Source organism: Mixta mediterraneensis (assembly GCF_014946725.1).
GTDB classification, from domain to species: Bacteria; Pseudomonadota; Gammaproteobacteria; order Enterobacterales; family Enterobacteriaceae; genus Pantoea; species Pantoea mediterraneensis.
In genome coordinates this window covers 1-115,343 of the sequence record NZ_JACFXY010000008.1, presented here as the reverse complement: position 1 = coordinate 115,343, position 115,343 = coordinate 1, and the positions used below count along the sequence as shown (strand labels likewise).

Annotated in this window: 84 protein-coding genes, 7 tRNA genes, 6 rRNA genes, 13 pseudogenes and 2 riboswitches (1 of these 112 running past the window's edge); of the genes and pseudogenes, 36 read left to right on the top strand and 74 right to left on the bottom strand. The window is 51.9% G+C overall.

The window, feature by feature from the left end; genetic code table 11:
- The 4 genes from H2P46_RS15230 to H2P46_RS15215 all read left to right on the top strand — a co-directional run.
- Positions 1–22: the final stretch of a BRO-N domain-containing protein gene (locus H2P46_RS15230; RefSeq protein WP_193405798.1), read on the top strand. It extends 761 nt beyond the left edge of the window; only the last 22 of its 783 coding nucleotides appear in the window; its start codon lies off the left edge, out of view; it ends in the stop codon at positions 20–22.
- Positions 23–86: 64 nt separating this feature from the next.
- The gene (locus H2P46_RS22815; RefSeq protein WP_202987485.1) at positions 87–542 is read left to right on the top strand and encodes an HNH endonuclease signature motif containing protein; all 456 of its coding nucleotides are present in this window, start codon (positions 87–89) and stop codon (positions 540–542) included.
- Entirely contained in the window at positions 499–1,938 is a 1,440-nt protein-coding gene (locus tag H2P46_RS15220; RefSeq protein WP_202987484.1) for an SNF2-related protein, read from the top strand. Before H2P46_RS22815 ends, H2P46_RS15220 begins: the two co-directional genes overlap by 44 nt.
- A complete protein-coding gene (locus H2P46_RS15215) occupies positions 1,935–2,186 on the top strand; it encodes a pyocin activator PrtN family protein (RefSeq protein WP_193405796.1) in 252 nt (83 codons plus the stop codon). Before H2P46_RS15220 ends, H2P46_RS15215 begins: the two co-directional genes overlap by 4 nt.
- 224 nt (positions 2,187–2,410) lie before the next feature.
- Here the strand turns inward: H2P46_RS15215 and H2P46_RS15210 are convergent.
- A pseudogene (locus H2P46_RS15210) lies at positions 2,411–3,662 on the bottom strand (conjugal transfer protein TraF).
- Between the two features lie 439 nt (positions 3,663–4,101).
- Here H2P46_RS15210 and zur point away from each other — a divergent pair.
- Positions 4,102–4,623: a zinc uptake transcriptional repressor Zur gene (gene zur, locus H2P46_RS15205; RefSeq protein ID WP_193405795.1), complete on the top strand. Its 522-nt coding sequence runs from the start codon at positions 4,102–4,104 to the stop codon at positions 4,621–4,623.
- Between the two features lie 70 nt (positions 4,624–4,693).
- Here the strand turns inward: zur and H2P46_RS15200 are convergent, their stop codons facing one another.
- From H2P46_RS15200 to H2P46_RS15185, 4 genes are all read right to left on the bottom strand, one after another.
- Positions 4,694–4,906, bottom strand: coding sequence for a CsbD family protein (locus H2P46_RS15200; protein ID WP_193405794.1), 213 nt, complete (start codon positions 4,904–4,906; stop codon positions 4,694–4,696).
- Between the two features lie 173 nt (positions 4,907–5,079).
- Complete coding sequence (gene dinF, locus H2P46_RS15195) at positions 5,080–6,402, bottom strand: MATE family efflux transporter DinF (RefSeq protein WP_193405793.1); 1,323 nt, start codon at positions 6,400–6,402, stop codon at positions 5,080–5,082.
- Between the two features lie 109 nt (positions 6,403–6,511).
- Complete coding sequence (gene lexA, locus H2P46_RS15190; protein ID WP_193405792.1) at positions 6,512–7,126, bottom strand: transcriptional repressor LexA; 615 nt, start codon at positions 7,124–7,126, stop codon at positions 6,512–6,514.
- Positions 7,127–7,232: 106 nt separating this feature from the next.
- Positions 7,233–7,601, bottom strand: a complete 369-nt coding sequence (locus tag H2P46_RS15185; protein WP_193405791.1) for a diacylglycerol kinase — start codon at positions 7,599–7,601, stop codon at positions 7,233–7,235.
- A gap of 128 nt (positions 7,602–7,729) precedes the next feature.
- Here H2P46_RS15185 and plsB point away from each other — a divergent pair, with 128 nt between their 5' ends.
- Positions 7,730–10,153: a glycerol-3-phosphate 1-O-acyltransferase PlsB gene (gene plsB, locus H2P46_RS15180; RefSeq protein ID WP_193405790.1), complete on the top strand. Its 2,424-nt coding sequence runs from the start codon at positions 7,730–7,732 to the stop codon at positions 10,151–10,153.
- A 242-nt stretch (positions 10,154–10,395) separates the two neighbouring features.
- Here plsB and ubiA read toward each other — a convergent pair whose 3' ends face one another.
- The 3 genes and pseudogenes from ubiA to H2P46_RS15165 form a co-directional block, all read right to left on the bottom strand.
- Positions 10,396–11,280, bottom strand: a complete 885-nt coding sequence (ubiA, locus tag H2P46_RS15175) for a 4-hydroxybenzoate octaprenyltransferase (protein WP_193405789.1) — start codon at positions 11,278–11,280, stop codon at positions 10,396–10,398.
- An 11-nt stretch (positions 11,281–11,291) separates the two neighbouring features.
- Positions 11,292–11,804 carry a chorismate lyase gene (gene ubiC, locus H2P46_RS15170; protein ID WP_193405788.1) on the bottom strand — a complete coding sequence of 171 codons (513 nt, stop codon included), beginning with the start codon at positions 11,802–11,804 and terminating at the stop codon, positions 11,292–11,294.
- Between the two features lie 86 nt (positions 11,805–11,890).
- Positions 11,891–12,130 (bottom strand): annotated as a pseudogene (locus H2P46_RS15165) (phosphate-starvation-inducible protein PsiE); the annotation flags it as partial.
- A gap of 56 nt (positions 12,131–12,186) precedes the next feature.
- Here H2P46_RS15165 and H2P46_RS15160 point away from each other — a divergent pair.
- Positions 12,187–12,884 (top strand): IS1 family transposase gene (locus H2P46_RS15160; RefSeq protein WP_239952247.1). Its coding sequence is split into 2 segments (ribosomal slippage): positions 12,187–12,436 and positions 12,436–12,884, totalling 699 coding nucleotides; the frame shifts between segments, so codons are not numbered across the junction.
- Positions 12,885–12,892: 8 nt separating this feature from the next.
- Here H2P46_RS15160 and H2P46_RS15155 read toward each other — a convergent pair.
- Positions 12,893–13,078: pseudogene (locus H2P46_RS15155) on the bottom strand (phosphate-starvation-inducible protein PsiE); the annotation flags it as partial.
- A 488-nt stretch (positions 13,079–13,566) separates the two neighbouring features.
- On the opposite strand from H2P46_RS15155, the gene H2P46_RS15150 reads away from it, so the two are divergent.
- Positions 13,567–15,192, top strand: coding sequence for a sodium-dependent inorganic phosphate transporter (locus tag H2P46_RS15150; RefSeq protein ID WP_193405787.1), 1,626 nt, complete (start codon positions 13,567–13,569; stop codon positions 15,190–15,192).
- A 41-nt stretch (positions 15,193–15,233) separates the two neighbouring features.
- Here the strand turns inward: H2P46_RS15150 and panS are convergent, their stop codons facing one another.
- Positions 15,234–16,151, bottom strand: a complete 918-nt coding sequence (gene panS / locus H2P46_RS15145) for a ketopantoate/pantoate/pantothenate transporter PanS (protein ID WP_193405786.1) — start codon at positions 16,149–16,151, stop codon at positions 15,234–15,236.
- Positions 16,152–16,540: 389 nt separating this feature from the next.
- Positions 16,541–17,893, bottom strand: a complete 1,353-nt coding sequence (gene lysC, locus H2P46_RS15140; RefSeq protein ID WP_193405785.1) for a lysine-sensitive aspartokinase 3 — start codon at positions 17,891–17,893, stop codon at positions 16,541–16,543.
- 118 nt (positions 17,894–18,011) lie between these two features.
- Positions 18,012–18,204, bottom strand: a riboswitch (Lysine riboswitch).
- 133 nt (positions 18,205–18,337) lie between these two features.
- Here lysC and H2P46_RS15135 point away from each other — a divergent pair.
- The 6 genes from H2P46_RS15135 (at position 18,338) to H2P46_RS15110 (ending at position 24,705) form a co-directional block, all read left to right on the top strand.
- Positions 18,338–18,568, top strand: coding sequence for a hypothetical protein (locus H2P46_RS15135; protein WP_193405784.1), 231 nt, complete (start codon positions 18,338–18,340; stop codon positions 18,566–18,568).
- A gap of 58 nt (positions 18,569–18,626) precedes the next feature.
- The gene (gene pgi, locus H2P46_RS15130) at positions 18,627–20,273 is read left to right on the top strand and encodes a glucose-6-phosphate isomerase (RefSeq protein WP_193405783.1); all 1,647 of its coding nucleotides are present in this window, start codon (positions 18,627–18,629) and stop codon (positions 20,271–20,273) included.
- 641 nt (positions 20,274–20,914) lie between these two features.
- Positions 20,915–21,163 carry an exopolysaccharide production protein YjbE gene (yjbE, locus tag H2P46_RS15125; RefSeq protein ID WP_193405782.1) on the top strand — a complete coding sequence of 83 codons (249 nt, stop codon included), beginning with the start codon at positions 20,915–20,917 and terminating at the stop codon, positions 21,161–21,163.
- A 73-nt stretch (positions 21,164–21,236) separates the two neighbouring features.
- A complete protein-coding gene (locus H2P46_RS15120; RefSeq protein WP_193405781.1) occupies positions 21,237–21,884 on the top strand; it encodes a YjbF family lipoprotein in 648 nt (215 codons plus the stop codon).
- Positions 21,881–22,615 carry a capsule biosynthesis GfcC family protein gene (locus H2P46_RS15115; RefSeq protein ID WP_193405780.1) on the top strand — a complete coding sequence of 245 codons (735 nt, stop codon included), beginning with the start codon at positions 21,881–21,883 and terminating at the stop codon, positions 22,613–22,615. Before H2P46_RS15120 ends, H2P46_RS15115 begins: the two co-directional genes overlap by 4 nt.
- Positions 22,615–24,705, top strand: a complete 2,091-nt coding sequence (locus H2P46_RS15110) for a YjbH domain-containing protein (RefSeq protein WP_193405779.1) — start codon at positions 22,615–22,617, stop codon at positions 24,703–24,705. The genes H2P46_RS15115 and H2P46_RS15110 overlap by 1 nt, the downstream gene beginning before the upstream one ends.
- Positions 24,706–24,809: 104 nt before the next feature.
- On the opposite strand, the gene metH is transcribed toward H2P46_RS15110, so the two are convergent.
- Positions 24,810–28,493: a methionine synthase gene (gene metH, locus H2P46_RS15105; RefSeq protein WP_193405875.1), complete on the bottom strand. Its 3,684-nt coding sequence runs from the start codon at positions 28,491–28,493 to the stop codon at positions 24,810–24,812.
- 210 nt (positions 28,494–28,703) lie between these two features.
- On the opposite strand from metH, the pseudogene H2P46_RS15100 reads away from it, so the two are divergent.
- Positions 28,704–29,162, top strand: a pseudogene (locus H2P46_RS15100) (helix-turn-helix domain-containing protein); the annotation flags it as partial.
- A 66-nt stretch (positions 29,163–29,228) separates the two neighbouring features.
- Here H2P46_RS15100 and H2P46_RS23315 read toward each other — a convergent pair.
- The 8 genes and pseudogenes from H2P46_RS23315 to H2P46_RS15065 all read right to left on the bottom strand — a co-directional run bounded on the left by H2P46_RS23315 (position 29,229) and on the right by H2P46_RS15065 (position 37,073).
- Positions 29,229–29,318, bottom strand: a complete 90-nt coding sequence (locus H2P46_RS23315) for a hypothetical protein (protein WP_338103648.1) — start codon at positions 29,316–29,318, stop codon at positions 29,229–29,231.
- A gap of 344 nt (positions 29,319–29,662) precedes the next feature.
- Positions 29,663–30,418: pseudogene (locus H2P46_RS15095) on the bottom strand (homoserine O-succinyltransferase); the annotation flags it as partial.
- Between the two features lie 51 nt (positions 30,419–30,469).
- Positions 30,470–31,438 (bottom strand): IS5 family transposase, encoded by a 969-nt coding sequence (locus H2P46_RS15090; protein WP_193405778.1) that lies wholly within the window; start codon positions 31,436–31,438, stop codon positions 30,470–30,472.
- Between the two features lie 33 nt (positions 31,439–31,471).
- Positions 31,472–31,657 (bottom strand): annotated as a pseudogene (locus tag H2P46_RS15085) (homoserine O-acetyltransferase/O-succinyltransferase family protein); the annotation flags it as partial.
- Positions 31,658–32,030: 373 nt separating this feature from the next.
- Positions 32,031–32,146, bottom strand: a 5S ribosomal RNA gene (gene rrf, locus H2P46_RS15080).
- Positions 32,147–32,243: 97 nt separating this feature from the next.
- Positions 32,244–35,146 (bottom strand): 23S ribosomal RNA (locus tag H2P46_RS15075).
- Between the two features lie 220 nt (positions 35,147–35,366).
- Positions 35,367–35,441: transfer RNA gene (locus H2P46_RS15070), tRNA-Glu, on the bottom strand.
- 90 nt (positions 35,442–35,531) lie between these two features.
- Positions 35,532–37,073, bottom strand: a 16S ribosomal RNA gene (locus tag H2P46_RS15065).
- The 16S, 23S and 5S rRNA genes sit together here with 1 tRNA gene alongside, the layout of an rRNA operon.
- 636 nt (positions 37,074–37,709) lie before the next feature.
- Between H2P46_RS15065 and purH the strand changes: the two genes are divergently transcribed.
- Positions 37,710–39,299 carry a bifunctional phosphoribosylaminoimidazolecarboxamide formyltransferase/IMP cyclohydrolase gene (gene purH / locus H2P46_RS15060; RefSeq protein ID WP_193405777.1) on the top strand — a complete coding sequence of 530 codons (1,590 nt, stop codon included), beginning with the start codon at positions 37,710–37,712 and terminating at the stop codon, positions 39,297–39,299.
- 18 nt (positions 39,300–39,317) lie between these two features.
- The gene (purD, locus tag H2P46_RS15055) at positions 39,318–40,598 is read left to right on the top strand and encodes a phosphoribosylamine--glycine ligase (protein ID WP_193405776.1); all 1,281 of its coding nucleotides are present in this window, start codon (positions 39,318–39,320) and stop codon (positions 40,596–40,598) included.
- A 35-nt stretch (positions 40,599–40,633) separates the two neighbouring features.
- Here purD and H2P46_RS15050 read toward each other — a convergent pair whose 3' ends face one another.
- From H2P46_RS15050 to nudC, 6 genes and pseudogenes are all read right to left on the bottom strand, one after another.
- Positions 40,634–41,296 carry a DUF1481 domain-containing protein gene (locus H2P46_RS15050; protein WP_193405775.1) on the bottom strand — a complete coding sequence of 221 codons (663 nt, stop codon included), beginning with the start codon at positions 41,294–41,296 and terminating at the stop codon, positions 40,634–40,636.
- Positions 41,297–41,366: 70 nt separating this feature from the next.
- A complete protein-coding gene (gene hupA / locus H2P46_RS15045) occupies positions 41,367–41,639 on the bottom strand; it encodes a nucleoid-associated protein HU-alpha (RefSeq protein WP_193405774.1) in 273 nt (90 codons plus the stop codon).
- A 188-nt stretch (positions 41,640–41,827) separates the two neighbouring features.
- Positions 41,828–42,418: a YjaG family protein gene (locus tag H2P46_RS15040; protein WP_193405773.1), complete on the bottom strand. Its 591-nt coding sequence runs from the start codon at positions 42,416–42,418 to the stop codon at positions 41,828–41,830.
- A gap of 62 nt (positions 42,419–42,480) precedes the next feature.
- Entirely contained in the window at positions 42,481–43,149 is a 669-nt protein-coding gene (gene nfi, locus H2P46_RS15035) for a deoxyribonuclease V (protein WP_193405772.1), read from the bottom strand.
- A 2-nt stretch (positions 43,150–43,151) separates the two neighbouring features.
- Entirely contained in the window at positions 43,152–44,219 is a 1,068-nt protein-coding gene (hemE, locus tag H2P46_RS15030; protein ID WP_193405771.1) for a uroporphyrinogen decarboxylase, read from the bottom strand.
- Between the two features lie 43 nt (positions 44,220–44,262).
- A pseudogene (nudC, locus tag H2P46_RS15025) lies at positions 44,263–45,033 on the bottom strand (NAD(+) diphosphatase).
- Positions 45,034–45,122: 89 nt separating this feature from the next.
- Here nudC and rsd point away from each other — a divergent pair.
- The 4 genes from rsd (at position 45,123) to H2P46_RS15005 (ending at position 48,886) form a co-directional block, all read left to right on the top strand.
- Positions 45,123–45,629: a sigma D regulator gene (gene rsd, locus H2P46_RS15020; RefSeq protein WP_193405770.1), complete on the top strand. Its 507-nt coding sequence runs from the start codon at positions 45,123–45,125 to the stop codon at positions 45,627–45,629.
- 90 nt (positions 45,630–45,719) lie between these two features.
- A riboswitch (TPP riboswitch) is annotated at positions 45,720–45,818 on the top strand.
- A gap of 88 nt (positions 45,819–45,906) precedes the next feature.
- Positions 45,907–47,835, top strand: a complete 1,929-nt coding sequence (gene thiC / locus H2P46_RS15015; protein WP_275092431.1) for a phosphomethylpyrimidine synthase ThiC — start codon at positions 45,907–45,909, stop codon at positions 47,833–47,835.
- Positions 47,832–48,464: a thiamine phosphate synthase gene (thiE, locus tag H2P46_RS15010; protein ID WP_193405769.1), complete on the top strand. Its 633-nt coding sequence runs from the start codon at positions 47,832–47,834 to the stop codon at positions 48,462–48,464. The genes thiC and thiE overlap by 4 nt, the downstream gene beginning before the upstream one ends.
- Positions 48,465–48,661: 197 nt before the next feature.
- Positions 48,662–48,886: a hypothetical protein gene (locus H2P46_RS15005; RefSeq protein ID WP_193405768.1), complete on the top strand. Its 225-nt coding sequence runs from the start codon at positions 48,662–48,664 to the stop codon at positions 48,884–48,886.
- Between the two features lie 69 nt (positions 48,887–48,955).
- On the opposite strand, the gene rpoC is transcribed toward H2P46_RS15005, so the two are convergent.
- The 13 genes from rpoC to H2P46_RS14940 all read right to left on the bottom strand — a co-directional run bounded on the left by rpoC (position 48,956) and on the right by H2P46_RS14940 (position 63,156).
- Positions 48,956–53,179 carry a DNA-directed RNA polymerase subunit beta' gene (gene rpoC / locus H2P46_RS15000; RefSeq protein WP_193405767.1) on the bottom strand — a complete coding sequence of 1,408 codons (4,224 nt, stop codon included), beginning with the start codon at positions 53,177–53,179 and terminating at the stop codon, positions 48,956–48,958.
- A 135-nt stretch (positions 53,180–53,314) separates the two neighbouring features.
- On the bottom strand, positions 53,315–57,343 hold the full coding sequence (gene rpoB, locus H2P46_RS14995) for a DNA-directed RNA polymerase subunit beta (RefSeq protein ID WP_193405766.1): 4,029 nt from the start codon (positions 57,341–57,343) through the stop codon (positions 53,315–53,317).
- 330 nt (positions 57,344–57,673) lie between these two features.
- Positions 57,674–58,036, bottom strand: coding sequence for a 50S ribosomal protein L7/L12 (gene rplL, locus H2P46_RS14990; protein WP_009092660.1), 363 nt, complete (start codon positions 58,034–58,036; stop codon positions 57,674–57,676).
- 66 nt (positions 58,037–58,102) lie between these two features.
- Positions 58,103–58,600 carry a 50S ribosomal protein L10 gene (gene rplJ, locus H2P46_RS14985; RefSeq protein WP_193405765.1) on the bottom strand — a complete coding sequence of 166 codons (498 nt, stop codon included), beginning with the start codon at positions 58,598–58,600 and terminating at the stop codon, positions 58,103–58,105.
- A 296-nt stretch (positions 58,601–58,896) separates the two neighbouring features.
- Positions 58,897–59,601: a 50S ribosomal protein L1 gene (gene rplA / locus H2P46_RS14980; protein WP_193405764.1), complete on the bottom strand. Its 705-nt coding sequence runs from the start codon at positions 59,599–59,601 to the stop codon at positions 58,897–58,899.
- A 3-nt stretch (positions 59,602–59,604) separates the two neighbouring features.
- A complete protein-coding gene (rplK, locus tag H2P46_RS14975; RefSeq protein WP_193405763.1) occupies positions 59,605–60,033 on the bottom strand; it encodes a 50S ribosomal protein L11 in 429 nt (142 codons plus the stop codon).
- A gap of 152 nt (positions 60,034–60,185) precedes the next feature.
- On the bottom strand, positions 60,186–60,731 hold the full coding sequence (nusG, locus tag H2P46_RS14970) for a transcription termination/antitermination protein NusG (RefSeq protein ID WP_052902641.1): 546 nt from the start codon (positions 60,729–60,731) through the stop codon (positions 60,186–60,188).
- Between the two features lies 1 nt (position 60,732).
- On the bottom strand, positions 60,733–61,116 hold the full coding sequence (secE, locus tag H2P46_RS14965) for a preprotein translocase subunit SecE (protein ID WP_193405762.1): 384 nt from the start codon (positions 61,114–61,116) through the stop codon (positions 60,733–60,735).
- 229 nt (positions 61,117–61,345) lie between these two features.
- Entirely contained in the window at positions 61,346–62,530 is a 1,185-nt protein-coding gene (gene tuf, locus H2P46_RS14960; RefSeq protein WP_193405761.1) for an elongation factor Tu, read from the bottom strand.
- 108 nt (positions 62,531–62,638) lie between these two features.
- Positions 62,639–62,714 (bottom strand) — tRNA-Thr (locus H2P46_RS14955).
- Between the two features lie 5 nt (positions 62,715–62,719).
- A tRNA-Gly gene (locus H2P46_RS14950) sits at positions 62,720–62,794 on the bottom strand.
- Positions 62,795–62,988: 194 nt separating this feature from the next.
- Positions 62,989–63,073 (bottom strand) — tRNA-Tyr (locus tag H2P46_RS14945).
- 7 nt (positions 63,074–63,080) lie between these two features.
- A tRNA-Thr gene (locus tag H2P46_RS14940) sits at positions 63,081–63,156 on the bottom strand.
- Positions 63,157–63,827: 671 nt separating this feature from the next.
- Between H2P46_RS14940 and coaA the strand changes: the two genes are divergently transcribed.
- Complete coding sequence (coaA, locus tag H2P46_RS14935) at positions 63,828–64,775, top strand: type I pantothenate kinase (protein ID WP_193405872.1); 948 nt, start codon at positions 63,828–63,830, stop codon at positions 64,773–64,775.
- A 48-nt stretch (positions 64,776–64,823) separates the two neighbouring features.
- On the opposite strand, the gene birA is transcribed toward coaA, so the two are convergent.
- From birA to pepQ, 11 genes and pseudogenes are all read right to left on the bottom strand, one after another.
- Entirely contained in the window at positions 64,824–65,783 is a 960-nt protein-coding gene (gene birA / locus H2P46_RS14930) for a bifunctional biotin--[acetyl-CoA-carboxylase] ligase/biotin operon repressor BirA (protein ID WP_193405760.1), read from the bottom strand.
- The gene (gene murB / locus H2P46_RS14925) at positions 65,780–66,817 is read right to left on the bottom strand and encodes a UDP-N-acetylmuramate dehydrogenase (RefSeq protein WP_193405759.1); all 1,038 of its coding nucleotides are present in this window, start codon (positions 66,815–66,817) and stop codon (positions 65,780–65,782) included. The genes birA and murB overlap by 4 nt, the downstream gene beginning before the upstream one ends.
- Positions 66,818–66,965: 148 nt before the next feature.
- Positions 66,966–67,081: ribosomal RNA gene (rrf, locus tag H2P46_RS14920) — 5S ribosomal RNA — on the bottom strand.
- A 97-nt stretch (positions 67,082–67,178) separates the two neighbouring features.
- A 23S ribosomal RNA gene (locus H2P46_RS14915) occupies positions 67,179–70,081 on the bottom strand.
- A 200-nt stretch (positions 70,082–70,281) separates the two neighbouring features.
- A tRNA-Ala gene (locus H2P46_RS14910) sits at positions 70,282–70,357 on the bottom strand.
- A 106-nt stretch (positions 70,358–70,463) separates the two neighbouring features.
- A tRNA-Ile gene (locus H2P46_RS14905) sits at positions 70,464–70,540 on the bottom strand.
- Between the two features lie 74 nt (positions 70,541–70,614).
- A 16S ribosomal RNA gene (locus H2P46_RS14900) occupies positions 70,615–72,156 on the bottom strand.
- A 420-nt stretch (positions 72,157–72,576) separates the two neighbouring features.
- Positions 72,577–73,113 carry a menaquinone-dependent protoporphyrinogen IX dehydrogenase gene (gene hemG, locus H2P46_RS14895; RefSeq protein ID WP_193405758.1) on the bottom strand — a complete coding sequence of 179 codons (537 nt, stop codon included), beginning with the start codon at positions 73,111–73,113 and terminating at the stop codon, positions 72,577–72,579.
- Positions 73,114–73,132: 19 nt separating this feature from the next.
- Entirely contained in the window at positions 73,133–74,584 is a 1,452-nt protein-coding gene (gene trkH, locus H2P46_RS14890) for a Trk system potassium transporter TrkH (RefSeq protein WP_193405757.1), read from the bottom strand.
- Between the two features lie 32 nt (positions 74,585–74,616).
- Positions 74,617–75,234 (bottom strand): annotated as a pseudogene (locus tag H2P46_RS14885) (IMPACT family protein).
- On the bottom strand, positions 75,234–76,565 hold the full coding sequence (pepQ, locus tag H2P46_RS14880) for a Xaa-Pro dipeptidase (protein WP_193405756.1): 1,332 nt from the start codon (positions 76,563–76,565) through the stop codon (positions 75,234–75,236). The pseudogene H2P46_RS14885 and the gene pepQ overlap by 1 nt, the downstream one beginning before the upstream one ends.
- A gap of 186 nt (positions 76,566–76,751) precedes the next feature.
- Between pepQ and fadB the strand changes: the two genes are divergently transcribed.
- Complete coding sequence (fadB, locus tag H2P46_RS14875; protein WP_193405755.1) at positions 76,752–78,935, top strand: fatty acid oxidation complex subunit alpha FadB; 2,184 nt, start codon at positions 76,752–76,754, stop codon at positions 78,933–78,935.
- 10 nt (positions 78,936–78,945) lie between these two features.
- Positions 78,946–80,109 carry an acetyl-CoA C-acyltransferase FadA gene (fadA, locus tag H2P46_RS14870; protein ID WP_193405754.1) on the top strand — a complete coding sequence of 388 codons (1,164 nt, stop codon included), beginning with the start codon at positions 78,946–78,948 and terminating at the stop codon, positions 80,107–80,109.
- A gap of 72 nt (positions 80,110–80,181) precedes the next feature.
- Here fadA and fre read toward each other — a convergent pair whose 3' ends face one another.
- From fre to pepE, 3 genes are all read right to left on the bottom strand, one after another.
- Positions 80,182–80,883: an NAD(P)H-flavin reductase gene (gene fre / locus H2P46_RS14865; protein WP_193405753.1), complete on the bottom strand. Its 702-nt coding sequence runs from the start codon at positions 80,881–80,883 to the stop codon at positions 80,182–80,184.
- Positions 80,884–80,924: 41 nt separating this feature from the next.
- Positions 80,925–82,409 carry a 4-hydroxy-3-polyprenylbenzoate decarboxylase gene (gene ubiD / locus H2P46_RS14860; RefSeq protein ID WP_193405752.1) on the bottom strand — a complete coding sequence of 495 codons (1,485 nt, stop codon included), beginning with the start codon at positions 82,407–82,409 and terminating at the stop codon, positions 80,925–80,927.
- Positions 82,410–82,489: 80 nt separating this feature from the next.
- The gene (gene pepE, locus H2P46_RS14855) at positions 82,490–83,215 is read right to left on the bottom strand and encodes a dipeptidase PepE (RefSeq protein ID WP_193405751.1); all 726 of its coding nucleotides are present in this window, start codon (positions 83,213–83,215) and stop codon (positions 82,490–82,492) included.
- 208 nt (positions 83,216–83,423) lie between these two features.
- Between pepE and rfaH the strand changes: the two genes are divergently transcribed.
- Complete coding sequence (gene rfaH, locus H2P46_RS14850; protein WP_193405871.1) at positions 83,424–83,912, top strand: transcription/translation regulatory transformer protein RfaH; 489 nt, start codon at positions 83,424–83,426, stop codon at positions 83,910–83,912.
- Here the strand turns inward: rfaH and tatD are convergent.
- The 9 genes and pseudogenes from tatD to udp all read right to left on the bottom strand — a co-directional run bounded on the left by tatD (position 83,909) and on the right by udp (position 92,098).
- A complete protein-coding gene (gene tatD / locus H2P46_RS14845) occupies positions 83,909–84,691 on the bottom strand; it encodes a 3'-5' ssDNA/RNA exonuclease TatD (RefSeq protein ID WP_193405750.1) in 783 nt (260 codons plus the stop codon). The two genes, rfaH and tatD, sit on opposite strands and share 4 nt — an antisense overlap.
- Before the next feature lie 104 nt (positions 84,692–84,795).
- Positions 84,796–85,554, bottom strand: coding sequence for a Sec-independent protein translocase subunit TatC (tatC, locus tag H2P46_RS14840; protein WP_193405749.1), 759 nt, complete (start codon positions 85,552–85,554; stop codon positions 84,796–84,798).
- Entirely contained in the window at positions 85,554–86,075 is a 522-nt protein-coding gene (tatB, locus tag H2P46_RS14835; protein WP_193405748.1) for a Sec-independent protein translocase protein TatB, read from the bottom strand. The genes tatC and tatB overlap by 1 nt, the downstream gene beginning before the upstream one ends.
- Positions 86,076–86,078: 3 nt before the next feature.
- A complete protein-coding gene (gene tatA / locus H2P46_RS14830; protein ID WP_193405747.1) occupies positions 86,079–86,333 on the bottom strand; it encodes a twin-arginine translocase TatA/TatE family subunit in 255 nt (84 codons plus the stop codon).
- A 110-nt stretch (positions 86,334–86,443) separates the two neighbouring features.
- A complete protein-coding gene (gene ubiB / locus H2P46_RS14825) occupies positions 86,444–88,081 on the bottom strand; it encodes a ubiquinone biosynthesis regulatory protein kinase UbiB (protein ID WP_193405746.1) in 1,638 nt (545 codons plus the stop codon).
- Complete coding sequence (gene ubiJ, locus H2P46_RS14820; protein ID WP_193405745.1) at positions 88,078–88,683, bottom strand: ubiquinone biosynthesis protein UbiJ; 606 nt, start codon at positions 88,681–88,683, stop codon at positions 88,078–88,080. Before ubiJ ends, ubiB begins: the two co-directional genes overlap by 4 nt.
- A gap of 11 nt (positions 88,684–88,694) precedes the next feature.
- A complete protein-coding gene (gene ubiE, locus H2P46_RS14815; RefSeq protein WP_193405744.1) occupies positions 88,695–89,453 on the bottom strand; it encodes a bifunctional demethylmenaquinone methyltransferase/2-methoxy-6-polyprenyl-1,4-benzoquinol methylase UbiE in 759 nt (252 codons plus the stop codon).
- Between the two features lie 75 nt (positions 89,454–89,528).
- Complete coding sequence (rmuC, locus tag H2P46_RS14810; protein WP_193405743.1) at positions 89,529–91,028, bottom strand: DNA recombination protein RmuC; 1,500 nt, start codon at positions 91,026–91,028, stop codon at positions 89,529–89,531.
- Positions 91,029–91,337: 309 nt separating this feature from the next.
- Positions 91,338–92,098: pseudogene (gene udp, locus H2P46_RS14805) on the bottom strand (uridine phosphorylase).
- Between the two features lie 305 nt (positions 92,099–92,403).
- Here udp and H2P46_RS14800 point away from each other — a divergent pair.
- Positions 92,404–93,240: a dienelactone hydrolase family protein gene (locus H2P46_RS14800; RefSeq protein ID WP_193405742.1), complete on the top strand. Its 837-nt coding sequence runs from the start codon at positions 92,404–92,406 to the stop codon at positions 93,238–93,240.
- Between the two features lie 46 nt (positions 93,241–93,286).
- Here the strand turns inward: H2P46_RS14800 and metE are convergent, their stop codons facing one another.
- A complete protein-coding gene (gene metE / locus H2P46_RS14795) occupies positions 93,287–95,557 on the bottom strand; it encodes a 5-methyltetrahydropteroyltriglutamate--homocysteine S-methyltransferase (RefSeq protein WP_193405741.1) in 2,271 nt (756 codons plus the stop codon).
- 144 nt (positions 95,558–95,701) lie between these two features.
- Here metE and metR point away from each other — a divergent pair, with 144 nt between their 5' ends.
- Complete coding sequence (gene metR / locus H2P46_RS14790; protein ID WP_193405740.1) at positions 95,702–96,628, top strand: HTH-type transcriptional regulator MetR; 927 nt, start codon at positions 95,702–95,704, stop codon at positions 96,626–96,628.
- A gap of 81 nt (positions 96,629–96,709) precedes the next feature.
- A complete protein-coding gene (locus H2P46_RS14785; protein WP_193405739.1) occupies positions 96,710–97,189 on the top strand; it encodes a YehS family protein in 480 nt (159 codons plus the stop codon).
- A gap of 106 nt (positions 97,190–97,295) precedes the next feature.
- Here the strand turns inward: H2P46_RS14785 and H2P46_RS14780 are convergent, their stop codons facing one another.
- From H2P46_RS14780 to pldB, 3 genes are all read right to left on the bottom strand, one after another.
- The gene (locus H2P46_RS14780) at positions 97,296–98,156 is read right to left on the bottom strand and encodes a carboxylate/amino acid/amine transporter (protein ID WP_193405738.1); all 861 of its coding nucleotides are present in this window, start codon (positions 98,154–98,156) and stop codon (positions 97,296–97,298) included.
- A 569-nt stretch (positions 98,157–98,725) separates the two neighbouring features.
- A complete protein-coding gene (gene yigL, locus H2P46_RS14775) occupies positions 98,726–99,526 on the bottom strand; it encodes a sugar/pyridoxal phosphate phosphatase YigL (protein ID WP_193405737.1) in 801 nt (266 codons plus the stop codon).
- Between the two features lie 56 nt (positions 99,527–99,582).
- Positions 99,583–100,575 carry a lysophospholipase L2 gene (gene pldB / locus H2P46_RS14770; protein ID WP_193405736.1) on the bottom strand — a complete coding sequence of 331 codons (993 nt, stop codon included), beginning with the start codon at positions 100,573–100,575 and terminating at the stop codon, positions 99,583–99,585.
- A 113-nt stretch (positions 100,576–100,688) separates the two neighbouring features.
- Here pldB and rhtB point away from each other — a divergent pair, with 113 nt between their 5' ends.
- Positions 100,689–101,312 (top strand): homoserine/homoserine lactone efflux protein, encoded by a 624-nt coding sequence (rhtB, locus tag H2P46_RS14765; protein ID WP_193405735.1) that lies wholly within the window; start codon positions 100,689–100,691, stop codon positions 101,310–101,312.
- A gap of 132 nt (positions 101,313–101,444) precedes the next feature.
- Here the strand turns inward: rhtB and rhtC are convergent, their stop codons facing one another.
- Genes rhtC through pldA form a run of 3 tightly spaced genes read right to left on the bottom strand, consistent with a single transcriptional unit; the run spans position 101,445 to position 104,810 of the window.
- Positions 101,445–102,068, bottom strand: a complete 624-nt coding sequence (gene rhtC, locus H2P46_RS14760) for a threonine export protein RhtC (RefSeq protein ID WP_193405734.1) — start codon at positions 102,066–102,068, stop codon at positions 101,445–101,447.
- Positions 102,069–102,080: 12 nt separating this feature from the next.
- Positions 102,081–103,907 carry an ATP-dependent DNA helicase RecQ gene (recQ, locus tag H2P46_RS14755; RefSeq protein ID WP_193405733.1) on the bottom strand — a complete coding sequence of 609 codons (1,827 nt, stop codon included), beginning with the start codon at positions 103,905–103,907 and terminating at the stop codon, positions 102,081–102,083.
- Between the two features lie 24 nt (positions 103,908–103,931).
- Positions 103,932–104,810, bottom strand: coding sequence for a phospholipase A (pldA, locus tag H2P46_RS14750; RefSeq protein ID WP_193405732.1), 879 nt, complete (start codon positions 104,808–104,810; stop codon positions 103,932–103,934).
- Positions 104,811–105,003: 193 nt separating this feature from the next.
- Here pldA and H2P46_RS14745 point away from each other — a divergent pair, with 193 nt between their 5' ends.
- A complete protein-coding gene (locus H2P46_RS14745) occupies positions 105,004–105,474 on the top strand; it encodes a thioesterase family protein (protein ID WP_193405731.1) in 471 nt (156 codons plus the stop codon).
- 41 nt (positions 105,475–105,515) lie between these two features.
- Positions 105,516–105,821: pseudogene (locus tag H2P46_RS14740) on the top strand (EamA family transporter); the annotation flags it as partial.
- A 32-nt stretch (positions 105,822–105,853) separates the two neighbouring features.
- Here the strand turns inward: H2P46_RS14740 and tnpC are convergent.
- From tnpC to H2P46_RS14720, 4 genes are read right to left on the bottom strand one after another with little or no spacing between them, the layout of a single operon-like run.
- The gene (gene tnpC, locus H2P46_RS14735) at positions 105,854–107,425 is read right to left on the bottom strand and encodes an IS66 family transposase (protein WP_193404199.1); all 1,572 of its coding nucleotides are present in this window, start codon (positions 107,423–107,425) and stop codon (positions 105,854–105,856) included.
- 19 nt (positions 107,426–107,444) lie between these two features.
- Positions 107,445–107,792, bottom strand: a complete 348-nt coding sequence (tnpB, locus tag H2P46_RS14730; protein WP_193403484.1) for an IS66 family insertion sequence element accessory protein TnpB — start codon at positions 107,790–107,792, stop codon at positions 107,445–107,447.
- Positions 107,789–108,424: an IS66-like element accessory protein TnpA gene (tnpA, locus tag H2P46_RS14725; protein WP_193403483.1), complete on the bottom strand. Its 636-nt coding sequence runs from the start codon at positions 108,422–108,424 to the stop codon at positions 107,789–107,791. The genes tnpB and tnpA overlap by 4 nt, the downstream gene beginning before the upstream one ends.
- Complete coding sequence (locus tag H2P46_RS14720) at positions 108,330–109,316, bottom strand: hypothetical protein (RefSeq protein WP_238939011.1); 987 nt, start codon at positions 109,314–109,316, stop codon at positions 108,330–108,332. Before H2P46_RS14720 ends, tnpA begins: the two co-directional genes overlap by 95 nt.
- Here H2P46_RS14720 and H2P46_RS14715 point away from each other — a divergent pair.
- From H2P46_RS14715 to H2P46_RS23435, 4 genes and pseudogenes are all read left to right on the top strand, one after another.
- Positions 109,212–112,676, top strand: a pseudogene (locus tag H2P46_RS14715) (autotransporter outer membrane beta-barrel domain-containing protein); the annotation flags it as partial. The gene H2P46_RS14720 and the pseudogene H2P46_RS14715 overlap by 105 nt on opposite strands.
- A gap of 128 nt (positions 112,677–112,804) precedes the next feature.
- Complete coding sequence (locus H2P46_RS14710; protein WP_193405729.1) at positions 112,805–113,380, top strand: helix-turn-helix domain-containing protein; 576 nt, start codon at positions 112,805–112,807, stop codon at positions 113,378–113,380.
- A 9-nt stretch (positions 113,381–113,389) separates the two neighbouring features.
- Positions 113,390–114,195, top strand: a pseudogene (locus H2P46_RS14705) (IS5 family transposase).
- 111 nt (positions 114,196–114,306) lie between these two features.
- On the top strand, positions 114,307–114,546 hold the full coding sequence (locus H2P46_RS23435; protein ID WP_193405728.1) for a DUF1187 family protein: 240 nt from the start codon (positions 114,307–114,309) through the stop codon (positions 114,544–114,546).
- Positions 114,547–114,579: 33 nt separating this feature from the next.
- On the opposite strand, the pseudogene H2P46_RS23025 reads toward H2P46_RS23435, so the two are convergent.
- Positions 114,580–114,690: pseudogene (locus tag H2P46_RS23025) on the bottom strand (AbrB/MazE/SpoVT family DNA-binding domain-containing protein); the annotation flags it as partial.
- Positions 114,691–115,094: 404 nt separating this feature from the next.
- On the opposite strand from H2P46_RS23025, the gene H2P46_RS14695 reads away from it, so the two are divergent.
- Positions 115,095–115,256 carry a hypothetical protein gene (locus H2P46_RS14695; protein ID WP_193405727.1) on the top strand — a complete coding sequence of 54 codons (162 nt, stop codon included), beginning with the start codon at positions 115,095–115,097 and terminating at the stop codon, positions 115,254–115,256.
- The last annotated feature ends 87 nt before the right edge of the window (positions 115,257–115,343 follow it).

Below are 115,343 nucleotides of genomic sequence, written 5' to 3'. Positions count from 1 at the left end.
TCTGCAATTAACCGCTAAATAATCCTGTCGGCGGCTTAACGCCGCCAAATTAAAAATAAAACATATTAAATTATGAGGTCTTTCTCATGCTAAAAATATGCTATTTCGATGGTTGCACCTCGCCTGTACATGCCAAAGGCCGATGCCAAAAGCATTATGGCTGGCTCAAACAGGAAAGGAAACTGAAACCCTGTGCGTGTGGCTGTGGTGGCTTAACAGCTTACACATTCAAACACGGACACCATACCCGGCTTTTGAGTAGAGAAGAACAGACAAGACGTGGAAAAATGAATTCTGGTAAAGCACTTCTGGATAGAGGAATAAAAGACAGCTACCGCAAAATATCACAACGACACGAACACCGAACGGTAGCGGAAAAAATGTTAGGCAGACCACTACGTAAGGGAGAAATTGTTCATCATATTAATAATGATAAACGCGATAATCGCCCAGAAAACCTTGTGGTAATGACACAAAGCGAACACGTCAAACTACACCATGCCGAAATGTTGGCAAGGCGAAAAGTTATTCGGGGGTACTGACGTGGCGAAGCCATATACCCCAAGGCCCTATCAGGAATTAATAACCAATTTCCTCATTAATAATCCGCGCTGTAACGTGTGGGCTGGCATGGGTATGGGGAAAAGTTTGGCGACGCTCACCACATTGGAAGATCTCTTTATGTGCGGGGCCGAAACGCAACCGGTTCTGGTTCTCGCCCCCCTGCGTGTCGCGCGGTCAACATGGCCGGATGAAGTCGATAAATGGAATCATCTACGCAACATTGAGATGCAGCCGATTGTCGGCACAGTCAAAGAACGGCTGGCGGCGCTGCAAAACTCCAATGCCAGCGTTTATACCACCAACTATGACAATTTAGTCTGGTTAGTTGAAACGCTGGGTGAGCGCTGGCCATTCGGTACCGTGGTCGCCGACGAGAGCACCCGGTTAAAGTCATTCCGGTTACGTCAGGGCGGCAAACGCGCAGCGGCCCTGGCTAAGGTAGCGCATAAGCACGCACACCGCTGGATGAACCTTACCGGTACACCTGCACCGAATGGCCTGATCGACCTGTGGGGCCAGGCATGGTTTGTTGATCAGGGCCAGCGTCTGGGGCGAACCTTTGGCGCATTCACTTCTCGCTGGTTCAACAACATTCAGTTTCCCGGCCAGCAGTGGTCAAAGCTGGAACCACGCCCCTTTGCGCAGGAGCAAATGCAGGCAGCGCTACGCGATGTAACTATCTCACTGGATGCCGCCGACTGGTTTGATATTGAGGAACCGATCCACAACGTTATCCGGGTGCAGATGCCAGCAAAGGCACGGCAACAGTACCAGGAAATGGAAAAACAGATGTTTCTGGAACTGGACGGCACCGACATCGAAGCGCAGAACGCCGCCGCTAAAACGGTGAAGTGTCTGCAAATCGCCAGCGGTGCCGTCTATACCGACGACAAAGGTACCTGGTCAGAAATCCACGACGCCAAATTACAGGCGCTGGAAAGCGTGATTGCCGAATCTGGCGGTATGCCGGTGCTGGTTGTCTACCACTTTAAAAGTGATTTAGCCCGTTTACTGAAAGCCTTTCCGAAGGGTAAACAGCTTGATTCCGATCCGCAGACGCTGCGCGACTGGAACGCCGGAAAAATACCTGTCCTTTTTGCTCACCCTGCCAGCGCAGGCCACGGCCTGAACTTACAGGACGGCGGCAACATACTGGCGTTTTTCTCCCACTGGTGGGATCTGGAGCAATACCAGCAAATTATCGAACGTATAGGGCCAACGCGCCAGATACAGGCAGGGCATAACCGTCCGGTCTGGTTACACCATATTATCGCCGCCGATACCGTAGACGAACTGGTAATGCAGCGGCGCGATTCAAAACGCGAAGTGCAGGACATTCTGCTTGAGGCAATGAGAAAGCGAGGTTTGAAATGAATACTATGTTTTTGCTGATGGCGGAGTTTGAAACCTCAACAATTCCGCTGGCCGACATATCTGAACGTTATCTTGGAATGAAACCCGCAACAGCGGATAAAAAGGCTGGATGCGGCGATCTGCCATTACCCACTTTCCGTATTGGTGACAGCCAGAAATCCCCTCGCATGGTTCACGTCAGCGATCTGGCAGAGTTCATTGATAAAAGGAGGAAAGAAGCGAAGGAAGAACTTAAAAGAATGCAGTAACCCCCCATTCAGCACCCCTATAGCACCCCACAAAAACATAACTTATTGATTTTTATTTGTAGTAAATCCCATCGAGCATGGGGGCGACAGAAAAGCGTTGCGGAGAGAAAGTATCGGTCATGAAGCGCAGGAAATCCGGTGGTTAAGAGTGATGTTATTCTGCGCAAGAATATCACAAGGCGGGGCGATATGGCATCGCCCCCTCCTCTGTTCACTCTGACACGTCAGAAATTAAAACCGAGCTGCATCATCGCGCCCCATGTGTTGTTTTCGCCCACCGAACCGGCCAGATCTAAATGTACCGCTTTGTTAAAGGGTGACAGGCCAAAACCTGCGGTCACTACATTCTCATCGGTTGAGCGCATATCTGCACGATACCCGGCACGTAACTGCAACCAGTCCAACACGCGATACTCCCCGCCAACAGCGGCATACTGGCTGTTGCCTTCTGACTTAAAGCGTTTGGTTTCGGTTAAATCCACGTCGCCCGTCAGGGTGAAAGGCCCTTTGTCCCAGGAGAGTCCTGTCGTTACCAAAGGTCGGATTTGATAGGTGTCGCGATACCCATTCACTTCTTTAGTATCAAGATCGCGTGAAATCAGGTTTTGTCCGGTCAGGCCGAAGGTCCAGTTTTCAGCAAAGGTTGTTGCCAGCCCTGCATCAACGTTGAAACCGGTATCAGAACGGCGATAACGCGAACTGTTAATATCATTTTTATCGTAGTTGTAAAGGCTATCGGTATAGTTATATAACCAGGTTTTCTGAAGCTTTGGTGTTACGCCAATTGAAACAGGTTGACCGGCAATAGTGAATTCATGCGCGACGGAAATCCCGTAATCAGTAACCAAAGCCGCAAGGCCATTAGCGCTGGACCGCAAATTATCCTGATCGCCAGCCACAGGAATGACGGTACCGTTTGCCACACCTTGCAAATAGTCAATATCGCTCTGTGCAACGTTTGCCTGAGCGTGCACAGTTCCGTAGGCTTTAGTCACAAAAGCGAAAGGAAAGTTTTCATCAGGCATGGGTGACCGCTAAAGAGACACCTGCGCTACCATCGGCTTTATTACCGCGTAAGTCGCTCAGTTTATTGGCAACATCGCCTGACGCAGCTTTCAATTCGGGATAACCGCGTAAGTAGTCGGCAAAAGTCAGATTATCAATAACATTCTGATAGCGATCGACCGTATCGGAAATATCATCAACTTTATCGACCAGATGGTCTTTATCGGTAATTTGCACACCAGCAGACGGGAAAATAATGCTGACTTTATCATCGGGTTTAGCTTTGGTCATTAATGCCGGGTTTGCCAGTACCGCCGATCCATATGTTGATGAAGCAACCCCCGTACCGCCCATTGCATCGTTACGCGCGTCGTACCATGTACCTGCCGCCATAGCGGAAGAAGAAAGAAACAGTGCATTCAATACAGCGGGATAAACCAGCGCTGAGCGCTGAACGAATTTTTTCACCATTTGTCTGCCATCGCCTGTGAAAAGTGCCGTCGAAGCATTCAACGACTGAATAGGTTGTTAGCACTATTGTGAATGTCGGCTAACGCGTTATTGCTGTGAATTCAAAGGAAACAGTGTCTCAATTCAAAAGATTGAATATTTTTCTATCAGATATGCATTGTTATTGTTAAAAATGGTGTAGGGAAAACGTTACAGTACCAGTCATTTATTAAGTAATTTTGAACATTACTTCTTAACTCCATGAGATGCAAAGCAAAACAGCGAATAACCCTGTAACCTGCTGTCATTGAATGGAACAGCTGTAACAGAAAGTGCAGCAAAACCTAAAAATTAAACATCAGATTATTGATAAAACGCGTATTTCGCGCTCACAAAGCAACCTCTGCGTAAGATAATTTTGTGTGATAAAATAACATTAATTGTCTAGCGGAGAGTTTTCATGTCGACGATGACGTCAGAGCAAATTATGTCCCAGGCAGAAATACTGTGCCTGCAACGCGGCGTGCGTTTAACTGCCCAGCGTGCGGAAGTGTTGCGTCTGATGGCTGAACAGCCAGGTTCAATTAGCGCCTATGATTTGCTTGATCAACTGCGCGTAAGCGAGCCACAAGCAAAGCCGCCAACCGTTTATCGCGCCTTAGATTTTTTGCTTGAACAAGGTTTTATCCATCGCGTTGAATCTAATAATAGCTATGTGATGTGCCATCATTTTGAAGCGCCGGCTCATACTTCAGTCATGTTGGTGTGTGAGCGTTGTGCAGTAGTGATTGAAAAACATGCGCAGGGTATAGAGGCCATTATCGGGACACTGGCTAACGAAGCCCATTTTACGCTGCGTCATAGCGTTATTGAAGCACATGGGTTATGTGAAAATTGCGTTGAAGTTGAAGCCTGTACGCATCATGAAAGTTGTGAACATGATCATCAAGCCGACGTTAAAAAGCGAGGAAAAAAAGGATAAATGGCACATCCTTGTGCCTGTCCGGCATGAGCGTACCGGGGGTAGGAGCATCGTTATCAAACAGGTTTAATTACCAGCGATAGTCTTTATTATGGCCTTCCCAGTCAGTCACTTCTTTTTCCGCCTCGTCCTTAGCGTAGCCATAACGTTCCTGAATTTTTCCAACAAGCTGATCGCGTTTACCTTCGATAACCTGCATATCATCGTCTGTCAGCTTGCCCCATTTTTCTTTTACTTTCCCTTTGAACTGCTTCCAGTTACCACTCGTTTCGTCGTGATTCATTGCAGACCTCCAGTCATCCTTAGGTTTCATTATATATCGCGTATTGCGAGACAATCCCGATATAAAGCGCTGGTTAATTGCGCTGTTGAAAGATAATTATAGTAAGAAACAGGAGGTTTGCTGGAACAATACAGATTATTTTGTAACCTGGCTCAAATTTTTGATTAATAACGTCAGACAGAAAACCAGGTTTTGCGTTGCCAGTGACGACGCCAGATAAGCCATAACGTCAGGCCCCGTAAGGAGAGAAACACCATAACAGCCAGCCACAAAGCATGATTGCCTAACCAGGGTAAAGTGAACAAAGTGACAAAGTACCCCAGCGCTGCAATAGTCATGCTATTGCGCATTTCGCGTCCACGCGTTGCGCCAATGTACATCCCATCCAGCAAATAACACCAAACACCAATAAGCGGCATGATAATTTGCCACACCAAATAGCGATCGGCCATCAGCCGGAGCGCATTGATAGAGGTCAGCAAAGAGACAATCTGTACGCCAAATACGGCATAAATCAGTGAAAAAATGATTGCGACCAGCAGCGCCTGACGACAGGCAGCATGCCAGACACGCATTAATTTACTGCCGTCTTTTGCGCCATGCGCTTCACCGGCAAATGCTTCTACAGCATAGGCAAAACCATCAAGAGCGTAAGCGGTGAAAGTAATAAACATCAGCAGTACGGCATTAACAGCCACCACGTCAGGCCCAATACGTGCGCCCAACATTGTCAGCGAAGCAAAACAGAGTTGCAGCATCAGCGAACGCAGCATAATGTCGCGATTAAGCCTTAACAGACGGCCCATATCGCCACGCCAGCTCTGCTTAATCAAAGCCATATCAATGCCGCGTAGCACTAATACGCGCCATACCATCGCGATGCCTACCGCCAGCGTTACGTATTCCGCTAATGCGGTTGCTGTCGCTGCACCCGCTACTTCCCAATGCAACCCCAGCACCAGCCATAAATCGAGCAGAATATTAACCAGATTCCCTACCACCAGCAGGATCACCGGTGCCCGGGCATACTGGACGCCAAGCAGCCAGCCCAGGATGACCAGGTTTGCCAGCGTCGCGGGGGCGCTAAGCCAGCGAATGTGGATGAACAGCGTCGCCTGCTCCAGTACCAGGGGATTCCCCCCGATCAAACGCGTAGCGAGTTGGCTAACCGGATCGCGTAGAAAAATAAATATTACTCCGGCTAGCAGCGCCAACATTAACGGCTGCGTAAGCGCGCGCGCCAGCGCAGCTTTGTTATTTGCACCAAAAGCCTGCGCTGTTAAACCGGTGGTACTCATGCGTAAAAAAAGTAACAGCATAAACAGGAAGCTGGTGATCGTGGTGCCAACGGCTACGCCGCCGAGATAAATCGGACTATCAAGGTGACCAATAACAGCGGTATCGACCAGCCCAAGCAGTGGAACGGTGATATTAGAAAGGATCATGGGCAGCGCCAGCCGCCAAAGATTTTTATCGGTTGCAGTCAGAAAACGCATTCGCAGATCCGTGCTCAGAGCCGCTGCATCAACAGTTAAAACAGCAGCGGCGAAACGTGGGCAGACAGAATAGCATCAGGATCAACGAACGGAAGCGGCTAACGCAGGATTACAGCCACTCACCATTACGAACTACACCAACCGCTAAGCCTTCAATTGTCAGCGATTGAGCACGCGTATCGACTATAATTGGTTCGAATTCACTGTTTTCTGGCAGGAGATGCACAACAGAACCCTGTTTTTTCCAGCGTTTTACCGTGACTTCATCATCAATACGCGCGACAACCACCTGTCCATTACGCACGTCTTGCGTTTTGTGCACTGCCAGTAAATCCCCGTCTATGATGCCAATGTCTTTCATTGACATACCACTGACGCGCAGCAGGAAATCTGCTGCCGGTTTAAACAGATCAGGATCGACTTTGTAATGCGTTTCGATGTGCTCTTGTGCCAGCAAGGGTTCACCGGCGGCAACACGGCCAATTAACGGCAAACCTTCAGAGGCCTCTTCTTCCATTAACAGGCGGATCCCACGGGAAGCACCAGAGACAATCTCAATTACGCCCTTACGCGCTAATGCTTTGAGATGTTCTTCTGCCGCATTAGGTGAACGGAAGCCCAGTTGCGCGGCGATTTCTGCACGCGTTGGCGGCATGCCTGTTTGATTAATGTGATCGCGAATCAGGTCATAGACCTGCTGCTGCCTGCTGGTTAACGCTTTCATCCCGCCCCCTGGTTGTTTATACAGTCGCTGTGAGTATATACAGGTATTGGCGAAATGGAAACCGAAAGTGGGGGAATAATCAGCCGGTTGACAGCTTCTGGAAAGCCTATCGCAAATGCGACCAAAGCAAGGCGATCCAAACAAAAACGGCCAGTATGATGCTCAGCAATACAGCAGCTGAACCCATGTCTTTTGCTCGCCCCGCCAGTGGATGGTGTTCTGGTCCGATACGATCAACCACCGACTCAATGGCGCTATTCAGGATTTCAACAATGATGACGAATACCACGGCACCAATCATTAATACGCGGGTTATTGTGTCTACGTCCAGCCAGCAAGCCACGACGATCGCAATTAAAGCCGCAATCGCTTCTTGGCGGAAGGCCGCCTCGTGTCGCCATGCGGCGCGCAGTCCTTGCCACGAATAACCGGCAGCTTTCACTATTCTGATAAAACCGACGGCATTATTTGCCATGTGATGGGAACCCTTTCAATGAATTGACGTCAATGTCTGGGCTGCGTGCCGTTGGCACCACCACAGATCTTCGCTGCACTTTCTGGTATGCTTGCGGCGCTTTGCTAACAAGAGGCTTCATGTTGTCTATGTCAGGTTGGCGTAAACTTTATTATAAATTACTGAATTTACCACTTTCGTTTTTGGTAAAGAGTAAGGCCATTCCGGCCGATCCCGTTTCTGAACATGGGCTGGACCCTACCCGGCCCATTATGTATGTTCTGCCTTACGATTCGAAGGCCGACTTACTGACTTTACGCGCGCAGTGTATTAAACACGATCTCCCTGATCCCCTCTCTCCGCTGGAGATTGATGGAACACTGCTGCCACGCCACGTTTTTATTCACGACGGGCCGCGCGTATTTCCCTATTTCGTGCCGAGTGTTGAGTCGGTCAAGATCTTCCATGATTATCTCGATTTACACCGCAATAACCCCGATCTCGATATTCAAATGCTACCGGTGACGGTTATGTTTGGTCGTGCGCCTGGCCGCGAGGTTCAGGGTGAAGATACACCGCATTTGCGCGTATTGAATGGCGTGCAAAAATTCTTCGCGGTAGTCTGGCACGGGCGTGACAGTTTTGTGCGTTTCTCTCCTACCGTTTCGCTGCGCCGTATGGCGACCGAGCATGGCACCGATCAATCTATCGCTCAGAAGCTGGCACGCGTCGCGCGTATACACTTTGCTCGTCAGCGTCTGGCTGCAATTGGGCCGCGCTTGCCAGCCCGTCAGGATCTCTTCAGTCGCTTGTTGCAATCAAAAGCCATTGAGAAAGCGGTTGAAGATGAAGCACGCAGCAAAAAAATCTCTCATGAAAAAGCGCAGCAAAATGCGGTTGAGATGATGGAAGAAATTGCGGCCGACTTCTCCTATGAAGCGATTCGCGTTACCGATCGTGTCATGGGCTGGTTGTGGAGCCGCCTCTATCAAGGCATTAACGTGAACGGCGGCGAACGCGTTCGTCAGCTGGCGCAAGATGGCCACGAAATTGTTTATGTGCCCTGCCACCGCAGCCATATGGATTATCTGCTGCTGTCTTATGTGCTTTATCATCAAGGATTAGTGCCGCCGCATATCGCGGCGGGCATTAATCTCAACTTCTGGCCTGCTGGCCCGATTTTTCGCCGACTCGGCGCCTTCTTTATTCGTCGAACCTTCAAAGGCAATAAACTCTATTCCACCGTATTCCGTGAATATCTGGGCGAGTTGTTTACCCGCGGTTATTCGGTTGAGTATTTTGTTGAAGGCGGGCGTTCGCGCACTGGACGCCTGCTGGACCCGAAAACCGGTACGCTGGCAATGACGCTTCAGGCGATGCTGCGTGGCGGTAATCGTCCGATCACGCTGGTGCCAATTTATATTGGCTATGAACACGTGATGGAAGTGGGCACTTACGCCAAAGAACTACGTGGCGCGGCCAAGGAAAAAGAAGGTTTTATGCAGATGGTGCGCGGCCTGCGTAAGTTGCGCAATCTGGGTCAGGGTTACGTTAATTTTGGCGAACCCCTGCCGCTGGTTAACTATCTTAACAAGCGTGTACCCGAGTGGCGTGATGCTGTCGATCCGATAGAGCCTCAGCGTCCCAGCTGGTTAACACCGACGGTAAACGATATTGCTGCGCGTTTGATGGTACGTATTAATGAAGCGGGCGCGGCTAATGCAATGAACTTGTGCGTTACGGCACTGCTTGCTTCACGCCAGCGCTCCTTAACGCGTGAGCAGTTAATCGAACAGCTTGAATGTTATACCCAACTGCTGCGCAACGTCCCTTACTCGCCACATTCCACCCTGCCGGATCTTTCGGCCGAAGCGCTGCTTGACCATGCGCTGGGAATGAATAAGTTTGAAAGCGAAAAGGACAATATCGGCGACATCATTATCCTGCCGCGTGAGCAGGCGGTGTTGATGACCTATTACCGTAACAATATTCATCACATGCTGGTCGTGCCATCGCTGATTGCTGCAATCATCCAGCAGCATCCTGGTTTGAGCGAAGCCGAGCTGCTGCGCCAGGTTAGCCTGATTTATCCGATGCTGAAGAGCGAGTTGTTCCTGCGCTGGCAAACAGATGAATTACCGCAGCTCCTGTCTGACTTCTGTCAGGAGCTGGCGCGTCAGGGGTTGATTACCACCGAAAACGGTCAGCTGCGCTTTACCGCTGCGCGGTATCGTACCCTGCAACTACTGGCTGCCGGTATACGAGAAACACTGCAACGTTACGCCATTACTTTCTCGATTCTAAGCGCCAGGCCCGCAATTAACCGTGGCACGCTGGAAAAAGAGAGCCGCACGCTGGCTCAACGCCTTTCCGTTTTGCATGGCATCAATGCGCCGGAATTCTTTGACAAAGCGGTCTTTACTTCATTAGTGTTGACGTTACGCGATGAAGGATATATCAGTGACAGCGGTGATGCTGACGTGACGCAAACGCGGGCGACCTGGCTCATACTGGCTGATTTAGTCACCAGCGATGTGCGCCTGACGATTGAAAGCGCGGTCGCACACGACTAAACGCTTTGGCATATTTAGAGCCAAAGAAAAAACGACCTGTTTTGCAGGTCGTTTTTTTATTGCTAACTGAAAACCGCGTCCTGTGAGCGTAGTCATCAATAGGTTTTGGCTCTGCCTTATTGTCTTTGGATTTAAATCTTACAGAACAGTCAGAAACTTCTGTTTATGGCTTTTAGTACACCCCCTATGGGGTACAATCAAAGCTGCCTTCTATAAAGGCGGGTTTTTACTGTTTGAGCTGATCAAAAGAAGTGATTAAACGGCGGCGTATTCATAAGCACGCCAAGGAACAGTACCAGTCCAACATAATTGTTATTGAGGAATGCCTGGAAGCAAGGCTGGCGCTCACGCTGAGCAATCAGTCTTTGTTGATGCACAAACAGCACTGCTGCCAGCAGCAGTGACCAGTAAAATGCACCGTTTAATTGCAGAAACAGGCCCACCCATGCCAGCAAAACCAACGTTGCCAGCTGCAACAGGCCGATAATCAGCTTGTCAAAACGTCCAAACAGAATCGCTGTTGATTTCACGCCAATCTTTAAGTCATCCTCGCGATCAACCATGGCATATTGCGTGTCGTAAGCGACAGTCCAGCACATATTCGCAATGAATACCAGCCAGCAAACCAATGGTAAGGACTCACTCACTGCTGCCCAGGCCATGGGTATGGCCCAGCCGAATGCGGCGCCTAAAACCACCTGCGGCAAATGGGTGTAACGCTTCATAAAGGGATAGACCCAGGCCAGGGCTAATCCCACGACGGACAACAGGATCGTCATTAGATTCATGGTCAGCACCAGTACAAACGCCACGAATGCTAAACCGATAAATAGCATCTTAGCCTCTTTTGAATTCACCGCGCCGCTAGGTAGCGGGCGGTTTTGCGTTCGCTGCACGTGACCATCGACTTTGCGATCGGCGTAATCATTAATAACGCAACCCGCAGCGCGCATCACAATGACACCCAGCACGAAAACCACTAGCACGGAAAGGGGCGGAACGGCCATGTCTGCCAGCCATAATGCCCACAGCGTCGGCCACATTAGCAGTAGAGTACCAATGGGTTTATCAATACGCATCAAGCGGCTATAGACTTGCAACTTATTTATTTTTAATGCCTTTTGCACAGCAAAAATCCTTAATCCAGGACGCGATAAAGCGGCGACGCCGGTAAAAACAGTTCAGTGAGCAGCAGCGGCTTGCCGGACAAACGCAGGCGCGAGCGACGACCCCATAAGTTATTCACTTTTCCTGGCTCGATAAAATCGCGGCTCAAAGATGAAGAAGAAAAAAGATAGCGGCCAAGTGGACGCGTACCCAGCTGTTGTAACATGGCTTCCGGACCGTTCAGGGTACTCTCCGGCACCAGGGTGCGACCTGCCAGCCAGGGTACGCCATCACCGAACAGAATGATTTCACGTAACCAAAAGCGTTTATCCTGTAAGAATAATGCTTGCTCATCGGCTAACTCACTGCTGTCAATAAAGCCTTCACGCACCGGTTGCACCGTCACCCGCTGACAATGCTGCTCAAAGCGCTGCGTCATAGAATCTTCTTCCATCAACCAGTCCAGCAGCGCGGGCGAAAGTGCCGGTTCTGTTGGTGAGAACCAGTTGAGCGCACGTAACAGACTGAGCGAATCTTGCGACATAGCACCACTCCTCATAATTTGTAGGGCGCTAGTTTAACGCAGAGATGACAAGTGAACACCTCTCCTTATACACAATAACACGCGTATTATTCGCGTTTGAGTCGGTGACTGTTCGCCAGCCACAGCGTCACCACCAGCACCAGAATCGCAGCCGAATAGCACAACGTATCAAATGGTTTTTTGTGGTCGACAATAATCAGGCGAATAATGGCTGTGATACCAATATAAACAAAATAACGTAATGGAAAGTGATAGCCCGACTGAAAGTACTTCACAATCAGGGCGATAAATTCGAAATAAAGGAAATAGATAACAATCCCTTCAATCGGTAATGCTCCCAACTTACTGATTTAGTGTATGATGGTGATTTTGAGGTGCTTGCGTGGCTTCCATTTCCATCAGATGTCCTTCCTGCTCCGCTACTGAAGGCGTGGTGCGTAACGGCAAAAGCACTGCCGGACATCAGCGCTATCTCTGCTCTCATTGCCGTAAAACATGGCAACTACAGTTCACTTACACCGCCTCTCAGCCCGGTACGCACCAGACAATCATTGATATGGCCATGAATGGCGTCGGATGTCGCGCCAGTGCACGCATTATGGGCATTGGCCTCAACACGGTTTTACGTCACTTAAAAAACTCAGGCCGCAGTCGGTAACCTCGCGCATACAACCGGGCAGTGATGTGATTGTCTGCGCTGAAATGGACGAACAGTGGGGCTACGTCGGTGCTAAATCACGTCAGCGCTGGCTGTTTTACGCGTATGACAGGATACGGAGGACGGTTGTTGCACACGTCTTCGGTGAACGCACTCTGGCCACACTGGAGCGTCTTCTGAGCCTGCTGTCGGCCTTTGAGGTCGTGGTATGGATGACGGATGGCTGGCCGCTGTATGAATCACGCCTGAAGGGAAAGCTGCACGTTATCAGCAAGCGTTACACTCAGCGCATTGAGCGACATAACCTGAATCTGAGACAACATCTGGCAAGGCTGGGACGGAAGTCACTGTCGTTCTCAAAATCGGTGGAGCTGCATGACAAGGTCATCGGACATTATCTGAACATAAAACACTATCAGTAAGTTGGAGTCATTACCCCTTCAATCAGCAGATAGGATGATGCCTGCTCGCCCGTGCTGAATAACACCGTGGCTAAATGGATAGTTTCCTTACCGAGAAACACCACCAAAATAATCGCCAGAATCATCAGGCCTAAATTGAGTACCCATTGCAATGCACTGGCAAAGTAGCGCCCCGTGGTGTTTTTTTCGCTCATTTTTGCGCCCCGGCAAAGTCATTTAATTGCTCCAGCCATCATGCGTTAGTGTGACAGAAATCACAATACGACTGCGCTCTCAACGCAATACGCAACGTAGCGCAGTGGCTATATTCGCAGATAATTACCTGCTTTGATAAATCGCAGGTTGATGCGAATCAGTCAATCAGAACGGCCGGGCACAATATGTCAGGTCGGCGCTACCACTCAGGCAAGGATTCAGGCAAAACGGCGGTGCCGTGCCGTTGTATCCCCAGTCGGTGATTCGCTTCCGCTTCGGGCAAGCGAGAGAACCTTCAGTGGGCGTGCTGGCTTGTCCCGCGACGGAATAGCACGCTACAAAAAAACAGACTGGTCTACAGTTAAAGGTATTGAGGTTACGCCAGGTGACTTAAAACACAGGAAAAATAGACTTTTCACAGATTGCATTCTCCGTCAGGCTGGCAGTCTGTGCTGCATAAAGCCGGATGGTCGAGGAGCATCTATACGTGTTAACTCTGCTTAATTTACTTTCTGCCGTGGCGATGCTGGTATGGGGAACGCATATCGTACGCAGCGGTATTATGCGCGTGTATGGCGCTGATTTGCGTCGTGTGCTCAGCCGCAGTATTGAAAAGAAACCGATGGCGTTTCTTGCCGGCATTGGCGTTACCGCCCTGGTGCAGAGCAGCAACACGACCACCCTGCTGGTGACTTCCTTTGTCGCGCAAAATCTGGTCGGCCTGACGCCCGCCTTAGTGGTGGTACTGGGCGCAGATGTGGGTACGGCAATCATGGCACGGATTCTGACGTTTGATCTGTCATGGCTATCACCGCTATTTATTTTTTTTGGCGTGGTGTTTTTCCTCGGCCGCAAACAGTCGCGTGCCGGGCAGTTAGGCCGTGCCAGCATTGGTCTCGGCCTGATCCTGCTGGCCTTACAGCTTATTGTTGCAGCCGCTCGTCCGATCACTGAAGCCTCGGGCGTACAAGTGTTGTTCTCTTCGTTAACGGGCGACATCATGCTGGATGCCTTGATTGGTGCGGTGTTTGCCATCATCAGCTATTCCAGTCTCGCGGCGGTATTGATAACCGCAACGCTGACCGCTACCGGCGTAATTTCATTCAAAGTGGCGCTTTGCCTGGTGATTGGTGCCAATCTTGGCAGCGGATTACTGGCAATGCTGAATGCCAGTAGTTCCAACGCAGCGGGTAAGCGCGTTGCCCTGGGAAGCCTGCTGTTTAAACTGCTGGGCTGCCTTCTCATTCTACCTTTCGTCAATATCGCAGCGATATGGCTTCAGAAATTGCCCGTTAATGACGAAGAACTCGTGATTTTTTTCCACGTGTTCTACAACGTGATTCGCTGCGTCGTGTTGGTGCCCTTTGCCGAGCCGATGGCGCGCCTGTGCCGTCGCCTGATCGCTGACGATGCAGAAACCGGGCTGCGTCTGAAACCAAAGCACCTTGATAGCAGCGCGCTGGACACGCCAACGCTGGCGCTGGTGAATGCCGCGCGCGAGGCGTTACGTATTGGCGATGTGTTAGAACAGATGCTGGATGCTTTTAGCAAGGTGATCCACGGCGAGCCGCGCGAGGAACGTACCGTGCGGCGGCTGGATGATGATGTTGATGTGCTGTACACCGCTATCAAACTGTATCTGGCACGCATGCAAAAAGAGGATTTATCGGAGGAAGATTCACGGCGCTGGGGTGAAATCATTGAAATGTCTCTGAACCTGGAGCAGGCCGGAGACATCATTGAGCGCATGAGCGGCGATGTCGCCGATAAATCCCTTGCCGCGCAGCGCGCTTTTTCGGCTGAAGGATTACGGGAATTAGAGACGCTACAGGAGCAATTAGTTGCCAATTTGCGCCTGAGTTTATCGGTGTTCTTATCCCACGATACCACCAGCGCCAGACGTCTGCGTCGCGCCAAACATCGTTTCCGTCTGAAAATTCGCCGTTATTCGCATGCGCATGTCGATCGCCTGCATCAGCAAAATGTACAAAGCATTGAAACCAGTTCGCTACATCTGGGTTTATTGGGCGATATGAAGCGATTGAATTCGCTGTTCTGTACTGCGGCCTACACGGTATTAGAACAACCGGATGATGAACGGGATGACGAATAAAAAAACGGCGTGTCGGTTTAAGACACGCCGTTTTTCACCGTTTATTTCTTCTTGATCGGCTTGCCTGACCAGTAACCCGCCAGCAATGAGCCAGACAGATTATGCCATACCGAAAACAGGGCGCCCGGCAGCGCGGCCAGTGGAGAGAAGTACAGTTTACCCAGCGTTGCGGCCAGGCCAGAGTTCTGCATACCCACTTCTAACGCCAGCGTGCGGCAGGTGGATTCATCAAAGCCAAACAGTTTGCCTCCCCAGTAACCGCCAAGCAGGCCAATCGCATTGTGCAAAATCACCGCAGCGATCACCATCAACCCAACCGAGCCAATAAAGCCCTGGCTGCCCGCAACGACCGCGCTGATGATCAACAAAATACATACCATTGAGAACGCCGGTAGATAAGGCTCAACGCGGCGGACTACGCTGTTCATAGCGTGATGAATAATCAGCCCCAACCCAATCGGGATGACCACGATTTTCACTATGCTCAACAACATGCCAACCACATCGACCTGAATATGTGTGTCGACATAGAAACGCGTCAGCAACGGGGTAGCAAAAACGCCCACCAGTGCAGAAACAGAGGAGATGGTGACTGACAGCGCAACATCACCTTTCGCCAGATAGATCATCACGTTAGATGCCGTTCCACTGGCAACACTGCCCACCAGAATCATCCCTGCAGCTAAATCAGATGGCATATGAAACAGTTTTGCCAGCCCCCAGGCAGCCAGCGGCATCACCAGATAATGCAGAAACGTAACAGCAATCACGGGAGCCGGACGTACCAGCACACGCTTGAAATCATCGATATTGAGCGTGACACCCATACCGAACATAATCAGCATGAGCAGGTAAGTTACCCACGGACCGATGCCGAGAAAGGTGTTGGGAGTAGCATAAGCGGCGACAGATAACAGCACAGCCCAAAGAGGGAACAGGCGGGTTAAGGTGGCGAGCATGGCCAGACTTCCTTATAAGAATGTTATGTTTTTAAGCAGGTTTGCCATAGAACACGCTTCGCAGGAACGGCTGCTGAAGCTAGCACAGGATCATAACATTTCGTTATCACGACGTAAGGCGGGAATGGTGTCACCGGGGAAAATGCGGATCGACTGCTGCCGATGTCCTGAAATAACCAGAATTACGCTACTTTTCCCCGTAAACTACGGTAGATCACACCACTTATTGCCACAATAATGGCTGGCTTTAACCAGCGCCTCTGCTGTTGCGGAATTTGGTATAACGTTCTTTTAGCGTGTTGAAATTATTCAGCGAGCGGAGCAGCGGTTAGTGCAACCGTAAAAGCCGGGCCAGGCCCGGCTTCGCTGTTTGCAAAAAATCTTTCCGCTTACTCGAAAAGATTGTGATGCAGCGTACGCACGACACTTTCTGCGTCCGCACCAGGCACCAGGAAGCACAAATTGTAACTGCTGGCCCCGTAGCAAATCATCCGCAGATTAAACGGATCGAGCACACCAAACACCTCTTTACCCACTCCGCAGGCTTTAGACAGGTTGTTACCGATGATCGCCACCAGCGCCAGGTTCTCTTCCACTTCGACCCGACACAGCGAGGATAACTCGGTCAGTAATGCCTGTGTCAGCAGACTGTCGCCGGTTGAGGTTGAGCCCGTGGTGTCAAGCGTCAGCGCCACGCTCACCTCGGAGGTGGTAATCAAATCTACCGAGATAGTGTGGCGTGCCAAAATGCTGAACACTTCGGCAAGAAAGCCTGGCGTATGCAACATGTTCAGGCTATGTAACGTCAGCAGAGTTTGCTTACGACGCAGCGCCAGTGCGCGGAACAGCGGCGGGTTTTTGGTTGTATTGCAGACACGGGTTCCGCCTGCTGAAGGATCTTTGCTTGAACCGACAAATACCGGAATATCCCGGCGAACCGCTGGCAGCAACGTGGCAGGATGCAACACTTTGGCACCAAAGGTCGCCATCTCTGCGGCTTCTTCGAAGGTAATTTCGTCAATACGTTTCGCCGTTGGCACTACGCGTGGATCGGTAGTGTAAATGCCGGGTACATCGGTCCAAATATCCACTCGCGCAGCGTGCAGCGCTTCACCTAACAGCGCGGCGGTATAATCGCTGCCACCACGGCCTAATGTCGTGGTACGCCCTTTGCTTTCGCTACCAATAAAGCCCTGGGTGATCACCAGCGCTTGTTCAAGGCGTGGCTTAAGTTGCGTGATGGTGAGTTCTGTCAGCACATCCACTTCAGGTTCGGCACGCCCAAAACGATCGCTGGTGCGCATCACTTTACGCACATCGAACCATACAGCGTTGACCTGTCGTTCACGCAGAATTTCCACAAACAGCAGCGTTGACATCAGTTCACCATGACTGACCAGTTCATCAGTCAATGCGGCGGAGGTCGCCAGCGCGGCAGCTTCAGACAACATGGCAATATTTTCAATCATACGGTCGATTTCGTCACGAATCACATCGGGACGCTGCAGGCGATCGACAATGGCATATTGAATACGGCGGATCTCGTCCAGCAGAAAGACGCGTTGCGAGGGTTCCTGACCTTCGGCGAGAGAAACAAGGAGATTAGTGATGCCTGCGGAGGCGGAAAGGACCACCAGACGCGTATTAGCATCGGCCAGCACCACATCGGCGCTGCGGTTCATGGCATCAAAATCGGCAACGCTGGTGCCGCCAAATTTTGCCACAATCAGAGTTTGAGACATGTTATGACCTCGTGTCAGGTTATTTTGCTCCCGCACGTTCAACTGCGGACGAGAGACATTCTATCAGCCTTGGCACAAGGGAAGAGCAGAAACGGGCAGACCAGATCGGGTAGACGAGTCACCCAGAAGCGCCCCACCTTGCGAAACGTCCGACTGCGAACGATTCTGGTGACAACCCAGGGGATTCAGCCCCTGCAGCCGACAGACAACACACCGTATGTTGCCCACCTCGGCGTCGCTCCCCCTGATGTGTTTTCACCGGATACGGTTCCTCCAACACACTGCCTGGGCGACGCGCCTCTTCTGGCTTACGCTTAGTCGCGCAAGTAGCCGCGTATAAATATCGGTTTCTGGCTTTGCTGTCAACGACGATGCTTTGAGGAATTTTCACTTTCTGCGCACCCGGAGATAAATTTCATTGTGCCGCAGTGAGTAGAGTGCTGAATGGGTTCATTCAGCGCGGTATTTTATGATGCGGCACAAGAGGCATTCGCAGCAAACCAGTCAAAATGCATCACGATTTCACCGCGCATTATGCCGAAATTCGCACCAGATAAATTTATTGAAAAATCGCAGCTGACCGGACGCAACACCGCACGATGTGATACCTGCACAATCACTGCGATGACAAACTTTTTCCTTTCAGTTGCAACTGTGGTCATACTGAAATGCTAAGCGGGTACGCTGTGACCCCGATGGAATGACGGTTCTTAATATCAACAAGAGTGTTGCCATGAAAAATATCAATCCGACACAAACCGCAGCCTGGAAAGCGCTGCAACAGCATTTTGAACAAATGAAAACGGTAGAAATCGCCGATTTATTTGCCCAGGATGCCGATCGTTTTGCCAAATTCTCTGCCACCTTTGATGATCAGATGCTGGTGGATTATTCAAAAAACCGCATCACCCAGGAAACCCTTGATAAATTACAGGCGCTGGCAAAAGAAACTGAACTGAGCGACGCCATCAAGTCCATGTTTTCCGGCGAAAAAATTAACCGCACGGAAGATCGCGCAGTGCTACACGTTGCGCTACGCAACCGCAGCAATACGCCAATCGTGGTTGATGGCAAAGACGTCATGCCGGAAGTGAACGCGGTACTGGATAAGATGAAAGGCTTTTCTGAGCGCATTATCAGCGGCGAATGGAAAGGTTACACCGGCAAACCGATTACTGACGTCGTAAACATCGGTATCGGTGGCTCGGATCTCGGCCCTTTTATGGTGACCGAAGCCCTGCGTCCGTATAAAAATCATCTGAATATGCATTTTGTCTCCAACGTTGATGGCACGCACATTGCCGAAACATTGAAAGACCTTAGCCCAGAAACCACACTGTTCCTGGTGGCTTCTAAAACCTTCACCACGCAAGAAACCATGACCAATGCACACAGCGCACGCGACTGGTTTCTGAAAACAGCAGGCGATCAGCAGCACGTTGCAAAACACTTTGCGGCGCTGTCGACCAACGCGAAAGCGGTGGGTGAATTCGGTATCGACACCAACAATATGTTCGAATTCTGGGATTGGGTGGGTGGCCGCTATTCACTGTGGTCAGCGATTGGCTTGTCGATCATTCTTTCTGTCGGCTTCGATAATTTCGAGCAGCTGCTGAGCGGCGCGCACGCGATGGATAAGCATTTCGCTAATACCCCTGCTGAGCAAAACTTACCGGTACTGCTGGCATTGATTGGTATCTGGTATAACAACTTCTTTGGTGCTGAAACTGAAGCTATTCTGCCCTACGACCAATATATGCACCGCTTTGCTGCCTATTTTCAGCAGGGAAACATGGAATCCAACGGCAAATATGTTGATCGCGAAGGCCATCCGGTGGATTACCAGACCGGCCCAATTATTTGGGGCGAGCCGGGTACGAATGGACAGCACGCGTTCTATCAGTTGATTCACCAGGGCACTAAGCTGATTCCCTGTGATTTTATCGCACCCGCCATAACCCATAATGCCCTGGCCGATCACCATCCGAAGCTGCTGTCGAACTTCTTTGCCCAGACCGAAGCCCTGGCGTTTGGTAAGTCGCGTGAAGTGGTGGAGAAAGAGTTTACCGATGCCGGTAAATCTGCTGACGCGGTTGCGCACATCGTGCCCTTTAAAGTATTTGAAGGTAACCGTCCAACCAACTCAATTCTGCTGCGTGAAATTACGCCATTCAGCCTTGGCGCACTGATTGCGCTGTACGAGCACAAAATATTTACCCAGGGCGCAATCCTGAATATCTTCACTTTCGATCAGTGGGGCGTGGAATTAGGTAAGCAACTGGCGAACCGTATTCTGCCAGAGCTGGAAAATGACGATAAAATCGAAAGTCATGACAGTTCCACAAATGCCTTAATTAATCGCTATAAATCCTGGCGTTAATTTACTGTCCTTTTTCCAGGGCGGCATCATTGCCGCCTTTTTATCGTCAAAAACAGCAGATCCCATCACAAATTCACCACTCTCAGAGCAATAACCGGTTAGATAATTCTTAAAATACCCTCAGTAAATTCTGAACTTGCTGTTTTCCTGACAGCGAAAACTCTATTAAAACTGGATCTAAAATCAACGCACCGCCACCCTTATCCTTTGATAAATAATATAATTGTATTTTATCCATCCTCAGTAAAATCTGATAATCCCTGTTCAGGGCCAGTTATTAATAAAATAGAACAAAACCCTTTGCAATATTTCCGGCACCCGACATATATCTGGCTATATAGCTTAATCAACCGATTTTAAAAGCGATTAATACTAAACTGGCTCCATTATTAGCGTTTATCCACTGCCCTTCCGTTGGCTTTTACAATCGCTGAACTCTGGTATTTTGTTGCCTTATACTGAACGCGCCCGCAAAGGGCGATCCCTATTGTCATTGAAGTCGCAGGTGCGTTGGCATTGCTCGCTTACTCCCGACGCTTATTTGAGCATGATCTGGCGTATTCAGCCGCGTGCCGCCGTCCTGCAACATTAATGATTCAGGGAGAGAGATCCTTCATTCACTTAATGCAGGAAATGTCGTTATGAAAAAACTCATGGTTGCAGGTGCAGCCTTACTTTACGTTGCTGTCTCTTCCAGCGCTTTTGCGGCGCCGGAAGAAGCGGGTGCCGCAGCTGGCGCGCAGGCGGGAGCCGTCTCTGCCGGCGCGTCTACCGCTGTGGGTATCGGCGCACTCGGCGCGTTAGTGGGCCTCGGTGTTGCCGCTTCTGGCGGTGGTGACGGGGCAAATACAGGTACAACAACCACGACGACAACGAGCACCACTCGTTGATGTAGCACCTTTAAACATAACCACACTTTCGTGTGGTTATTTTTACTTTGGCATGACTTATCAGGGACACACAGTGCGCCAACTTCCTCTGCTGCTCGCTTGTCTGCTGCTGCAGGCCTGCACACAAACGCAAAAAGGGCTGGAACAGACCGTGATGCTTGCCATCAGCGGCCCGGATGATGTGACCATCACCAGTCAACAAATTAACGATTTGCCTTACGCCAGCCTTTACGCCCGCATTAATGATGGTCCGCGCATTTTCGTTGTACTGGGTTATAACGAAAACGATCAACAGAAATGGGTAACCCAGGACAAAGCGATGCTGGTTACCGCGCAGGGTCGTCTGATCAAAACCCTTGGCCTGCCGAATAATTTGCAGCAGGTCAGTAACCTACAACACGATCCTCTGGCCGACGGTCTGCATATCCGTAAAGGTGCCAGCTGGACGCGTATCGTTCAGTGGACCGAGCAAGGCAAGGTACGCGCCGCAACGGTTAGCTCCCTCTTCCAGCGGGGTGAAGATCAAGTGCTGGACGTCGCAGGCCATCGCATTGCCTGTCGCGTCTGGCATGAACAGGCACGTATCGATAGCAGCGGGCGTGAATGGGAGAACACCTTCTGGATTGATAACCGTAGCGGTGAGGTGGTACAGGCCCGTCAAATGCTGGCGGCAGACGCCTTCCCTGTTGAAACTACCATTCTGAAGCCGGCGAAATCATGAAAAAAATAACTTCTCTGCTGACCGGCCTCAGCCTGTTCAGCGCAGCGGCCCTGGCGGATGGACAAGTCACGGTGCATGCACCGCATAGTCAAAACAGCCTACACATTGTTGCCGTACAAGACCTGGCACAGCTGATGACGCAACCCGCGGTGATGCCTTACAGCACGGGCGCGGTGATTGCCGAACACGCTGCCACCGCCGTGGCGCATCAGCTTTATCAGCAAACTCTGGCGCAACTGCGAGCGTGGCGCGCCAACAGCAGCGGCGAACGTACTGCCGCAATTGACGAAGTGATTCGTCAATTAGTTAACATCAGGGTCACTGGACGCCTGTTTACGCCGCTCGATCCCGACTGGATTCGCCTGCATCCGGCAGACAATCGCCGCCTTGAAGGCCGCTACGATCTTTATCTGGCCGCGCCATCCAGTCACGTATTACTGCTCGGCGCGCTAGCCGGGGCCGGGAAGGTGAACTGGCAACCCGGACAATCGGTGCGAGAGTATCTGGCAAGTCACAAACGCCTTTCCGGTGCGGAAAATAATTTTGCTACCGTCATCTCCCCTTCCGGTGCGACACAACAGGTGCCGATTGCTTACTGGAATCATCGTCATGTCGAAGTTGAACCCGGCAGCATCATCTGGCTTGGTTTCTCGGCCTGGAGCCTGCCTGGCGCTTATGGCGATCTAAATAACCGCATCCTTTCCGTTTTGACTCACCGGATACCAGACTGATGAAAAAACATTATCTCTTCAGCCTGTTGGCTGTTTCCGTGGCGACGGCCTGCCAGGTACAGGCCGAAACCTGGCCAGAACCGATCGGTCCTTCCCAGTCTGATTTCGGCGGTGTGGGTCTGCTGCAGGTGCCTACCGCGCGTATGGCGAAAGAGGGGGAATTTAGCCTAAACTTCCGCGATAACGATCAATATCGCTATTACTCGGCGTCTCTGCAGCTTTTTCCCTGGCTGGAAACTACCGTGCGTTACACCGACGTGCGAACCCGTGAATACAGTGCCGTTTCATCATTCAGCGGTAATCAGAGCTACAAAGATAAAGCCTTCGATCTGAAGCTGCGCCTGTGGCAGGAAGGTTACTGGTTGCCAGAAGTCTCGTTTGGCACGCGCGATCTCGGCGGCACGGGTTTGTTCGATAGTGAATATCTGGTTGCCAGCAAAGCGTGGGGGCCCTTTGATTTTACCCTAGGGCTCGGCTGGGGGTATCTCGGCAACAGCGGCACCCTCAAAAATCCGTTCTGCTCATACAGCGACAGTTATTGCCAGCGCCCCGGTACCGGCCAGGCGGGTTCGATTAACGGTTCGCAGATGTTTCACGGCCCGAGCGCCCTGTTTGGCGGCGTTGAATATCAAACGCCGTGGCAACCGCTGCGCCTCAAGATGGAGTATGAAGGCAACGATTATCAGGATGACTTCGCTGGCCGCCTTGAACAGCGCAGCAAGCTGAACGTAGGCGCAATTTATCGCGTCACCGACTGGGCCGACATCAATGCCAGCTACGAGCGCGGCAATACCTTTATGTTCGGCGTGACGATTCGCACAAACTTTAACGACCTGCGTCAGGCACACATCGACAGAGAAAAACCGGCTTACCATCCGCATCCACAACCGCAATTATTAGAGCCAACTGTGGTGGCGACGCAGTTAACCGATCTGAAGTACAACGCGGGCCTGATTGGCCCTCATATTCAGACTAAAGGCCATACGCTGTATGTTTCCGGCGAGCAGACCAAATATCGTGATACACGTGAAGGTGTCGATCGCGCTAACCGCATCATAATGAATAACCTGCCTGCGGGTATTGATACCATTAACGTTACCGAATCACGCTTTAACATGCCGCAGGTGACGACCACAACCAGGGTTGCCAGCCTGCATAATGAGTTAGTCGGGTATCCGCTCGGACATGAACAGCCCTTACAGCAGACGCGCAAGGATCCGGTTGATGCCGGACAAACGGAGCAAGGCCTGTTTATCCGTAAAGATCGCCTGAACTACAGCCTGTCGCCGGTACTGAATCAATCAATGGGCGGCCCGGAAAGTTTCTATATGTACCAGGTTGGCGTTATGGGTAACGTCGACTTCTGGCTTACCGATCATCTGCTGGTAGGTGGTAGCCTGTTCGGCAATATCGCCAACAACTATGACAAATTCAATTACAACGGCGCGCCTGCTGATTCGACCTTACCGCGTGTGCGTACCCATATTCGTGATTACGTTGAAAATAATGTCTACGTTAATGACCTGCAGGCTAACTATATGGGTTACCTGGGTAATGGTTTCTACGGCCAGATGTATGGCGGCTATCTGGAGACGATGTACGGTGGCGTAGGCGGCGAGCTGCTTTATCGACCGATCGATAGCAACTGGGCAGTGGGAATTGACGCTAACTATGTCCGCCAGCGTGACTGGGACAACATGATGCAGTTCACCAACTACAAAGCGTCAACGGGGAATCTGACGGCTTACTGGCGTCCATGGTTTATGCAGGATGTTCTGGTAAAAGCCAGCGTCGGTCAGTATCTGGCGAAAGATAAAGGCGTAACGGTGGATATTTCCAAACGCTTCGACAGTGGTGTAATGGTTGGTGTATATGCCACCAAAACCGATGTGTCGTCAGATGAGTACGGTGAGGGCGATTTCACCAAAGGTTTTTACATTTCTATCCCAATGGATCTGTTCACCGTGACGCCAACGCGTGGCCGTGCACAAGTTAACTGGGTGCCGCTGACGCGCGATGGTGGTCAGATGCTGGGACGTAAATACCAGCTGTATGATTTAACGTCCGATCGGGATGCCCGGTTTAATTAAACGCACGTTGCCACCGCATGCAGATGCAGGCGGTGGCCATCCTTTTTCGCAATGCTGAGCGAAGAAGCCAGGATGCGCCAGCGAGATAGCTGGCGCCAGGATTTTTAGTCTGCGTCGTAGCCAAGGTTGGGTGCCAGCCAGCGCTCGACCTCCGACACCGGCATACCTTTGCGTGCGGCGTAATCTTCAACCTGATCGCGCTGAATCTGCGCCACGGCGAAATAGCGGCTGTCAGGATGGCTAAAGTACCAGCCCGAAACCGATGCGCCCGGCCACATGGCAAAAGATTCTGTCAGCTTCATTCCCGTCATGGCTTCAACATCCAGTAGCTGCCAGATTGTCGCCTTTTCGGTGTGTTCCGGACATGCCGGGTAACCAGGTGCCGGACGAATGCCCTGATAATTTTCGCGGATCAGCTCTTCCTTGCTGAGATTCTCGTTAGGCGAGAAGCCCCATATCACTTTACGTACCCGCTCATGCAGATACTCGGCAAACGCTTCCGCCAGGCGATCGGCAAGCGCCTTTACCATGATTTTGTTGTAGTCATCATGCTGGCGGTCGTAAGCCTCCGCTAGTTCATCTTCTTCCAACCCGCCGGTAACAGCGAATGCGCCCAGGTAATCCGCTTTACCGCTGGTTTTCGGCGCGACGAAATCGGCCAGACAATAGTTGGCAAAGTCGGTTTTCTCGGTTTGCTGACGTAAGTGATGACTTACACACAGTATTTCATTGCGCTGTTCATCCTTGTAAATATGCACATCATCTCCAACGCGGTTGGCCGGAAAAATACCGACCACGCCGCGCGGCTTCAGCGCGCCGTTTTCACTCAGCATATCGAGCATGGCATTGGCATCGGCAAACAGGCGCTTCGCCTCTTCACCCACCACTTCATCTTCAAGGATGCGCGGATATTTGCCCGCCAGCGACCAGGTCATAAAGAATGGCGTCCAGTCGATATAGTTTCGCAGCGTATCAATACTGGCCTCCACGGCGCTGACACCGAGACGATGCGCCATCGGCGGCGTGTAATTTTCCCAGTCAAGGCTGGTCGCATTATCACGGGCGACCTGCAAGGAAACCGGCGGCGTACGCGGTTTTTTACGGGCATGTTGAATACGTACGGTTTCGTACTCTTTGCGGGTACGCGCCACGAAATCATCTTTCAGGGAGGACGAAAGCAGCGAAGAGACCACGCCAACCGTGCGCGAGGCGTTCTGCACATATACTGTTGGGCCACTGTAGTTTTGCTCAATTTTCACCGCAGTGTGCGCTTTTGAAGTGGTCGCGCCGCCAATCAGCAGTGGCAGGGTGAAGCCCTGGCGCTCCATCTCTTTGGCCATATTGACCATTTCGTCCAGCGACGGCGTAATCAGGCCAGATAAACCGATGATGTCCGCATTAACTTCACGCGCTGTTTTCAGGATTTTTTCGCCCGGCACCATCACGCCAAGATCGATAATTTCATAGTTATTACACTGCAAAACTACGCCAACGATATTCTTGCCGATGTCGTGTACATCGCCTTTCACCGTCGCCAGCACGATTTTGCCATTGCTACGGCCCGCTTCTTTGCTGGCCTCAATAAATGGCTCCAGATAGGCAACCGCCTGCTTCATCACGCGTGCTGATTTCACCACCTGCGGCAGAAACATTTTTCCTTCACCAAACAGGTCGCCGACTACGTTCATCCCTGACATTAGCGGGCCTTCAATCACTTCAATCGGGCGCGGAGCCTGCTGGCGTGCTTCTTCGGTGTCTTGCTCAATAAATTCGGTAATACCTTTTACCAGCGAATATTCCAGACGCTTCACGACATCCCAGCTGCGCCATTCGGCCTGCTGCTTCTCCTGCGCGCCGTCGCTTTTATCGCTGCGATATTTTTCTGCCAGATCCAGCAGGCGTTCAGTGCCATCATCGCGGCGGTTGAGGATCACATCTTCAACCGCATCGCGTAACTCAGCTGGCAAATCATCATAAATTGCCAGCTGACCAGCATTGACGATGCCCATATCCATGCCTTTACGGATGGCATAGTAGAGAAATACCGCGTGGATAGCCTCACGTACCGGATCGTTGCCCCGGAAGGAGAACGAGACGTTGGACACCCCACCGGAGATCATCGCATGCGGCAGTTCGCGCTTGATGTCTTCACAGGCGCCGATAAAGTCCATTGCGTAATTGTTGTGTTCTTCAATACCGGTCGCAACCGCGAAAATATTGGGATCGAAAATGATGTCTTCCGGCGGGAAACCCACTTGCCCGGTAAGAATTTTGTAGGCACGACGGCAGATTTCAATTTTACGCGCTCGCGTATCTGCCTGGCCAACTTCATCAAACGCCATCACCACCATCGCAGCACCGTAGCGACGAACCTGACGGGCGTGATGAATAAAGGCTTCTTCACCCTCTTTCATAGAAATAGAATTCACAATGCCTTTGCCCTGAATACATTGCAGACCTTTTTCAATCACCTCCCATTTTGAGGAGTCAATCATAATCGGGACACGTGCAATATCAGGTTCGCCCGCGATAAGGTTGAGGAAACGCACCATCGCCGCTTCGGCGTCCAGCATTCCTTCATCCATATTGATGTCAATAATCTGCGCGCCGTTTTCGACCTGCTGTAGCGCGACTTCCAGCGCTTCGTTGTATTTATCTTCTTTGATCAGGCGTTTGAACTTCGCCGAACCCGTAACGTTGGTGCGTTCACCGACGTTCACGAACAGCGATTCAGCAGTAATATTCAACGGCTCAAGGCCGGAAAGGCGACAGGCGACGGGAATGTTTGGCAGCTGGCGAGGCGCAACGCCGTCAACCGCTTTCACCATCGCCGCGATGTGTTCCGGCGTCGTGCCACAGCAGCCACCGATAATATTAAGGAAGCCCGATGTCGCCCACTCTCCAATCTGCTGCGCCATAATTTCAGCATCCAGATCGTATTCGCCAAACGCATTTGGTAATCCCGCATTGGGATGAGCGGTGACGTAGCCTTCCGCAATGCGCGACAGCTCTGCCACATACTGACGCAATTCATCCGGGTCAAGCGCACAGTTGAGACCAAACGACAGCGGCTCCGCATGACGCAGCGAGTTATAAAAGGCTTCAGTCGTTTGACCAGACAATGTACGTCCTGACGCATCGGTGATGGTGCCGGAGATCATCAGAGGCAATTTAACCCCAAGCGCTTCCATCTCAGTCTGTACCGCGTAGATCGCGGCTTTAGCATTCAGGGTATCGAACACCGTTTCAATCATGATGAGATCGGCTCCCCCTTTCACCAGCGCACGCGTCGATTCGCGGTAAGCTTCCACCAGCTGATTGAAAGTCACGTTTCGATAAGCGGGATCGTTAACGTCAGGCGAGATCGAGCAGGTACGGTTAGTCGGGCCTAATACACCCGCCACATAGCGCGGCCGATCCGGCGTTTTCGCCGTCCATTCATCAGCACAGGCGCGCGCCAGCTTCGCCGCTTCAAAGTTGATCTCCGCCGATAACGCTTCCATCTGATAATCAGCCATCGCAATGGTGGTCGCGTTAAAGGTGTTGGTTTCGAGAATATCCGCACCGGCGGCAAGATACGCGTCATGGATCTCGCGGATCACCTCCGGCTTGCTCAGTACCAGCAGATCGTTGTTACCTTTGAGATCGCAAGGCCAGTCAGCGAAACGGCTGCCGCGAAAATCCTGCTCATCCAGCTTATAGCTCTGGATCATCGTGCCCATGCCACCGTCTAACACCATAATGCGTTGCGCGAGCTGCTGATGCAGCGCTTCGATTTTGTTGCTCACTGTTGCCTCGTTCCCTTCAATCTGCTGGCTGAAATACCAGCCCGACATACTGGCATAACTTTGTTAAGGGTAAAAGCAACCTTGCGTGAGACATTTTCAGTCAACAGCCGCAACGGGTCTGACCAGAAAGGCGCTGTTTGCAAATCAGCCATTTGCAAATCAGCCAATTAAAACGAAAATGATTTTCCGATTGCGAAAGGAGAAAGAGCAATGACAACGCCCGTCACCGCAAAACGCGGTAAAAAATCTCGCGGTACGTTCGCTTCTGCCGCTCCCGTCGGTGGCCAGGTCTAGTCTTTAACCCGCGGTCCGAGGCTGCTGGAATTCATCACTGAATCTCACGGCAGCGTAGCGCTGACCGAACTGGCGCAGCAGGCCGGTTTACCTAATTCTACAACCCAGCGTTTACTGACCACCATGCAGCAACAAGGCTTTGTCCGTCAGGTTGGCGATCTCGGCTTCTGAACGATTGGCGCGCACGCCTTTGTGGTTGGCAGCAGCTTCCTGCAGAGCCGCAATCTGTTTGCACTGGTGCATCCGGTGTTGCGCAGGCTGGTGGAGATGTCCGGTGAAACCGTAAATCTGGCAGTATTGGATCTCAGCGATCATCAGGCAGTCATTATCGATCAAGTGCAGTGTACGCAGCTGATGCGCATGTCGGCCCCCATTGTATTCAGGCCAACTGTGATCGAGCAGTTTCCACAGGATCTCATCTATCTGAAATACCGCCGGTAGCTAACCTTTGTCGTAACCTTGCTGCCATTGTTCTCGCGTCGTTAACAATGCTTCACGCTGTGGGGCAAAGCGTGCGACGAGTTCTTGCAGAAAGTGAATGACCTCGGGGTAAGGAGCTGCTGCTCCGCATGTTTAAAGGACTGAGTGAAATGTAAGGCACTACAGCTGTCATGGAGGCTTACTCCTGTTATTAGCGGGATCGCAGGATGATTTTTACGTACCGGACAATTTTTAAGCTACAGGCCCAAAGCATATTCATTTTATTTTTAAAATAAAAACTATTTCTATTTTAAAATTAAATATTGATTAGCTATTTTATAAACAAGAGATTAAAAATTATTTACTGGAAGGAATGGTTTCCATTATGGGAATTCCGGGCATAAAAAAACCGTGCCAGCTAAAGGCTGACACGGCGGATCCGACAAATTTTAATTTTATTCCAGCGTTGGATTCATATGGCGCAGATCGTATGGCGTGATTTGGTAGACATAATAATTGAGCCAGTTAGAGAATAATAAATTGCCGTGGCTACGCCATGTGGCACGCGGCGGTAGCTCAGGATTATCCTGGGGAAAATAATTATGCGGAATATCGGGGTTTAACCCGGCATCGTAATCACGATGATACTCACCTGATAATGTCAGCGCGTCATATTCTGGATGCCCGGTGACAAATGCCAACCGTTTATCCTTACTTGCCATTAAATATGCGCCAGTTTGTTCTGATTCAGCAAACAGTTCGAGATCGGTGTAATCGGTGATCAGTTGCGTTGGGAAATCGGCATAGCGTGAATGCGGAGCCAGAAAATTATCGTCGAATCCCCGTGTCAGCAAAGCATGCGGATGCAGAATTTGATGTTCGAAAACCCCGGATAATTTCTTCTGACGCGTTTGCTTAGGAATGCCGTAAAGAATGTTTAACGCAGCCTGAACCGCCCAACAGACGAACAGCGTTGAGGTCACATGCTCTTTCGCCCAATGCAATATGCGCTGAATTTGAGGCCAGTAAGCGACGTCATTAAAATCAACCAGACCCAAGGGTGCACCAGTAACGATTAAGCCGTCAAAATTGTCATGCTGTATATCTTCAAAATTGCAGTAGAAGTTATTGAGATGCTCTGTAGGCGTATTACGGGATTCGCGGCTATCAATACGCAGCAGCTGAATATCAATCTGCAATGGCGAGTGGCTTTGTTGAATAAATCAGCTTCAGGACGAGTGACTCTGTAGCTGACCGGGTTTTCAGGCAATACGCACGCTTTCTGGCATACCAGCCTTCGTTATTTTATTCAGCGCACGCACCATGCCCAAAGCCTCTGCTACCTGACCATCGTAATCACGCAGCGTCAGTGAACCTCCGAACAGTTGCTTTACCCTGTACATGGCCGTCTCCGCTATCGAGCGACGGTTGTAATCTGTTGTCCATTTCCACCGGGCATTACTCCCGGTCAGCCGCTGATTCGCTCCTGCACGGTTACGGTCTGCGTACTCTACGGGCCAGTAACCCGCTCCTTTTCGGGGCGGGATGAGGGCACTGATTTTCTTGCGCCGCAGTTCATCGTGACAGAGTCGGGTGTCGTAAGCGCCGTCTGCTGCGGCTGCCCTGATTTTTCTGTGTGTCTGCCGGATAAGACCCGGGAAAGCTTCTGAGTCCGTGACGTTGTTCAGAGACAGGTCCGCGCAGATGACTTCATGTGTTCTGCTGTCAACGGCCAGATGCAGCTTCCGCCAGGTACGACGGCGCTCTTTGCCGTGATTTTTGACTTTCCATTCGCCTTCACCAAAAACCTTCAGCCCGGTGGAATCAATCACCAGGTGTGCGATTTCACCCCGGGTGGGTGTTTTGAAACAGACATTAACCGACTTTGCCCGCTTGCTGACACTGCTGTAATCCGGGCAGCGCAACGGAACGTTCATCAGGGCAAAAATGGAATCAATAAAACCCTGCGCAGCCCGCAGGGTCAGCCGGAACAGGCGTTTAATCATCAGGACGGTGGTGATGGCAAGGTCAGAATAGCGCTGAGGTCTTCCCCGTGATGAAGGCGTTGCCGACTCATACCAGGCATGAGTCGCTTCATCGTCCAGCCAGAAAGTGAGGGAGCCACGGTTGATGAGGGCTTTGTTGTAGGTGGGCCAGTTGGTGATTTTGAACTTTTGCTTTGCCACGGAACGGTCTGTGTTGTCGGGAGGATGCGTGATCTGATCCTTCAACTCAGCAAAAGTTCGATTTATTCAACAAAGCCATGGCGAGTAAGAAAGTAAACGCAGGAACTGATTTTCTGTCTCAATCTTTTTTGGCATAAGGTTGAGTACCAGCACCTTAAGCGGACGGATCTCCTGAACACTGGCGCGCGACGAGGCCATCACAAAAACATTTTCGTTACGCAAAAAATTTACTGCCGGTAATTCGTCGGGAACCCTGATTGGCATAGCCTGCTTACCTCACACAACCATATAAACGTTTAGACATCCAGATGCCCAACCTTAGCCTGGCGATTATGCAATGTCGAGCCTTCATGCAGAATATGAAAATGTTTCAGCTTAAATCAGCAAAGGGGTTGATAAAGGGTGAGATGGAGTATCGCTGCTGCTATGGCGATATAGATTATTCGCCGTGAGACTACGCGTATGAGAATACAGTGGTGCTATTCGCGTCTGTTAGCGAAAATTTGAAAGCGACAGTTTGACACCGCCTGGAATTTTGCAGGAAACCGACAGAGCTGGCTTTTATCGCGTTAAAACGGTCCGGGAACCGGACGTAAAAAAGCCCTTTGCATATGCAAAGGGCTTTCTCTTATTTGATGCCTGGCAGTTCCCTACTCTCGCATGGGGAGACCCCACACTACCATCGGCGCTACGGCGTTTCACTTCTGAGTTCGGCATGGGATCAGGTGGGACCACCGCGCTACGGCCGCCAGGCAAATTCTGTTTTATTCACGCCGTCACCCTCAGGTAACCACGTGAACCAGTCCGTGAACCAAGCTGAAAACCGGTCTCAAAACGCCTCTGGCGTTGTAAGGTTAAGCCTCACGGGTCATTAGTACCGGTCAGCTCAACGCATCGCTGCGCTTACACATCCGGCCTATCAACGTCGTCGTCTTCAACGTCCCTTCAGGACCCTTAAAGGGTCAGGGAAAACTCATCTCGGGGCAAGTTTCGTGCTTAGATGCTTTCAGCACTTATCTTTTCCGCACTTAGCTACCGGGCAGTGCCACTGGCGTGACAACCCGGACACCAGCGGTGCGTTCACTCCGGTCCTCTCGTACTAGGAGCAACCCCCCTCAGTTTTCCAGCGCCCACGGCAGATAGGGACCGAACTGTCTCACGACGTTCTAAACCCAGCTCGCGTACCACTTTAAACGGCGAACAGCCGTACCCTTGGGACCTACTTCAGCCCCAGGATGTGATGAGCCGACATCGAGGTGCCAAACACCGCCGTCGATATGAACTCTTGGGCGGTATCAGCCTGTTATCCCCGGAGTACCTTTTATCCGTTGAGCGATGGCCCTTCCATTCAGAACCACCGGATCACTATGACCTGCTTTCGCACCTGCTCGCGCCGTCACGCTCGCAGTCAAGCCAGCTTATGCCATTGCACTAACCTCACGATGTCCGACCGTGATTAGCTGACCTTCGTGCTCCTCCGTTACGCTTTAGGAGGAGACCGCCCCAGTCAAACTACCCACCAGACACTGTCCGCAGCCCGGATCACGGGCCTACGTTAGAACATCAAACATTAAAGGGTGGTATTTCAAGGATGGCTCCACGCAGACTGGCGTCCACGCTTCAAAGCCTCCCACCTATCCTACACATCAAGGCTCAAGGTTCAGTGTCAAGCTGTAGTAAAGGTTCACGGGGTCTTTCCGTCTTGCCGCGGGTACACTGCATCTTCACAGCGAGTTCAATTTCACTGAGTCCCGGGTGGAGACAGCCTGGCCATCATTACGCCATTCGTGCAGGTCGGAACTTACCCGACAAGGAATTTCGCTACCTTAGGACCGTTATAGTTACGGCCGCCGTTTACCGGGGCTTCAATCAGGAGCTTCTCTTGCGATAACCCCATCAGTTAACCTTCCGGCACCGGGCAGGCGTCACACCGTATACGTCCACTTTCGTGTTTGCACAGTGCTGTGTTTTTAATAAACAGTTGCAGCCAGCTGGTATCTTCGACTGGCTTCAGCTCCGGGAGCATGTCCCTTCACCTACGCGCCAGCGTGCCTTCTCCCGAAGTTACGGCACCATTTTGCCTAGTTCCTTCACCCGGGTTCTCTCAAGCGCCTGGGTATTCTCTACCTGACCACCTGTGTCGGTTTGGGGTACGATTTCGTGTTACCTGGAGCTTAGAGGCTTTTCCTGGAAGCAGGGCATCTGTCACTTCAGCACCGTAGTGCCTCGTCATCACGCCTCAGCGTAGAGTGTGCCGGATTTGCCTGGCACACACGCCTACACGCTTAAACCGGGACAACCGTCGCCCGGCTGACACAGCCTTCTCCGTCCCCCCTTCGCAGTAACACCAAGTACAGGAATATTAACCTGTTTCCCATCGACTACGCCTTTCGGCCTCGCCTTAGGGGTCGACTCACCCTGCTCCGATTAACGTTGAACAGGAACCCTTGGTCTTCCGGCGAGCGGGCTTTTCACCCGCTTTATCGTTACTTATGTCAGCATTCGCACTTCTGATACCTCCAGCAGACCTCACAGTCCGCCTTCGACGGCTTACAGAACGCTCCCCTACCCAGCGGCGCTTACGCGCCGCTGCCGCAGCTTCGGTGCATGGTTTAGCCCCGTTACATCTTCCGCGCAGGCCGACTCGACCAGTGAGCTATTACGCTTTCTTTAAATGATGGCTGCTTCTAAGCCAACATCCTGGCTGTCTGGGCCTTCCCACATCGTTTCCCACTTAACCATGACTTTGGGACCTTAGCTGGCGGTCTGGGTTGTTTCCCTCTTCACGACGGACGTTAGCACCCGCCGTGTGTCTCCCGTGATAACATTCTCCGGTATTCGTAGTTTGCATCGGGTTGGTAAGCCGGGATGGCCCCCTAGCCGAAACAGTGCTCTACCCCCGGAGATGAATTCACGAGGCGCTACCTAAATAGCTTTCGGGGAGAACCAGCTATCTCCCGGTTTGATTGGCCTTTCACCCCCAGCCACAGGTCATCCGCTAATTTTTCAACATTAGTCGGTTCGGTCCTCCAGTTAGTGTTACCCAACCTTCAACCTGCCCATGGCTAGATCACCGGGTTTCGGGTCTATACCCTGCAACTTGTCGCCCGGTTAAGACTCGGTTTCCCTGCGGCTCCCCTATACGGTTAACCTTGCTACAGAATATAAGTCGCTGACCCATTATACAAAAGGTACGCAGTCACACCACGAAGGTGCTCCCACTGCTTGTACGTACACGGTTTCAGGTTCTGTTTCACTCCCCTCGCCGGGGTTCTTTTCGCCTTTCCCTCACGGTACTGGTTCACTATCGGTCAGTCAGGAGTATTTAGCCTTGGAGGATGGTCCCCCCGTCTTCAGACAGGATATCACGTGTCCCGCCTTACTCATCGAGCTCACAGCCTGTGTGTCTTCGTGTACGGGACTGTCACCCTGTACCGTGCGCCTTTCCAGACGCTTCCACTGACACACACGCTGATTCAGACTCTGGGCTCCTCCCCGTTCGCTCGCCGCTACTGGGGGAATCTCGGTTGATTTCTTTTCCTCGGGGTACTTAGATGTTTCAGTTCCCCCGGTTCGCCTCGTAACACTATGTATTCATGTTACGATGATGCACAGAGTGCACCGGGTTTCCCCATTCGGACATCGCCGGCTGTAGCGGTTCATATCACCTTACCGGCGCTTTACGCAGATTAGCACGTCCTTCATCGCCTCTGACTGCCAGGGCATCCACCGTGTACGCTTGGTCGCTTAACCTTACAACCCACAGGCGTTTTACGCATGCAGACTGCAAAGCTGAGACCCGGACACACCGTTAATTTCACTCTTATTACGGAGAATGAACACGGCGTGTCGTTTCAATTTTCAGCTTGTTCCGGATTGTTAAAGAGCAAATATCTCAAACACGGCGCCGCTGTTTACCCGCGAAACCGGTTTTGAGATACTGGGGAGACACCTTTCACCTGTCACCAAGCAGTGGCGTCCCCTAGGGGATTCGAACCCCTGTTGCCGCCGTGAAAGGGCGGAGTCCTAACCGCTAGACGAAGGGGACACGAATGTGTCACGACTTCGCAGCCGTCCTGCTTCTTTACGTTTTCATCAGACAATCTGTGTGAGCACTTCGCAGGAAGGTATCTTCAGGTAAGGAGGTGATCCAACCGCAGGTTCCCCTACGGTTACCTTGTTACGACTTCACCCCAGTCATGAATCACAAAGTGGTAAGCGCCCTCCCGGAGGTTAAGCTACCTACTTCTTTTGCAACCCACTCCCATGGTGTGACGGGCGGTGTGTACAAGGCCCGGGAACGTATTCACCGTGGCATTCTGATCCACGATTACTAGCGATTCCGACTTCACGGAGTCGGGTTGCAGACTCCGATCCGGACTACGACGCACTTTATGAGGTCCGCTTGCTCTCGCGAGGTCGCTTCTCTTTGTATGCGCCATTGTAGCACGTGCGTAGCCCTGGTCGTAAGGGCCATGATGACTTGACGTCATCCCCACCTTCCTCCGGTTTATCACCGGCAGTCTCCTTTGAGTTCCCGGCCGAACCGCTGGCAACAAAGGATAAGGGTTGCGCTCGTTGCGGGACTTAACCCAACATTTCACAACACGAGCTGACGACAGCCATGCAGCACCTGTCTCACGGCTCCCGAAGGCACTCAGGCATCTCTGCCAGATTCCGTGGATGTCAAGACCAGGTAAGGTTCTTCGCGTTGCATCGAATTAAACCACATGCTCCACCGCTTGTGCGGGCCCCCGTCAATTCATTTGAGTTTTAACCTTGCGGCCGTACTCCCCAGGCGGTCGACTTAACGCGTTAGCTCCGGAAGCCACGCCTCAAGGGCACAGCCTCCAAGTCGACATCGTTTACGGCGTGGACTACCAGGGTATCTAATCCTGTTTGCTCCCCACGCTTTCGCACCTGAGCGTCAGTCTTCGTCCAGGGGGCCGCCTTCGCCACCGGTATTCCTCCAGATCTCTACGCATTTCACCGCTACACCTGGAATTCTACCCCCCTCTACGAGACTCAAGCCTGCCAGTTTCAAATGCAGTTCCCGGGTTGAGCCCGGGGATTTCACATCTGACTTAACAGACCGCCTGCGTGCGCTTTACGCCCAGTAATTCCGATTAACGCTTGCACCCTCCGTATTACCGCGGCTGCTGGCACGGAGTTAGCCGGTGCTTCTTCTGCGGGTAACGTCAATGACGAGGCGTATTAAACCTCATCCCTTCCTCCCCGCTGAAAGTACTTTACAACCCGAAGGCCTTCTTCATACACGCGGCATGGCTGCATCAGGCTTGCGCCCATTGTGCAATATTCCCCACTGCTGCCTCCCGTAGGAGTCTGGACCGTGTCTCAGTTCCAGTGTGGCTGGTCATCCTCTCAGACCAGCTAGGGATCGTCGCCTAGGTGAGCCTTTACCTCACCTACCAGCTAATCCCGTCTGGGCACATCCGATGGTGTGAGGCCCGGAGGTCCCCCACTTTGGTCCGAAGACATTATGCGGTATTAGCCACCGTTTCCAGTGGTTATCCCCCTCCATCGGGCAGTTTCCCAGACATTACTCACCCGTCCGCCACTCGTCGGCAAAGAAGCAAGCTTCTTCCCGTTACCGTCCGACTTGCATGTGTTAGGCCTGCCGCCAGCGTTCAATCTGAGCCATGATCAAACTCTTCAATTAAAAGTCTGATTTGCTGACACCGTTCACTAAAGAACGGCGCAGCGATGCTCTGTGAATTTAACGTCGTAATGAATTACGTGTTCACTCAGCAGAGACTTGATATTTTTTACGTCCGGAGACGCTGATATCAATCCTGCGAGTGCCCACACAGATTGTCTGATAAATTGTTAAAGAGCAGTGCGTACAGCGGCTTAACCGGCTGTCGCGAGGTGGCGTATATTACGCTTTCCTCCTGCAGAGTCAACCTCTTTCTGAGAAGTTTTTCTCCGGCGGCTCAGTCTCCCGAACCTGCCAGCACGTCATACCGTAAGCCGGTGTGCCGTGTCAGTGGAGGCGCATTATAGGGAGTTGTTCGGCATGCGCAACCGCTAAATTCAATAAAAATACGCGTTCGCTGCATTCCACAGCAAAGTCCCGCCTTATACGCAGTTACTCACAAGGTTATCCACATTTTCCGATTGTGCGAATTTAGGCAAGCATCACGCAAACGTTTTCGCTACAATGCCCCGCGATGTGACGGACACCCCTTTTCGGGGCGTTACCTGAAGTTTTCTTTCTCTTTATATATAAAAGAGATCATTAAGCTTGATGTAACGCTCTTATTTACGCGAAACAAAGCCAAGGGATAAAACCACCATGCAACAACGTCGTCCTGTACGCCGCGCTCTGCTCAGTGTTTCTGATAAAGCCGGCATTCTCGAGTTTGCTCAGGCGCTTTCCAACCGCGGTGTCGAACTGCTCTCCACGGGTGGCACAGCTCGCCTACTGGCTGATGCAGGCCTTCCTGTCACTGAAGTGTCTGACTATACCGGTTTCCCAGAGATGATGGATGGACGTGTCAAAACGCTGCACCCGAAAGTACATGGCGGCATTCTGGGCCGTCGTGGCCAGGATGATGCCATTATGGCGCAGCACTCTATTAGTCCCATCGATATGGTGGTCGTTAACCTGTATCCCTTTGCGCAAACTGTCGCTCGTGAGGGTTGTTCACTGGAAGATGCAGTAGAAAACATCGATATTGGTGGCCCGACGATGGTGCGCTCTGCTGCGAAAAACCATAAAGATGTCGCGATTGTCGTTAAGAGCAGCGACTACGAAGCCATCGTGGCCGAGCTGGATGCCAACGAAAACTCCCTGACACTGGCGACCCGTTTCGATCTGGCGATCAAAGCCTTTGAACATACTGCTGCCTATGACAGCATGATTGCCAACTATTTCGGTAGCCTGGTTCCTGCTTACCATGGCGAAAGTAAAGAACCGGCTGGCCGCTTCCCGCGGACCCTTAATCTGAACTTCATCAAAAAGCAGGATATGCGTTACGGCGAAAACAGCCACCAGGATGCGGCGTTCTATATAGAAGAGAATGTGCAGGAGGCTTCCGTTGCAACTGCATTACAGGTTCAGGGCAAGGCGCTGTCTTACAATAATATCGCCGATACGGATGCCGCACTGGAATGCGTAAAAGAATTTAGCGAACCCGCCTGTGTCATCGTTAAGCACGCTAACCCTTGCGGTGTCGCGGTGGACACTTCTCTTCTCGCGGCTTATGAGCGCGCTTACCAAACAGATCCAACGTCAGCCTTCGGCGGTATTATTGCCTTTAACCGTGAGCTGGACGAAGCAACGGCGCAAGCGATTATCAGTCGCCAGTTTGTCGAAGTGATTATTGCGCCTTCTGCAACTGAAGCCGCACTGAAGGTCACGTCTGGCAAGCAAAACGTTCGCGTCCTGATTTGTGGTCAATGGCAGGAACGCGTTAAAGGTCTGGATTTCAAACGTGTCAATGGCGGTTTGCTGGTACAGGATCGCGATTTGGGCATGACTGAAGCCAGCCAATTGCGCCTAGTCAGTAAGCGTCAGCCAACCGAACAGGAACTGCGTGATGCGCTGTTCTGCTGGAAAGTCGCGAAATTCGTTAAATCGAATGCCATTGTTTACGCACGCGACAATATGACCATTGGCATTGGCGCTGGTCAGATGAGCCGCGTTTACTCCGCCAAAATTGCCGGGATTAAAGCCGGTGATGAAGGACTGGAAGTAAAAGGTTCTGCAATGGCATCTGATGCTTTCTTCCCGTTCCGGGACGGGATTGATGCTGCTGCCGCTGTTGGCGTGAGCTGCGTAATTCAACCGGGCGGTTCCATTCGTGATGATGAAGTCATTGCTGCCGCCGATGAACACGGCATTGCAATGATCTTTACTGAAATGCGACATTTCCGTCATTAATCGTCTGGAGAATTAACAATGAAAATTTTAGTTATCGGTAATGGCGGACGTGAACACGCGCTGGCATGGAAGGCCGCGCAATCGCCGCTGGCTGAAACTGTATTTGTTGCGCCGGGTAACGCAGGCACTGCCTTAGAACCTGCGCTGCAAAACGTTGCTATCAACCCGACCGATATAGCTGGCCTGCTGGAATTTGCCCAGCGTGAAAAAATTGATCTGACGATTGTCGGGCCTGAAGCGCCCTTAGTAATTGGCGTGGTTGATACTTTCCGCGCCGCAGGTCTGAAAATTTTCGGCCCAACGCAAGCCGCTGCGCAGCTGGAAGGCTCCAAAGCTTTCACGAAAGATTTCCTCGCTCGCCATAAAATTCCCACCGCGGAATATCAAAATTTTACCGAAGTCGAACCTGCGCTGGCCTACCTGCGCGAAAAAAGCGCGCCTATTGTCATTAAAGCGGATGGACTCGCAGCCGGTAAAGGGGTGATCGTTGCGATGACGTTGCAGGAAGCAGAAGATGCCGTGCACGATATGCTGGCGGGTAATGCCTTCGGTGACGCGGGTCACCGCATCGTTATTGAAGAGTTCCTGGATGGCGAAGAAGCCAGTTTTATTGTGATGGTTGATGGCGAGCATGTATTGCCCATGGCCACCAGTCAGGATCACAAACGTGTCGGCGATGGCGATACCGGTCCAAATACTGGCGGCATGGGCGCTTACTCCCCGGCTCCGGTAGTGTCTGATGAGATCCACCAGCGCGTGATGGACCAGGTTATCTGGCCTACCGTACGTGGTATGGCAGCAGAAGGTAACGTCTATACCGGTTTTCTGTATGCAGGGTTAATGATCGATCCGTCAGGTCAGCCGAAAGTGATCGAATTCAACTGTCGCTTTGGCGATCCGGAAACGCAACCGATCATGCTGCGCCTTCAGTCGGATCTGGTGGATCTTTGCCTGGCTGCCTGTGAAGGCAAACTGGACAAGAAAGATTCGCAGTGGGATCCGCGTCCCGCGCTGGGTGTCGTGCTGGCAGCCGGTGGCTATCCCGGCAACTACAGCACGGGTAATCAGATCCATGGATTGCCGCTTGAAGAACCCGCCGATGGCAAAGTTTTCCATGCGGGAACGCGTCTTGCAGATGATTTGGTACTGACTAACGGTGGTCGCGTACTGTGTGTGACGGCATTAGGAGACAATGTTGCCGCAGCTCAGAAGCGCGCTTATGAACTGGCACAGCCCATATCATGGCAAGGCAGTTTCTGCCGGCGCGATATTGGCTACCGCGCCATTAACCGCAAATAAGCAAAAAAGGGGCATTCGTGTCCCTTTTTATTGTCTTATAAATCTGCTTCTTTTGGCTGCTCTGCGCAGTCATTACGCTGACTTACCAGCAAAAGCTGAACACCTTCCGGTGCTTCCAGCCATGAAACCATTAACGGTATTTTTGCCCCGCGCTGCTGCTGCGCCAGTGTCTGTAATGCGTTTGCATCAAAGGCTGGCGTAACCTGCTGTCCTTCACAGGTCTGAACGGTATGACTACCTTGCCAGTGTCCTTGTTTGAGCAATACCTGACCACTTAACAGCGCATCACTGACTTTACGCATACGTTGTGCGTCAAACTTATACAGCTCAACGGCATTCGGGCTAACAGCCTCACGCCGTCCTGCAAGCTGGCGCTGCATAAAATTCAAATGACCTTTCTGATCAAAACGCAGCGTGACATTATCCGTCTGTTTACCCCTCACTTTTCGCTGTACGCTGATCAAGGCATCTTCCAGCCAGATGTAATCGGTGGTTTCAACCATATCGCTATTAAAAGGCGTGAAAATGGTGTGCAGGTGAATCGATTGATGGACACTATTCTTGCGCCAGATGCGCACGGCACCGCGATCGGCAAGATAACCACTGGCAGAAAAAGCCGGAATATCGGCAGTTGAACTGCATCCAGTAAAGAAGAGAGGGAGGATCAGGGCGGTTAAACGCTGGTACAGCGGAGACATGGTAGTTGGCCTCTTAAACAAAAGGGGCGAAAACGCCCCCTGTTTTAAAGCTTGACCGCAGTGCGACGACTTACTTAACGGCGTCTTTCAGCGCTTTACCAGACACGAATGCCGGTACGTTTGCTGCAGCGATTTTGATTTCTTTGCCAGTCTGCGGGTTGCGACCGGTACGCTCAGCGCGGTGGTTCACTTTAAAAGTACCAAAACCAACCAGTTGTACAGCATCACCATCTTTCAGAGACTCAGTGATCGCAGCCAGAGTAGATCCCAGCGCTGCCTTAGCTTGTGTTTTAGACAGGTCAGCTTTTTCCGCGATCACATCAATCAGTTGAGTCTTGTTCATAAGTTATCCTTAAAGTGTATTTATCGCTTGCTAAGCAACGAGTGCGAGGGAAAAGCCATATTCTGGCACTCTTCAGCCTGCACGCACCGATAGCCACAATTTTCAGCCCCCCAAATGTAGACCAGACAGGGGGCCGATGTGAAGCCTCCAGGCGCGGTAATTCGGGCCTGAAGTCACGTTTTCTCGCCTTATTGCTGGAATTTTATACCGATGTTACTGATTCCCGCTTCACGCAGGTCCGCTCGAAGTCCTTTGATCAATTCAAGGTCACGCTCTTCGCAGTCTGCGAGCAGGCGAAAAATCTCCCATTGCAGGTCCCATTCATCAATGACGGCGGGGTTTTCACGTAGCTCTTCGTCAGTCATTTCACGACCTGTCTGCGTCCTTTCCAGCATCGCTACAGTGGTGATCGAACTCTTGCTGACGTTAATCGCATGCTCCAGCGTTTCACCGCTTAACTGCGCATGCAGCACTTCACTTAACGCCACGCAGGCATCGATAGCGGGATAAATGCCATAGACCTCAAAAGCATCACCGTCAGGAATAGCGGCTTCCAGCTTTTCAAGTTGGCTGTCGAAATTGATTTTCGCGTCTTTGACCGTGAGGTTTTCCCAAATTAAATCGAGAATACGACGATAAAGCGCCGGATCGGCAAACTGCGTCTGCGCGCAAAAAGCCCCATAATTGGGAAACATGCGTTCGCAAAGACAGGCCATAAAAGTCAAATGCTGCCAGCTTTCCAGCTTCGCCAGACGCAGGTGAACGGGGTTTTGTAACATGAAGGTGGCTCTTATTCATTTAGCTGGCGGCAGTGTATCGCAAAAATGCCGCATAAACAGTGTTAAAGCGCGTTTTGCCAGCGCTGGAAAGCCGTTCGGTTTGAGGCAACGGCATCTGCCCACCGCGTAGGCTCAGGCAAACGATAGCCGCGCATACAGTTTTCTACCCAATGCAGCGCGCTGTCGAGACTCACGCGATGCCCTGTGGCAATAAACAGCGGATTGCAACGCAGCTTGCTACGCCATACCCAGCCAATTTGCTCACCTTTATCGATCAGAGGCTGACGGCTGCCTGGCTGTGCATCAACATCCTCATAACGGCCACACAAACGACGTTTTGCTACACCGATAGTGGGTACATCCACCAGCAAACCAAAATGGGATGCCACACCAAGGCGACGGGGGTGTGAAATGCCGTGGCCATCCACAAACAGCAGATCAGGCTTTTGTTCAAGCAGCTGCCAGGCCGCCAGCAGGGCTGGATATTCACGAAAGGAGAGAAAGCCTGGGATATACGGCATGGTGGTTTCAATGCGTGCGATACGGTGTTCGACCAGCTTTAAGGAGGGATACTCCAGGATGACCATAGCGGCACGCGTAACCGTGCCATCCTGCTCAAAGCCGACGTCCGCACCGCCAATAAAACGCGGCGGCAGCACGTCAAAATCATCCTCCCGCACCACATCAGCGGCACGTTGAAGTTGCTCAGCACGTAGTGCGGCGATATCCATTTTTACTCCTGATGCCAGGGTCGAGACAAGCGATGCACCGCTTCAACAAACGCACCCGCGTGTTCAGGTGGGACGTCCTGATGAATGCCGTGACCAAGGTTAAACACGTGTCCCTCACCTTTGCCAAAACCTTCCAGAATTCCGGCAACTTCCTGTTCAATGCGTGCAGGCGGTGCATACAGCATAGAAGGATCCATATTTCCCTGCAAAGCGACTTTGTCGCCTACGCGGCGGCGGGCATCACCTATATCCGTCGTCCAGTCAAGACCCAGTGCATCACAGCCAGTTTCCGCCATCGCTTCCAGCCATTGTCCCCCACCTTTAGTGAACAGGGTAATCGGTACGCGGCGACCTTCGTTTTCGTGCAGCACGCTGTCGACGATTTTATGCATGTAATAAAGTGAAAATTCGCGATAATCGCGACCGGTAAGTACACCGCCCCATGTATCGAACACCATCACCGATTGTGCCCCGGCGCGGATCTGCGCATTCAGATACAAAATGACGCTATCCGCCAGTTTATCCAGCAGCGCATGCAGAGTTGTGGGATCGGCATACATCATCTTTTTAATTTTAGTGAAAGCTTTGCTGCTGCCGCCTTCAACCATATACGTTGCCAGTGTCCAGGGGCTGCCTGAAAAGCCAATCAGCGGGACTGCGCCTTGCAGATTCTTGCGAATAGTACGCACCGCGTTCATTACATAACCCAGTTCCTGTTCTGGGTCAGGAACCGGCAGGCGTTCAACATCGGCACGGCAGGTAACAGGGTTTGAGAAGCGCGGGCCCTCACCGGCTTCAAAGTACAGGCCGAGACCCATTGCATCGGGGATGGTCAGAATATCGCTGAAAAGGATCGCTGCGTCCAGCGCATAGCGGCGTAGCGGTTGCAGCGTCACCTCACAAGCCAGCTCGGCGTTTTTACATAGCGACATAAAATCACCCGCTTCGGCGCGGGTCGCTTTGTACTCCGGTAAGTAACGCCCGGCTTGTCGCATCATCCAGACCGGTGTGACATCAACCGGCTGACGTAACAGGGCGCGCAGGTAACGATCATTCTTCAGTTCATTCATTTTAAGGCTCTCTCAATTTCAGGCGCGTAGTGTAGCACTTTCCTTATGCACCGGCGCGGCAGATGGCTACGGTGTCTTCTATCAGACGGCGCGCCACAGTGCCAGGCGGCGGTAATACTGGCAGCGCGTCATAGCGGAACCAGGCGGCATCCAGCAGCTCCTTGCCATCATGTTGCAGTTCGCCACTGTCATATTCCGCCATAAAAGCCACCATGAGCGACTGCGGAAAAGGCCAGGGTTGAGAAGCCACATAGCGTACATTTTTTACCCGCACGTTACTCTCTTCCATCACTTCACGCGCGACAGCTTGTTCCAGGGTTTCGCCCACTTCAACGAATCCCGCCAGCACGGTATAAACGTTATTGCGATGCCGCGCGTGATTCGCCAACAAAATTTCCTCACCACGCCGTATGGCAACAATGATACAGGGTGCAATTTGTGGGTAATAACGTTCACGACAATGGCTGCACAAACAGGCGAACTCAAGTTTGCTACGGTGCATTTCGTGGCCGCAATAGCCGCACCATCGATGGGAACGATAAAATTCAGCCAGCTGAACACCCCGTCCGGCAAGTTGAAATAACCCAACCTCTTCATCAATTAATTGCCGTACCGACAGCATACTCTCGGCACGCGATTCGCAGATGAGCCAGACTTTTTCACCTTGCCACTCGCCAATGACCTGACCTTTACTGCCGACTAAGCCAAACTTCTTTGCAGTTCCATGCGGCAAATCGCCCTGCGGTAGCCAAAGTTTTTGCTCATGGCTGACAACCCACCATCCAGCGTCTACGCTTTAGATCTCGCATTGCATTTTTTTCGTCATCCTTAGCGTTAAACAACACGCTGAAGTCCTGATGTTAAGTGTGTAGACAAACAACTATAACTCACATGGAGTTAGATATGCTTAACCAGTTAGACGTACTGACCGAGCGCGTAGGTGGCAGCAGCGAACTCATCGATTCGTGGCTTGAAGCCCGTCGTCAGCTCCTGGTCGCTTATTACCATTTAATAGGAATGAAACCTAACAAAGAGGCGTTAACGACGCTGGATGAACAGGCGCTGGATAATTTTTGCCACGGCTTAGTCGACTATCTTTCTGCCGGGCATTTCAGTATTTACGAGCGCGTGGTGAGCGAAATGAATGGCGACAACCCAATGATTGCTGCAGCACAGTTCTATCCGCCGCTTGAGGCAAATACTGAACGTCTGATGCAGATCTATGATGGTCACTTACAGCAATCGATTGACGATGATAACTGCATGACTTTCCAGCAAGCCCTGTCTGAAGTGGGGGAAGTCCTGGAAGCACGCTTCACGCTGGAAGATAAATTGATTCAACTCACATGGGATCACCAGCTGGCGCGCCCACCGGTAGCTAACGATAATCACCTCACTCGCCCCGCTTAGCGTTAAGCGCATGTAAATATCTTGTGATTATCTATCAGCCCTTCTATGCTGGATGGGTTTTGACGACGAAAGTCTGATAAACCCGTTTTTAATTTCTTGTCGGAGTGCCTTAGGGCTGAGACCGTTCATTCGGGATCCGCGGAACCTGACCAGGTTAGAACCTGCTTAGGGAACAAGAGTAAATTTTATCCGTACGCTGGCAACACGTTGTCCACCGTATCGCTTACTCCTTCCGAACTCCGGACAAGCAACGTTCCCCTTTAACTGGAAAATTGCTATGTCTATGTCGAAAACCAACCGTCGCGAACAACGTGCCCAGGCGCAGAAATTTATAGATTCACTACAGGGCGGCAACGCATTCCCTAACTCTAAACGCATTTGGATCACTGGCAGCCGTAATGACATTCGCGTGCCAATGCGCGAAATACAGCTCAGCCCAACCCTGGCGGGCGGAAGCAAAGATAATCCTCGTTATGAAGACAACGAAGCGGTGCCCGTGTATGACACTGCGGGTGCCTACGGCGATCCCGAGGCGCAAATTGATGTACACCGCGGCCTTGAAAAGCTGCGTGCGGGCTGGATTACCGAACGCAATGACAGTGAAAACCTCGGGCAAACAAGCTCAACCTACACCCAACAGCGCCTGGCCGATGACGGTCTCGATCATCTGCGTTTCGAGCATTTGCCCAAACCACGTCGTGCCAGAGCGGGCCGCTGTGTGACGCAGCTGCATTATGCACGTCAGGGCATCATCACACCTGAGATGGAATATATTGCGCTGCGCGAAAATATGGGTCGCGAGCGTATTCGTGGCGATGTGTTGCTGCAACAGCACGCAGGACACAGCTTTGATGCGCACCTGCCAGAAAATATTACCCCCGAGTTTGTCCGACAGGAAGTCGCCGACGGTCGCGCCATTATTCCCGCCAATATCAATCATCCTGAATCGGAACCAATGATCATTGGCCGCAACTTCCTGGTGAAGGTGAACGCCAATATTGGTAATTCAGCGGTTACGTCTTCGATCGAAGAAGAAGTGGAAAAGCTGGTCTGGTCGACTCGTTGGGGAGCCGACACGGTAATGGATCTTTCCACCGGGCGTTATATCCATGAAACCCGTGAATGGATCCTGCGTAACAGCCCGGTTCCGATTGGTACCGTGCCCATTTATCAGGCGCTGGAAAAAGTAAATGGCGTGGCAGAGGACCTTAACTGGGAAATTTTCCGCGACACGTTGCTGGAGCAAGCCGAGCAAGGCGTTGACTATTTCACCATCCATGCCGGCGTGTTGTTGCGTTACGTGCCGATGACTGCCAAACGCCTGACCGGTATTGTTTCGCGTGGCGGCTCGATTATGGCTAAATGGTGTTTATCGCATCACAAAGAGAGTTTTCTTTATCAGCATTTCCGTGACATCTGTGAAATCTGTGCCGCCTATGACGTTTCGCTGTCGCTGGGCGATGGCTTGCGGCCCGGCTCGATTCAGGATGCCAACGACGAAGCGCAATTTGCCGAACTGCATACGTTAGGTGAGCTGACGAAGATCGCCTGGGAATATGATGTTCAGGTGATGATTGAAGGTCCGGGGCATGTACCCATGCAGATGATTCGTCGCAACATGACGGAGCAGCTGGTGCACTGCCATGAAGCGCCGTTTTACACCCTCGGTCCACTCACGACTGACATCGCACCGGGATACGATCATTTCACTTCAGGTATTGGTGCAGCAATGATTGGCTGGTTTGGCTGTGCGATGCTGTGTTACGTCACGCCAAAAGAGCACCTTGGTCTGCCAAATAAAGAAGACGTGAAGCAAGGTTTAATCACTTATAAGATTGCCGCCCATGCCGCCGATCTCGCGAAAGGTCATCCCGGCGCGCAGATCCGTGATAACGCCATGTCTAAAGCGCGTTTTGAATTTCGCTGGGAAGATCAGTTTAATCTGGCACTGGACCCCCATACGGCACGGGCTTATCACGATGAAACGCTGCCGCAAGAATCCGGCAAAGTGGCACATTTTTGCTCTATGTGCGGCCCCAAATTCTGTTCGATGAAAATTACACAGGAAGTGCGCGACTACGCCGCACGTCAGGAAGCCGCCGCACAGCCGATTGAAATTGGCATGGCAAAAATGTCCGATACTTTTCGCAGCCGTGGAGGAGAACTTTACCACTCTGCGGACGCTATTCAGGAGGAGAAAATATGAATGCATTTCCCGCAACCGCGCCGCGCTTAGGGCTTTATCCGGTAGTTGATAACGTAGAGTGGATTGAGCGGCTGCTGCAGGCTGGCGTGCGCACCATTCAGCTACGGATTAAAGATCAACCTAACGAGGTGGTGGAACCGGCTATCGCTCAGGCTATTGCGCTGGGTAAACGCTATCGCGCACGCCTTTTCATCAATGATTACTGGCGACTGGCGATCAAACATCACGCCTATGGCGTGCATCTTGGGCAGGAAGATCTGGATGTTGCGAACCTTGAACTGATTAATCAGGCAGGATTACGCTTAGGCATTTCGACGCACGATGATACTGAGCTGGATCGTGCCCTGGCTTTGCGTCCCTCTTACATTGCGCTCGGGCATATCTTTCCTACGCAAACAAAAGAAATGCCTTCTGCGCCGCAGGGCTTAACCGAACTGAAACGTCATCTGGCGCGCTTGCAGGATATTTCCACCGTGGCGATTGGCGGCATCAGCATCGCGCGAGCCCCTGATGTGCTGGCAACTGGCGTGGGTAGCATCGCGGTAGTTAGTGCGATTACAGAAGCTGCTGACTGGCAGGAAGCAACACGTACTTTGCTGGCGTTGGCCGAACCTGAAACCGTTAATTAACGCGGTAATGGAACGCGCCTCCACATTCGCGTATTTACTGCTGCAATTGTGGATTTAAAGCTGGGAAGCCGTGCACAGTGATGAAGCTCGTCACTGGCGCGGCTTGTTTGTTCTGAGTAACGTTGCTCCCGTCAGGCAAGCTTCGCCTGTCCAGGGCCGGTTCCCTCCTCTTTCTGGCCCTGTTTCTCTCCCCGTTCATGGCTAGTATTCTTGCTCAGGATTATCTGTTTCACTGCCACACTCAACAGGAGCAATGCTTGCCCGGTGTTGTTGGCCAGCGGTCGTTCACGAGACAGTTAACAGACGATGACGATCGCAAAGTGGAAATGGATAACAGGCTGGATATGTGGCTCACGCAGCGGGTGAAGACTGGACAGCAAAAGCTTTGGTATCGTTATTCACAGCAGCCTCAATGGCGATAAGTGAAATAGGCTAAATGAAAGACATAAAAAAACCCTGCCAGGCAGGGTTTTTTATTACATGACTAACGATTATTCGTCGTTATTACCACCGAGACCAGCATTCAACAGCTCAGCCAGGCTCGCTGAGGCTTCATCCGCAGTCACTTGCGGTACAGCCTGGACTTCGCCTACCTGACGGCGACGCATACGATCCTGATGATAAGCGTAACCCGTACCGGCCGGGATCAGACGACCCACAATGACGTTCTCTTTCAGGCCACGCAATTCGTCGCGTTTGCCCGCAACGGCTGCTTCGGTCAGGACACGTGTTGTCTCCTGGAACGATGCGGCAGAGATAAACGACTCGGTTGCCAGTGATGCTTTGGTGATACCCAGCAGGTCACGTGCAAAGGTTGCAGCAACTTTTCCGTTCGCTTCCAGTTCGCGGTTAGCGATCTTGATGCGAGAAAACTCTGCTTGTTCACCTTCCAGGAACTCGGTGCTACCCGCGCTCATGATGGTCGCTTTACGCAGCATCTGACGAACGATAACTTCGATGTGCTTATCGTTAATCTTAACGCCCTGCAAACGGTAAACGTCCTGCACTTCGTTAGTGATATAACGCGTCACCGCATGAACGCCACGCAAGCGCAGAATGTCATGTGGTGATTCTGGGCCATCGGAAACTACGTCACCACGCTCAACACGTTCACCTTCGAACACGTTCAGCTGACGCCATTTCGGAATCATCTCTTCGTATGGATCGCTACCATCAACCGGTGTGATCACCAGGCGACGCTTACCTTTAGTCTCTTTACCGAAGGAGATGATACCGCTAATCTCCGCCAGGATAGCTGGCTCTTTCGGACGACGCGCTTCAAACAAGTCAGCAACGCGTGGCAGACCACCGGTAATATCCTTAGTACCGCCGGATTCCTGTGGAACACGCGCCAGCGTGTCACCGGAACTGATTTTCACGCCATCTTCCAGCTGAACAATCGCTTTGCCCGGCAGGAAGTACTGAGCTGGCATGTCAGTGCCGGGGATCAGGACATCATCGCCGTTAGCATCAACAATTTTCAGCGCAGGACGCAGATCTTTACCGCCCGACGTACGTTCGGCGCTGTCCAGTACCACCAGCGATGACAGACCCGTTAAGTCATCTGTCTGACGCGTAATGGTCTGGCCATCGATCATGTCAGTGAAGCGAATGAAACCGCCCACTTCAGTGATAACCGGCATAGTATGCGGATCCCAGTTCGCTACTGTTTCGCCTGCAGCAACCTGCTCACCGTCACCTTTCGCCATGGTGGCACCATAAGGCACTTTATAGCTTTCTTTGGTGCGGCCAAATTCGTCGATCATTTTCAGTTCGACGTTACGCGAGGTGATTACCAGCTTGCCAGCGGAGTTGGTTACCGACTTCGCGTTGGTCAGCTTGATAGTACCTTTGTTCTTCACCTGAATGCTGGATTCAGCTGCCGCACGTGATGCCGCACCACCGATGTGGAAGGTACGCATCGTCAGCTGTGTACCTGGCTCACCGATGGACTGCGCAGCAATAACACCGATCGCTTCACCTTTATTGATGATGTGACCACGTGCCAGATCGCGACCGTAGCAATGTGCACACACGCCAAAGTCGGTTTCACAACCAACGACAGAACGTACTTTCACGCTGTCGACGGAATTCAGTTCCAATACGTCACACCAATGCTCATCGAGCAGCGTGTTACGTGGCACCAGAATGTCAGCAGTACCCGGCTTCAACACATCTTCTGCAGTCACACGACCCAGAACACGCTCACGCAGCGGCTCTTTAACATCGCCGCCTTCAATGACCGGCGTCATCATGATGCCTTCGTGCGTACCGCAATCGTCTTCGGTAACCACCAGATCCTGCGCAACGTCAACCAGACGACGCGTCAGATAACCGGAGTTAGCGGTTTTCAGTGCGGTATCCGCAAGACCTTTACGCGCACCGTGCGTTGAGATGAAGTACTGGAGTACGTTCAGGCCTTCGCGGAAATTCGCCGTGATGGGTGTTTCAATGATCGAGCCATCCGGCTTCGCCATCAAACCACGCATACCCGCCAGCTGACGAATCTGAGCAGCAGAACCACGCGCACCAGAGTCGGCCATCATAAAGATGCTGTTAAAAGAAACCTGTTTCTCTTCTTCGCCGTCACGGTTAATCACGGTTTCAGTTGAGAGGTTTTCCATCATCGCTTTCGCTACACGCTCGTTCGCAGCAGCCCAGATATCGATGACTTTGTTATAACGTTCACCTGCGGTAACCAGACCAGACTGGAACTGCTCTTGAATTTCAGCCACTTCGGCTTCAGCTTCAGAGATAATTTCCACTTTCTTGGCCGGAATAACCATGTCGTCAATACCAACAGACGCACCTGAACGGGCCGCGTAAGCGAAACCGGTGTACATGGTCTGGTCAGCAAAGATAACGGTCGGCTTCAGCCCCAAAATGCGGTAACAGGTGTTCAGCATTTTGGAAATAGCTTTTTTACCCAGCGCCTGGTTGACGATGGAGTAAGGCAGACCTTGCGGCACAATCATCCACAGAATCGCACGACCAATAGTGGTGTCGATAATGCTGGTTTTTGCAACGAATTCGTCTTGCTCGTTTTTGCTGTATTCAGTGATACGCACTTTAACGCGCGCATGCAGCTCGGCCTGGCCAGCGCGGTAAACACGCTCAGCTTCTTTCGGGCCGGTCAGCACCATGCCTTCACCTTTGGCATTCACTTTGTCACGGGTCATATAGTACAGACCCAAAACAACGTCCTGTGAAGGAACGATGATTGGCTCACCGTTCGCTGGCGACAGAATGTTGTTGGTCGACATCATCAGCGCACGCGCTTCCAGCTGGGCTTCCAGCGTCAGCGGTACGTGAACAGCCATCTGGTCACCATCGAAGTCGGCGTTATAGGCCGCACAAACCAGCGGGTGCAGCTGGATAGCTTTACCTTCGATCAGAACCGGTTCAAATGCCTGGATACCCAGACGGTGCAGTGTTGGTGCACGGTTCAGCAGCACTGGGTGTTCGCGGATGACTTCGTCCAGGATATCCCAAACTACGGCTTCTTCACGCTCAACCATTTTCTTCGCGGCTTTGATGGTGGTGGCCAGACCACGCAGTTCCAGCTTGCCGTAAATGAATGGTTTGAACAGCTCCAGTGCCATTTTCTTCGGCAGACCGCACTGATGCAGGCGCAGGTATGGACCCACGGTGATAACCGAACGACCAGAGTAGTCGACACGTTTACCCAGCAGGTTCTGACGGAAACGACCCTGCTTACCTTTGATCATGTCAGCCAGCGACTTCAGCGGACGCTTTTTAGAACCCGTGATCGCCCGACCGCGACGGCCGTTGTCCAGCAAGGCATCGACCGCTTCCTGCAGCATACGCTTTTCGTTGCGCACGATGATGTCTGGTGCAGCCAGATCTAACAGACGCTTCAAACGGTTGTTACGGTTGATCACGCGACGATACAGATCGTTCAGATCTGACGTTGCGAAACGACCACCGTCCAGCGGCACCAGCGGACGCAGATCTGGCGGCAACACAGGCAGCACAGTCAGAATCATCCATTCAGGCTTGTTACCTGATTGAACGAACGCTTCCAGCAATTTGATACGCTTGGTCAGCTTTTTACGCTTGGTTTCAGAGTTAGTTTCGTTCAGCTCTTCACGCAGCTGCTCGCACTCTTGCTCCAAATCCATGTTTTTCAGCAATGCCTGGATCGCTTCGGCGCCCATTTTAGCGTCGAACTCATCACCAAATTCTTCCAGCGCATCCAGATATTGCTCTTCAGTCAGAATCTGACGCTTTTCGAGGTTGGTCATACCACCTTCGATAACAACGTAAGATTCAAAGTACAATACGCGCTCGATATCACGTAAAGGCATATCCAGCAGCAAACCGATACGTGACGGCAGTGATTTCAGGAACCAGATATGCGCAGTCGGCGAAGCCAGTTCAATATGGCCCATGCGCTCACGACGCACTTTAGTTTGGGTGACTTCAACCCCACACTTCTCACAGATCACACCGCGATGCTTCAGGCGCTTGTACTTGCCGCATAAGCATTCGTAGTCTTTTACCGGCCCGAAAATACGGGCACAGAACAGACCGTCGCGCTCTGGTTTGAAGGTACGGTAGTTAATGGTTTCCGGCTTTTTCACTTCACCGAAAGACCAGGAACGGATCATGTCTGGCGAAGCCAGCGCAATTTTGATCGCATCAAACTCTTCGGTTTTAGTTTGCGCTTTCAGAAACTTAAGTAAGTCTTTCACGGATTAGCTCCCGTCGAAGTGAGACTCTCAGGGGCGTTCAACCGAAATTGAACGCCCCATAACCAGTACAATTGCGAGCGCTTAAACCCGACATCTTACAAGCCGCGCATAGATAACCGCGGCTTAAATGCAGGGTTACTCGTCTTCCAGCTCGATGTTGATACCCAGCGAGCGAATCTCTTTCAACAGTACGTTGAAGGATTCTGGCATGCCCGGTTCCATCTGATGATTGCCGTCTACGATGTTTTTATACATCTTAGTACGACCGTTCACGTCATCAGACTTAACGGTGAGCATTTCCTGCAGAGTATATGCAGCGCCATATGCTTCCAGCGCCCACACTTCCATCTCACCGAAGCGCTGACCACCGAACTGTGCCTTACCACCCAGCGGCTGCTGAGTAACCAGGCTGTAGGAACCGGTAGAACGCGCATGCATCTTGTCATCAACCAGGTGGTTGAGTTTCAGCATGTACATATAACCTACGGTTACCTGACGTTCGAACTGCTCACCGGTACGACCATCAAACAAGGTAATCTGACCGGATGAAGGCAAGCCGCCGAGCTGTAATAGCTCTTTGATCTCGCTCTCTTTCGCGCCGTCAAATACTGGCGTCGCAATTGGCATACCTTTTTTCAGGTTCTCAGCTAAGCGTAGAACTTCGTCATCGCTAAAGGTGTTCAGGTCAACTTTCTGACGCACATCAGTGCCCAGATCATAAGCACGCTGGATGAACTCGCGCAGTTTCGCGACTTCTTCCTGCTTCTTCAGCATGGCGTTGATCTTCTCACCGATGCCTTTTGCCGCCATACCCAGGTGGGTTTCAAGGATCTGACCGATGTTCATACGCGATGGTACGCCCAGTGGGTTCAGTACGATGTCGACCGGCGTACCGTTCTCATCGTAAGGCATATCTTCGATCGGGTTGATCTTGGAGATAACACCTTTGTTCCCGTGACGACCAGCCATCTTGTCACCCGGTTGGATCTGACGTTTAACGGCCAGGTAAACCTTAACGATTTTCAGCACACCTGGAGCCAAATCATCGCCCTGGGTGATCTTACGGCGCTTACCTTCGAGTTTTTTCTCAAACTCGTGCTTCAGCTCGTCGTACTGCTCAGCCAGCTGTTCCAACTGGTTTTGTCTGGCTTCATCAGTCAGACCCAGTTCCAACCAACGCTCACGCGGCAGTTTGTCCAGCTTGTCAGCTTCAACGCCACCCGAAATCAGCACCGCCTGGATACGGCTGAACAGGCCCGCTTCGAGGATTTTCAGTTCTTCAGACAGGTCTTTTTTGGCCTGCTTCAGCTGCATCTCTTCGATTTCCAGCGCACGCTTGTCTTTCTCCACGCCATCGCGGGTAAAGACCTGAACATCAATAACGGTGCCTGAAACGCCATTCGGTACGCGCAGTGACGAATCTTTTACGTCAGAGGCTTTTTCACCAAAAATAGCGCGCAACAGTTTTTCTTCTGGCGTTAGCTGGGTTTCACCTTTTGGTGTCACTTTACCCACCAGAATATCGCCACCGGTCACTTCTGCACCGATATAAACGATACCGGATTCATCCAGTTTAGAAAGCGCAGCTTCACCCACATTAGGAATATCAGCAGTGATCTCTTCCGGCCCCAGCTTGGTGTCACGAGACACACACGCCAGCTCCTGGATATGGATGGTGGTGAAGCGATCTTCCTGAACCACACGCTCGGAGACCAAAATGGAGTCTTCGAAGTTGTAACCGTTCCATGGCATGAACGCTACGCGCATGTTCTGGCCCAGCGCCAGTTCACCGAGATCGGTAGACGGGCCATCTGCCAACACGTCGCCGCGTTCAACCGGCTCGTTCAGCGACACACAAGGCATCTGATTGATGCAGGTGTTCTGGTTAGAACGGGTATATTTGGTCAGGTTGTAAATATCGATGCCGGCTTCGCCTGCATGCATTTCGTCTTCGTTAACTTTGATAACGATACGAGAAGCATCAACGTACTGAACGGTACCACCACGTTTCGCTACCGCAGTAACACCAGAGTCAACCGCAACCGCGCGCTCCATACCCGTACCCACCAGCGGCTTGTCAGCGCGCAACGTTGGAACGGCCTGACGTTGCATGTTCGCACCCATCAAGGCGCGGTTAGCATCATCGTGCTCAAGGAATGGGATCAGTGATGCACCGACAGAAACCACCTGCTGAGTGGAAACGTCCATGTAGTCAACCTGATCACGACTAAACAAGCTCGATTCACCTTTGCTACGGCAGGTTACCAGATCATCAACAAACGCGCCGTTATCATCAAGCTGGGCGTTCGCCTGAGCGATAACATAATTCCCCTCTTCGATAGCCGAGAGGTAATGGATTTCATCAGAAACCACACTGTCGATAACGCGACGATAAGGCGTTTCCAGGAAGCCATACTCGTTAGTCTGCGCATAAACAGATAAAGAGTTGATCAGACCGATGTTCGGGCCTTCCGGCGTTTCGATTGGGCAAACACGACCGTAGTGCGTTGGGTGTACGTCACGCACTTCAAAGCCGGCACGCTCACGCGTCAAGCCGCCTGGGCCGAGGGCAGAAATACGGCGCTTATGCGTAATTTCTGACAACGGGTTGTTCTGATCCATAAACTGTGACAGCTGACTTGAACCGAAGAACTCTTTCACCGCGGCCGAAATTGGCTTAGCGTTGATCATGTCCTGCGGCATCAAGGTGTCAAGATCGCCCAGAGAAAGACGCTCTTTAACGGCGCGTTCAACACGCACCAGTCCAACGCGGAACTGGTTTTCAGCCATTTCACCCACTGAACGAATACGACGGTTACCGAGGTGGTCAATATCGTCCACTTCGCCTTTACCGTTACGGATGTCGATCAGCTTTTTCATCACGTCGATGATGTCTTCTTTGCTCAGGATGCCTGAACCTTCGATTTCATCACGCAGCAATGAACGGTTAAATTTCATGCGGCCTACGGCAGAGAGATCGTAACGATCTTCAGAGAAGAACAGGTTTTCAAACAGGTTCTCTGCGGCTTCACGCGTTGGCGGTTCACCAGGACGCATCATACGATAGATCTCAACCAGCGCACTGAGGCGATCATTGGTTGGGTCAACACGCAGCGTCTCGGAGATATAAGGACCGTGATCCAGATCGTTAGTAAACAGCGTTTCAATACGTTTGTGACCGGCCTGACTCAATTTAGCCAGCAGATCCAGTGACAGCTCCATATTGGCAGCAATAATCAGCTCGCCAGTGCTCTCATCAATGTAATCTTTAGAAACGACTTTACCCGCGATGTACTCGACCGGCACTTCAATGTGCTGAATGCCATCTTTTTCCAGCTGACGGATGTGGCGAGCAGTAATGCGACGCGCTTTCTCAACGTAAACCGTGCCGTTTGCTTCAATATCGAAGGTGGCGGTTTCACCGCGCAGGCGCTCAGGCACCAGTTCCATCTGCAGCTTGTTGTCACGAATTTCAAACACCACTTTCTCGAAGAAAATATCGAGAATTTGTGCAGTTGTGTATTGCAACGCGCGCAGAATAATACTGGCCGGCAGCTTACGACGACGGTCAATACGAACAAAAAGATTGTCTTTCGGGTCAAACTCGAAGTCGAGCCATGAACCGCGGTAAGGGATGATACGTGCGTTATACAGCACTTTACCCGATGAGTGGGTTTTACCCTTGTCGCTGTCGAAGAACACGCCAGGACTACGGTGCAGCTGAGAAACGATAACACGCTCAGTACCGTTGATAACAAAGGTACCGTTATCGGTCATGAGTGGAATTTCACCCATGTACACTTCTTGTTCTTTAATGTCTTTTACGGTGCCTTCTGGCGCTTCGCGCTCATAGATCACCAGACGTAATTTCACGCGCAGCGGTGCCGAATAGGTCACGCCACGAATCTGACACTCTTTTACGTCAAAGACAGGTTCACCCAGGCGATAGCTTACATACTGCAACTCAGAATTGCCGCTGTAGCTCGCGATTGGGAAGACGGAACGGAATGCAGCTTCCAGTCCGTACTGACCTTCTGGATCTTGTTCGATAAACTTCTGGAACGAATCAAGCTGGATAGAAAGGAGATAAGGTATGTCCAAAACTTGTGGACGTTTACCAAAATCCTTACGAATACGTTTTTTCTCGGTATAGGAGTAAACCATAGGGTTCCTCAGCTAGCTGACAAGTCGACCCACGCTGTCCGTCCTGAAAGGACAGTTCATGCAACACGATTTTGTTTGTTTCACAGCCTGCGCAGCAGGTTGTGCAATACCTCTTTCTATCACGCTTAAATCATTTCATCGCTTTTGCGTGGGCAGGGAACCCGCACAGGAAAGCGGTATATTAAGTCGTCGATAGAGAAAGATATTGAAGAGCAACAATGGTCAAACAGTGTGAAACCCCATTGAGGCCCTGGAGCGCAAAAAGGCTGGTGACCAAAAAGCCACCAGCCATCAGTCTGAAATTACTCAGACCGCAACCCGAAGGTTGTCTTACTTAACTTCAACTTCAGCGCCAGCTTCTTTCAGAGCAGCTTCAAGCGCAGCTGCGTCGTCTTTGCTGATGCCTTCTTTGATTACGCCAGTTGCTTCAACCAGATCTTTGGCTTCTTTCAGGCCCAGACCCGTTGCGGTACGAACGGCTTTGATAACAGCAACTTTGTTCGCGCCAACAGCTTTCAGCACAACGTCGAATTCAGTTTTTTCTTCAACAGCTTCAGCTGGGCCAGCAGCAACAGCTACAGCAGCAGCAGCAGAAACGCCGAATTTTTCTTCCATAGCAGAAACCAGCTCAACTACTTCCATTACGGACATAGCAGCAACGGCTTCCAGAATTTGGTCTTTAGTGATAGACATGACAATTGTTCCTAAGAATCAGAAAAAGTTTATACGTTAGCAAGTACGAAGAAAAAGAATATGGCCTTAAGCCGCTTCTTTCGCATCGCGAACAGCAGCCAGAGTGCGGACCAGTTTGCCTGCAGCGGCTTCTTTCATGGTCGACATCAGACGTGCCAGTGTTTCTTCGTAAGTCGGCAGCGTTGCCAGACGGTCAATATTGGCCGCCGTGATCAGCTCACCTTCAAAGGCCGCAGCTTTGACCTCAAATTTTGCATTCGCTTTCGCGAAATCTTTGAACAAACGAGCAGCAGCGCCCGGGTGTTCCATAGAATATGCAATCAGGGTCGGACCAACAAACGTGTCTTTCAGGCACTCAAACTGAGTACCTTCAACGACGCGGCGCAGCAGGGTGTTACGAACAACACGCATGTAAACGCCAGCTTCACGACCTGCTTTACGCAGTTCGGTCATTTTATCAACGGTAACGCCACGGGAATCCGCAACAACCGCTGAAAGCGCACCTTTGGCTACTTCGCTGACTTCAGCAACAATCGCTTGTTTGTCTTGAAGATTTAATGCCATTAGCTTTTGCTCCTGGATTTGACCGGAGAAGGATTTCTCCGGAACTCACTTCACTTACTTACCCAAAGGAAAATAAGCGCTATTACACGGTGAGCAGAATCCAGCTAAGAAAAATTTCTTTTGGTTCTGTCACCGTCTACGCAGGGGATTAAGCCTTACACTGGAAAATGTGCGGCTCCTGCGGTCTTGGACGGAGGCCAGGATAAGGCCTGGCTCCAACCTAAATACTTTGGCATGCTTAAAAGCATAACGGGCGTAAGATTCTAGGCGAATTTTTCACCCGTTTCAAGCATCAATTAGTTTGCTGTTGCGCTTAAACCCGCCTGGTCGATGGCAACGCCAGCGCCCATGGTAGTGGAGAGGCTAACTTTCTTGATATACACGCCTTTCGCCTGAGATGGTTTTGCTTTTTTCAGCGCAACCAGCAGAGATTCCAGGTTTTCTTTCAATTTGTCAGCGTCAAAGTCCACTTTACCAATGGTGGTGTGGATGATGCCGTTTTTATCGTTACGATAACGAACCTGACCCGCTTTAGCGTTCTTAACCGCTTCTGCAACGTTAGGTGTTACGGTACCAACTTTCGGGTTTGGCATCAGGCCACGTGGGCCCAGAATCTGGCCCAACTGGCCTACAACGCGCATTGCATCCGGAGAAGCAATTACAACGTCAAAATTCATTTCGCCTTTTTTGATCTGCTCAGCCAGATCTTCCATACCTACCAGCTCAGCGCCAGCTGCTTTAGCAGCTTCAGCGTTTGCGCCCTGGCTAAAGACGGCTACGCGTACTGAACGGCCAGTACCATGCGGCAGCACAGTCGCGCCACGTACGTTCTGATCTGATTTACGCGCGTCGATGCCCAGGTTAACTGCAACGTCAACGCTTTCTACGAATTTAGCCGTAGCCAGTTCTTTCAGCAGAGCAACGGCTTCAGAGATGTCATACTGTTTAGTCGCGTCCACTTTGTCGCGGATTACGCTCATGCGCTTGGTCAGCTTAGCCATTTCTTAATCCTCTACTACCAGGCCCATGGAACGAGCAGTACCTTCGATGGAGCGAGTCATCGCTTCAACGTCTGCACCAGTCATGTCCGCAGCTTTAGTTTCTGCGATTTCACGTACCTGAGTACGGGTTACTTTACCGACTTTTTCTTTATTCGGCTTGCCAGAACCAGACTTGATGCCTGCTGCTTTTTTCAGCAGAACGGCCGCTGGAGGCGTTTTAGTAACGAAAGTGAAAGAGCGGTCACTGTAGACAGTGATAACAACAGGAATCGGCAGACCTTTTTCCAAAGATTCTGTTTTAGCGTTGAACGCTTTACAAAATTCCATGATGTTAACACCCTGCTGACCCAGAGCTGGACCAACCGGTGGACTTGGGTTCGCCATACCAGCTGCGACTTGCAGCTTAACGTAGGCTTGTACTTTCTTAGCCATGACATTTCCTCAAATGGGTTTTAGCGCCTGGATCGACAGGCTTCCCGTGATAACAATTCACACGCTATTGACTAGCGCATAAAAACAAAAGGCGCGAAATTGTAGTGAAATTTCGCGCCTACTGCAATAGCTAAATTTTGAGCAGAAAAAGATTAGCCTTTTTCTACCTGACCGAAGTCGAGTTCAACCGGGGTAGCACGTCCAAAAATCGAGACGGACACTTTCAGGCGACTCTTTTCGTAATCAACTTCTTCGACAACACCGTTAAAGTCTGCAAACGGACCATCACTAACGCGGACCATTTCACCTGGCTCAAACAGCGTTTTCGGACGCGGTTTATCACCAACCTGCTGTAGGCGGTTCATTATCGCATCAACTTCTTTGTCACTAATAGGTGCTGGACGGTCAGACGTTCCGCCAATGAAACCCATTACGCGAGGGACACTGCGTACAAGGTGCCAACTGGCATCGTTCATAACCATCTGCACGAGAACATAACCTGGGAAAAACTTGCGCTCGCTTTTACGACGCTGACCACCACGGATCTCAACCACTTCTTCGGTTGGAACCATGACGTCGCCAAACAGTTCTTCCATGTTATGCAATTTGATGTGCTCACGTAACGACTGCGCTACGCGGCCTTCAAAGCCGGAAAACGCCTGCACGACGTACCAGCGTTTTTTTGGAGCTTCAGACATCTCAGAACCTCAGGCCAGTGATAAACGATACCAGACGGACCAGAATACCATCCAGCCCCCACAAAATCAGTGACATCACGGCGGTAACCGCGGCAACGATTAACGTGGTGTGCAGCGTTTCCTGGCGAGTTGGCCAAATGACCTTACGCATTTCGGTTCTTGCTTCACGAGCAAAAGCCACGGTCGCTTTGCCTTTGATTGTCAAAAGAGCAATGCCGCCAGCCACAGCAATTAAAACAACTACAGCCAGTGCGCGCAGAGGCAACGTTACATCGCGATAATAGTAATTACCTACGATTGCTGCGAGCAATAATACTGCTACGACCAGCCACTTTAACGCTTCCAGGCCGCGCCCGCTCCCTTGAGCTTCGGTATTTGCACTCATAAACCAACCTGCCACAATAATTCAGAAACTATTCTGCCCCGCAACGCGAGGCATCCAAACCGAATGAGCTTTTGGGGCGTAACTCGGTATCCAACGCCGCATAACAGAGCCTGTCTCAGCAATGATTATGATTGAAAATCACTGATGAGCCAGGTTCTATGAGGCAGCGTGCAAAAAGGGCATCAAATGATGCCCTTTTCTTGTGCATTGCGTCAAATGTTATCGATAGTTAAGCGATAACTTTAGCAACAACGCCCGCACCAACGGTACGGCCACCTTCGCGGATTGCGAAACGCAGACCTTCGTCCATTGCGATTGGGTGGATCAGGGTAACAACCATTTTGATGTTGTCGCCCGGCATTACCATCTCAACGCCTTCTGGCAGCTCTACTGAGCCGGTCACGTCCGTTGTACGGAAGTAGAACTGTGGACGGTAGCCTTTGAAGAACGGAGTATGACGGCCGCCTTCGTCTTTAGACAGAACGTAAACTTCTGACTCGAACTGGGTGTGAGGCTTGATTGAACCCGGCTTAGCCAGTACCTGGCCACGCTGGATCTCTTCACGCTTGATACCACGCAGCAGAACACCACAGTTCTCGCCCGCCTGACCCTGGTCCAGCAGTTTGCGGAACATTTCAACACCGGTACAGGTTGATTTCGCCGTGGCTTTGATGCCCACGATTTCAACTTCATCACCTACTTTCACGATGCCGCGCTCAACACGACCGGTCACAACGGTACCACGACCAGAGATGGAGAATCCGTCGTCGAGTGGCAGCAGGAACGGCAGGTCGATTGCACGTACCGGATCCGGAATGTAGGTGTCCAGGTGCTCTGCCAGCTCAACGACTTTCGCTTCCCACTCTGCTTCGCCTTCCAGCGCTTTCAGCGCAGAACCACGAACGATTGGGGTGTCGTCGCCAGGGAAGTCGTACGCAGACAGCAGGTCACGCACTTCCATCTCAACCAGCTCCAGCAGCTCTTCGTCATCAACCATGTCACACTTGTTCAGGAACACGATGATGTAAGGAACGCCAACCTGACGACCCAGCAGGATGTGCTCACGGGTCTGTGGCATTGGGCCGTCAGTCGCAGCAACAACCAAGATCGCGCCGTCCATCTGCGCAGCACCGGTGATCATGTTTTTCACGTAGTCGGCGTGGCCTGGGCAGTCAACGTGCGCATAGTGGCGGGGCGGGGTTTCATATTCAACGTGTGAAGTGTTGATGGTGATACCACGTGCTTTTTCTTCCGGCGCGTTATCGATCTGATCGAACGCACGAGCCTGGCCACCGTAAGTTTTAGACAGAACGGTAGTGATTGCTGCAGTCAGGGTAGTTTTACCGTGGTCAACGTGACCGATGGTGCCCACGTTTACGTGCAGTTTGTTACGTTGAAATTGCTCTTTAGCCATCGTTTGTCCCTCTAAGACACGGATATATCAAAGATATTATGACATTAACCAGGCAGTGCCTGACTGCAAGAAATTACAGAGAGAAAATCAGGAGGGAGATAAAGGAAGTGGTGCTGATACCCAGAGTCGAACTGGGGACCTCACCCTTACCAAGGGTGCGCTCTACCAACTGAGCCATATCAGCACATCTGGAGCGGGCAGCGGGAATCGAACCCGCATCATCAGCTTGGAAGGCTGAGGTAATAGCCATTATACGATGCCCGCATCCTGGAACTCGGCTACCTGTTCTTTCTGTAGCTTGTGAATAATAAGAGAAGTTCCCCTACTATTCGAATCCGCCAGCGTTGACTGACTGATCGTGACTGTTGCTATTGCACAGTCTGAATTCAGGGTGAGAAGAAGTGACTCACCTGACAGACAAACGGATTGTTTATCTGTTCTCAACCGTTGGGTTGAGATGGTGGTGGGAGAAGGATTCGAACCTTCGAAGTCTGTGACGGCAGATTTACAGTCTGCTCCCTTTGGCCGCTCGGGAATCCCACCTACTTGATGGTGCCGGCTACCGGAATCGAACTGGTGACCTACTGATTACAAGTCAGTTGCTCTACCAACTGAGCTAAGCCGGCATCAAGTGACGCGCATTCTAGGAAGGTCGGCTTCAGGATGCAACAAAAAAATCGCTGTTTTTGTTCTATCGCTTAGAATTTGTGCAAATCGTAGCAATTTAGCTTATTTCCGCAGAAAAAATGTTCGATAAAGCCAGCTTCAGGTTGAATTTCCACGGAGCGGAAAGCGGGTTTTAAGGAAAACTTTTTTCTGCTGGATGCGCTAAAGAAGGCCGGGAACGTCAGGACAATACAAAGAAAGTGCCGACTTTCTTTTAACGTGCTTCGCAGAAAGCCGATATGTTTACCATACCCGCTTCATATTTATGTGGATCAAGCGCGACAGGCGCTCTGTTTGTGCATACATCTATGCTAATGGCCTGCCAGGCATAAACTTGTAGCTGAACAGCTAATTCAATGCATTGTATAAAGTCTATTCCGGCTAAGGCTCCTCTGTGTGTCCAGGTCAACGGGTTGCATTATTATCCATCTTAATAAGTTACATCAAAATTGTAGGCTCGCTTTCGACAGCATAAATACAAAATTTTTTACTTCTTTCAAAAGCCATACTGGTGATACCCTCCAACCCAATGTACCCGATACTAAATTAATAGATAGCGGCCCATTTCAGCAATGATGTAGCCTGTTTGCTACTCATGCCCGAGGATAGATTAGCTGTCAAATACATGCTTATGGACAAAACAATCTCACTGACAACTCCTTATTTACAGTTCACTCGTAAACAGTGGGCAGCGTTGCGCAACTCCGTTCCAATGACGTTATCAGAAACTGAGATTGCACAATTAAAAGGGATTAACGAAGATCTTTCTTTGGAAGAAGTTGCTGAAATTTATCTTCCGCTTTCCCGCCTGCTTGATTTTTACATTAGCTCAAACTTGCGTCGCCAGGCGGTGCTGGAACAATTTTTGGGAACCAATAGCCAGAAAATCCCCTATATAATAAGCATTGCGGGCAGTGTTGCTGTGGGTAAAAGCACCACAGCTCGAGTGCTGCAAGCGCTTCTTAGCCGCTGGCCAGAACACCGTAAAGTGGAGCTAATTACTACAGATGGCTTTCTTCATCCTAATGCCGTGTTAAAAGAGCGTGGCCTGATGAAGAAAAAAGGCTTCCCGCAGTCATATGATATGCATCGCCTGGTTAATTTTGTCTCTGCTTTGAAATCAGGCGCTGCCCATGTCACTGCGCCTGTATATTCGCACCTTATTTATGATGTCGTCCCCGGTGGCGATAAAATCGTTCAGCAACCTGACGTTTTAATTCTGGAAGGGCTAAACGTCTTACAAAGCGGTATGGACTATCCTCATGATCCGCATCATGTCTTTGTTTCAGATTTTGTAGATTTTTCTATTTATGTCGATGCTGCTGAGGATCTTCTGCAAAATTGGTATATCAACCGTTTCTTGAAATTTCGTCAGGGTGCATTTACCGATCCTGACTCTTATTTTCACCATTATGCGCAGCTGTCTGAAAAAGAAGCAGTTGAGACAGCAAGTAGTTTATGGAAAGAAATTAATTTTTTGAATTTGAAGGAAAATATATTACCGACGCGTGAACGCGCAAGCTTAATAATGACGAAAAGCGGTAATCATGCCGTCGACACGGTGCGTTTACGTAAATAGTTTATTAGCTGAAAAGATTAAAGCCTGCACGCTTGCAGGCTTTTATTTTTAATTTGGCCGAAGGGAAATTTCGCCGCCAATCCAGGATTTAACCTGGCCCTCCTGCTCCAGCAGTAAACCGCCTTGCTCATCAACGCCGCGAGCAATACCATGAATCTCTCTATCACCGATAAGTAATTTAACCGGCCGATTGATAAAGTTATCCAGTGCGGCCCAACGCTTAATAAAGGGTTTTAGACCATCACGTTCAAATACGGGTAGCGCTTCCCGTAAGCTGTTTATAAGCTTAGCAGAAAGTTCGTTACGGTTGATATTGACGTTGGCTTCTTGCAGGTTAATCCAGCCCTGATTGATTTGAGAGCCTTCGGCAGAGCGCATGGCTAAATTGATGCCCGCTCCCATGACGATTTGCGCGGCATCACCCGTTTTTCCTGTCAACTCAACTAATATGCCAGCTAGCTTGCGGTCATTAAGATAAAGATCGTTTGGCCATTTCACTCTGACTTTTTCTGCCCCCAGAGCTTGCAAGGTTTCCGCCATAACAATGCCAATAACTAAACTTAGCCCCATTGCGGCGGCTGGGCCTTGCTCTAGACGCCAGTACATTGACATATAAAGATTTGCACCGAATGGTGAAAACCACTGCCGTCCACGGCGACCGCGTCCAGCTTGTTGATATTCCGCAAGGCAAACATCCCCCGAGCGAAGTTCATCCATACGATCCAATAAATATTGATTAGTAGAATCAATAACAGGAATGACCGTCAAACGGGGTTGATTTAGCCTGGATATAATTTCTTTTTCATCCAGTAATATTATTGAAGCCGGTAGGCTATAACCTTTACCTGTGACGGTATAAACATCCAGTCCCCAACTTTTCAAAGTCTGTATATGTTTATTAATTGCTGCCCGGCTCATGCCAAGCATTTCACCAAGCTGTTCACCGGAATGGAATTCACCGTCAGCTAACGCTTCGATCAATCTTAGTGGGATGTTATGATCTTTCATGAAATTACCTCAACCGCATTGCATTCGCCGCGGGCCTGAATAAACCGCACTTCCGGCTCAAGCCAAACTTCATATTTTTCGCCAACCTGCAAACGAACCGTTTTTGCCAAAGCGACGACATCTTGCGGGGTGGCATTATCAACATTAATTAATACTAATGCTTGTTGTTGATGTACGGCTGCCCCGCCGACTTTAAATCCTTTTAGCTGGCATTGGTCAATTAGCCAACCCGCAGCTACTTTAACCTCACCTGAAGCTTGCGGATAATGCGGCATATCAGGAAAACGTGATAATAGCCCGGTGGCTTTTTCATGGCTGATAACAGGATTTTTGAAAAAACTTCCCACATTACCGATCACAGCAGGATCAGGCAGTTTGCTCTGGCGCATTTTGCAGACTGCATTAAATACCTCCCATGCATTAATTGTCGCTGGGTTTAAGGTCTTTAATTCGCCATAAGTTAATACTGGCTTCCAGTGTTTATCTAGCTTTAGCCCTACCGCAACAATCGCGTAGCCAGACTGGTAGTGATGCTTAAAAATGCTGTCGCGATAAGCAAACTGACACTCGTCACGATGGAGCCTTTCGGTATCGCCGCTGCGCAAGTTAAGCACGTCAACATATTCACAGGCATCCTTAAACTCAACACCATAAGCGCCAATATTTTGAATAGGTGCAGAGCCTACCGTTCCGGGAATTAAAGCCAGGTTCTCCAGCCCTGGAATGCCTTTTTCCAGCGTACTCTTAACTAACTGATGCCAGTTCTCTCCCGCTCCAACATGAATTTTCCAACATTCCGTTCCCTCATAAATTTCGACACCCTTAAGCCGGTTGATTACGACTGTGCCGTTGAAATTTTCCATGAACAGTACGTTACTACCTTCACCGAGGATCAGAAATGAAGCGCGTTCAATTTGGCTTAACTGCCAGGCTTTTAAAATATCTTCAGATGTTTCGGCAACAATACGTTTTTGTGTACTGACATCAAGACCAAGCGTGTTGTCGGCTTTTAAGGAGGGAAGCTGGATAGACATTTAACGGCCTTAACTGATTTAAACTGTCTGTAGTTTACCGCATCAGATAAGGCATGTTGGGATGTTTTATAGCTTATAGTTCAAAACGGTCCGGGAACCGGACGTAAAAAAGCCCTTTGCATATGCAAAGGGCTTTCTCTTATTTGATGCCTGGCAGTTCCCTACTCTCGCATGGGGAGACCCCACACTACCATCGGCGCTACGGCGTTTCACTTCTGAGTTCGGCATGGGATCAGGTGGGACCACCGCGCTACGGCCGCCAGGCAAATTCTGTTTTATTCACGCCGTCACCCTCAGGTAACCACGTGAACCAGTCCGTGAGCCAAGCTGAAAACGGGTCTCAAAACGCCTCTGGCGTTGTAAGGTTAAGCCTCACGGGTCATTAGTACCGGTCAGCTCAACGCATCGCTGCGCTTACACATCCGGCCTATCAACGTCGTCGTCTTCAACGTCCCTTCAGGACCCTTAAAGGGTCAGGGAAAACTCATCTCGGGGCAAGTTTCGTGCTTAGATGCTTTCAGCACTTATCTTTCCCGCACTTAGCTACCGGGCAGTGCCACTGGCGTGACAACCCGGACACCAGCGGTGCGTTCACTCCGGTCCTCTCGTACTAGGAGCAACCCCCCTCAGTTTTCCAGCGCCCACGGCAGATAGGGACCGAACTGTCTCACGACGTTCTAAACCCAGCTCGCGTACCACTTTAAACGGCGAACAGCCGTACCCTTGGGACCTACTTCAGCCCCAGGATGTGATGAGCCGACATCGAGGTGCCAAACACCGCCGTCGATATGAACTCTTGGGCGGTATCAGCCTGTTATCCCCGGAGTACCTTTTATCCGTTGAGCGATGGCCCTTCCATTCAGAACCACCGGATCACTATGACCTGCTTTCGCACCTGCTCGCGCCGTCACGCTCGCAGTCAAGCCAGCTTATGCCATTGCACTAACCTCACGATGTCCGACCGTGATTAGCTGACCTTCGTGCTCCTCCGTTACGCTTTAGGAGGAGACCGCCCCAGTCAAACTACCCACCAGACACTGTCCGCAGCCCGGATCACGGGCCTACGTTAGAACATCAAACATTAAAGGGTGGTATTTCAAGGATGGCTCCACGCAGACTGGCGTCCACGCTTCAAAGCCTCCCACCTATCCTACACATCAAGGCTCAAGGTTCAGTGTCAAGCTGTAGTAAAGGTTCACGGGGTCTTTCCGTCTTGCCGCGGGTACACTGCATCTTCACAGCGAGTTCAATTTCACTGAGTCCCGGGTGGAGACAGCCTGGCCATCATTACGCCATTCGTGCAGGTCGGAACTTACCCGACAAGGAATTTCGCTACCTTAGGACCGTTATAGTTACGGCCGCCGTTTACCGGGGCTTCAATCAGGAGCTTCTCTTGCGATAACCCCATCAGTTAACCTTCCGGCACCGGGCAGGCGTCACACCGTATACGTCCACTTTCGTGTTTGCACAGTGCTGTGTTTTTAATAAACAGTTGCAGCCAGCTGGTATCTTCGACTGGCTTCAGCTCCGGGAGCATGTCCCTTCACCTACGCGCCAGCGTGCCTTCTCCCGAAGTTACGGCACCATTTTGCCTAGTTCCTTCACCCGGGTTCTCTCAAGCGCCTGGGTATTCTCTACCTGACCACCTGTGTCGGTTTGGGGTACGATTTCGTGTTACCTGGAGCTTAGAGGCTTTTCCTGGAAGCAGGGCATCTGTCACTTCAGCACCGTAGTGCCTCGTCATCACGCCTCAGCGTAGAGTGTGCCGGATTTGCCTGGCACACACGCCTACACGCTTAAACCGGGACAACCGTCGCCCGGCTGACACAGCCTTCTCCGTCCCCCCTTCGCAGTAACACCAAGTACAGGAATATTAACCTGTTTCCCATCGACTACGCCTTTCGGCCTCGCCTTAGGGGTCGACTCACCCTGCTCCGATTAACGTTGAACAGGAACCCTTGGTCTTCCGGCGAGCGGGCTTTTCACCCGCTTTATCGTTACTTATGTCAGCATTCGCACTTCTGATACCTCCAGCAGACCTCACAGTCCGCCTTCGACGGCTTACAGAACGCTCCCCTACCCAGCGGCGCTTACGCGCCGCTGCCGCAGCTTCGGTGCATGGTTTAGCCCCGTTACATCTTCCGCGCAGGCCGACTCGACCAGTGAGCTATTACGCTTTCTTTAAATGATGGCTGCTTCTAAGCCAACATCCTGGCTGTCTGGGCCTTCCCACATCGTTTCCCACTTAACCATGACTTTGGGACCTTAGCTGGCGGTCTGGGTTGTTTCCCTCTTCACGACGGACGTTAGCACCCGCCGTGTGTCTCCCGTGATAACATTCTCCGGTATTCGTAGTTTGCATCGGGTTGGTAAGCCGGGATGGCCCCCTAGCCGAAACAGTGCTCTACCCCCGGAGATGAATTCACGAGGCGCTACCTAAATAGCTTTCGGGGAGAACCAGCTATCTCCCGGTTTGATTGGCCTTTCACCCCCAGCCACAGGTCATCCGCTAATTTTTCAACATTAGTCGGTTCGGTCCTCCAGTTAGTGTTACCCAACCTTCAACCTGCCCATGGCTAGATCACCGGGTTTCGGGTCTATACCCTGCAACTTGTCGCCCGGTTAAGACTCGGTTTCCCTGCGGCTCCCCTATACGGTTAACCTTGCTACAGAATATAAGTCGCTGACCCATTATACAAAAGGTACGCAGTCACACCACGAAGGTGCTCCCACTGCTTGTACGTACACGGTTTCAGGTTCTGTTTCACTCCCCTCGCCGGGGTTCTTTTCGCCTTTCCCTCACGGTACTGGTTCACTATCGGTCAGTCAGGAGTATTTAGCCTTGGAGGATGGTCCCCCCGTCTTCAGACAGGATATCACGTGTCCCGCCTTACTCATCGAGCTCACAGCCTGTGTGTCTTCGTGTACGGGACTGTCACCCTGTACCGTGCGCCTTTCCAGACGCTTCCACTGACACACACGCTGATTCAGACTCTGGGCTCCTCCCCGTTCGCTCGCCGCTACTGGGGGAATCTCGGTTGATTTCTTTTCCTCGGGGTACTTAGATGTTTCAGTTCCCCCGGTTCGCCTCGTAACACTATGTATTCATGTTACGATGATGCACAGAGTGCACCGGGTTTCCCCATTCGGACATCGCCGGCTGTAGCGGTTCATATCACCTTACCGGCGCTTTACGCAGATTAGCACGTCCTTCATCGCCTCTGACTGCCAGGGCATCCACCGTGTACGCTTGGTCGCTTAACCTTACAACCCACAGGCGTTTTACGCATGCAGACTGCAAAGCTGAGACCCGGACACACCGTTAATTTCACTCTTATTACGGAGAATGAACACGGCGTGTCGTTTCAATTTTCAGCTTGTTCCGGATTGTTAAAGAGCAGTAAAACGTCGCAATGCACTCGAAAATGCATTCTGACGTTTTTTCGGGCATCAACGTGCGTTGATGGTGGAGCTAAGCGGGATCGAACCGCTGACCTCCTGCGTGCAAGGCAGGCGCTCTCCCAGCTGAGCTATAGCCCCGAACAGGTAAAACCCGTGACCACAATTCTTTCTCAGGTAAGGCGTGGTTTCACGAAACATACTGACGTATGCGGGCCGGAACCATAACGCAGAATGAGGAAAAATCTGGTAGGCCTGAGTGGACTTGAACCACCGACCTCACCCTTATCAGGGGTGCGCTCTAACCACCTGAGCTACAAGCCTGCCGGGGTTTTACTGCTTCTTTACGTTTTCATCAGACAATCTGTGTGAGCACTTCGCAGGAAGGTATCTTCAGGTAAGGAGGTGATCCAACCGCAGGTTCCCCTACGGTTACCTTGTTACGACTTCACCCCAGTCATGAATCACAAAGTGGTAAGCGCCCTCCCGGAGGTTAAGCTACCTACTTCTTTTGCAACCCACTCCCATGGTGTGACGGGCGGTGTGTACAAGGCCCGGGAACGTATTCACCGTGGCATTCTGATCCACGATTACTAGCGATTCCGACTTCACGGAGTCGGGTTGCAGACTCCGATCCGGACTACGACGCACTTTATGAGGTCCGCTTGCTCTCGCGAGGTCGCTTCTCTTTGTATGCGCCATTGTAGCACGTGCGTAGCCCTGGTCGTAAGGGCCATGATGACTTGACGTCATCCCCACCTTCCTCCGGTTTATCACCGGCAGTCTCCTTTGAGTTCCCGGCCGAACCGCTGGCAACAAAGGATAAGGGTTGCGCTCGTTGCGGGACTTAACCCAACATTTCACAACACGAGCTGACGACAGCCATGCAGCACCTGTCTCACGGCTCCCGAAGGCACTCAGGCATCTCTGCCAGATTCCGTGGATGTCAAGACCAGGTAAGGTTCTTCGCGTTGCATCGAATTAAACCACATGCTCCACCGCTTGTGCGGGCCCCCGTCAATTCATTTGAGTTTTAACCTTGCGGCCGTACTCCCCAGGCGGTCGACTTAACGCGTTAGCTCCGGAAGCCACGCCTCAAGGGCACAGCCTCCAAGTCGACATCGTTTACGGCGTGGACTACCAGGGTATCTAATCCTGTTTGCTCCCCACGCTTTCGCACCTGAGCGTCAGTCTTCGTCCAGGGGGCCGCCTTCGCCACCGGTATTCCTCCAGATCTCTACGCATTTCACCGCTACACCTGGAATTCTACCCCCCTCTACGAGACTCAAGCCTGCCAGTTTCAAATGCAGTTCCCGGGTTGAGCCCGGGGATTTCACATCTGACTTAACAGACCGCCTGCGTGCGCTTTACGCCCAGTAATTCCGATTAACGCTTGCACCCTCCGTATTACCGCGGCTGCTGGCACGGAGTTAGCCGGTGCTTCTTCTGCGGGTAACGTCAATGACGAGGCGTATTAAACCTCATCCCTTCCTCCCCGCTGAAAGTACTTTACAACCCGAAGGCCTTCTTCATACACGCGGCATGGCTGCATCAGGCTTGCGCCCATTGTGCAATATTCCCCACTGCTGCCTCCCGTAGGAGTCTGGACCGTGTCTCAGTTCCAGTGTGGCTGGTCATCCTCTCAGACCAGCTAGGGATCGTCGCCTAGGTGAGCCTTTACCTCACCTACCAGCTAATCCCGTCTGGGCACATCCGATGGTGTGAGGCCCGGAGGTCCCCCACTTTGGTCCGAAGACATTATGCGGTATTAGCCACCGTTTCCAGTGGTTTTCCCCCTCCATCGGGCAGTTTCCCAGACATTACTCACCCGTCCGCCACTCGTCGGCAAAGAAGCAAGCTTCTTCCCGTTACCGTCCGACTTGCATGTGTTAGGCCTGCCGCCAGCGTTCAATCTGAGCCATGATCAAACTCTTCAATTAAAAGTCTGATTTGCTGACACCGTTCACTAAAGAACGGCGCAGCGATGCTCTGTGAATTTAACGTCGTAATGAATTACGTGTTCACTCAGCAGAGACTTGATATTTTTTACGTCCGGAGACGCTGATATCAATCCTGCGAGTGCCCACACAGATTGTCTGATAAATTGTTAAAGAGCAGTGCGTACAGCGGCTTAACCGGCTGTCGCGAGGTGGCGTATATTACGCTTTCCTCCTGCAGAGTCAACTTCTTTCTGCGAAGTTTTTCTCCGGCGGCTCAGTCTCCCGAACCTGCCAGCACGTCATACCGTAAGCCGGTGTGCCGTGTCAGTGGAGGCGCATTATAGGGAGTTCTTACGGGCTGACAAGGCTTTATTGCAAAAAAATTATCGTTCGATTTAATTTTCAACAAATCGCGTTTTTTCAAGCCGATTTGCCTGGTAAATGTGCGAAATCTTGCGCAAAGCGCGCTACTTGTTTCCAGTCGGTATACTCCACTTCTTTACCTGGATCAGTTTCACCGCCAGTCATACGCATAATAAGCTGGATCATGATGCGATCGAACCAGCGATAACGCGGATAACGCAATGCGCCAGCAAACACTGCACAACAATCCGGTTGCCACGGCGACTGCTGAAGAAACTTAGCGGTATAAGCATTTGTCTCAGGCGTACGCTTCTCAGGTTTACGTGCTGTCAGATTAACCGAGAAAAAGCCGCTAACACGCTGTTGCAGCTCACGCAGATGATATTTTACAAATTCCATGACCGCAGGATGGAAATGACCATAGCGAATTGAGGCACCAATCAGCACGCGGTCATACGCAGACCAGTTAATGTTTTTGGCGTCTAAAATATTCAGCACATCACATCTCTGCTTCCCTTCTATTTCCGCTGCAATAGAAAAGGCAATCTGTTGTGTTTGTCCATCGCGGCTGGAAAAAAGAATCAGCGCCTTCATGATTAGCATCCTTATTTCATTACTCACGCCAGAAAGTCGGCGTAAACAGTACTAGCAGGGTAAACACCTCAAGGCGACCAAACAGCATAGTGGAGATCAGAATCCATTTAGCCACGTCATTCATTGAAATAAAATTATCAGCCACCACGCCCAACCCTGGGCCAAGATTATTTAGCGTTGCTGCAACGGAGGCAAATGCTGAGAAGTCGTCCACACCTGTAGCGATAATGGCCAGCATGCTAACAAGAAACACCAGGGCATAAGCAGAAAAGAACCCCCAAACCGCTTCAAGGATACGTTCCGGCAATGCGCGATTGCCCAGCTTGATGGTATAAACCGCATTCGGATGAACTAAGCGCTTCAGTTCACGATTGCCTTGTTTACAGAGCAGCAGAATACGAATGACCTTCAGTCCGCCCCCGGTTGAACCCGCACACCCGCCAATAAAAGCAGAACAAAGCAGTAATACCGGCAGGAAGAGAGGCCAGTGCGCAATGCTGTCGGTGGTGAAGCCGGCGGTGGTCGCCATGGAAACAACCTGGAAGAACGCCTGATTCAGGGTTTGCCAGCCACTGCTATAGACATTATGGAACCATAACACCAGCGTACAGATCAGTATCAACGTCATCGGCACGCCAATAAACATGCGGAATTCTGGATCACGCCAGAAAACGCAAAGATTGCGTCCACTGAGCAATGAGAAGTGAAAGCCATAATTACAGCCGGAAATCAGCAGAAACACCGCCACAATGGTATTAATGGCGCCACTGTTAAAGTAACCCAGGCTGGCGTCATGAGTAGAAAAACCCCCAATAGCAATGGTCGAGAAACTATGACCGATAGCATCGAACATCGGCATACCAGCCAGCCACAGCGCCAGCGCACAGGCCACCGTCAGTAACACATAGATGAGCCATAAAGTTTTAGCGGTCTCGGCGATACGTGGACGCATTTTATTGTCTTTCAACGGACCAGGCATTTCAGCACGATAGAGCTGCATTCCGCCTACGCCCAGAATCGGCAGAATCGCCACCGCCAGGACGATGATCCCCATTCCGCCGAGCCATTGCAGCATCTGGCGATAAAACAAGATCGCTTTAGGCAACGAATCCAGTCCCACCAGCGTGGTTGCACCGGTTGTTGTTAAGCCAGAAAACGATTCGAAAAAGGCATCGGTAACCGAAAGGTGTGGTTGCTCGGCGAAGATAAAGGGCATTGCCCCTACGCTGCCCAGCACCGTCCAGAATAGCACGACAATCAGAAAGCCTTCGCGCGGTTTCAATTCGGACTTCTGCTTGCGGTTCGGCCACCACAATAACGAACCAATCACCAGCGCCATCATAAACGTCTGGCTAAAGGCGCGACCGGCACCATCGCGATAGATCAGCGCAACCAGGCCTGGCAAGATCATCGTGACCGAAAAGAGAATCACCAGCAGACCGACAATGCGGGTAATGGCGCGAAAATGCATTCAGCCGTTCCTTTAAAAAGATGATGAGAACACTAAGGTATAAGTGGGATAAGCGCTAATGCGCCCCGACTAAAGTCAGACAAATTTTGTCTGAATCCGTCGATTTTTCCATAAGGTAAAGCAAGCGTCAGAGAGATGCGTTCAAGATACTGGCTTTCCTCGACTCTGCCCTAAAAGCGTTGCAATAACCGTTCGATTTCGCTGAGCTGTGCATAATCGCATTGTAATGAAAACAGTTTCATCGGCACTTTTCGCGTGCGCGTTAGCTGTTTTAATCCCTGCTGAACGCCACCACCGTAGGCTTTGACCAACCCGCCGGTTCCTAGCATGATGCCGCCGTAATAGCGCACCACCACTGCGGTTATCTCACCAATATTCGCACCCGACAATTGCGCCAGCATCGGTTTGCCCGCAGTACCGGAAGGTTCGCCATCATCGGAAAAACCCAACTGCTGTGAATCATTTGGCGCACCGGCAATCCAGGCGTAGCAGTGATGTCGCGCGCCGGGATGTTCATTCTTTATCTGCTGAACAAATGCGCGCGCCGCTTCAACCCCGTCGGTATGCGCCAACACGGTAATGAAGCGGCTTTTCATAATCGTCTCCTCGCTGACGCTCAGCGCGTCAGCGGGAATGTCGAAGGCATCCATCAGGCAAGATGCAAATCGCGTGTCATGTTTTCAATGCGATTGGCGTGTATTACTACATTGTCCTCAATACGAATACCACCAAACGGCTTTAACGCATCAACGGCTTGCCAGTTAATGTGCTGACTCAATTTCCCGGTACGCAACGGCGCAAGCAGGGATTCGATAATATAGAACCCAGGTTCAATGGTCATTACCATGCCCGGCTCCAGCACGCGGGTACAACGCAGATAAGGATATTGTGACGGGGCAGCAAGATGCGTACCGTTATCATCCTGCATAAATCCGGCTACATCATGTACCTGCAATCCCAGCGGATGGCCTAAACCGTGCGGCATAAAAGGACCGGTAATATCTTCAGCCACCAGCGCTTCTTCACTCAGCCCTTGAACCAGGTCGAATTTCAGCAACAGCCTGGCAATGCGCTGGTGCATTTGCAGATGATAATCGGTGTAACGTATGCCCGCTTTCAACGTTGCAATCAGTGCCAGCTCTTCCGTATTCATCGCGTCAACCAAACTGGCATACAGCGATCCGTTCTGCGCGGCATAGCTACGGGTTAAATCGGCAGCATAACCAAGATATTCAGCACCAGCATCAATCAGGAAGCTATGGCGTTTCGCTGGCGACTGATGATCTAACCTGGTGTAATGCAGCACCGCAGCATGTTCGTTCAAGGCGATGATGTTGCCGTAAGGGACATCCGTGTCGCGATGACCTGTCGCCGTCAAATAGGCCTGATTAATATCGAACTCGCTCAGACCGGCAAAAAATGCCTCTTTTGCCGCATGATGACCGGCGACGGCCAGTTTCTGCGCCTGTCGCATGCAGGCCAGTTCATATTCAGTTTTAATACTGCGATGATAATGTAAGAAATCGATCACCGCTTTCGGGTTCATGTTGCCCGAAGAGATACCTAGCTGAGCGGCTCGTTCAATCACCGAACCGATATAGGCCACATTATCGCGTCGGGCAGGCAACTGTTGTGCAATCTCATCAGCTTGCTTCAAACCAACCACGTCAACTGCTTCAGTCCAAAAACCATTCGGCAGCGGTTCAACGTTGTGCCAGTAATCGACCGGCGAATAGAACCATAATTTAGGTTTATTCACACCATCGATCCAGAGCCAGCAATTGGGAACCTGCGTCACAGGAACCCAGGCTTTGAACTGCGGATTCACCTTGAAGGGATAGTGATGATCATCCAGAAATACCGTCAGCAATTCGCCGGAATGGATCAGCATGGCATCAAGCTTGTTGCGCGCCAGTACCTGCTGCGCTCGTTGTTGTAACGTAGCGATATGTGCGTGATACAGGTTCTTCAGTGAATCCATTGCTGTTTCTCCAGAGTCGCGAAATCGCCGCAGTTTAGCACAGCCGTAAAACGGATGCCGCGTTCCGGACGGCTGTGATCTTGTTAGCAAATCCACAAAGAACTGTTTGCAAAAAAATAACATCACTCCCACACTCTCGATCATCTGGTTGGACCAGATTACCTTTCGCGGTTTCAGGAGACGCACATGCTCTACCAAGGCGCAAATCTTTCACTTCGCTGGCTGGACGATGGTATTGCCGAGCTGGTTTTTGATGCAGCCGGTTCCGTAAACAAGCTTGATACACAAACGGTGGCGAGCCTGGGCGAAGCTATTTCCGTGCTGGAACAGCAGGCCACCTTACACGGCGTATTGCTGAGTTCGGCGAAACCAACCTTTATTGTCGGCGCGGACATCACTGAATTTTTGTCTTTATTTGATGCCCCAGCCGAGAAACTCAGCCACTGGCTGCGTTTTGCGAACGGCATCTTTAATCGGTTAGAAGACTTACCCGTACCGACCATTGCCGCGATTGATGGCTATGCATTAGGTGGAGGATGCGAATGTATTCTGGCAACCGATCTGCGTGTCGCGACACCCGCCGCGCGTATTGGCTTACCAGAAACTAAATTAGGCATTATGCCTGGTTTTGGCGGTAGCGTGCGCTTGCCGCGCCTGCTCGGAGCTGACAGCGCGTTGGAAATTATCGCGGCGGGAAAAGAGATAGATGGATGCAAGGCTCTGCAGCTGGGTTTAGTGGATGCGGTAGTGGAAAGCGATAAGTTGCGGCAGGCTGCCATCACCATGCTAAAAGACGCCGCGGTTGAAGGCAGCTGGCGCAAGCGTCGTGCGCCAAAATTGCTTCCCCTGAAGCTTAGCCCGATTGAAGCGGCAATGAGTTTTACCCTCGCCAAAAGCATGGTGATGCAAGCCGCAGGCAAACATTATCCCGCACCGATTACTGCGGTTAAAACTATTGAAGCCGCCGCTGCGTTGGATCGCAATGAAGCTCTAAAACTGGAAACCGCAGCGTTTGTGCCGCTGGCACAATCCGATGAAGCCCGTGCGCTGGTCGGCATTTTCCTTAACGATCAATATGTAAAAGGACTGGCAAAAAAACGCGGCAATGAAAGCAGTGCGCCAGCGCAGGCTGCAGTACTGGGCGCGGGGATTATGGGCGGAGGTATTAGCTACCAGTCCGCGTGGAAAGGCGTGCCGGTCATCATGAAGGACATCAATTCACAGGCGCTGGCGCTCGGTATGAATGAAGCCAGCAACCTGCTGAATAAACAGCTGGAACGCGGAAAAATCGACGGTACTAAACTGGCCAGCGTGATCGCGGCTATCCAGCCAACGCTGGATTATACCGGTTTTGAACGAGCCGACGTCGTGGTGGAAGCGGTGGTTGAAAATCCGCAGGTGAAAGCGAAAGTGCTGGCCGAAACCGAATTACATCTGCGTAAAGACGCTGTCTTAGCGTCGAACACGTCCACGATCCCCATTAGCCAACTGGCGCAGGCGCTGCAACGCCCCGAAAATTTCTGCGGGATGCATTTTTTCAATCCGGTGCCGCGTATGCCCCTGGTTGAAGTGGTGCGTGGTGAGAAAACCAGCGAAGCGACGATTAGCAAAGTCGTGGCATGGGCCAGCAAAATGGGTAAAACACCGATTGTGGTCAATGACTGCCCCGGTTTCTTTGTCAATCGTGTGCTGTTCCCCTATTTTGCCGCCTTCAGCCTGTTATTACGCGATGGTGCTGACTTCCGTCAGATAGATAACGTGATGGAGAAACAGTTTGGCTGGCCGATGGGCCCGGCCTGGCTATTAGATGTGGTTGGCCTTGATACCGCCCACCATGCGCAAAGCGTCATGGCTGAAGGTTTCCCTCAGCGTATGAAAAAAGATTATCGTGACGCCATCGACATGCTATTTGCTGCCGGACGTTACGGCCAAAAAAACGGTAAAGGGTTCTGGTGCTGGGAAAAGGATAAGAAAGGCAAAGCGAGAAAAGCGCCTGATTCAGAAGTGGATGCGCTGCTGCAACAGGTTTGCCAGCCGAAACGTGTATTCAGTGATGAAGAGATTGTTAACCGCATGATGCTGCCGATGCTGAGCGAAGTAGTACGCTGCCTGGAAGAGAATATTGTCGCCTCGCCTGCCGAAGCAGACATGGCGCTGGTTTACGGACTTGGCTTCCCACCGTTCCATGGCGGGGCGCTGCGCTATCTCGACACGCTTAGCAATAGTAATTTCGTCGATCAGGCGAAACGCTACACCACCCTTGGCACGCTGTATGAACTTCCCGCGCTGTTAGTGCAGAAAGCACATCAGCATGAAAGCTGGTATCCCGCCGCCAAACCAATTGACGAAGCCGTTCTTCAAGATGTCTGAGGTGATGAACATGGAAAATGTAGTAATTATTGATGCCGTGCGCACACCAATGGGCCGTTCAAAAGGCGGCGCATTCCGTCACGTACGCGCTGAAGATCTTTCCGCGCACCTGATGCGTGAATTGCTGAGCCGTAACCCGGCGGTAAATGCCGCCGCGCTGGATGATATTGTCTGGGGCTGCGTGCAGCAGACGCTGGAACAGGGTTTCAATATTGCAAGCAATGCGGCGCTACTGGCAGAGATCCCACATTGCGTCCCGGCAACCACCGTCAACCGTCTGTGCGGTTCCTCAATGCAGGCATTACACGATGCCGCGCGCGCCATTATGGTCGGCGATGCGCACAGTTGTCTGGTCGGCGGCGTTGAACACATGGGACATGTTCCGATGAATCACGGCGTTGATTTTCATCCAGGCTTAGGCCGCACCGTGGCTAAAGCGGCGGGTATGATGGGATTAACCGCCGAAATGCTGGCACGTATGCATCATATCAGCCGTGAGCAGCAAGATGCCTTTGCCCTGCGTTCGCATCAGCGCGCCTTACACGCTACCCAGCGTGTTGATTTTCAGCGTGAGATTGTGCCAACCTATGGACATGACGCCGATGGCGTGCTGAAGCGCTATGATTTTGACGAAGTGATTCGTGAAGATACCAGTCCTGAAGGATTAGCCGCGCTTAAATCGGCGTTCGATCCGGTGAATGGAACCGTCACTGCTGGCACATCCTCTGCTTTATCAGATGGTGCCGCCGCCATGTTAGTAATGAGTGAAAGTCGCGCCCGTGAGCTCGGTCTGGCACCACGCGCACACATTAAAAGCATGGCCGTGACAGGCTGCGATCTTTCCATTATGGGTTATGGCCCGGTTCCCGCCAGCAAGCTGGCGCTGAAACGCGCCGGGCTCAGCATCAGTGATATTGACATCTTTGAACTGAACGAAGCTTTTGCCGCCCAAACGCTGCCCTGTATCAAGGACCTGGGCTTATTGGATCAGTTAGATAACAAGGTTAATTTGAACGGCGGTGCAATTGCGCTTGGGCATCCGCTGGGCTGCTCCGGTGCGCGTATCAGCACTACGCTGCTGAATATTATGGAACGACGCGATGCCCAGTTCGGCCTTGCGACAATGTGTATCGGTCTGGGCCAGGGCATCGCTACCGTATTCGAACGTCTGTAATACGTTGGGTATTAATATGGCTGTTCTTTCCCGCCTGTCAGGGGCGGGCTTTTTCTGCCTGCGATTCGCCCATCAAATAAAAGCGAAAGCATCGCCATACATTTGCGCTTCAATCGCACCACGCTCGGCACAGAACCGGTCACGGGCAATCTTCGCCATCTCAAAGCGACCAGCAATGTAGATCTCATGCTCACTCAGCGAGCTGTAATCCTGCATCACTGCCGTTAATACCGTCCCCGAGCGGCCTTGCCAACCCTCTTCTGGCTGCTCAACTACCGGGATTACCGTTAGATTAGGATGCTTAACCGCCAACGCGTTCAGCTCTTCCAGATCATATAAATGCTTCAGTTCACGGCCACCCCAGTAAATGGCAATATCGCGATCCGGCTGCTGTGCCAGCGCAGTGAGCAGAATAGAACGCGCATAAGAGAAGCCGGTTCCACCAGCGATCAGAATCAGCGGTTTCGTACTGTCTTCACGCAGCCAGGCATCACCATGTGGAATATCGACGGTAATCTGGCGATCATCACGGATACGATCCATCACCGCCATCGCATACAGATTTAGATCAGAAGCCCCAATATGCAGCTCAATAATGTCTTTTTCCATCGGCGTGGATGCCAGCGAAAACGGGCGCTTATCACGTTCGTCCATCACTACCATCAAATACTGTCCCGCGCGAAAGTTAAAATCCGCTTCTGGGATCAGGCGAACGCGATACACCGTGTCGGTAATCGCTTCAACTGAAGTTACTTTACAGCTTAACGTTGTCATGCGTTCCCTCTGTCGGGTCGTCTTTATGATTGTGTTCACCGTCAGCGTTGTGGCGGCTGATCCAAAATACCTAACTCATCCCAGATGGCATCAATACGCGCGGTGACCACAGGATCTTTGACAATGGGCGTTCCCCATTCACGCTGCGTTTCACCTGGCCATTTGTTAGTCGCATCCAGTCCCATTTTCGATCCCAGGCCGGAAACCGGCGAAGCGAAATCGAGATAGTCAATGGGTGTATTCTCGACCAACACCGTATCACGTGCTGGATCCATGCGCGTGGTAATTGCCCAAATCACATCGTTCCAGTCGCGCGCATTTACGTCGTCGTCACACACAATAACAAATTTGGTGTACATGAACTGCCGCAGGAATGACCAGACGCCAAACATTACCCGTTTAGCATGGCCCGCGTACTGCTTTTTAATCGTCACTACCGCCAGGCGATACGAACAGCCTTCCGGCGGCAAATAAAAGTCAACGATCTCCGGGAACTGCTTGATAAGAATCGGTACAAGCACTTCATTCAATGCCACGCCTAATACCGCCGGTTCATCGGGCGGGCGTCCGGTATACGTTGAATGATAGATCGCCTGATGGCGCTGCGTGATATGCGTCACGGTAAACACCGGAAAACTATCTACTTCATTGTAGTAGCCGGTGTGATCGCCGTAAGGTCCTTCCGGCGCCATATCGCCGGGCTCAATGTACCCTTCCAGGACGATTTCCGCACTGGCTGGCACTTCCAGATCGCTGGAAAGGCATTTCACTACTTCGGTTTTATTGCCGCGCAGCAAACCGGCAAATGCATATTCTGATAGCGTATCCGGCACCGGCGTAACCGCACCAAGGATGGTGGCTGGATCGGCACCCAGAGCGACCGAAACGGGAAAGCGTTTGCCAGGATGCACTTTGATCCATTCCTGATAATCAAGCGCGCCACCACGATGCGAAAGCCAGCGCATGATTAAACGATTTTTCCCAATCACCTGCTGGCGATAAATACCCAGATTCTGACGCTCTTTATGCGGCCCGCGCGTAACGGTCAGTCCCCAGGTAATAAGCGGTGCCGCGTCGCCAGGCCAGCATTTCATCACTGGAATACGCGATAAGTCCACTTCGTCACCGCTAAACACTACCTCCTGACAAGGCGCATTACGCAGACGCCTGGTCGGCATGTTTAATACCTGTTTGAACTGCGGCATTTTATCGAACAAATCACGGAAGCCTTTTGGCGGTTCAGGCTCCTTTAAAAACGCCAGCAATTTACCCACTTCACGCAGTGCGCTGACTTCTTCTTGTCCCATGCCCATTGCCACACGTTTCGGCGTGCCAAACAGATTACACAGCACCGGCATGTCGTACCCTTTCGGGTTTTCGAACAGCAATGCTGGTCCACCAGCACGCAAGGTACGGTCGGCTATTTCAGTCATTTCCAGTTCGGGGTCGATCGCCTGAGTAATACGCTTTAACTCACCACGCTGCTCAAGTAGCGCGAGGAAGTCTCTTAAATCCTGATATTTCATGCAGCTTTAGCTTTCCGGCCAGAGTGAAGCGGCCATTATAGGGCCGAACATCTCGGTGTGTTGAGGTTTATGCGGCATCCTTATTTACAGCGAAAAGGAACCAGCGGTTGCAGTGCACTGACATCGTGATACGCCTGAATCGGCTGGTTATGACGGAACACTTTGAAGTCGTCGTCCCACACGCTGAAGTAACTAAGGCGATTATCGCTCACATGCAGAAAACTGCCTTCACGCAGTGCAATCACCGATTCTGCAGGATTAATGGCGCAAAACTCCGCCAGCCGCACATCACGGGTTTCACCCCTATGCCCGCTGACGTCCGCATCACTATAGTGTGGATTGATTTGTACCGGAAAAAGACCCAGCGCAGGTAACACCACGTTACTGCGAACCGGCATATCATTGGTTGTGCGGATAGTCGGCGTCGCCACGTTACAGCCTGCGCTCCAGCCAACATAGGGTACATTGCGTTCACGAACCGCACGCTGGATCGGCACAATTAAACCTTTTTCATGCAGCATCTGGTTTAAAAGCCACGTATTACCACCGCTGACTAGAATTAATTCTGCCTGATCAACAGCTTCAGGAGGCGATGAAAATTCCTGAATGCAGCGTACAGTAATGCCCAGCGACGCACTGAGATCGGCGGCACGCTGTTGCTGATCGCCACGAATAATCGCATAGGGAATAAAGAGCGCAGACGTGATCCTGCGCTGGGCAATCATCGTATGCAGCTGCGGCTGTGCGTAATCTAACAACGGTGCATCATCCGCCAGCTTGCCATTGCTTAACAGAAACAATTCCATCAGGTGATCCTTTTCACTCCGGTAATGGACATTGAGTCTGATACAGAGGGTAGCGGGACGTCAATTTTCAATCTGCTTTTCTGAAAGCATCTCGCAAGTTAAGAAAAGTCTCGGTTTATTTTTATCAGACGCCCCTTTCCGGGTTTCGATGCGCTATAACTCTGGCAGCAGGTTTGGTATTCTTAGCGTCCATTCGATGGGAGCGGTTATGGAATGCTGGTACTTACTCTATTGCAAACGTGGGCAGCTCTTGCGCGCTAAGGAGCATTTGGAACGGCAAGAAGTGAATTGCCTCAGTCCGATGATTGCGCTGGAAAAGATTGTGCGCGGCAAACGCACCACGGTAAGTGAACCGTTGTTTCCTAATTATCTGTTCATCGAATTTGATCCAGAATCGATTCACACTACCACGATTAGCAGTACACGCGGCGTCAGCCATTTTGTACGCTTCGGCGCAACGCCCGCGACGGTGCCATCCGCTGTTATCGAAGCGCTGCAAACCGATGCGCCGCAAATCCTGTTCGATCCAGACATCCCACAAATCGGTGACGAAGTGATCATCACCGAGGGGACTTTTGAAGGGTTACGCGCTATTTTTGCTGAACCCGATGGCGAAACACGTTCCATACTGCTACTCAATTTGCTTAATAAACAGGTAATGCGCAGCGTCGATAACAAACAATTTCGCAAGCTTTAAGCCAGTTTGAACAGCGTCCGGGCATTCTGATCCACACAGGTAGCCAGATCTTCAGCATCCTCTGCGCGCCAGTTAGCGACCTGCTGAACAAGATGCGGCAGAAAGCATGGCTCATTGCGACGAGAAGGTGGACGTGGACGCATATCGCGTGGCAACAGATAGGGCGCATCCGTTTCCAGCAGCAGGCGATCAGCTGGAATCAGCGGCAACATCTCACGTAGTTCCAGCCCACGGCGCTCGTCACATACCCACCCGGTAATCCCAACCGACAAACCTAATGCCAGACAGGCTTCCAGCTCATTACGCGTGCCCGTAAAGCAATGTATCACTGCGCCAGGCAGTTTCGGTAACCACGGCTCCAGTACCGCAACAAAGCGCTCATGCGCTTCGCGACAGTGCAGGAATACCGGCATATTCAGTTCCGCCGCCAGGGCTAATTGCGCATCAAAGGCATATTCCTGTTGCTGATGTGCAGATAAATTGCGATTGAAATCCAGGCCGCATTCACCAATTGCGACGACTTCTGGCTTTTCTGCCAGGCGGCGCAATGTGCTGGCGATTTCCGTTGACCATTCGCTGGCATGATGCGGATGCACACCCGCCGTAGACCAGCAATAGTTTGACTGTCCGGCAGCCAAACGCTGCGCCTGCTGGCTTTCCAGCGCATTGGTGCCGGTAATTAACATGCCGGTGACGCCCGCTTCACGTGCGCGTTTAACCACCTTTTCCCGATCGGAGGCGAATTGCGTGCTGGTCAGGTTTACACCGATATCAAACATAACTCTTCCCGTTATTTATAAAAAAGTCATAAACAAAAACCGCCCACATAGGCGGTTTGGATTCAACTTTAGCCCGCCAGTGCGGGGCACTCAGAACACAAACGTCAGGATTCGGTGTTATGTTCCTCATCCTGCTGTCGGCGGCCTTTCCCCACATAGTAACGAGAAAAGAATACGCCGACTTCAAACAGGCAGTACATCGGAATAGCGAGCAAAGTTTGGGAAAAAACGTCTGGCGGTGTCAGCAGCATGCCAACGACGAAAGCTCCCACCAGAATGTAAGGCCGCTTCTTTTTCAGATCCTCTGGACTGGTAATACCGGTCCAGCACAGCAATACGATGGCTACCGGAACCTCAAAAGCTACGCCAAACGCCATAAACAGCGTCATAACGAAATCAAGGTAACTGGTGATGTCGGTTGCGATAGTCACACCCTGCGGGGCCGTTTTAGCAAAAAAACCAAACGCCAGCGGGAACACGATAAAGTAGGCAAACGCCACGCCGATATAAAACAGGAAGGTGCTAGAGAACAGTAGCGGCATGACCAGCTTGCGCTCATGCCGATACAACGCCGGTGCGATAAATGCCCAAACCTGATACAGGATCACCGGCACGGCGAGAAATACCGACACAATAATGGTGAGCTTTATCGGGGTGAAAAAGGGTGATGCCACATCCGTTGCAATCATGCTGGCACCAACCGGCATCTGACTGATCAGCGGTGAAGCCACCAGATGGTAGATGTCATTAGCAAAATAAATCAGCGCCAGGAAAATCACCAACACGGCGATAATGCAGTTCAGCAGGCGCTTACGCAGCTCAATCAGATGGCTGATGAGCGGTTGAGTATCTTCAACGGCCATTATCGTTCATCACTTGCAGAAGAGGGGGTTGCTGTGCTGCGCGCGGTGCCTGAAGCCTCGTCAGGTTTCGCCACCGACGTGGCTTCATGGCTGCCGGGAACTTGTGCAGGTGCGCTGGCCTGGCCTCCGGCGGCTGCGGGCGTCACAGGATAGGAAGTCTCGGCAGGTTGCTGCTGCGGAGCGTGAATGGTATTCGCTTCATCTTCCTCTTTTTCAATATCAACGCTCTGTTGATAAGAGCGTTTCATTGAATCTGCGGTTTTACGGAGCTCTTCCATTGACTCTTTTAGCTCAGGCGACAGCGTGCCGCGACCCGCCTCTTCGACCTTTTTCAGGCTGTCCTGCAATTCCTGCAGCTTCAGCTCCTGCGCCAGCTCATTTTGCACATTGGCTGCCAGCGAACGTATCGCCCTGATCCAGCCGACTACGGTTTTCACCGCAACCGGTAAACGTTGTGGGCCAAGTACGAGCAACCCAATAACGAACACCAATACCAGTTCACTAAAACCAATATCGAACACGGTTTATACCTGCTTGTCGTTCTTGGCTTCTTCTTTGTTAGCCGAGGTTTGCTGTTTATCCGCCAGCGTTTTGGCGTTGAAGTCAGCATCCTGCTCTTTCGGTTGATCCTTTTTATCATCCTCATCGCCCATGGCTTTTTTGAAACCACGAATAGAGGAACCTAAATCCGAACCCAGATTGCGTAATTTATTCGTACCAAACAGAAGTACAACGATTACGGCAATGATGATTAATTGCCAAATACTGATACCGCCCATGAGATAGCCTCTAATATTCTGTGAAAATTATTGCGTAATGTGTCGCGGAGAACCCTTATAAATTCGGGCCAGAGCGAGCGACATTACCGCTTTTTCGGTTGAACTGACAATCAGTTTGTCTTACGCCAGCCAATTAACCAAGAGACGAAACCCGCCGCCATTAATACAGCAGGAAAGAAGTCCCAGTCCGGTCGACTCAATAAGACCACCGTACCACTTAATAGCAGCGTGGCGCCGACGCCAAACAAATACCGCGCCTGATGATGACGGGTACGCTGCGCATTGAGATCGCCCACTAACTTATCGACACTATGCCGTAAAAGCTTATGCTGACGCATGCTGTCATAGAACAGCTCCGGCAGTTCCGGCAATTTTTCTGCCCAGAACGGTGCTTTATCTTTCACCGCCCGAATGATGGCTGGAATACCAACCTGATCTTTAATCCAATCCTCAAGAAAAGGTTTTGCCGTCTTCCACAAATCCAGTTGTGGATAGAGCTGTCGTCCGATCCCTTCTATATAGAGTAGCGTCTTTTGTAACAGCACCAGCTGCGGCTGCACTTCCATATTGAAGCGGCGCGCGGTATTAAAGAGGTTCAGCAGTACATGACCAAAGGAAATCTCGGCCAGCGGCTTTTCAAAAATGGGTTCGCAGACAGTACGAATCGCAAATTCAAAGTCTTCAACGTTCGTATCTGGCGGGACCCAGCCTGAATCAACATGTAATTCCGCGACTTTCCGGTAGTCACGATTAAAGAAAGCGATGAAATTTTCGGCTAAATAACGTTTATCTTCTTTATTGAGCGAGCCAACGATGCCGCAGTCGATACCGATATATTGCGGATCTTCAGGATGGTCATAACTGACAAAAATATTGCCCGGATGCATATCGGCATGGAAAAAGCTGTCGCGGAACACCTGGGTAAAGAAGACCTGCACGCCACGCTCGGCCAGCAGTTTCATATTTACGCCATGTTGCTCAAGCGTCGCCACGTCTGAAATCGGAATACCGTAGATCCGCTCCATGACTAACATCGACTCGCTGCAATAATCTGAATATATTTCAGGCACATAAAGCATGCGGCTGTCTTCGAAGTTGCGGCGTAACTGAATGGCATTCGCTGCTTCGCGCAGTAAATTCAGCTCATCAATCAAGGTTTTTTCATAATCCCGCACCACTTCCAGTGGACGTAAGCGGCGTCCATCCGGCAACAAACGCGGCACCCAGCGAGCCAGACGGTAGATCAGTTTCATGTCCGCTTTGATTACTGGCAGGATGTCCGGGCGAATCACTTTGATGACAATTTTTTTACCGTTCGATTTGAGTGTTGCAGTGTGTACCTGTGCTATCGAGGCTGAAGCCAGCGGCTTGATGTCAAAATCATCAAACCAGCTTTCAATCGGAGCGCCCATCGAACGTTCAATTTGTGCTTTAGCTTTAACGCCGTCAAAAGGCGCAACGCGGTCCTGCAAAATCGCCAGCTGATCGGCAATCACTGGCGGAAACAGATCGCGACGCGTTGAGAGCATCTGACCAAACTTAATCCATACCGGGCCGAGCTGTTCCAGTGCCATGCGCAGACGCGCACCTGTCGCTGCTTCAGAATGTTTGTTAGGGATCCAAAAAATGCAGCGACGCCAAAGGCGAAGCGGAAGAGTAATGCGCATTCGGGGAATTAATTCATCAAGGCCATACGTCAAAAAAACCTTAACGATGAAGTACAAGCGGCGGATTTCACCAAAACTCATTTCGCCTCCAGCTGCGCTAAACGCGTACTGAGCGCATCAAGCGAACGTTCCATCGCGTCTATCTCCTCAGAAAACCAGGCGAGTTCTAACGCGCCGGGTGCAATGCGCCACTCTTCGGTAATCGCCTGACCTAAATAATCCTGTCGCCGTTGCACTTCACTTTTGATAAAGCGCAATGCACGCTGCACGCCCTGGCTAATACCCTGGGCGGCAATATCACCCGTCCACGGTGCCAGATATTCGGCAGGATCCAGCTCGGCCAGATCCATTAGCGCAGAAAACTGCTGGACAACCTGTAAGTCTCCTTCAACTTCCAGCTCGCCGCTACGGATCAGGCGGGTAAGCTGTTGACGGTCGCGCAATTTCGGCAGCGTTTTCAACTGGGTAATTACCGTGCAATCACTGCTGCCCCGCCAGTCACCCAATACATCCAGCTGTTGTTCGCTGAACACCAGCACCAGCGGATGGGAAAATTCATTCAGGCGCAGCGTCAGTACCTTACCGGCCAGACGTTGACGCGCCGCTTTTAGTCCGCGGTCACGATACAACACGCGGTTTAGCACGGTCTCAATACCGGCAGTGATTAAGGGCGTAAAAGTCATCACCATACCGTTTAAAACTTAAATCCGCGGTGTAGCGCGACGATGCCGCCGGTCATGTTGAAGTAGGTGGTATTTTCAAAACCAACATCATTCATCATCGCCTTTAGGGTTTCCTGATCGGGGTGCATGCGGATTGATTCAGCCAGATAGCGATAGCTTTCTGCGTCTTGCGCCACCAGTTGTCCGATGCGTGGCAGGATGTGGAATGAATACGCATCATAAGCTTTGCTCAACGGCTCAATGACGGGTTTAGAAAATTCCAGTACCAGCAAACGACCGCCCGGCTTTAGCACGCGAAACATGGAAGCCAGCGCTTTCTCTTTTTCAGTCACGTTACGCAGGCCGAAGGAGATGGTAATGCAGTCAAAATAATTATCCGGGAACGGCAGCGCTTCGGCATTTGCCTGAACATAGTTGACGTTGCCAACCACACCACGATTACGCAGCTTCTCGCGGCCCATTTTCAACATTGAGCTATTGATGTCGGCCAGTACCACCTGACCCGTTTCGCCCACCAAACGGGAGAATTTTGCGGTCAAATCGCCGGTTCCACCCGCCAGATCCAGGACACGCTGTCCACGGCGAACGCCGCTGCTGTCGATGGTAAAACGCTTCCAGACACGATGGATGCCAAACGACATCAGGTCGTTCATCACGTCGTATTTTGCCGCTACGGAATGAAACACGTCCGCGACTTTATCGGCCTTCTCACTTTTAGCGACCGTCTGAAAGCCAAAATGGGTGGTTTCCTGCTGTGATTCATCTGCCATCGGTTTTACCTGCTCCACAAATAATTCTTCCCGAAGTGTATCAGAGTCACGGAGGTCAGGCACGTTGCGCCCGTGCTATTCGTGGAGACGTCTCACACGTAAGCCGCTGTCATCCGCTTCGTTTTCCTCTTGCTGCTCGTCAGCAGGTTCACTTTCTGGCCTGGCACGTTCCACCAGCAACGGATTAATGGAACGCTTCACCTCAACGCCAAGATCGCGAAATACTTCAGTTTGCGCGATCAAATTGCCGCGCCCCTCTGCCAGTTTTTTCATCGCTTCACGATAGCTGTTTTGCGCTTTATCCAGATTGACGCCAATGCCGCTCATGTCGTCAACAAACAGCCGCATTTTATCGTATAACCTTGCCGCGCGATCAGCGATACGCTGCGCATTGCGACTTTGGTGCTCATAGCGCCAAAGGTTATTGATTGTACGCAGCGCAACTAACAGTGTGGTTGGGCTGACTAGCATAATATTTTGCTGCAACGCTTCGCTGATTAATTCAGGCTGACGATCGATTGCCAGCAAAAAGGCCGGTTCTACCGGGATAAACATCAATACATAATCCAGCGATCGTAAACCGGGCAATTGTTGATAATCTTTGCGTCCCAGCAAGCGGATGTGTCCGCGCATTGCGCTGATATGTGCCTGAATTGCCTGTTCGCGATCGGCTTCACTTTCCGCATTAAAGTAGCGTTCATACGCCACCAGCGTCATTTTGGCGTCAATCACCACATCTTTGTCTTGCGGTAAACGGACGATGACATCGGGTTGCATCCTGCCCTGCTGTTCTGCCTGAATGCTGACCTGAGTTTCGTATTCATAACCTTCGCGTAGCCCGGATGCTTCCAGTACGCGGCTCAGGACCACTTCTCCCCAGTTGCCTTGAATTTTATTGTCGCCTTTTAGCGCCTTTGTCAGATTGATCGCTTCTTGCGCCATCTGCGCATTTAACTGCTGAAGCTGGCGGATTTCATGGGTTAGCGTATGGCGTTCGCGCGCTTCTACTCCAAAACTTTCATGCACCTGACGACGAAAACCGTCCAGCTGTTCACGCAGTGGACCGATCAGGCTGTTCAGGCTTTGACGGTTTTGCTCATCGACGCGCCGCCCGCTGTTTTCAAAAATACGATTGGCAAGATTTTCAAACTGGGCGCTGAGGCGCTGTTCACTGTTGGTCAGCAAGCGCTGTTTCTCTTCAGCGGCAAAGCGCGTTTCTTCAAGACGAATGGTAACTTCGCGAAGTTCAGCTTCCTGGGCGCTGTTCACTTCCAGCTGATTACGCAACTCGCGATTCAGCTGTTCGCTTTCACCGCGCCAGTAATCAAGCTGCTGCAGGCGCTCATTGGCCCCGCTCAGCGCACCATGCAGGTGATGCAATTCCTGCTCACGCTGTTGCGATTGTTGCTGAAGTTGTTCGATATGCTGTTGCTGACGCTGCTGTGCCGCTTCTAACAGACGACGCTCGGTAGCAAAACTGGCTAATTGTTGGCTGGCGCGTAATTGCGCCAGCATCCAGCCAATGCCCAGGCCGGCCAGCGCCAGACAGGCACTGATGATGATGTGCTGATCCATGATTCCCCCGCCACATACGTTGCTGAGAGAAAAGGTAGAGTCGCACTGTATGAATGTCCAGACAATTTTGCCCGACAGGCAGGCCTTACGCCGCCTTAAAAGCCCCCTGTCGGTTTGCAATGCCCGCCAGGAAGAACGGCGCTGGCAACCCGCGCAAAGTAGCGTTTTTCCATAGCGGGATCGGGAAAAAGGAAGCGCGATCGGGAAACATCGTATTGCATATAAGCATTCGCAGGCTCAGCTGAAGCAGGCGGATTTAAACCAGGCAGCAGGCGGCTCTCTCACTCCTGAAACCTGCTGCCGTGCGCGTTATAGCAAGCGACGCGCCGCTTCTACGACAATCTTCACCGCATCGCTTTCGGTCTGTTTCATGGTTACCGCATCCGGGATCTCTTTCTGCGTGCGATTGACGATAACACCCGCCACCATACCAGCACGCAGTCCCTGACTGGCGCACATGGTTAATAACGTCGCGGATTCCATCTCATAATTCAGCACCCCCATTTGCTGCCACTCTTTCATCGATCCCTGAAAGCGGTTTACCACACGGCCCGAGAAGGTGTCATAGCGTTCCTGGCCTGGGTAAAACGTGTCGGACGACGCGGTAACACCGATATGGGTGGTGGCTCCGCACGCTTCTGCGGCCGCAACCAATGCGGTCGTGCAGGTAAAATCGGCCACCGCTGGAAACGCCATAGGGGCAAAATGCAGGCTGGCACCGTCTAAACGCACGGATGCGGTGGTCACTAAGACATCACCCACATTTATATGCGGCTGAATCGCGCCGGTCGTGCCAACGCGCAGAAAGGTGCGCACACCAAGTTGAGCCAGCTCTTCAACCGCAATTGACGTTGACGGGCCACCGATACCGGTCGAACACACGACAACCGGCTTGCCGTCCAGTTTTGCCAGCCACGTCGTAAATTCGCGGTGCGACGCCAGATGCTGTGCATTCTCCATTAACCCGGCGATTTTTTAACGCGCTCTGGATCGCCAGGCACAATGGCTAAAGTCGCGCCCTGCAAATCGGCTTTGGTAAGGCCAAGGTGGAAAACGTCAGATTGTGACATATCAGACTCCTGATTGAAGGAAAGTAACGCGCCACTCTACGTCAGCCTGCGCGATAAATATGTGATAACAATCAATATAAAAAATGAAAATTACATTTCATATCAAAATAAATGTGATGAATATCACTCATTAAGATCAAGTCATCCTTCACTGCTACAAGCGGTGCTGTGTAACCCGTCATCGCAATGTTAAAGAGATAGGTGATTTTATCTGTTGCTAACTCTGCTACCCCTTGTCTGGTCCATGTGAGATCTGGCCAGGCTATAGTTACGTGATCGCGCTATTTGCTTGCACGGAGAGAACAATGAAAACCGAAGATAATATGGCACAAAAATCTGCTGGAGGCGGCTTTGCACCTGCGGTACAACCCACTGCTTCTACAACCATTATTACTGAAAGCCCTGCTATTCAATCCGGCGAAACCTCGGTTCCAAGTCAGGGCGAGAATATGCCCGCGTTTTATGCCAGGCCAAAAGATGTTGAAGGGCCGTTACCGATGGTCCTGGTGGTGCAGGAAATTTTCGGCGTACACGAACACATTCGTGATATTTGCCGCCGTCTGGCGCTGGAAGGTTATCTGGCCATTGCGCCCGAACTGTATTTCCGCGAAGGAGATCCGAGCGAATACGATGATATTCCGACGTTGTTTAAAGAGCTGGTAAGTAAAGTACCGGATACGCAAGTGTTATCTGATCTTGACCACGCCGCAAACTGGGCGTCTCGCCACGGCGGCGATATTCGCAGAATGGGCATTACCGGTTTCTGTTGGGGTGGTCGCATCAGCTGGCTTTACGCAGCGCATAATCCGCAGCTTCGTGCCGCCGTAGCATGGTATGGTCGCCTGACAGGCGATAAATCCATGAAACAGCAAAAACATCCGATTGATATTGCCGTTGATTTATCCGCACCCGTTCTGGGCTTATATGGCGGTCAGGATGACGGTATTCCGCTGGAAAGCGTTGAACAGATGCGCCAGGCGCTGCATGCCGCCAATGCCAAAGCTGAAATCATCGTCTACCCCGAAGCCGGACATGCATTTAATGCTGATTATCGTCCAGGCTATCATGCCGAGTCTGCCAGAGATGGCTGGGCGCGTATGCTTGCCTGGTTCAGGCAATATGGCGTTGCGCCATCCGCTTAGTAAAAAAGGGGCGCCTCAGCGCCCCAACACTTCAATACCAAACCGTTTAAACAGTTTCACCACGCAATTTTTTCGCCGCTTTTACCATGTTAGCCAGCGCCTGACGCGTTTCGGTCCAGCCACGTGTTTTCAGGCCGCAGTCTGGGTTTACCCATAAACGCTCTTCTGGAATACGCTGCGCCGCTTTTAGTAACAGCGCCTCCATCCACTCCACGCTCGGCACGTTTGGCGAATGAATGTCATACACGCCTGGGCCAATTTCGTTCGGATATTCAAAAGTTTCAAAAGCTTCCAGCAGATCCATATCTGAACGTGAGGTTTCAATGGTGATCACATCCGCATCCAGCGCCGCAATAGAATCCATGATGTCGTTGAACTCGCAATAACACATATGTGTATGAATTTGCGTGTCATCTTGCGCTACGGCTGCATTCAGACGGAAAGCGTCAACCGCCCAGGCCAGATAGGCAGCCCAGTCTGACTGATGAAGCGGCAGACCCTCGCGTAACGCCGGCTCATCAATCTGAATAATGCCGATACCGGCTTTTTCCAAATCTTCCACTTCATCACGCAGCGCCAGCGCAATTTGTCTGGCAATGGTTTCACGGGTCACGTCTTCACGCGGAAACGACCAGCAAAGAATCGTTACCGGACCGGTCAACATGCCTTTTACCGGCTTGTCAGTCAGCGATTGCGCATATTTCGCCCATTCTACGGTGATAGCTTCAGGACGGCTGACATCACCGATGATTACGGGCGGCTTCACGCAGCGCGAACCATAGCTCTGCACCCAACCATTTTGCGTAAATACGAAACCATCCAGATGCTCGCCGAAATATTCGACCATATCGTTACGTTCGGCCTCTCCATGCACCAGCACGTCCAGCCCTAAACGCTCCTGCTCAACAATCGCCTGCCTGATGTGTCCGGCAATACCAGTGCGGTAGTGATTGCTGTCCAGACGACCCTGTTTGAAGTCAAGACGCAGCCCGCGAATTTCGGTGGTCTGCGGGAAAGAACCGATAGTGGTGGTCGGCCAGGCCGGCAGGTTAAACCGTTGACGCTGCGCTTTCGCACGTTCGCCATAGGCGCTCTGACGCTCACTGTCCTGGGCAGTAATGGCTTGCAGACGTTTGCCAACGGCGGCATTGTGCACACGGCTTGAGTGAGCGCGTGCACGAACTGGCGCACTCCACGCTTCCAGCGATGCCGCATCGTGGTTATTCAGCGCGTTACTTAGCAAAGAAAGCTCTGCGCACTTCTGAAGGGCAAAAGCAAACCAGCTTTTCACTTCTTCGTCCAGACGCGTTTCCACGCTCAGATCAATTGGGCTGTGCAGCAGCGAGCAGGAGGTGCCAATCCACAGTTGTTCACGTTGACCTGTCAGCGGTTGCAGGCGCTCGAACCAGCTGCTCAGATCGGCACGCCACACGTTACGGCCATTAATCACGCCAAGCGAAAGCAGCCAGGAAGCCGGAAGTTGCTGGTTCAGCGCCTGAATGTCATCACGTCCGTGCACCAGGTCAACATGCAGTCCCTGCACTGGCAGTTCACGAATCACATCAATGTTCTGACCGATACTGTCGAAGTAAGTCGTCAGCAGCAGTTTGCTCTGGCCTTGCAGTGCAGCGTAAGCCGGTTTAAAGGCGTCGCGCCAGGCTTGTGGCAATTCCAGCGCCAGGGCAGGCTCATCAATCTGTACCCACTCAATATCTCGTTTAGCCAGTTCAGCTAATACTTGCTGATACACCGGCAAAATAGCGTTCAGTAACGACAGGCGATCAAATTGTTCGCCCTTTACTTTACCCAGCCACAGATAGGTTAGCGGGCCAAGCAAAACCGGTTTGATTTTGTGACCCAGCGCCAGCGCTTCGTCAACTTCATCCAGTAACTGCGTCCAGGTCAGTTTGAACTGCTGGCCTTTGATAAATTCCGGCACCATATAGTGATAATTGGTGTTAAACCATTTGGTCATTTCAGCAGCAGCGGCAGGCTCGCCCGTCGGCGCCCGGCCACGACCCAGGCGGAACAGCGTGTCGAGATCGACAGAATCTTCTTTATTCTGGTGGCGCGCGGGTACATTTCCCAGCAGCAGGCTGGTGGTCAGCACATGATCATACCAGGCGAAGTCCCCCCCCGGCAGCAGATCTACTCCCGCGTCTTTCTGTTGTTGCCAGTGACGTGCCCGCAGCTCGCGGCCTACCGCCAGTAATTCTTCCTGGCTGCTGTGACCGGCCCAGTAGCTTTCCTGGGCCTTTTTTAGTTCGCGATGCAGGCCAACACGTGGAAAGCCGAGAGTATGGTTCAGAATGGTCATTTGCTGTTCTCCAGATATTCTTTCACTTTGGCTTAGGACTGGCAGCCAAAGATGTTTAGCCGTCCAGATGTTTACACCGCTATATTCTGCGGGTACTGTATGTTCCTCAAGCGCAATTTGTTCAATTCGATATGAAGGACTCTCATGATCGAACTCAAGCACCTGCGGACGCTTCAGGCTCTGCGTAATACGGGATCGCTGGCTGCTGCTGCTGCCCAGCTCCATCAGACGCAATCAGCGTTGTCACATCAGTTCAGCGATCTGGAGCAGCGGCTGGGATTCCGCCTGTTCGTCCGTAAAAGCCAGCCGTTGCGATTTACGCCGCAGGGAGAAATTTTGTTACAGCTGGCAGAACAAGTGCTGCCGCAAATTCAGCAGGCACTGCAAGCCTGCCACGAGCCACATCAGGCCACGTTGCGTATAGCCATTGAATGCCACAGCTGTATTCAATGGCTGACGCCAGCACTGGATAACTTCCGTCAGAGCTGGCCGCAGGTGGTGATGGATTTCAAATCCGGTGTCACCTTTGATCCGCAGCCAGCGCTGCAGCAGGGTGAGCTGGATGTAGTGCTGACCTCTGACATTCTGCCGCGCTCCGGCCTGTTCTATTCACCCATGTTTGATTTTGAAGTGCGATTAGTTCTGGCGCCGGATCACCCACTGGCGCAGGTTGAACATATCTCCCCGGAAGATCTTGGCGATGAAGTGTTGATGATTTATCCGGTGCAGCGTCAACGGCTTGATATTTGGCGTCATTTCCTGCAACCCGCTGGCGTTAGCCCAGCGTTGAAAAGTGTCGATAACACCCTGCTATTAATTCAGATGGTGTCGGCACGCATGGGCATTGCCGCATTGCCGCACTGGGTCGTGGAAAGTTTTGAAAAACAGGGATTAGTGGTGACGAAAACGTTAGGTGACGGATTATGGAGTCGGCTTTATGCAGCCGTTCGTGACGGCGAGCAGCGCCAACCCGTGCTGGAAGCCTTTATCCGCTTTGCTCGCCAGCATGCCTGTGATCATTTGCCTTTTGTACGCAATGCCCAACATCCGGGAATGCTGTTGCAGCGATAATCCAGCCCATAAACCTGCGCGAATGCCGGCAAAATCCCCTATAATGCGCAGCCTGTCGACTGACCATAAGAAGATTTCACCATGACTAACAATGATATTCTGCGCAGCGTGCGCTACATGCTCGATTTGAGCGATGCCAAAATGGTGGCAATTTTTGCGCTGGCAGGCTGCGATGTGCCGCAAGCCGATGTGCAAACGTGGTTGAAGAAGGATGACGACGCGGCATTTCGTCCGTGTCCAGACGTATTGATGGGTTACTTCCTGAATGGATTGATTTTCCATCGCCGCGGCAAAAGTGAAGATATGCCGACTCCTTCCATTGAGCGCAAAATGAATAACAATATTTTCATGAAAAAGTTGCGTATTGCCTTCGATTTGAAAACTTCTGATATTCCTGACGTGCTAAAACGCGCCAACTTTACGGTTTCTCAGGCAGAAATAGGCGCTATCTTCCGTAAACCCGATCATAAGAACTATCGCGAATGCGGCGATCAGATTATGCGTAACTTTCTCAAAGGGCTGGCGATGATTCATCGGCCTAAAACGGGTAAACCTGCCTGAGTTCCGCTACATCGCTGTTCAGCCAAAAAAGGCGATCCCGACCCATAAAGCTGTGCGATCGGGCTCGCTCTTCCTGATTTATCGTCATTCAACCATGTTGTTAAATTTACTTCGGGCTATGCCCAATTACCCAGCGTTTATGCACCCATAGCGACGCGATAATCACTAACGCACCCGCGATAAAACCTGGCCAGTGTGGCTGTTGCTGCCAGATGGCCAGGTTAACCAGCAACCCGGCTGGCACATGCATATTGTTCATAATGCCCAGCGTTCCTGCATCAACCTGGGTGGCGCCGTAATTCCACATGAAGTAACCCAGACCAGAGGCCGCTACGCCTAACCACACCAAAATGCTCCATTGCAGCGATGTAGTCGGAAGTTTGCTGGGATTTCCCCATATGCTCCAGGCGATAGCTGCGATCATGACGGCGCCCAGGTAAACCCAGGAAAACGCCGTATGCTGCGGCATCGGGCGCTTTTCCTGTAGCCGCTTATACCCCACCATTCCCGCCGCAAAGCAGATATTCGACAGCTGTACCAGCATCAATCCAAACCAGAAGTTATCGCTGACTTTGTCATAGCGAATGATTGCTGCCCCTGCGACGGCCAAAAGTGCGCTGAATAGATAGCCGATGCGCAGCGGCCGCTTGCTGATCAGATCATAAATCAGGGTTACATACAGCGGCGTCATTACGGTGAACAGCAGGAACTCGGACACGCTAAGGTAAAGGTAGGCTTCAAAACTTATCAAATACATAATGCCTAATTGCAGCATTCCCACCAGCATATAAAGCAGTAGCGTTGAAGGGCGATAGCCACGCCAGCGCAAGAATGGCAAAAACACCAACGCCGCCAGCGACAGCCGCATGAAAACAGAGAACCAGGTATCAACCTGGCCAGCAAGGTATTCTCCGATCAGGCTAAAAGAAAAAGCCCAAAGAATGGTGGTAACAATCAATAACAGCACGGTAACAGCCCCGATTTTGACGAATGCGCCAGTTTAAACAAAGTGCCAGAAGAAGGCTGTTTTATCTGGTTTACAACTGCTTCAAAAACAGGCAGACACGCCTCTTTTTTCGAACCGTCCCCTAAAAGCGAACGTTCACTTTCTTAAAACAAAAAATCCTGACGCATAATGTGCCATTTTTGTTCACCAACCCACCGCCCGTTACAGAAATGAAGCGCTTTCACGACTTGTCACAGCAACACGCTGAAACCATTCCTGTTCTCTGCACGAAATGGCACGCCAAAGGATGCTATTTCCTTTTATGAATACGCTGATATTCCCGGCTCGCTGCTGTGTGGCGGGATACCGGATAAAATCTTCGCGGTCATCACCTGCAGCCGGGCTATTCGACGAGCCTGGCGCCGCTGGTGCTATTGTAGATTATTGAATGGAACGAGAGTTACTTAGCGATAATTGTTGGCTGCGTTCTGGCAGTGATTCTGCTGTTATTAAGCATGAAACGGCCATAACACAAAAAAACGGCGGGCTGAGCTGCTAAAAAAGGCCGGTTGTACTAACCGGCCATTCCGTTATGACATAAATAAGGCTCGCAACGCCTGCGGCACGGCATCTTCTGCATTCGTGCCAATTACCTCTAAGTCAGGCAAGGTATCTTTTAACCGCTGCTGTGCGTTTCGCATAATGTAACCCTTACCCGCCATGCTCAGCATTTCAACATCATTCATACCATCACCAAAGGCAATGCACTCTTTCAGTGAGTAGTTTAGCCGCTTTGCGACGGCTTCCAGCGCATGGCCTTTCGACACGCCGCCCGCCATCACTTCCAGACAGGTTGGCAGCGAAAAACTCACGTTCACGCGATCGCCCCAGCGCGCTTCGATTGCCTGTTCCAGCGGGATCAGCTGCTCAGGATCTTCGCAGGTAAAAAAGACTTTGCTGATGCCATCGGTCGGTAACAGGCCTGGCTCATAGACTTGATAATTGAATACCGACTCGCGGAAATAATCCTGTTCAGCCGGACGTGAACGACTCACAAACCACTCATCATCACGATAAACGTGCGTCAGAATTTCAGGATGATGGTATTGCAGGCCATAAAGATCGCTCGCAATATCCTGATCCAAATTAAGGCTAAAGATCAGTTCGCCATCAGCATTGTGCACACGGGCACCGTTTGAGGTGATCATGTAAGCCGGAATGCCAAGCTTGTCACGCATCTGACCAACATCAATATGATGGCGACCAGTCGCGAAAACGAAGTGAATGTCATACACCATCAGTTTTTGCAGCGTTTCGCGGGCAAAAGGGGTAATACGATGTTCGGGGGAAAGCAGCGTGCCATCCAGGTCGGATGCAACGATGTGATACATGAAAACCTCGGGTATCTGGTTCAGAAGGCCGTAGCCACTCAGGTAAATGAAACTATCTAACGATGAGACGAAAAGAAGTCGATCACCGTATTCAGCGCTTCGGCGCGCATTTCGTCTTTTTCAAACAAGATCTCATGCCGCGCGCCCTGTATTATTCGCGGCGTTCCACCTTCGCAGGGATGACCTGCCGCTGCCATCGCGGCACAAAAGAGATCCTGCGAACGGTTGTCCACGACACGATCGTCGCTGGCTTGTAATAACAAAACTGGCGTGGTGATTTTGTCCACCTGGCTAATAATGTTGCGGCCAGCGTGAATGCCTTCCCGCACCCAGTGATAAGTGGGTCCACCGACGCGAATCGCCGGATCGTCAGCATAAAAACGCAAATTACGACGATAACGCTCTGCGCTGTGTGTTAACCGGTTAATGCCAAACGGGTGCGCCCGCCAACGTCCGGTGCCTAATGCATAGCCATCACGCAAGGCGGGACGTTTTTCAGCCCAGTCGAGAATGCGGTGCGCCATCCATTCTGGTAACGGCAGAGCAATGCCAAACATCGGCGCCACCAATGCCACACCGTGAAACGCCTGCGGCTGGCGCGTCAGAAACAACGTCAAAATCGCGCCACCCATTGAATGCGCCAGGGCATAACGCTGTTGATAGTGCCCGCCAACGATCTCTTTTAAATAGAGCGTTTCCAGATCATCAACGTAATGGGTAAATTCAGCCACATGACCACGATGCGAATCTTCCAGTAATCGATCAGATCGACCCTGCCCGCGATGATCAAGGATGATCACGTCAAAGCCACAGTGAAACAGATCGTACGCCAGCTCAGGGTACTTTACGTAACTCTCAATGCGGCCCGGCACAATTAAAATGACACGCGTATGTTGCGGTGAAGTGAAGCGCACATAGCGCAGGGTAAGATTTTCTACCCCGGTAAACTCCCCTTCTTCGCGGCGATGCCAAAAGTCCAGCAGCGGACCGGTCGCAAAGGCGGCGAATGCTTTTTCACGCCGAAGCCAGCTGGCTTTGTGTTGATTCATTCGCCCTCCTGTTTACGCTGGAAAAGTGTCTGATCAGCCGCGTGTCGCCCATAGCGCCGCGTTTATTTCTGGCGTATTGTGTCACACTTCCGACCATACAGGGAACGTGGCCCATGACCATCGAATGGTGGCTGACCTATCTTTTTACCACCTCAATTCTCAGTTTATCGCCCGGCTCTGGAGCGATTAATACCATGAGTACCGGCATTAGCCACGGCTATCGCGGGGCAGTGGCCTCCATTGCTGGCCTGCAGCTTGGTCTGTCGCTGTACATCGTGCTGGTCGGCGTTGGCCTTGGCGCACTGTTTTCACACTCGCTGCTGGCGTTTGAAATACTTAAATGGGCAGGCGCAGCGTATCTGGTCTGGCTTGGCATTCAGCAATGGCGTTCAGCAGGCGCTATCGATCTTAAGGCCGTATCCAAAGCGATGCCGCGCCGTCGCCTGTTTAAACGAGCGCTGCTGGTAAACCTCACCAACCCGAAAAGTATCGTGTTTCTTGCCGCGCTGTTTCCGCAATTTGTCCTGCCGCACCAACCACAACTGGCGCAGTTTTTGGTGCTGGGCATAACCACGGTAGTGGTGGATATTCTCGTGATGATTGGTTATGCCACATTAGCAACACGCATCGCAATATGGATTAGAGGACCAGACCAAATGAAACTGCTGAATCGCTCATTTGGCGGAATGTTTATTGCAGTCGGCGCGCTACTGGCCTGTGCAAGAAAAGTTGTCTGACTGGCCCCTTTTTTCTTTATACCGGCCGCTGGGTCACAGCCCGCTCGGTAGCGGTCAGTGCGCCGTCCCATATGATATTACGTGAGGAGGACGAGCCCTGCCCGATGCCGGGCGGGTCAGGTAAACCCGCGCTTAACGTGCGATGATCAAATGAATACCGAATCCGGCGAATAATACGCCCGCCATGCCATCTACCCACTTCGCTAAACGCTGATATTTGTCCCGCACCCACGGCATGGCAAAAATCGCCGCCACCAGCGTAAACCACGCGAACGTCTCGCCGACAATTAACAGAAACAGCCCCCAACGCTCCATCGCCTCCACATCGTTACCCACAAACAGTGAGAAAACGCTACCGAAGTAAATAATCGCTTTTGGATTCGACAGGTTGGTGAGAAAGCCTTTCAGGAAGCTCATGCCTTTATTAGGCAGCGCGACTGTTGGCTCTGGCGAATAGGGCTGCTTATGGCGCTGACGTGCCGAACACATTAACTGCCAGCCCATCCATAACAGATAAATACCGCCGCCAACCATAATAATTTGGTGCAGCCACGCCATTTTCTGCAGAATCAGATGCAGGCCCATCAGGGCGACACCCGCCCAGATAACAATGCCCAGCGTGATGCCAAACACGCCCATCATCGCTTCTTTGCGGGAGCGGCTGGCCGCCGTTTGCGACACAAAAAAGAAGTCCGGGCCAGGACTCATCAGCGCCACCAAATGTACCAGCGCAACCGTAGCAAATAACATCAACATAACTGGCATCCTTTATTCTTCATCAATATGCTCTTTGATCATCACCAAAAAGGGTTTACCAAAGCGCTCCAGCTTGCGGTGTCCAACGCCGTTAACGCTTAACATCTCTGATGCGCTAAGCGGTATCTGCTCCGCCATTTCAATTAACGTGGCATCGTTGAATACCACATAAGGCGGGATATTTTCTTCATCAGCGATGGCTTTACGTAACTTACGCAGTTTGGCAAACAGTTTGCGATCATAGTTGCCGCCATGAAACTTCGCCGAACCGTTGTACTTAGATTTGGCGGTAATCAGTCGCGGCACCGCCAGCATCAGCGGCACTTCGCCGCGCAATACCGGACGTGCCGCTTCAGTCAGCTGCAAAGCTGAATGCATAGCAATATTTTGCGTCACCAGACCCAAATGGATTAACTGACGCAGTACGCTCACCCAATGTTCATGGCTGTGATCTTTACCCAGGCCATAAACGGGCAGTTTGTCGTGACCCTGTTCACGGATACGCTGATTATTTGCGCCGCGCAGAACTTCAACAATGTAACCCATGCCGAAACGTTGCCCAACGCGATAAATACCGGAAAGCGCTTTTTGCGCTTCGACTAATCCGTCATAACGCTTGGGTGGATCAAGGCAGATGTCGCAATTGCTACAAGCCTGCTGGCGACCTTCACCAAAGTAGTTCAGCAGCACGAGACGACGACAGGTTTGCGCCTCGGCAAAGGCATTCATCGCGTTCAGTTTGTGACGTTCTATATCCTGCAACGGACCCGGCGCTTTCTCTTCAAGGCACTTACGTAGCCATGCCATATCGGCCGGATCATACAACATCATCGCTTCTGCGGGTAAACCGTCACGGCCAGCGCGACCGGTTTCCTGATAATAGGATTCGATGTTGCGTGGAATATCGAAGTGCACCACAAAACGTACGTTGGGCTTGTTGATGCCCATGCCAAACGCCACAGTAGCCACCACGATTTGCAAGTCATCCCGCTGAAATGCTTCCTGCACCCGGGCACGCTGTTGGCTGTCAATACCGGCATGATAAGCCCCTACGCTCAGGCCACGGCTCTGCAGCCGTGCAGCGGTATCCTCTACTTTTGCCCGGCTATTACAGTAAATAATGCCGCACTTGCCGCGCTGATCCTGTACATAGCGCAACAGCTGATCGGTGGGTTTAAACTTCTCCACCAGCGTGTAGCGAATATTAGGACGATCGAAGCTGCTGATCTGGATCAGCGGATCATGCATGTGCAGCAGATTAACGATGTCGTTACGGGTAGTTTCGTCGGCGGTGGCGGTCAATGCCATGACCGGGAGATCAGGGAAGCGCTGACGCATTTTCCCCAGCGCGCCATATTCCGGGCGGAAATCATGGCCCCATTGTGAAATACAGTGTGCTTCATCAACCGCCAGCATTGACGGCTGCCAATGCGCCAGATTTTCAAGAAAGTTGTCCATCATCAAGCGTTCTGGCGCGATATACAGCAGCTTCACGCGCCCGGTACGGCAATCTGCCATCACCGCCTGCTGCTGCTCACGCGTCATCGTAGAATTCAGGCAAGCCGCTGCCACACCGTTGGCCAGCAACTGATCAACCTGATCTTTCATCAGCGAAATGAGCGGTGATACCACCAGCGTCAGCCCGACACGCACCAGCGCGGGGATCTGATAACACAGCGATTTACCACCGCCGGTCGGCATCACCACCAGACAATCCCGCCCATTCAGCGCTTCATTGATAATTGTTTGCTGTCCGGGGCGAAATTGTTGATAGCCGAAGGTATTTTGCAATACCTGCTGCGCCAACGCTTCTTGATTAAGAACTGCCGAGGTTGCCACTGTATTCCTGTTTTACGTCGTTGATCAGAAGAGGTCGTTCAGCGTCACGCCCACACCAATTCGTGTTTGACGATGGTTGTAGTCGATCAGCGATTCGCCATAACCGCTGTACAGCTGGGTATAAAAGCGAACATGTTGCGTGACAGGATAGCTCCAGCCCAACTGCGCGCCGCCATAACCGGTATTCCAGTTGTATTGGCCTTCCACACTGAAGATATTGTCACCCATCATGTAACCGAGCTTCAGGCGGTAATAACCCATGTATTTGGTCATGTCTGGGTTATCATCATTTTTTTCATTCTCGGGGATGCGATACCACGATTTGATTTCAGCCAGAAAATTGTCATGTTGCGCCATCAGGCGTGCGTAGACACGGTTCCAGCTGCGTGAAGTCGGGTCACTACGGCCATTTGATTCATGGTTCAGACCCACTTCAACATCCCGTAACGTCCAGCCCGCGAAGGAGTAATCTGTCGCCCAGCCCAGAAAAATTTGCGGTTCGTAGTTAGTTTCACGAAACGGCGCAGACTGGCTTTGATTCGATAGCTGCCACCACGAACGTTGCGTATAAGACGCCCCTAATACGGAATTATCGCTCAGAATACCGCGCCACAGAGGAAATGCCAGACTGAGCTGAAATTTCACTTCATCTTTACGGGCATCCTTACCCCAGCCATAAGAGGAAATCGCCTCTTTATTCATGTTGCTGGTATAGGTGTAGAGTACGTAGTTGCTTTCATACGGATAAAGCACGAACGGGTTATCATGCTTTTCCAGCATGTTGGCAATAATACTACCGCGGACTTGCGGTGTATCATGGATTTCTCGAATCGTGGCTTCATCTGCCTGCGCCAAAGCAGGAAGTAACAGCATTGCCGCCAATAAGGCGCGGTACTTACGCATAAAATTCTCCGATGAGCGCTGCGTACTTAAAATAGCGGTGTAAATATCCTAAAAAAGCAGGTCATTCTACACGCAAATGAACCTTAAGATGAGCGCAGATTTCCTAAACTGGAAAGCCCCTCGCGAGGGGCATAGAATACATATCTCATTAAAATTTCGCGCCATTTGGCGATCATTTTCGGGACAATAAACCATGTCATCAGGGCTGTTGACTCAGCAGGAAGCGCGCCGCCTTATCGGTGAAATTTTTGTTTATCATATGCCGTTTAATCAGGCATTAGGGCTGGAGCTGGATCGCCTTGAACCTGAGTATGCGGAACTGAGCTTTGCCAATAAAACCATGCTGGTTGGCAACGCCGCACAGCAGATACTTCACGGTGGCGTGATCGCTTCAGTATTGGATGTCGCGGCAGGCATGGTCTGTGTGAGCCACGCGCTAACACGACAGGAAAATATCAGCGAAGAAGAGTTACGTCAGCGCCTGTCGCGCATGGGAACCATTGATATGCGCGTCGATTATTTACGCCCAGGGCGCGGCGAACGCTTTACTGCCACTAGCAGCCTGCTGCGTGCCGGTAATAAAGTCGCGGTAGCGCGCGTCGAACTGCATAACCAACAAGGCGACTATATCGCTACGGCAACCGCCACCTATTTGATTGGATAACCCTACGCGGCATATGAAAATCGCCGCTTTTTGGATGGTATATGGATACACAACAAACGCGCCAGGGCATTGGCTTTGCTCTTGGCGCTTACTTTATTTGGGGCATTGCGCCCGCCTATTTCAAGCTAGTTAAAGAGGTTCCGCCTACCGAAATTATGACGCATCGCGTAATTTGGTCCGCGCTGTTTATGCTGATTTTAATTACCCTGAGCCGCAGATGGGGACAAGTACGCAGCGTGCTGCGCCAGCCCAAAAAGGTGCTGATTCTCGCAGTAACCGCACTGACCATCGGCGGCAACTGGCTGCTGTTTATCTGGGCGGTGAATAATCAGCATTTGCTGGAAGCCAGGTAAGCGTCTCATCCAGACCGTATTGACGCTCAGACAAAAGTGAGATCGACCTTCCAGGGCAGCAGATCACGGACCCGGTTCACCGGCCAGTCCTGGATATGACCGATGACGTAACGCAGCCACGCCTCCGGTTCCACGCCGTTAAGCCGGCAGGTGCCGATCAGCGAGTACAGTACCGCAGCACGTTCCCCGCCCGCGTCTGAACCCGCGAACAGCCAGTTTTTCCGCCCCAGGGCAACGCCACGCAGCGCGTTCTCTGCGATGTTATTGTCTATCTCGGCCCAGCCGTTGCTGCAGTACAGGTTCAGCGCATCCCACTGCTTCAGCAGGTACGAGAACGCCTTCGCCGTATCCGAGTGGCGCGACAGCACCTTCATCTGTGCCTGTACCCAGTCGTACAGCGACTGCATCAGCGGGACCGTCTGCTCTTTCCGGACCGCCAGCCGCTCCTCTGCCGGGCTGCCGCGTATCTCCGCCTCGATGGCATACAGTTTACCGATGCGCTTCAGCGCTTCGGTTGTGACGTCGGTCGGTGTGCGGACGTGAACGTCATGGATTTTTCGCCGGGCGTGCGCCATGCAGGCCGCTTCGGCGATACGGCCGTCTTCGTACAGTGCGTTGTAGCCGCCGTAAGCATCGGCCTGCAGGATACCGCTGTATCCGGCAAGGTGTTGCTGCGGATGTATCCCCTTACGGTCCGGCGAGTACGCGAACCACACCGCCGGGGGAAGCGGTGAGCCCGCGTTACGGTCGTCCCGCACGTAGACCCACAGCCGGGCCGTGCGGGTTTTACCGCTGCCCGGCTCCTGAACCGGCACAGGGATATCGTCGGTATGCACCTTGCCCGGAATCAGCACGTACTGGCGCAGCAGGTCATACAGCGGCTCCAGCAGTTCGCTGACCGCACCGGACCAGCGCCCCAGTGTGGCACGACTCAGCTCCACGCACTGACGCCGGTATATCTCTGACTGACGATAGTGAGGCGTGTGCTCTGCGAACTTTGCCGTGACGATGCGCGCCAGCAGCCCGGGACCCGCGTAGCTGCGCTCTATGGGTTTTGCCGGCATGGTCGCCTGAACGATGTGGTCACATCCACAGCAGGCCAGTTTTGGCCGCTGCGTTTCGATAACCTTAAAGGCGCTGCTGATGAGCTCCAGCTGCTCCGATACGTCGCAGCCCAGCGCGCTGAGCTCTCCGCCGCACGACGGGCAGGCGGTTTCTGCCGGCGACAGCGTGCGGGTTTCGCGGGGGAGTGTGGCCGGTAATGGTTTACGGGCAGAAGACTGGCGCAGCGGTTGCGGAACCACCGGGTCATGCTGCTCACCCAGCGCCTCAGCCATCTCCTCCTGCAGGGCGCCGATGCGCTCTTCAGCCTCGCGCACCTGGCGCTGCGTTTTCTCACGCAGCTTTTCGGAGCTTTTGCCGAACTGCATGCGCTGAAGCTTAGTGATCAGCGCCTTCAGCCGGTTGATTTCGCTGGCGTACGCCGCCACCCGCTGTGAGAGCAGGCGGTTATACTCCGCCATTTTGCGGATGGTGGTCTGCTGCTCCAGCAGCAGCGCCCTGAGCCGGGCGTTTTCATCGGGAAGGGATGCGTCCATAACCCCATTTTACAGCAGGTTATATCCGCAGGCCAGGCCGTTCAGTCCGCTGTGGGTGCTTCCAGTTAATGCCTTCCAGCAGCATGGAGAGCTGCGCAGGCGTCAGATGCACTTTTCCGTCACGGGTCACCGGCCAGACGAAGCGCCCCCGCTCCAGTCGTTTGGTGAACAGGCACAGGCCGTCCCGGTCGGCCCACAGCACCTTTATCATGTCGCCGCGACGACCGCGAAAGATAAACAGATGACCGCTGAACGGATCGGTGCGAAGCGTGTTCTGCACTTTCGCTGCCAGCCCGTTGAAGCTACAGCGCATATCTGTCACGCCAGCAACCAGCCAGATCCGCGAACCTGCCGGAAAGCTAATCATGACTCACCCTCCCTGAGTTCGCTGACCAGTGCGCGCAGAAGTTCAGGCGTCAGCGGGCCAGTCAGGTTGAGGCTTCCACCTGGCAACGTCAGCCTGCAGCTGATGACCGGTGGCAGGTCTGCTGATACGACGCCGTTTTGCCTGGGCGGAGGGACAACAGGCTCCATAGTAACCGGAATCAGAGTCGCTCTGTTGGCCGGATCCAGTAGCCCCTGACGATGCAGATTGCGCCAGTTGAACAGCAGATTATCGTTAATGCCATGCTCACGGGCAATTTGAGCCACACAGGCGTCCGGCTGCAGGGTCAGCTCCGCCATGCGAATTTTGAATTCCAGAGGCCAGTCCGGCCGGCGTTTTTTTACAGGAAGATTTGTCTCAAGATTGAAGGCATAGAGCTCTTCCTCCAGGCGTTCAGGCGTGTATTCTTCCGACAATGGCCAGTTAATTCCGGTTCGTCGAAAACGCGTGAACATTTTATGTATGGCAGATGAGCTAAGGTTCAGTTGTTCTGCTATTTCACGGTAAGTCAGAGCCTCATTAAAGCGCAGGCTCAGCGCTGTGAAGATCCATGGTCTTCTGGTGTAAGGCGTATTTTTGTCCACGGTAGTGTCCATGTTCGCGAAAGTGTCCATGGTAGGAAACGCGGGCAAAAATAAAAGACGGTCTGGATGAGACGCTTACGCCAAAGCCGGATAAACGTCCGTCTTTCTGCACGTTGACCTGCTGGCTTGCCAGCGTCATGGACTTATCGGGGCTGCCGAGGATCACCGCGCCGGCGTTGATGTCGGTGGCGCCGGTCCACTGTGCCGCCTCGTCCAGCGTGACGCTGCCGCTGCCGGTGACGCTGTTTTTCAACGTCCAGCTGTCGTCAGCGTTCAGCACCAGTTTTCCGTTATTCGCCACCGCCGCAGTCCCAAGCTGGCGGACAGCCGAAACACTGAGCGTGGATGCGTTGTCGACAGCAAAGGTTCCGGAGAAGCCGCTATTATCGCCGGCCAGCGCAACGTCGCTGGCATTCAGCGCCACCTTCCCGGCGTCGCTGAGGCTGTTATACAGTACGCCTGCCGCGTTATTCAGGTTAAGCAGACCCGCCGCAACGATATTCCCCGTCCCCAGCCCCAGCGCATTGTTCAGCGAGGCTGTGGCCCCACGGGCAATGGTGGTGGTGGCCTTGAGGGCCGCATTGGCACCAGCGACGTTGAGGGTGCCGCCGGCGACGGTAAGCCGCCCGGTTCCGGCCAGCTCGCCGGCTGATTCGCCGCCGTCAGTCAGCGTCAGATGCCCGCCGTTTAAACTGGTCAGGGAGCCTTTTCCTGCGGTCAGTTTACCCACGGTCTGCGCATGGCCGCGCATATCAAATCCGGTCGCGTCCGCCAGTTTCAGCTCGCTGGTTTTGCCTAACACGTTGTCGTTCAGCATGGCCAGGTTAACCTGCTGAGCGGCGATAATACCGTGATTCTTGAATCCGGAAGTACTGCGACCGACGTTACCGGCGGTGCGGGTAACGACCGCTTTATCCTGCAAAATATCAGGCCGGAGGATAACTATACGCTGTTCACGTCGCTGAATGGCGGCAGCGGTGAGGATACCTTACGGCTTGAAAATTCGACGTATACCTTAAACCGGGCGGATGCTGTCAGCGGGGTGGAACATATCGACCTGGCGTCTGGCTCCGTGTTTACCCTCGATAAGATTGTCCTCGGTCTGGGCGACGACGGCCTTGATGGCGACGAAACCGGCTACAGCATTGATGGCACCAGCCGGCTCAACGTGCTGAGCGCCACCGACATGGCCTTTAACAGCCATCTGGCCGGTACCGGTACGATGGCGGTTGATACCGCAGACAAACAGTTTGGCTTTACCGCCAACAACGCGGACGATGGCTTTACGGGCACGGTGGCGCTGACCAACAGCCAGTTTGAACTGGGCGGTCTGAATACCCGTGCGCTGAGTAAAGCCACGCTGCGCGCCGGTGAAGGGAGTATCACCCACGTCGCCGCCGGAGAGCAGCGCATCGGCGGCCTGGCGTTTGACGGAGGTACCGTGCAGTTTGATGGCGTAACCCCGGGTAACCCGGCGGCACAGGGCACCATTCACGCCGCAACGATGGATCTTACCGGGCGCGGGACGGTGCAGGTTGATAGCGGAAGCGTGAGCAACGATCGTCCTCAGGTCGATACGCACCTTTCGCTGCTTGAGCAGGATGACGCTGAGGCGCTGATTAAGCTGGCAACCTCAGACGTTGCAGTGATCGGCGGGGCCGGGAATCTGGTGCTTCCCGACAAGGATGGCAACGCCATCAGCGACGCCATTACCGCCGATATCAGCCAGCAGGGAACCGTGGTGGCCAAAGGCGCCTACGACTACCGTCTGACCGGCGGCGACGGCAATGACGGGCTGTACGTCAGCTACGGCCTGACTCAGGTTGATCTGCTGGGTAAAGGAGACGATGCGCTTATCCTTGACGCCAACGGCAAAAGCGGCAGCGCGGCGGATCTGAGTGCGAAGGTTACCGGCAGTGGCGATCTGGCGTTTGACAGCCAGAAAGGGCAGACCGTTACCCTGTCGAATATGGACAATGATTACAGCGGCATCACCAACGTACGCAGCGGTAACCTGGCCATGCTGAACGACAACGTGTTAGGCAAAACCAGCGAGCTGAAACTGGCGGACGCGACCGGATTTGATATGCGCGGCCATGCGCAGACCGTGGGTAAACTGACCGCAGGAAAAGGCTCCCTGACCAGTTTAAACGGCGGGCATCTGACGCTGACTGACGGCGGCGAATCAGCCGGCGAGCTGGCCGGAACCGGGCGGCTTACCGTCGCCGGCGGCACCCTCAACGTCGCTGGTGCCAATGCGGCCCTCAAGGCCACCACCACCATTGCCCGTGGGGCCACAGCCTCGCTGAACAATGCGCTGGGGCTGGGGACGGGGAATATCGTTGCGGCGGGTCTGCTTAACCTGAATAACGCGGCAGGCGTACTGTATAACAGCCTCAGCCACGCCGGGAAGGTGGCGCTGAATGCCAGCGACGTTGCGCTGGCCGGCGATAATAGCGGCTTCTCCGGAACCTTTGCTGTCGACAACGCATCCACGCTCAGTGTTTCGGCTGTCCGCCAGCTTGGGACTGCGGCGGTGGCGAATAACGGAAAACTGGTGCTGAACGCTGACGACAGCTGGACGTTGAAAAACAGCGTCACCGGCAGCGGCAGCGTCACGCTGGACGAGGCGGCACAGTGGACCGGCGCCACCGACATCAACGCCGGCGCGGTGATCCTCGGCAGCCCCGATAAGTCCATGACGCTGGCAAGCCAGCAGGTCAACGTGCAGAAAGACGGACGTTTATCCGGCTTTGGCGGCGTGGCGGAAAATATCGATAACAAGGGCACGCCGCTGGCTGGCGACAGCAATCGTCAGGCCGTATCTCCGGTAACCTTTACCATAGGCGGCAATCTGATCAACAGTGGCAATGTCTGGACAGGCAGCAGCGGCAGCGCTGCCGGTAATCAGCTGGTCGTCAACGGTAACTACCAGGGTGACGGCGGTCATCTGCACCTTAATACCGTGCTGAATGGTGATAACTCAGTAACGGATAAGCTGATCGTTAAAGGCAATACCTCCGGCACAACCGGCGTCAGCGTCACCAACGCCGGCGGTTCGGGAGCGCAGACGCTGAACGGCATCGAGGTTATCCACGTGGACGGCCAGTCTAACGGTATATTTACCCAGGACGGCAGGATCGTGGCCGGGGCGTATGATTACTCGCTGGTGCGCGGGCAGGGCAATAACGACAGCAACTGGTATCTGACGAACAACAAAGTCAACCCGGAGCCGGATCCAAAACCAGAACCAAAACCAGAACCAGAACCAGAACCAAAACCAAAACCGGCTCCAGACATTCGTCCCGAACCGGGTAGCTATACGGCAAACCTGGCCGCGGCCAACACGTTGTTTGTGACCCGACTGCACGATCGCCTCGGCGAAACGCAGTACACCGATGCGCTGACCGGCGAGCAGAAGGTGACCAGCATGTGGATGCGTCAGGTCGGGGGGCATAACGCATGGCGCGACGGCTCCGGCCAGCTGAAAACCCAGAGCAATCGCTATGTGATGCAGATGGGAGGCGATATTGCCCGCTGGAGTGGTGACGGGCTTGACCGCTGGCATCTCGGGGCGATGGCGGGTTATGGTCATAACAGCAGCAATACGCGTTCATCATCGACGGGATACAGCTCCGACGGCTCCGTCAACGGCTACAGCGCAGGCCTGTATGCGACCTGGTATGCCAATGACGAGAACCACCAGGGTGCCTATCTCGACAGCTGGGCGCAGTACAGCTGGTTTAACAACAGCGTTAAAGGTCAGGATATCCGGACCGAGTCCTATAAATCTAAAGGCCTGACCGGTTCACTGGAACTGGGTTATACCCACAAGCTGGGTGAATTTACCGGCAGCAAAGGGTCGCTGAGCGAATGGTATATCCAGCCTCAGGCGCAGGCTGTCTGGATGGGCGTAAAAGCTGACGATCATCGTGAGGCTAACGGTACGCTCATCAAGGGTGAAGGTAACGGAAACGTGCAAACCCGACTGGGACTGCGCACCTTCCTTAAAGGCCACAGTGCGATTGATGACGGGAAAGACCGCGATTTTGAACCGTTTGTAGAGGTGAACTGGATCCATAACACTCGCGATTTTGGCACGCGAATGGACGGCGTGAGTATTCGTCAGGCGGGGGCGCGCAACCTGGGTGAAATCAAAACCGGGGTTGAGGGGCAACTGAATCCAACGCTGAACCTCTGGGGCAACGTTGGCGTCCAGATGGGGGATAAGGGCTACAACGATGCAGCTGCAATGGTAGGCATTAAATACAGCTTTAAGTAAAGTCATTCGGGGGCGTAAGCCCCCATTTGTTGGATATCACCTTAATTTAAAGATATTTTATTTCCTTAAAGGGATATAAAAAGTTTCGTGGCCAGTTGAGCTGGCACGGCTCAGAGAAGGAACTATTCTTGAACAGTAAATCATTAATGGTAATTCTTACGGAAAACAGCTGGTTATATCAGAGCCTTTGTGCCCTCATGCCGGAATTAATCTGTGTACATTCACGTTTCAGTGAAAGCCACTTGCCTGATATTACCCCGGAAGCTGAAAGTGTACTTATCGTTATAGACAGTCGTATTGTTTTAAGGGGTGAATGGTCGGCTCTTAATGCTCTTAAGGCAGAAAGACCGGATGCAATCACAGTCTGGCTGATACTAAATGAGACAGGTCGGTTATTCCCAAGGGAATACTGTGGCGACTGGATTTTGCCCCAGAAAATCGCCCCGACCGGACTGCGCATGGCTCTTCAGAAAATATTTTCCGGACTTTCTGAGGCGGAACGTGTCAGAAGAATCGAACTGACACATACAGAGCGGAGTCTGCTACCTTACTTTGTTTCAGATTTAAGTATGCACACAATTTCCCGTCTGACGGGAAAAGGCACCAAAACACTTTATACACATCGCCACAGAATTCTGACGAAAGCAGGATTAAGAACCTATCCCAAAAGGAATTGTCAGATCGTAAATAATGGCAATTTTTGAGGGCGAAGTATGGCGGGCAACAAGTGGCAGATCAGCGATGAACTCTGGGAGAAAATGGCTCCACTTCTCCCGGAACATAAAACCCACCATCCGCTGGGCACGCATCGTAGACGTGTTGATAATCGTGCCGCAATGAACGCCATTTTCTTTGTGCTCAGAACCGGTTGCCAATGGAATGCCCTGAATGCCACGGATATTTGCTCATCCAGCTCAGCCCACCGCCGCTTTCAGGAATGGCGGGATGCTGGAGTATTTGAACGCTTCTGGCAAAACGGGCTGCTTGCCTGCGAGAAGCGGGATGCCATTGACTGGTCATGGTTGTCGATGGATGGCTGCATGACAAAATCGCCCCTTGCAGGCTCAAAAAAACAGGTCGCAACCCGACTGACAGGGGGAAGCAGGGAGTAAAGCGGAGCCTGATGACCGACGGGAACGGGCTTCCGCTCTCGCTGGCTGTCGCAGGGGCAAATACCCACGACATAAAACTGGTTGAAGATACGCTGGACGCGCTACAGACCGGCAGGCCGGGTCGCAGGCTGCATCTGTGTATGGACAAAGGCTATGAGGCTGAATGGGTGGAAATTTGTTTGAAAGCTCGTCGTTATGAACCTCATATCCAGTCGGGGAAAGAGGAGTCTGAGGCAATTAAAAACAGCGAGTTCAGGGCTCATCGTTGGGTTGTGGAAAGAACGCATAGCTGGATGAATCGCTTTCGCCGCATACTGACGCGATGGGAGAAGAAAGTCGAAAACTACGAGGCGATGCTGCATTTTGCTTGCAGCATCATTGTCTGGAATAAAATCCTTTTGGGATAGGTTCTAAGACTACCGCCATTTTTAAACTTTATTTTTAATAGAAATAAGGGATTGCCTGGTATTACGAGTAATGCAAAGGGGCATGAAATCAAAGAACGAAGGATCTAGATAATGTATCGTATAACAGCAATTATAAATAAGGCTGGAGGCGCACCTGTATCATGGACCTTTTATTCAGGACATAGGATGACGTTAGAGCAATGTGAAACAAAGTTATCAAGGAACAGTGAAGCCGGAAAACATAACGGATTTCAGGTAACGTTGACAGAGTTTCTCTGCGAAAAAGTTAACAACACAGTTAATGTTACTCATGAGGCTGCGCAACAATGTTCTATAAAATTTAAAAAATAAAAATATTTCGAGAAAATAAAGGAATACTACATGCGCGAACGAGCCACTTGTCAACCTGACGGGACGCAGGGTGATGCAGTTCCCTTCCCGGACTATTTCCAGCTCGCTCACCCCCTCAAAATCCAGATCGCGGGACAGGCGGATGGAGTAGCTGCTGAATAGCTGTAGCTGAGGGCGGTATTTCTCAACGTATTAACGAAGCAAAAATATGGGAATGTTTGACACAGTCTCTTTTCACTATTGGATGCCGGACGGCGAAACAGAATCTGAATACCAGACTGAAGAGCTGGACTGTGAATGTACATTTTACGAGATCTCCGCCGAAAGGCATCTGCTCCGCTGGCCGTAGAACGTCGATGAACTGGCCGAGACCGGGTTCTACGGGTGCATCACTGTCTGTGCCCATCAGTGCTATCACCTGTGCTTACCCACGGACAGCTGGAATGGATCGAGGTGTGCTCGCAGGACAATAAGCGGTATCCCTTTGAACCCGCGAATGCTCTCCCGGAGCTGGGCTGAAGATATTTACCATAAAAGGACCATATAAGGTGGATCTACCAAAATTTGATGAAGCCAATAATGCCTGGCTGCTGACCCTGCCTGAGAGCCGGACGGGTGGTCGATATCAGCCAGCATGCAGAGTGGTCGTCATCAGAACCCTGAAGGAAACTGTCGCTACCGATGTAAAACTGGCCCACCTGCCGATGTAAATCTGACCCACCTAGGGTAAAAATGGCAGTTTTAAGGCACTGCCAATGATGACATTGGAGACCAGAGTGGAGATTAGTGTTTTACAC

What these genes read in the sequence shown, in the direction of transcription:
- hupA (WP_193405774.1), bottom strand. Translation starts at nt 41,639, where the DNA reads ATGAACAAGACTCAACTGATTGATGTGATCGCGGAAAAAGCTGACCTG.
- rplJ (WP_193405765.1), bottom strand. Translation starts at nt 58,600, where the DNA reads ATGGCATTAAATCTTCAAGACAAACAAGCGATTGTTGCTGAAGTCAGC.
- tatC (WP_193405749.1), bottom strand. Translation starts at nt 85,554, where the DNA reads ATGGCCGTTGAAGATACTCAACCGCTCATCAGCCATCTGATTGAGCTG.
- fre (WP_193405753.1), bottom strand. Translation starts at nt 80,883, where the DNA reads ATGACAACGTTAAGCTGTAAAGTAACTTCAGTTGAAGCGATTACCGAC.
- purH (WP_193405777.1), top strand. Translation starts at nt 37,710, where the DNA reads ATGCAACAACGTCGTCCTGTACGCCGCGCTCTGCTCAGTGTTTCTGAT.
- rfaH (WP_193405871.1), top strand. Translation starts at nt 83,424, where the DNA reads ATGGAATGCTGGTACTTACTCTATTGCAAACGTGGGCAGCTCTTGCGC.
- ubiE (WP_193405744.1), bottom strand. Translation starts at nt 89,453, where the DNA reads ATGGCAGATGAATCACAGCAGGAAACCACCCATTTTGGCTTTCAGACG.
- H2P46_RS15215 (WP_193405796.1), top strand. Translation starts at nt 1,935, where the DNA reads ATGAATACTATGTTTTTGCTGATGGCGGAGTTTGAAACCTCAACAATT.
- pgi (WP_193405783.1), top strand. Translation starts at nt 18,627, where the DNA reads ATGAAAAATATCAATCCGACACAAACCGCAGCCTGGAAAGCGCTGCAA.
- nusG (WP_052902641.1), bottom strand. Translation starts at nt 60,731, where the DNA reads ATGTCTGAAGCTCCAAAAAAACGCTGGTACGTCGTGCAGGCGTTTTCC.
- yjbE (WP_193405782.1), top strand. Translation starts at nt 20,915, where the DNA reads ATGAAAAAACTCATGGTTGCAGGTGCAGCCTTACTTTACGTTGCTGTC.
- coaA (WP_193405872.1), top strand. Translation starts at nt 63,828, where the DNA reads ATGGACAAAACAATCTCACTGACAACTCCTTATTTACAGTTCACTCGT.
- H2P46_RS14800 (WP_193405742.1), top strand. Translation starts at nt 92,404, where the DNA reads ATGAAAACCGAAGATAATATGGCACAAAAATCTGCTGGAGGCGGCTTT.
- murB (WP_193405759.1), bottom strand. Translation starts at nt 66,817, where the DNA reads ATGTCTATCCAGCTTCCCTCCTTAAAAGCCGACAACACGCTTGGTCTT.
- fadA (WP_193405754.1), top strand. Translation starts at nt 78,946, where the DNA reads ATGGAAAATGTAGTAATTATTGATGCCGTGCGCACACCAATGGGCCGT.
- H2P46_RS15115 (WP_193405780.1), top strand. Translation starts at nt 21,881, where the DNA reads ATGAAAAAAATAACTTCTCTGCTGACCGGCCTCAGCCTGTTCAGCGCA.
- pldA (WP_193405732.1), bottom strand. Translation starts at nt 104,810, where the DNA reads ATGCGTAAGTACCGCGCCTTATTGGCGGCAATGCTGTTACTTCCTGCT.
- nfi (WP_193405772.1), bottom strand. Translation starts at nt 43,149, where the DNA reads ATGGATATCGCCGCACTACGTGCTGAGCAACTTCAACGTGCCGCTGAT.
- rmuC (WP_193405743.1), bottom strand. Translation starts at nt 91,028, where the DNA reads ATGGATCAGCACATCATCATCAGTGCCTGTCTGGCGCTGGCCGGCCTG.
- yigL (WP_193405737.1), bottom strand. Translation starts at nt 99,526, where the DNA reads ATGTATCACATCGTTGCATCCGACCTGGATGGCACGCTGCTTTCCCCC.
- dinF (WP_193405793.1), bottom strand. Translation starts at nt 6,402, where the DNA reads ATGCGTTTTCTGACTGCAACCGATAAAAATCTTTGGCGGCTGGCGCTG.
- metE (WP_193405741.1), bottom strand. Translation starts at nt 95,557, where the DNA reads ATGACCATTCTGAACCATACTCTCGGCTTTCCACGTGTTGGCCTGCAT.
- tnpA (WP_193403483.1), bottom strand. Translation starts at nt 108,424, where the DNA reads ATGGACACTTTCGCGAACATGGACACTACCGTGGACAAAAATACGCCT.
- ubiJ (WP_193405745.1), bottom strand. Translation starts at nt 88,683, where the DNA reads ATGACTTTTACGCCCTTAATCACTGCCGGTATTGAGACCGTGCTAAAC.
- H2P46_RS15110 (WP_193405779.1), top strand. Translation starts at nt 22,615, where the DNA reads ATGAAAAAACATTATCTCTTCAGCCTGTTGGCTGTTTCCGTGGCGACG.
- thiC (WP_275092431.1), top strand. Translation starts at nt 45,907, where the DNA reads ATGTCTATGTCGAAAACCAACCGTCGCGAACAACGTGCCCAGGCGCAG.
- rhtC (WP_193405734.1), bottom strand. Translation starts at nt 102,068, where the DNA reads ATGTTGATGTTATTTGCTACGGTTGCGCTGGTACATTTGGTGGCGCTG.
- tnpC (WP_193404199.1), bottom strand. Translation starts at nt 107,425, where the DNA reads ATGGACGCATCCCTTCCCGATGAAAACGCCCGGCTCAGGGCGCTGCTG.
- H2P46_RS15050 (WP_193405775.1), bottom strand. Translation starts at nt 41,296, where the DNA reads ATGTCTCCGCTGTACCAGCGTTTAACCGCCCTGATCCTCCCTCTCTTC.
- ubiC (WP_193405788.1), bottom strand. Translation starts at nt 11,804, where the DNA reads ATGTCGCAAGATTCGCTCAGTCTGTTACGTGCGCTCAACTGGTTCTCA.
- lexA (WP_193405792.1), bottom strand. Translation starts at nt 7,126, where the DNA reads ATGAAAGCGTTAACCAGCAGGCAGCAGCAGGTCTATGACCTGATTCGC.
- rpoB (WP_193405766.1), bottom strand. Translation starts at nt 57,343, where the DNA reads ATGGTTTACTCCTATACCGAGAAAAAACGTATTCGTAAGGATTTTGGT.
- H2P46_RS15220 (WP_202987484.1), top strand. Translation starts at nt 499, where the DNA reads ATGCCGAAATGTTGGCAAGGCGAAAAGTTATTCGGGGGTACTGACGTG.
- plsB (WP_193405790.1), top strand. Translation starts at nt 7,730, where the DNA reads ATGTCAGGTTGGCGTAAACTTTATTATAAATTACTGAATTTACCACTT.
- purD (WP_193405776.1), top strand. Translation starts at nt 39,318, where the DNA reads ATGAAAATTTTAGTTATCGGTAATGGCGGACGTGAACACGCGCTGGCA.
- H2P46_RS22815 (WP_202987485.1), top strand. Translation starts at nt 87, where the DNA reads ATGCTAAAAATATGCTATTTCGATGGTTGCACCTCGCCTGTACATGCC.
- tatD (WP_193405750.1), bottom strand. Translation starts at nt 84,691, where the DNA reads ATGTTTGATATCGGTGTAAACCTGACCAGCACGCAATTCGCCTCCGAT.
- thiE (WP_193405769.1), top strand. Translation starts at nt 47,832, where the DNA reads ATGAATGCATTTCCCGCAACCGCGCCGCGCTTAGGGCTTTATCCGGTA.
- fadB (WP_193405755.1), top strand. Translation starts at nt 76,752, where the DNA reads ATGCTCTACCAAGGCGCAAATCTTTCACTTCGCTGGCTGGACGATGGT.
- pepE (WP_193405751.1), bottom strand. Translation starts at nt 83,215, where the DNA reads ATGGAATTGTTTCTGTTAAGCAATGGCAAGCTGGCGGATGATGCACCG.
- tuf (WP_193405761.1), bottom strand. Translation starts at nt 62,530, where the DNA reads ATGGCTAAAGAGCAATTTCAACGTAACAAACTGCACGTAAACGTGGGC.
- H2P46_RS14745 (WP_193405731.1), top strand. Translation starts at nt 105,004, where the DNA reads ATGTCATCAGGGCTGTTGACTCAGCAGGAAGCGCGCCGCCTTATCGGT.
- panS (WP_193405786.1), bottom strand. Translation starts at nt 16,151, where the DNA reads ATGCTCGCCACCTTAACCCGCCTGTTCCCTCTTTGGGCTGTGCTGTTA.
- ubiB (WP_193405746.1), bottom strand. Translation starts at nt 88,081, where the DNA reads ATGAGTTTTGGTGAAATCCGCCGCTTGTACTTCATCGTTAAGGTTTTT.
- rplL (WP_009092660.1), bottom strand. Translation starts at nt 58,036, where the DNA reads ATGTCTATCACTAAAGACCAAATTCTGGAAGCCGTTGCTGCTATGTCC.
- secE (WP_193405762.1), bottom strand. Translation starts at nt 61,116, where the DNA reads ATGAGTGCAAATACCGAAGCTCAAGGGAGCGGGCGCGGCCTGGAAGCG.
- lysC (WP_193405785.1), bottom strand. Translation starts at nt 17,893, where the DNA reads ATGTCTCAAACTCTGATTGTGGCAAAATTTGGCGGCACCAGCGTTGCC.
- rsd (WP_193405770.1), top strand. Translation starts at nt 45,123, where the DNA reads ATGCTTAACCAGTTAGACGTACTGACCGAGCGCGTAGGTGGCAGCAGC.
- rplA (WP_193405764.1), bottom strand. Translation starts at nt 59,601, where the DNA reads ATGGCTAAGCTGACCAAGCGCATGAGCGTAATCCGCGACAAAGTGGAC.
- pepQ (WP_193405756.1), bottom strand. Translation starts at nt 76,565, where the DNA reads ATGGATTCACTGAAGAACCTGTATCACGCACATATCGCTACGTTACAA.
- rhtB (WP_193405735.1), top strand. Translation starts at nt 100,689, where the DNA reads ATGACCATCGAATGGTGGCTGACCTATCTTTTTACCACCTCAATTCTC.
- hemE (WP_193405771.1), bottom strand. Translation starts at nt 44,219, where the DNA reads ATGAATGAACTGAAGAATGATCGTTACCTGCGCGCCCTGTTACGTCAG.
- H2P46_RS14785 (WP_193405739.1), top strand. Translation starts at nt 96,710, where the DNA reads ATGACTAACAATGATATTCTGCGCAGCGTGCGCTACATGCTCGATTTG.
- hemG (WP_193405758.1), bottom strand. Translation starts at nt 73,113, where the DNA reads ATGAAGGCGCTGATTCTTTTTTCCAGCCGCGATGGACAAACACAACAG.
- birA (WP_193405760.1), bottom strand. Translation starts at nt 65,783, where the DNA reads ATGAAAGATCATAACATCCCACTAAGATTGATCGAAGCGTTAGCTGAC.
- H2P46_RS23435 (WP_193405728.1), top strand. Translation starts at nt 114,307, where the DNA reads ATGTATCGTATAACAGCAATTATAAATAAGGCTGGAGGCGCACCTGTA.
- H2P46_RS15135 (WP_193405784.1), top strand. Translation starts at nt 18,338, where the DNA reads ATGGGTTCATTCAGCGCGGTATTTTATGATGCGGCACAAGAGGCATTC.
- pldB (WP_193405736.1), bottom strand. Translation starts at nt 100,575, where the DNA reads ATGAATCAACACAAAGCCAGCTGGCTTCGGCGTGAAAAAGCATTCGCC.
- trkH (WP_193405757.1), bottom strand. Translation starts at nt 74,584, where the DNA reads ATGCATTTTCGCGCCATTACCCGCATTGTCGGTCTGCTGGTGATTCTC.
- H2P46_RS15040 (WP_193405773.1), bottom strand. Translation starts at nt 42,418, where the DNA reads ATGTTACAAAACCCCGTTCACCTGCGTCTGGCGAAGCTGGAAAGCTGG.
- zur (WP_193405795.1), top strand. Translation starts at nt 4,102, where the DNA reads ATGTCGACGATGACGTCAGAGCAAATTATGTCCCAGGCAGAAATACTG.
- tnpB (WP_193403484.1), bottom strand. Translation starts at nt 107,792, where the DNA reads ATGATTAGCTTTCCGGCAGGTTCGCGGATCTGGCTGGTTGCTGGCGTG.
- tatA (WP_193405747.1), bottom strand. Translation starts at nt 86,333, where the DNA reads ATGGGCGGTATCAGTATTTGGCAATTAATCATCATTGCCGTAATCGTT.
- H2P46_RS15185 (WP_193405791.1), bottom strand. Translation starts at nt 7,601, where the DNA reads ATGGCAAATAATGCCGTCGGTTTTATCAGAATAGTGAAAGCTGCCGGT.
- rplK (WP_193405763.1), bottom strand. Translation starts at nt 60,033, where the DNA reads ATGGCTAAGAAAGTACAAGCCTACGTTAAGCTGCAAGTCGCAGCTGGT.
- H2P46_RS15200 (WP_193405794.1), bottom strand. Translation starts at nt 4,906, where the DNA reads ATGAATCACGACGAAACGAGTGGTAACTGGAAGCAGTTCAAAGGGAAA.
- ubiD (WP_193405752.1), bottom strand. Translation starts at nt 82,409, where the DNA reads ATGAAATATCAGGATTTAAGAGACTTCCTCGCGCTACTTGAGCAGCGT.
- metR (WP_193405740.1), top strand. Translation starts at nt 95,702, where the DNA reads ATGATCGAACTCAAGCACCTGCGGACGCTTCAGGCTCTGCGTAATACG.
- H2P46_RS15005 (WP_193405768.1), top strand. Translation starts at nt 48,662, where the DNA reads ATGGCTAGTATTCTTGCTCAGGATTATCTGTTTCACTGCCACACTCAA.